Annotated in this window: 105 protein-coding genes and 5 pseudogenes (2 of these 110 only partly in view); 59 read left to right on the top strand and 51 right to left on the bottom strand. The window is 55.9% G+C overall.

From position 1 onward, the window contains the following. The 3 genes from AXG89_RS28140 to AXG89_RS28125 all read right to left on the bottom strand — a co-directional run. A protein-coding gene (locus tag AXG89_RS28140; protein ID WP_062174163.1) for a recombinase family protein crosses the window boundary here: on the bottom strand, positions 1–985 show its 5' portion. 551 nt of this gene lie to the left of the window's left edge; 985 of the gene's 1536 nt are visible here — the first part of the coding sequence; its start codon is at positions 983–985; the stop codon falls past the left edge of the window. Between the two features lie 1558 nt (positions 986–2543). Then, the gene (locus AXG89_RS28130) at positions 2544–3491 is read right to left on the bottom strand and encodes a phosphodiester glycosidase family protein (protein ID WP_062173667.1); all 948 of its coding nucleotides are present in this window, start codon (positions 3489–3491) and stop codon (positions 2544–2546) included. Between the two features lie 158 nt (positions 3492–3649). Beyond that, entirely contained in the window at positions 3650–4564 is a 915-nt protein-coding gene (locus tag AXG89_RS28125; RefSeq protein WP_162916127.1) for a CHAD domain-containing protein, read from the bottom strand. Between the two features lie 239 nt (positions 4565–4803). On the opposite strand from AXG89_RS28125, the gene AXG89_RS28120 reads away from it, so the two are divergent. Next, positions 4804–5172: an NUDIX hydrolase gene (locus tag AXG89_RS28120; protein ID WP_062173671.1), complete on the top strand. Its 369-nt coding sequence runs from the start codon at positions 4804–4806 to the stop codon at positions 5170–5172. 78 nt (positions 5173–5250) lie between these two features. Here the strand turns inward: AXG89_RS28120 and AXG89_RS44950 are convergent. Further along, a pseudogene (locus tag AXG89_RS44950) lies at positions 5251–6797 on the bottom strand (methyl-accepting chemotaxis protein). 84 nt (positions 6798–6881) lie between these two features. Between AXG89_RS44950 and AXG89_RS44205 the strand changes: the two are divergent. The 8 genes from AXG89_RS44205 to AXG89_RS28085 all read left to right on the top strand — a co-directional run bounded on the left by AXG89_RS44205 (position 6882) and on the right by AXG89_RS28085 (position 14911). Continuing rightward, on the top strand, positions 6882–7004 hold the full coding sequence (locus AXG89_RS44205; RefSeq protein ID WP_256936025.1) for a hypothetical protein: 123 nt from the start codon (positions 6882–6884) through the stop codon (positions 7002–7004). A 108-nt stretch (positions 7005–7112) separates the two neighbouring features. Then, entirely contained in the window at positions 7113–7331 is a 219-nt protein-coding gene (locus AXG89_RS28110; protein WP_062173672.1) for a hypothetical protein, read from the top strand. 104 nt (positions 7332–7435) lie between these two features. Continuing rightward, positions 7436–9037 carry a methyl-accepting chemotaxis protein gene (locus AXG89_RS28105; protein ID WP_082771623.1) on the top strand — a complete coding sequence of 534 codons (1602 nt, stop codon included), beginning with the start codon at positions 7436–7438 and terminating at the stop codon, positions 9035–9037. Between the two features lie 188 nt (positions 9038–9225). Continuing rightward, positions 9226–10455 carry an EAL domain-containing protein gene (locus tag AXG89_RS28100; protein ID WP_306299807.1) on the top strand — a complete coding sequence of 410 codons (1230 nt, stop codon included), beginning with the start codon at positions 9226–9228 and terminating at the stop codon, positions 10453–10455. Positions 10456–10493: 38 nt separating this feature from the next. Then, complete coding sequence (locus AXG89_RS44445; RefSeq protein ID WP_306299808.1) at positions 10494–11033, top strand: GGDEF domain-containing protein; 540 nt, start codon at positions 10494–10496, stop codon at positions 11031–11033. 172 nt (positions 11034–11205) lie between these two features. Further along, positions 11206–12999 carry a phospholipase D-like domain-containing protein gene (locus AXG89_RS28095; RefSeq protein WP_062173674.1) on the top strand — a complete coding sequence of 598 codons (1794 nt, stop codon included), beginning with the start codon at positions 11206–11208 and terminating at the stop codon, positions 12997–12999. An 88-nt stretch (positions 13000–13087) separates the two neighbouring features. Beyond that, a complete protein-coding gene (locus AXG89_RS28090; RefSeq protein ID WP_062174114.1) occupies positions 13088–13351 on the top strand; it encodes a hypothetical protein in 264 nt (87 codons plus the stop codon). Between the two features lie 141 nt (positions 13352–13492). Continuing rightward, complete coding sequence (locus AXG89_RS28085) at positions 13493–14911, top strand: inorganic phosphate transporter (protein ID WP_062173676.1); 1419 nt, start codon at positions 13493–13495, stop codon at positions 14909–14911. A gap of 1383 nt (positions 14912–16294) precedes the next feature. On the opposite strand, the gene AXG89_RS28070 is transcribed toward AXG89_RS28085, so the two are convergent. Beyond that, the gene (locus tag AXG89_RS28070) at positions 16295–17218 is read right to left on the bottom strand and encodes a DMT family transporter (RefSeq protein ID WP_373408605.1); all 924 of its coding nucleotides are present in this window, start codon (positions 17216–17218) and stop codon (positions 16295–16297) included. A 734-nt stretch (positions 17219–17952) separates the two neighbouring features. On the opposite strand from AXG89_RS28070, the gene AXG89_RS28065 reads away from it, so the two are divergent. Beyond that, a complete protein-coding gene (locus AXG89_RS28065; protein ID WP_062173679.1) occupies positions 17953–18444 on the top strand; it encodes a hypothetical protein in 492 nt (163 codons plus the stop codon). A 27-nt stretch (positions 18445–18471) separates the two neighbouring features. Here the strand turns inward: AXG89_RS28065 and AXG89_RS28060 are convergent, their stop codons facing one another. Together AXG89_RS28060 and AXG89_RS28055 are read right to left on the bottom strand one after the other, a co-directional pair. Then, on the bottom strand, positions 18472–18873 hold the full coding sequence (locus tag AXG89_RS28060; RefSeq protein WP_062173681.1) for a type II toxin-antitoxin system MqsA family antitoxin: 402 nt from the start codon (positions 18871–18873) through the stop codon (positions 18472–18474). 2 nt (positions 18874–18875) lie between these two features. Next, entirely contained in the window at positions 18876–19172 is a 297-nt protein-coding gene (locus AXG89_RS28055; RefSeq protein WP_062173683.1) for a type II toxin-antitoxin system MqsR family toxin, read from the bottom strand. Positions 19173–19742: 570 nt separating this feature from the next. Here AXG89_RS28055 and AXG89_RS44945 point away from each other — a divergent pair. Both AXG89_RS44945 and AXG89_RS28045 read left to right on the top strand, forming a co-directional pair. After that, positions 19743–19874, top strand: a pseudogene (locus AXG89_RS44945) (DUF3717 domain-containing protein); the annotation flags it as partial. Between the two features lie 2 nt (positions 19875–19876). After that, positions 19877–20125 (top strand): hypothetical protein, encoded by a 249-nt coding sequence (locus tag AXG89_RS28045; RefSeq protein WP_062173685.1) that lies wholly within the window; start codon positions 19877–19879, stop codon positions 20123–20125. A 280-nt stretch (positions 20126–20405) separates the two neighbouring features. Here AXG89_RS28045 and AXG89_RS28040 read toward each other — a convergent pair whose 3' ends face one another. Next, complete coding sequence (locus AXG89_RS28040) at positions 20406–20804, bottom strand: response regulator (protein ID WP_062173687.1); 399 nt, start codon at positions 20802–20804, stop codon at positions 20406–20408. A gap of 283 nt (positions 20805–21087) precedes the next feature. On the opposite strand from AXG89_RS28040, the gene imuA reads away from it, so the two are divergent. Further along, entirely contained in the window at positions 21088–21798 is a 711-nt protein-coding gene (gene imuA, locus AXG89_RS28035) for a translesion DNA synthesis-associated protein ImuA (protein WP_062173689.1), read from the top strand. Positions 21799–22091: 293 nt separating this feature from the next. Here the strand turns inward: imuA and AXG89_RS44940 are convergent. Then, positions 22092–22205 (bottom strand): annotated as a pseudogene (locus AXG89_RS44940) (H-NS family nucleoid-associated regulatory protein); the annotation flags it as partial. A 379-nt stretch (positions 22206–22584) separates the two neighbouring features. Here AXG89_RS44940 and AXG89_RS28025 point away from each other — a divergent pair. Further along, a complete protein-coding gene (locus AXG89_RS28025; protein ID WP_069638471.1) occupies positions 22585–22986 on the top strand; it encodes a hypothetical protein in 402 nt (133 codons plus the stop codon). Between the two features lie 123 nt (positions 22987–23109). On the opposite strand, the gene AXG89_RS28020 is transcribed toward AXG89_RS28025, so the two are convergent. From AXG89_RS28020 to AXG89_RS28010, 3 genes are all read right to left on the bottom strand, one after another. Further along, positions 23110–24069 carry an SOS response-associated peptidase family protein gene (locus AXG89_RS28020; RefSeq protein WP_062174158.1) on the bottom strand — a complete coding sequence of 320 codons (960 nt, stop codon included), beginning with the start codon at positions 24067–24069 and terminating at the stop codon, positions 23110–23112. Positions 24070–24161: 92 nt separating this feature from the next. Next, positions 24162–25433, bottom strand: a complete 1272-nt coding sequence (locus tag AXG89_RS28015; RefSeq protein ID WP_062174157.1) for a Y-family DNA polymerase — start codon at positions 25431–25433, stop codon at positions 24162–24164. Continuing rightward, the gene (locus AXG89_RS28010; RefSeq protein ID WP_062173693.1) at positions 25430–25873 is read right to left on the bottom strand and encodes a LexA family protein; all 444 of its coding nucleotides are present in this window, start codon (positions 25871–25873) and stop codon (positions 25430–25432) included. The genes AXG89_RS28015 and AXG89_RS28010 overlap by 4 nt, the downstream gene beginning before the upstream one ends. Positions 25874–25962: 89 nt before the next feature. Between AXG89_RS28010 and AXG89_RS28005 the strand changes: the two genes are divergently transcribed. After that, the gene (locus AXG89_RS28005) at positions 25963–26238 is read left to right on the top strand and encodes a hypothetical protein (RefSeq protein WP_442861764.1); all 276 of its coding nucleotides are present in this window, start codon (positions 25963–25965) and stop codon (positions 26236–26238) included. A gap of 554 nt (positions 26239–26792) precedes the next feature. Here AXG89_RS28005 and AXG89_RS27995 read toward each other — a convergent pair. Beyond that, positions 26793–27227, bottom strand: coding sequence for a response regulator (locus tag AXG89_RS27995; RefSeq protein WP_062173696.1), 435 nt, complete (start codon positions 27225–27227; stop codon positions 26793–26795). A gap of 217 nt (positions 27228–27444) precedes the next feature. Here AXG89_RS27995 and AXG89_RS27990 point away from each other — a divergent pair, with 217 nt between their 5' ends. The 3 genes from AXG89_RS27990 to AXG89_RS27980 all read left to right on the top strand — a co-directional run bounded on the left by AXG89_RS27990 (position 27445) and on the right by AXG89_RS27980 (position 31414). Beyond that, positions 27445–28248, top strand: a complete 804-nt coding sequence (locus tag AXG89_RS27990; protein WP_062173698.1) for an alpha/beta fold hydrolase — start codon at positions 27445–27447, stop codon at positions 28246–28248. A 12-nt stretch (positions 28249–28260) separates the two neighbouring features. Continuing rightward, positions 28261–29805, top strand: a complete 1545-nt coding sequence (locus AXG89_RS27985) for a hybrid sensor histidine kinase/response regulator (RefSeq protein ID WP_062173700.1) — start codon at positions 28261–28263, stop codon at positions 29803–29805. A 475-nt stretch (positions 29806–30280) separates the two neighbouring features. Continuing rightward, positions 30281–31414, top strand: a complete 1134-nt coding sequence (locus AXG89_RS27980) for a sensor histidine kinase (RefSeq protein ID WP_205583089.1) — start codon at positions 30281–30283, stop codon at positions 31412–31414. On the opposite strand, the gene AXG89_RS27975 is transcribed toward AXG89_RS27980, so the two are convergent. Beyond that, a complete protein-coding gene (locus AXG89_RS27975) occupies positions 31409–31657 on the bottom strand; it encodes a hypothetical protein (protein WP_062173703.1) in 249 nt (82 codons plus the stop codon). The genes AXG89_RS27980 and AXG89_RS27975 overlap by 6 nt on opposite strands. Before the next feature lie 297 nt (positions 31658–31954). Continuing rightward, positions 31955–32386, bottom strand: coding sequence for a response regulator (locus AXG89_RS27965; RefSeq protein ID WP_062173707.1), 432 nt, complete (start codon positions 32384–32386; stop codon positions 31955–31957). Positions 32387–32501: 115 nt separating this feature from the next. On the opposite strand from AXG89_RS27965, the gene AXG89_RS27960 reads away from it, so the two are divergent. From AXG89_RS27960 to AXG89_RS27935, 6 genes are all read left to right on the top strand, one after another. Further along, a complete protein-coding gene (locus AXG89_RS27960) occupies positions 32502–32789 on the top strand; it encodes a hypothetical protein (RefSeq protein ID WP_062173709.1) in 288 nt (95 codons plus the stop codon). Positions 32790–32857: 68 nt separating this feature from the next. Further along, positions 32858–33223, top strand: a complete 366-nt coding sequence (locus AXG89_RS27955) for a hypothetical protein (protein ID WP_062173711.1) — start codon at positions 32858–32860, stop codon at positions 33221–33223. 12 nt (positions 33224–33235) lie between these two features. Next, the gene (locus AXG89_RS27950) at positions 33236–34195 is read left to right on the top strand and encodes a tyrosine-type recombinase/integrase (protein WP_062173713.1); all 960 of its coding nucleotides are present in this window, start codon (positions 33236–33238) and stop codon (positions 34193–34195) included. Between the two features lie 109 nt (positions 34196–34304). Further along, positions 34305–35102 (top strand): M15 family metallopeptidase, encoded by a 798-nt coding sequence (locus AXG89_RS27945; protein WP_069638444.1) that lies wholly within the window; start codon positions 34305–34307, stop codon positions 35100–35102. Then, on the top strand, positions 34999–35451 hold the full coding sequence (locus AXG89_RS27940; protein WP_082771626.1) for an NlpC/P60 family protein: 453 nt from the start codon (positions 34999–35001) through the stop codon (positions 35449–35451). Before AXG89_RS27945 ends, AXG89_RS27940 begins: the two co-directional genes overlap by 104 nt. A gap of 215 nt (positions 35452–35666) precedes the next feature. Beyond that, positions 35667–36173, top strand: coding sequence for a GNAT family N-acetyltransferase (locus AXG89_RS27935; RefSeq protein WP_062173715.1), 507 nt, complete (start codon positions 35667–35669; stop codon positions 36171–36173). A 1129-nt stretch (positions 36174–37302) separates the two neighbouring features. Here the strand turns inward: AXG89_RS27935 and AXG89_RS27930 are convergent. Beyond that, the gene (locus tag AXG89_RS27930; protein ID WP_162916129.1) at positions 37303–37689 is read right to left on the bottom strand and encodes a hypothetical protein; all 387 of its coding nucleotides are present in this window, start codon (positions 37687–37689) and stop codon (positions 37303–37305) included. A 153-nt stretch (positions 37690–37842) separates the two neighbouring features. Between AXG89_RS27930 and tnpA the strand changes: the two genes are divergently transcribed. The 6 genes from tnpA to AXG89_RS43515 all read left to right on the top strand — a co-directional run bounded on the left by tnpA (position 37843) and on the right by AXG89_RS43515 (position 43396). Next, positions 37843–38250, top strand: a complete 408-nt coding sequence (gene tnpA / locus AXG89_RS44935) for an IS66-like element accessory protein TnpA (protein WP_119024704.1) — start codon at positions 37843–37845, stop codon at positions 38248–38250. After that, on the top strand, positions 38247–38591 hold the full coding sequence (gene tnpB, locus AXG89_RS27920) for an IS66 family insertion sequence element accessory protein TnpB (RefSeq protein WP_062173719.1): 345 nt from the start codon (positions 38247–38249) through the stop codon (positions 38589–38591). Before tnpA ends, tnpB begins: the two co-directional genes overlap by 4 nt. 39 nt (positions 38592–38630) lie before the next feature. Then, a complete protein-coding gene (tnpC, locus tag AXG89_RS27915; RefSeq protein ID WP_062173720.1) occupies positions 38631–40175 on the top strand; it encodes an IS66 family transposase in 1545 nt (514 codons plus the stop codon). Between the two features lie 655 nt (positions 40176–40830). Continuing rightward, the gene (locus AXG89_RS27910; RefSeq protein WP_236873504.1) at positions 40831–41244 is read left to right on the top strand and encodes a GNAT family N-acetyltransferase; all 414 of its coding nucleotides are present in this window, start codon (positions 40831–40833) and stop codon (positions 41242–41244) included. Between the two features lie 116 nt (positions 41245–41360). Then, entirely contained in the window at positions 41361–42392 is a 1032-nt protein-coding gene (locus tag AXG89_RS27905; RefSeq protein WP_069638470.1) for a serine hydrolase domain-containing protein, read from the top strand. Between the two features lie 296 nt (positions 42393–42688). Beyond that, positions 42689–43396, top strand: coding sequence for a serine hydrolase domain-containing protein (locus AXG89_RS43515; RefSeq protein WP_062173724.1), 708 nt, complete (start codon positions 42689–42691; stop codon positions 43394–43396). A gap of 289 nt (positions 43397–43685) precedes the next feature. Here AXG89_RS43515 and AXG89_RS43510 read toward each other — a convergent pair whose 3' ends face one another. Next, positions 43686–43967 carry a hypothetical protein gene (locus AXG89_RS43510; RefSeq protein ID WP_062173725.1) on the bottom strand — a complete coding sequence of 94 codons (282 nt, stop codon included), beginning with the start codon at positions 43965–43967 and terminating at the stop codon, positions 43686–43688. On the opposite strand from AXG89_RS43510, the gene AXG89_RS44930 reads away from it, so the two are divergent. Beyond that, complete coding sequence (locus AXG89_RS44930) at positions 43875–44144, top strand: DUF3471 domain-containing protein (protein ID WP_442861761.1); 270 nt, start codon at positions 43875–43877, stop codon at positions 44142–44144. The genes AXG89_RS43510 and AXG89_RS44930 overlap by 93 nt on opposite strands. A gap of 398 nt (positions 44145–44542) precedes the next feature. On the opposite strand, the gene AXG89_RS43505 is transcribed toward AXG89_RS44930, so the two are convergent. Genes AXG89_RS43505 through AXG89_RS27885 form a run of 3 tightly spaced genes read right to left on the bottom strand, consistent with a single transcriptional unit; the run spans position 44543 to position 46807 of the window. After that, positions 44543–45757: a tyrosine-type recombinase/integrase gene (locus AXG89_RS43505; protein WP_236873505.1), complete on the bottom strand. Its 1215-nt coding sequence runs from the start codon at positions 45755–45757 to the stop codon at positions 44543–44545. A gap of 20 nt (positions 45758–45777) precedes the next feature. Next, positions 45778–46437 (bottom strand): phage integrase family protein, encoded by a 660-nt coding sequence (locus tag AXG89_RS43500; RefSeq protein WP_236873506.1) that lies wholly within the window; start codon positions 46435–46437, stop codon positions 45778–45780. Further along, positions 46430–46807, bottom strand: a complete 378-nt coding sequence (locus AXG89_RS27885; RefSeq protein WP_062173727.1) for a hypothetical protein — start codon at positions 46805–46807, stop codon at positions 46430–46432. The genes AXG89_RS43500 and AXG89_RS27885 overlap by 8 nt, the downstream gene beginning before the upstream one ends. Positions 46808–47554: 747 nt before the next feature. Between AXG89_RS27885 and AXG89_RS27880 the strand changes: the two genes are divergently transcribed. Further along, positions 47555–48058, top strand: a complete 504-nt coding sequence (locus tag AXG89_RS27880) for a hypothetical protein (protein WP_162916130.1) — start codon at positions 47555–47557, stop codon at positions 48056–48058. Between the two features lie 252 nt (positions 48059–48310). After that, positions 48311–49900 (top strand): hybrid sensor histidine kinase/response regulator, encoded by a 1590-nt coding sequence (locus AXG89_RS27875; RefSeq protein ID WP_162916131.1) that lies wholly within the window; start codon positions 48311–48313, stop codon positions 49898–49900. Between the two features lie 118 nt (positions 49901–50018). Here AXG89_RS27875 and AXG89_RS27870 read toward each other — a convergent pair whose 3' ends face one another. Further along, positions 50019–50303 (bottom strand): hypothetical protein, encoded by a 285-nt coding sequence (locus tag AXG89_RS27870; RefSeq protein ID WP_062173733.1) that lies wholly within the window; start codon positions 50301–50303, stop codon positions 50019–50021. A gap of 619 nt (positions 50304–50922) precedes the next feature. Between AXG89_RS27870 and AXG89_RS27865 the strand changes: the two genes are divergently transcribed. The 5 genes from AXG89_RS27865 to AXG89_RS27850 all read left to right on the top strand — a co-directional run bounded on the left by AXG89_RS27865 (position 50923) and on the right by AXG89_RS27850 (position 58484). Next, a complete protein-coding gene (locus AXG89_RS27865) occupies positions 50923–54048 on the top strand; it encodes an acetoacetate--CoA ligase (protein ID WP_236873507.1) in 3126 nt (1041 codons plus the stop codon). Between the two features lie 662 nt (positions 54049–54710). After that, positions 54711–55223, top strand: coding sequence for a hypothetical protein (locus AXG89_RS42425; protein WP_144029373.1), 513 nt, complete (start codon positions 54711–54713; stop codon positions 55221–55223). A gap of 68 nt (positions 55224–55291) precedes the next feature. Beyond that, complete coding sequence (locus tag AXG89_RS27860) at positions 55292–56359, top strand: hypothetical protein (protein WP_144029374.1); 1068 nt, start codon at positions 55292–55294, stop codon at positions 56357–56359. A gap of 167 nt (positions 56360–56526) precedes the next feature. Next, the gene (locus AXG89_RS27855) at positions 56527–57177 is read left to right on the top strand and encodes an RNA polymerase sigma factor (RefSeq protein WP_062173740.1); all 651 of its coding nucleotides are present in this window, start codon (positions 56527–56529) and stop codon (positions 57175–57177) included. A gap of 413 nt (positions 57178–57590) precedes the next feature. Further along, positions 57591–58484, top strand: coding sequence for a DUF748 domain-containing protein (locus tag AXG89_RS27850; RefSeq protein WP_062173741.1), 894 nt, complete (start codon positions 57591–57593; stop codon positions 58482–58484). Between the two features lie 5 nt (positions 58485–58489). Here AXG89_RS27850 and AXG89_RS27845 read toward each other — a convergent pair whose 3' ends face one another. From AXG89_RS27845 to AXG89_RS27830, 3 genes are all read right to left on the bottom strand, one after another. Beyond that, positions 58490–58699, bottom strand: coding sequence for a hypothetical protein (locus AXG89_RS27845; protein ID WP_236873508.1), 210 nt, complete (start codon positions 58697–58699; stop codon positions 58490–58492). A gap of 409 nt (positions 58700–59108) precedes the next feature. After that, a complete protein-coding gene (locus AXG89_RS27835) occupies positions 59109–60452 on the bottom strand; it encodes a PQQ-dependent sugar dehydrogenase (protein WP_062173745.1) in 1344 nt (447 codons plus the stop codon). A 330-nt stretch (positions 60453–60782) separates the two neighbouring features. Continuing rightward, positions 60783–61049 carry a hypothetical protein gene (locus AXG89_RS27830; RefSeq protein ID WP_062173746.1) on the bottom strand — a complete coding sequence of 89 codons (267 nt, stop codon included), beginning with the start codon at positions 61047–61049 and terminating at the stop codon, positions 60783–60785. 78 nt (positions 61050–61127) lie between these two features. On the opposite strand from AXG89_RS27830, the gene AXG89_RS27825 reads away from it, so the two are divergent. From AXG89_RS27825 to AXG89_RS44430, 3 genes are all read left to right on the top strand, one after another. After that, complete coding sequence (locus tag AXG89_RS27825) at positions 61128–61733, top strand: chemotaxis protein CheB (protein ID WP_062173748.1); 606 nt, start codon at positions 61128–61130, stop codon at positions 61731–61733. A gap of 1026 nt (positions 61734–62759) precedes the next feature. After that, positions 62760–63383, top strand: coding sequence for a hypothetical protein (locus AXG89_RS44435; RefSeq protein ID WP_306299790.1), 624 nt, complete (start codon positions 62760–62762; stop codon positions 63381–63383). A gap of 11 nt (positions 63384–63394) precedes the next feature. Beyond that, on the top strand, positions 63395–63895 hold the full coding sequence (locus tag AXG89_RS44430; protein ID WP_306299791.1) for a sensor histidine kinase: 501 nt from the start codon (positions 63395–63397) through the stop codon (positions 63893–63895). 58 nt (positions 63896–63953) lie between these two features. Here AXG89_RS44430 and AXG89_RS27810 read toward each other — a convergent pair whose 3' ends face one another. The 3 genes and pseudogenes from AXG89_RS27810 to AXG89_RS27805 form a co-directional block, all read right to left on the bottom strand. Further along, positions 63954–64466, bottom strand: coding sequence for a sensor histidine kinase (locus tag AXG89_RS27810; RefSeq protein WP_162916132.1), 513 nt, complete (start codon positions 64464–64466; stop codon positions 63954–63956). A gap of 24 nt (positions 64467–64490) precedes the next feature. Continuing rightward, a pseudogene (locus AXG89_RS44925) lies at positions 64491–64568 on the bottom strand (hypothetical protein); the annotation flags it as partial. A gap of 22 nt (positions 64569–64590) precedes the next feature. Next, positions 64591–65079, bottom strand: coding sequence for an RsbRD N-terminal domain-containing protein (locus AXG89_RS27805; protein WP_062173754.1), 489 nt, complete (start codon positions 65077–65079; stop codon positions 64591–64593). Positions 65080–65912: 833 nt separating this feature from the next. Between AXG89_RS27805 and AXG89_RS27800 the strand changes: the two genes are divergently transcribed. Continuing rightward, on the top strand, positions 65913–68036 hold the full coding sequence (locus AXG89_RS27800) for a hybrid sensor histidine kinase/response regulator (protein WP_062173756.1): 2124 nt from the start codon (positions 65913–65915) through the stop codon (positions 68034–68036). Between the two features lie 1210 nt (positions 68037–69246). Here the strand turns inward: AXG89_RS27800 and AXG89_RS27790 are convergent. Further along, entirely contained in the window at positions 69247–69834 is a 588-nt protein-coding gene (locus AXG89_RS27790; RefSeq protein WP_162916133.1) for a DUF1003 domain-containing protein, read from the bottom strand. A 206-nt stretch (positions 69835–70040) separates the two neighbouring features. On the opposite strand from AXG89_RS27790, the pseudogene AXG89_RS27785 reads away from it, so the two are divergent. The 8 genes and pseudogenes from AXG89_RS27785 (at position 70041) to AXG89_RS44915 (ending at position 75111) form a co-directional block, all read left to right on the top strand. Beyond that, positions 70041–70759: pseudogene (locus AXG89_RS27785) on the top strand (hypothetical protein). Positions 70760–70795: 36 nt separating this feature from the next. Beyond that, a complete protein-coding gene (locus tag AXG89_RS44920; RefSeq protein ID WP_082771632.1) occupies positions 70796–71101 on the top strand; it encodes a DUF2382 domain-containing protein in 306 nt (101 codons plus the stop codon). Next, positions 71055–71303 carry a DUF2382 domain-containing protein gene (locus AXG89_RS27775; RefSeq protein WP_162916135.1) on the top strand — a complete coding sequence of 83 codons (249 nt, stop codon included), beginning with the start codon at positions 71055–71057 and terminating at the stop codon, positions 71301–71303. Before AXG89_RS44920 ends, AXG89_RS27775 begins: the two co-directional genes overlap by 47 nt. 76 nt (positions 71304–71379) lie before the next feature. After that, on the top strand, positions 71380–72303 hold the full coding sequence (locus AXG89_RS27770; protein ID WP_062173762.1) for a YsnF/AvaK domain-containing protein: 924 nt from the start codon (positions 71380–71382) through the stop codon (positions 72301–72303). A gap of 98 nt (positions 72304–72401) precedes the next feature. Further along, on the top strand, positions 72402–72707 hold the full coding sequence (locus AXG89_RS27765) for a CsbD family protein (protein ID WP_062174121.1): 306 nt from the start codon (positions 72402–72404) through the stop codon (positions 72705–72707). A gap of 93 nt (positions 72708–72800) precedes the next feature. Further along, complete coding sequence (locus AXG89_RS27760; RefSeq protein ID WP_062173764.1) at positions 72801–73175, top strand: phage holin family protein; 375 nt, start codon at positions 72801–72803, stop codon at positions 73173–73175. Further along, entirely contained in the window at positions 73172–73471 is a 300-nt protein-coding gene (locus tag AXG89_RS27755) for a hypothetical protein (RefSeq protein WP_062173765.1), read from the top strand. The genes AXG89_RS27760 and AXG89_RS27755 overlap by 4 nt, the downstream gene beginning before the upstream one ends. Positions 73472–74820: 1349 nt before the next feature. Next, positions 74821–75111, top strand: coding sequence for an EAL domain-containing protein (locus AXG89_RS44915; protein ID WP_082771634.1), 291 nt, complete (start codon positions 74821–74823; stop codon positions 75109–75111). On the opposite strand, the gene AXG89_RS27735 is transcribed toward AXG89_RS44915, so the two are convergent. Continuing rightward, complete coding sequence (locus AXG89_RS27735; RefSeq protein ID WP_335671991.1) at positions 75074–75451, bottom strand: SET domain-containing protein; 378 nt, start codon at positions 75449–75451, stop codon at positions 75074–75076. The two genes, AXG89_RS44915 and AXG89_RS27735, sit on opposite strands and share 38 nt — an antisense overlap. Before the next feature lie 671 nt (positions 75452–76122). Between AXG89_RS27735 and AXG89_RS27725 the strand changes: the two genes are divergently transcribed. The 3 genes from AXG89_RS27725 to AXG89_RS27715 all read left to right on the top strand — a co-directional run bounded on the left by AXG89_RS27725 (position 76123) and on the right by AXG89_RS27715 (position 78658). Then, positions 76123–77019, top strand: a complete 897-nt coding sequence (locus AXG89_RS27725; protein WP_062174123.1) for a hypothetical protein — start codon at positions 76123–76125, stop codon at positions 77017–77019. Positions 77020–77088: 69 nt separating this feature from the next. After that, on the top strand, positions 77089–77334 hold the full coding sequence (locus AXG89_RS27720) for a hypothetical protein (protein ID WP_062173773.1): 246 nt from the start codon (positions 77089–77091) through the stop codon (positions 77332–77334). Between the two features lie 799 nt (positions 77335–78133). Further along, positions 78134–78658 carry a hypothetical protein gene (locus AXG89_RS27715; RefSeq protein WP_236873509.1) on the top strand — a complete coding sequence of 175 codons (525 nt, stop codon included), beginning with the start codon at positions 78134–78136 and terminating at the stop codon, positions 78656–78658. 117 nt (positions 78659–78775) lie between these two features. On the opposite strand, the gene AXG89_RS43480 is transcribed toward AXG89_RS27715, so the two are convergent. The 7 genes from AXG89_RS43480 to AXG89_RS27680 all read right to left on the bottom strand — a co-directional run bounded on the left by AXG89_RS43480 (position 78776) and on the right by AXG89_RS27680 (position 88101). Further along, entirely contained in the window at positions 78776–78961 is a 186-nt protein-coding gene (locus tag AXG89_RS43480; RefSeq protein WP_082771636.1) for a hypothetical protein, read from the bottom strand. Positions 78962–79290: 329 nt separating this feature from the next. Then, complete coding sequence (locus tag AXG89_RS27705) at positions 79291–81663, bottom strand: beta-galactosidase (protein WP_236873510.1); 2373 nt, start codon at positions 81661–81663, stop codon at positions 79291–79293. A gap of 92 nt (positions 81664–81755) precedes the next feature. After that, positions 81756–83729: a beta-galactosidase gene (locus AXG89_RS27700; protein ID WP_062173777.1), complete on the bottom strand. Its 1974-nt coding sequence runs from the start codon at positions 83727–83729 to the stop codon at positions 81756–81758. 34 nt (positions 83730–83763) lie between these two features. Then, complete coding sequence (locus AXG89_RS27695) at positions 83764–84615, bottom strand: carbohydrate ABC transporter permease (RefSeq protein WP_062173779.1); 852 nt, start codon at positions 84613–84615, stop codon at positions 83764–83766. 16 nt (positions 84616–84631) lie between these two features. Further along, positions 84632–85537, bottom strand: a complete 906-nt coding sequence (locus AXG89_RS27690; RefSeq protein WP_062173781.1) for a carbohydrate ABC transporter permease — start codon at positions 85535–85537, stop codon at positions 84632–84634. 64 nt (positions 85538–85601) lie between these two features. Beyond that, positions 85602–86867, bottom strand: a complete 1266-nt coding sequence (locus AXG89_RS27685; RefSeq protein ID WP_062173783.1) for an ABC transporter substrate-binding protein — start codon at positions 86865–86867, stop codon at positions 85602–85604. A 94-nt stretch (positions 86868–86961) separates the two neighbouring features. After that, positions 86962–88101 (bottom strand): ABC transporter ATP-binding protein, encoded by a 1140-nt coding sequence (locus AXG89_RS27680; RefSeq protein ID WP_062173785.1) that lies wholly within the window; start codon positions 88099–88101, stop codon positions 86962–86964. 192 nt (positions 88102–88293) lie between these two features. Between AXG89_RS27680 and AXG89_RS27675 the strand changes: the two genes are divergently transcribed. Continuing rightward, positions 88294–89307: a LacI family DNA-binding transcriptional regulator gene (locus AXG89_RS27675; RefSeq protein ID WP_062173787.1), complete on the top strand. Its 1014-nt coding sequence runs from the start codon at positions 88294–88296 to the stop codon at positions 89305–89307. Positions 89308–89736: 429 nt separating this feature from the next. Here the strand turns inward: AXG89_RS27675 and AXG89_RS27670 are convergent, their stop codons facing one another. From AXG89_RS27670 to AXG89_RS27660, 3 genes are all read right to left on the bottom strand, one after another. Beyond that, positions 89737–91425 (bottom strand): D-alanyl-D-alanine carboxypeptidase/D-alanyl-D-alanine-endopeptidase, encoded by a 1689-nt coding sequence (locus AXG89_RS27670; protein WP_062173789.1) that lies wholly within the window; start codon positions 91423–91425, stop codon positions 89737–89739. Beyond that, positions 91422–93077, bottom strand: coding sequence for a D-alanyl-D-alanine carboxypeptidase/D-alanyl-D-alanine endopeptidase (gene dacB / locus AXG89_RS27665; RefSeq protein WP_062173791.1), 1656 nt, complete (start codon positions 93075–93077; stop codon positions 91422–91424). Before dacB ends, AXG89_RS27670 begins: the two co-directional genes overlap by 4 nt. Positions 93078–93138: 61 nt before the next feature. Beyond that, entirely contained in the window at positions 93139–94350 is a 1212-nt protein-coding gene (locus AXG89_RS27660; RefSeq protein WP_062173793.1) for a serine hydrolase domain-containing protein, read from the bottom strand. A gap of 844 nt (positions 94351–95194) precedes the next feature. Here AXG89_RS27660 and AXG89_RS27655 point away from each other — a divergent pair. Further along, complete coding sequence (locus AXG89_RS27655; protein WP_162916136.1) at positions 95195–96178, top strand: serine hydrolase domain-containing protein; 984 nt, start codon at positions 95195–95197, stop codon at positions 96176–96178. Positions 96179–96225: 47 nt separating this feature from the next. Here AXG89_RS27655 and AXG89_RS27650 read toward each other — a convergent pair whose 3' ends face one another. Further along, positions 96226–96471, bottom strand: a complete 246-nt coding sequence (locus tag AXG89_RS27650) for a hypothetical protein (protein WP_144029356.1) — start codon at positions 96469–96471, stop codon at positions 96226–96228. On the opposite strand from AXG89_RS27650, the gene AXG89_RS27645 reads away from it, so the two are divergent. After that, the gene (locus AXG89_RS27645) at positions 96457–97614 is read left to right on the top strand and encodes a C1 family peptidase (RefSeq protein ID WP_162916137.1); all 1158 of its coding nucleotides are present in this window, start codon (positions 96457–96459) and stop codon (positions 97612–97614) included. The genes AXG89_RS27650 and AXG89_RS27645 overlap by 15 nt on opposite strands. 214 nt (positions 97615–97828) lie before the next feature. Here AXG89_RS27645 and AXG89_RS27640 read toward each other — a convergent pair whose 3' ends face one another. Next, on the bottom strand, positions 97829–98086 hold the full coding sequence (locus tag AXG89_RS27640) for an SbtR family transcriptional regulator (RefSeq protein ID WP_335671972.1): 258 nt from the start codon (positions 98084–98086) through the stop codon (positions 97829–97831). 283 nt (positions 98087–98369) lie between these two features. Further along, complete coding sequence (locus tag AXG89_RS27635) at positions 98370–99251, bottom strand: H-NS family nucleoid-associated regulatory protein (protein WP_062173803.1); 882 nt, start codon at positions 99249–99251, stop codon at positions 98370–98372. 493 nt (positions 99252–99744) lie between these two features. On the opposite strand from AXG89_RS27635, the gene AXG89_RS27630 reads away from it, so the two are divergent. Beyond that, entirely contained in the window at positions 99745–100374 is a 630-nt protein-coding gene (locus tag AXG89_RS27630) for a hypothetical protein (protein ID WP_062173805.1), read from the top strand. A 254-nt stretch (positions 100375–100628) separates the two neighbouring features. Here AXG89_RS27630 and AXG89_RS42420 read toward each other — a convergent pair whose 3' ends face one another. The 4 genes from AXG89_RS42420 to AXG89_RS27605 all read right to left on the bottom strand — a co-directional run bounded on the left by AXG89_RS42420 (position 100629) and on the right by AXG89_RS27605 (position 107212). Further along, positions 100629–101954: a hypothetical protein gene (locus AXG89_RS42420; RefSeq protein WP_062174155.1), complete on the bottom strand. Its 1326-nt coding sequence runs from the start codon at positions 101952–101954 to the stop codon at positions 100629–100631. A 195-nt stretch (positions 101955–102149) separates the two neighbouring features. After that, positions 102150–102365, bottom strand: coding sequence for a DUF1488 family protein (locus AXG89_RS27615; RefSeq protein WP_162916139.1), 216 nt, complete (start codon positions 102363–102365; stop codon positions 102150–102152). A gap of 191 nt (positions 102366–102556) precedes the next feature. Then, a complete protein-coding gene (locus AXG89_RS27610) occupies positions 102557–102832 on the bottom strand; it encodes an HU family DNA-binding protein (RefSeq protein WP_062173815.1) in 276 nt (91 codons plus the stop codon). Between the two features lie 948 nt (positions 102833–103780). After that, entirely contained in the window at positions 103781–107212 is a 3432-nt protein-coding gene (locus tag AXG89_RS27605) for an autotransporter outer membrane beta-barrel domain-containing protein (protein WP_062173817.1), read from the bottom strand. Between the two features lie 808 nt (positions 107213–108020). On the opposite strand from AXG89_RS27605, the gene AXG89_RS27600 reads away from it, so the two are divergent. Together AXG89_RS27600 and AXG89_RS27595 are read left to right on the top strand one after the other, a co-directional pair. Further along, on the top strand, positions 108021–109073 hold the full coding sequence (locus AXG89_RS27600) for an NAD(P)H-dependent amine dehydrogenase family protein (RefSeq protein ID WP_062173819.1): 1053 nt from the start codon (positions 108021–108023) through the stop codon (positions 109071–109073). Between the two features lie 403 nt (positions 109074–109476). Then, positions 109477–109674, top strand: a complete 198-nt coding sequence (locus AXG89_RS27595; RefSeq protein ID WP_062173821.1) for a hypothetical protein — start codon at positions 109477–109479, stop codon at positions 109672–109674. Positions 109675–109790: 116 nt separating this feature from the next. On the opposite strand, the gene AXG89_RS27590 is transcribed toward AXG89_RS27595, so the two are convergent. The 5 genes from AXG89_RS27590 to sdhD form a co-directional block, all read right to left on the bottom strand. Next, on the bottom strand, positions 109791–111011 hold the full coding sequence (locus tag AXG89_RS27590; RefSeq protein WP_069638445.1) for an ATP-binding protein: 1221 nt from the start codon (positions 111009–111011) through the stop codon (positions 109791–109793). 1313 nt (positions 111012–112324) lie between these two features. Beyond that, positions 112325–112597 carry an FAD assembly factor SdhE gene (locus AXG89_RS27580; protein WP_056362818.1) on the bottom strand — a complete coding sequence of 91 codons (273 nt, stop codon included), beginning with the start codon at positions 112595–112597 and terminating at the stop codon, positions 112325–112327. Positions 112598–112610: 13 nt separating this feature from the next. Beyond that, positions 112611–113315, bottom strand: coding sequence for a succinate dehydrogenase iron-sulfur subunit (locus AXG89_RS27575; RefSeq protein WP_031362534.1), 705 nt, complete (start codon positions 113313–113315; stop codon positions 112611–112613). Positions 113316–113330: 15 nt separating this feature from the next. Next, complete coding sequence (sdhA, locus tag AXG89_RS27570; protein WP_062173823.1) at positions 113331–115109, bottom strand: succinate dehydrogenase flavoprotein subunit; 1779 nt, start codon at positions 115107–115109, stop codon at positions 113331–113333. Between the two features lie 3 nt (positions 115110–115112). After that, positions 115113–115343, bottom strand: partial view of a succinate dehydrogenase, hydrophobic membrane anchor protein gene (gene sdhD / locus AXG89_RS27565; protein WP_062002455.1) — the 3' portion only. Its footprint extends 144 nt past the window's final position; the window shows 231 of its 375 coding nt (coding positions 145–375); its start codon lies beyond the right edge, outside the window; the stop codon is at positions 115113–115115.

The raw sequence follows: 115343 nt of genomic DNA, 5'->3' as shown, positions 1-115343 counted from the left end.
GCGAACGGTCGGCGGTAATGGCCTTGGCTGTTACCTTGCCGATTTTTTCATGCAGCGCCACGAGTTTGACAAGAAGATCGTCGTCTGGCATCAAATGCGTTCGGCTATCGAGGCGCAGTTGCACAGCATCGAATGTCGCGCGATCGACGACCGGCTCGAATACGCCCACCGCTCGCACCCATTGCTCCGGCGGATTCTTCACTCTCGGTGTGTGTAGCCTCACCGAAGTTCGGTTATAAACGTTGTTGCCCGCATACTTTTCGCTCGTCAGCAGACGAGTGACCGCATCCTTGAGCCATCGGCGATTTAAGTCGGTCCGAAGACCGAAATCGTTTAGCCTTTTAGCAATACGGGTTGGACTCAAGTTTTCCGTCAGGAACCATTCGTAGACGCGTCGCACCAATGCAACTTCGTGTGCAGGACCTGGCACGATCACGACATGGTCGCTCTGAAGGTTTTTCCGTTCCCCGTTGTGCAACGGCCCTTTCACATTGCCGTTGAAATCGACAAGCACCCGTTGAAGTGCATAGCCCGCGGCGGCACCTTGCCTGAATCCCTCGCGCGTGCCGCGGCACTGCCCCAAAAACACTTTCAACGAGAGCTCGCGGCTGTACTCGCCAGCCATTGCGCGCTTAAGCGTCTTCATGATGTTCGAAGATGCGCTGTTGTCATTCTCGAACGGTTCGGCACAATAAACAACACGCACGCCGGCACGTCGACACACATACTCATAGTGCGCGCTTTCATCCACATCTTGAAAGCGCCCCCAGCGCGATACGTCGTACACCAAGAGCACACTGAAGATGCGCTTCTCATCGAGTACATCTTGTAAGAGGCGAGCTAACGCGGGACGATTTCTCATCGAGAGCCCGCTCTTGCCATAGTCCTCGTATGTTGCTGCGATATGAATGCCGTGTATTGTGGCGTACCGCGCAAGTACCTCCTTTTGGTTGGTGGGCGAGTCGCGTTGCAGGTCCGTGGACATACGCACGTACTGAACCGCAGTCGACGATGTGTCCGGTCGGGGGCGCATATGGGTCGCGGGTCGCATACCACACCTCCCGATCAAGCTAGTGTGATAGCTGATGCTGCGAATAATGCAAGCTCCGCGTACGGGTCGCTCTGATCCGAGGCGTTTTTGTAACTGACGTTCAGCTTGGAGGAGAGGAGCGCCAGGGCGTGCTAGTCAAGCATCAAATCGAAAAAATGCAACGAGCGCGAAGTCGGAACGGTCTCGCAAAAACTTTCTTTGCAGACTTCCCGGTATGTACCCAGTCGTAGAACTCAAGACGCTGTGGCAGTGTTGCGGTAGTTCATGTCAGCAGCCAATGGAATTGTCGCCAGGCCGCCAAGTTAGACCGCGTGCGGATCAGAGTCATGGTCACCGGTCCTCGCCGAGAAATCCCGAAGTCTATTTCTTTCGTTGAGCGCATTGCGGCAAAGTTGCCAGATCTGCCGAACTTTCGGATTTCGATAGTTCGGCATCATTTCATGAGTGAAAAGCGTTGCAATATCACGGTGAGCAATCCGTCTTCTCGCAGCGATCTGCTCGCGAGCAAGCTTAAATGCGAACTGTCCAAGACACACACGTTGAAGCCAATTCGCTGACTGCCGATTCCTTGTCAGCCAAATACGAATAGACTCGACCGAATGTTCGACACTCCAATTGTCGGTTAGAGCGTGCGACGTCAAAGCGCTCACTACCACATAACAAAGAAGATGAGCTTCCATATCCGGCAGTAGGTGATGCGATTTATTCATAGTTGGAGACTCACCCGAATTGAAGCTCGCATTCCTTTCTCACAAAGGGTTCGATCGTAATATTAACGACTAGACGCCTCCTGGGCTACTACAACCTGCGCAACAATACTGATCAGAAATTGAATCGTCCGCTCCGACTGCCAATTCTTAGCGAGCGGCCTCAGAGATGGAGCGATAGCCGACGATGACATGGGAACAACGGATGCTCTGAGGCTTTCGACTGGAGAGCCCCGGCTTCTGGGCGAACTTCAAGCGTCGCGCGACCGCCTTCGACGAAGATCTGTCTGAAAAACAACTAATACGGCTGGTGGGTAGGATCAGGATCACCTTCATCCGCCACTATCGCGATAGTCACCATCCAGAAACCTTTCCGCGGTCGAGCGTTTCAGCCAAAGACGGAGCGTGAGTCATATACGATTGGATGACCGGTCACGGAGTGAGGCGGACGTTGGAATGTCCGAGCGACGACACGTGTGGCCGGCAGCTACTGGCCGGACCCGGTCCGACGATGTTTGGTAGGGCTATGCTGTAATTGTCCGGTTTACGTCGGGTAAAAGTCGGCCGCCTCTGTCGTTCGCCACCTCATCTGACAAATGACAGCTTTCGGACGAAGCTCGGCCCTTCAAATGGCGCGGTTCAGAGGGAACTTCCCGCACCCAAGAAGCCATTCTCTGATGCCCTGCCGGGTCGTTGGTCAACATGCTTGCTGCGTCTAGGACTTATGCATTCATTTTTGTGTCAAGTTCAAGCGGTCTGCTAACGTTACCGATCGTTGCTCCGTATCAGAACGGCAAGTCTGGCAGCTTTGGTAACCTAAAAGCATGTACGCCAATCGCCGATGCGTCGAGTCGCTCTGCACCGCCGCTTGGAGTATCGACAATAAACGCCGTCCCTGCCTCGTCAGCGCGTACCAGTTCCGTCGATCCGCCGCCATCGAGATTGATCGCGTCATCAGCACCAATCGCCATCATCAACTGCGCCGATTGGGCATTGGTTGTGCCTGTTGAATAGCCCGCGATTCGACCGTCAATAACGACAAAATAAAGATAACGTCCTTGGTGCGACAGTCCGACCAGCGTTCGTGGATTAGGATTAAGCGGATCGCCTTCGTTGGGACTTTGAGCGCTGATATCCTGGCGGTTTTTCAAAAGAATTGCAGAGCCGGCAACCGCCGTATCGATGAGCTTCAGGTCTTGCGGAGAAATCGCTGGCGCCTCGGCAATATACGCGCGACCCTGCCGGGTGATTGCAAGTACCGCTTCGCTCTGTGTCGGATCATTGGTTAGTGGGCTGACGACCTGTCCGTGCGACACGAGTAGACCAATAATTGTCTTTGGTTCTGGCGTCGTGGCGCAGCACGGCGCGAAGAAGTTAGCGTTGATAGCAAGCCGGACATCGGTGCGCGCGACAAATTGCGAAATCGTTTCCGACGTCGTCATGAGTGGACCGCTATGCTCAGTTGTTTCGACGCTCACGCCCGGTGCACGCAGGTCAATGCGCACCACGCTTGCTCGACTTATCGTCGGCTTGCCACCGGCCGTTGCTGGATTTGAGGGGACGGTTGCCGTCTCCATATCGACGCCGAGATACAAAGGCGAAAAGCCGCTTTGCGTAATCTGAGTGGTGGGGTCCGGAACCTCCGCATGGGCGCTTGCCGTTGCGAAGCTTATTAAACCAGCGATAACAAGCGTCTTGAGCGTTGCCGAGGTCGTGGAAAGAACACGCATCATGTCGTTAGTCTCCGTTGCCGTTTACGATCAAAAGGTCCCTGTTTCGTGCGGCACGTTACCGTTGTAACGTGACCGCTACGTGAGACTTTCTTTTCGTTCGGCTTTCGATCGCCGTAGGCGCGCGAAGTCAGAAAAGTTTCGACTTACTCGCGCCAGATCTACCTTGAGATGGCTCGAACACGCTGTGATGCCGTCCGCATCCGGCGGCACTTGCGCTTTGCCAGCCACTCCAGCGACTCCTGGACGACTTCCGGCGGAATATCGTTGAATGAGGTGCCCCGGATCAATGTCTCGCTTGCGGCAATGTCGTTGAACTGTCCGAGTTTGTTTTGCATCGACGTCAACTCCTGCATCGTTCGACCATATCCACCCTTGATGACAGGTCCAAAAAACTCAAGCAGATACCTAAGCTTCTTCCCTGCCTTTCGCACGTCGTGCAACGATTCCTCTTGAACAGGGTCGTCACGGGATGCACCCCTACTGCGTTTCCTCAACGTTCGCTGCGCATGACGAACGCGATTTCGGGCAAATTCACTGATGGGAAGATCATTGCCGTTTGCATCTAAGGTCTTCTGCGCGCGATCTAACACGTCGTTCAGAAATACCTCAATTTCCTCGCTCTTTATGAGCGTCTGACTACGCGCTACGGCTTCAGCGCGCTTCTCTCGAGCAGCGGCCACAAGCAGCCCTAAAGATGCGCGTGATACTTGGGCGGCCTTCAGAAGATCTTCTGCGACATCCCAGTCCCGCGTTGCGCCCGCTACAGCAGCAAGGCGCTTGAATTCCTCGGTGGCTTGCGCAGTCACCTCTTTACCAAGGTAGGGCGAATACGCCCAGTACAAGGCCCTCAGTTTTCTAAAAGCGACGCGAAGCTGGTGGAATCCCTCAGCATCGCAATTCGTATTCAGTTCTTGCGCCTGCCGCACCGCCTCAGCAACCACAGGTGTGGCTAGGGACGAAAAGGTGCTTGCGATTGACGCTGTATTTGATAACGATGATTCGACCCAGCGTCGATGTTTCTCAAGGAGATTTATTGGCCGTGGCAAAGGCCAGTCAGCGTCCATGTCTACCATTGCGGCCTCGTCGTACGAAAAATTTGTCTTGGACGTTACAACAGTGGTTCCCCCCTAAACCTAAATTCGATGACAGTTTGATGAAATCGTTCAAGGCTGTCGTGTGAGGGCTGCCTCCCTGATAAGACTTCTCTAGGCATCTGTGTTTTTGCATTAGGATGGATCGTAGCAAGCGTCGACTGTGCAGTGCTGCAATGCCGGCGCCTTGACGGACCAAAAAAGAAAACTTGGAGTTCAACTTGAAGAAACGCGCCACCGTGATCTGTCTGAGAGGCAAGCGAATCCTCCTGGTAGCACGTCGTCAATCAAGATGGGCACTGCCCGGTGGGATTCTGAAACACGGCGAACTTCTCTCGGACGCTGCACGTCGGGAACTCAAAGAAGAGACGCGGCTTTCTGCCAAGTCAGCGAAGCGTCTTTTCGACGTCAGAGGCAAGCAAAAGCATCATCACGTTTTCTCTTGCGAAATCTCACAGCGTGCCAAAGCTCGCCCGAGCAATGAAATAACGCGATGTCGCTGGGTCCATTTCGAAGATATTCCCCGCCTCTTGACCAGCGCGCCGACCACCGACATCGTCAAACTCATCGGTCAGCGGCGAAAGAAATAGCTGCGCAAGACGACGCAAATATCGAGCGCAGAGCTTTCTCTGCGCATTGGCATTGGACTGCCGAACAATGTCCCGACCTTAGACCGTGAACGCCTGCACGGCGCTGCGCAGTTGCTCGGTCTGCGCTTCCAGTTCGGTCGCAGTCGTCGCGCCATCCTGAACGAGTGACGCGTTCTGCTGAGTCATGCGGTCCATCATGGTCACCGCGGTGTTTATCTGGTCTATTCCCGCGCTTTGCTCCCGCGAGGCAGTGGCGATGGCATCGACGAGTTCAGCAACGCCCGTTACAGAGCTGAGCAGCTCCACAATAATGCGGCCAGCAACCTGGACGGTGGCGCCACTCGAATCGACCTCGCTCGTAACGCCGTTTATCAATGTGGCGATTTCCTTTGCGGCATTCGAACTGCGTTCGGCAAGTGCCCTGACCTCTTGTGCAACGACGGCAAATCCCCGGCCTTGCGCACCTGCACGCGCCGCTTCCACCGCCGCGTTCAACGCAAGCAGATTGGTCTGGAACGCAATGCCCTCTATGACCGACGTGATCTCGCGAATCTGCGCCGAGCGCCTGGCAAGACTGCCCATGCGCTCGACCGCGTCCGCAACTGCCCTGTCTCCATCGCGCGCCTTGTTCGTGGCGACATTGCAAGCGTGCGTGCTTGCTCGGCGTGGTCGGCATTTGCTTTCACGGTCGATGCAAGCTGCTCCATGCTCGCCGACGTTTGTTCGATACCCGCCACGTGCTCTTCGGTCCGGCTGGACAACGCGGTGTTGCCCGCCGTGATGTGCGAGGTCGTGCTCGCAATGGTGTCGGCGGTATGCTGGATTCCACCGATCATCGAAGCGAGCCGCGTTTGCATCAAGCTCATTGCGTGCATCATGCTCGATGTATCGTTTGATTTGACTGGAACGACGACCGACAGATCGCCTCCCGCAATCCGATGTGCAACGGCAGCTGCCGTCGACGGTTCTCCGCCAAGCTGAGCGAAAAGCACACGAGCCATCGATACGCAAAGCAGACCGACCAGCCCGACACCCGCTGCAATGCACGCCGCGACGAGCCATTGCACGAGTCTGCTCACGTTTCTTGCATGTTCATATGCCTGCTGCGATGCCACGAGTTGCAGCTGCCGAAGTTCGGACCCTTCAGATTTCACCAATTTGATTGTCGGCTCAATTTGCTGCGTCACGACCCACTGCGCTTCGGATAAATTGTTTGCTTGCAGAAGCTTGGTCGTGGGCACAAATCCCTCGTCGCGCAGCGACCGCCAGTCAGCCATGAAGTGCGTTGCAAGCTTCTGCTCGGATGTGTCATGAAGTCCACGCAAGTATTCGTCGAGCAAAACATCGATTCTTCCGACGCTCTTCCCCGTGGCCTGCGTGACGGTCTGAGTTTTTTGCGCCGACGGATCCAGCACTGCATCGCTTATGGCAAAGTGCGTTTCCGAAACAAGCTCGTCGATAGTCGAGATGTTTTGAAGCGCCTTCGCTCGGCCTTCGTAGATGTCGCGGAGCGCTCCATTGCTTTGAGCGACTCCAAAAAGGCCAACGCCGCCCACGGCTACGAGAACGGCGGCAACCGCAAAAGTGACGATGGATAATCGGGCCTTGATCGAAAGTGTGCGCATCTGATTCCGGGGTATAAGCTTTGTTCGGGCAATCCGAACTGTCGATTGCAGACGGTAACCGCATGGGTTCTTTTGGCGCATGGAATGCCCGCGCCGTTCGCCCGTGATAACGACCTTATTCAGCGAATGTTTAATGAAGCTTTCATGATCGTGCGCACCAACATCGAGCGCACTTATGGCAAAATTTTGCGGGTGGTCTCCGGGTAATGTTTCGGCTGCCGAAGCACATTCGCTGTCGTCGAACAAACCAGCAGACACACTCAAAGCGATGCCGTTCAAGGCATCGCTCCATGCAACCCATCGCCGAGCGCTTTTGTGAAACACAGAACACCTCGTGAGATTCGCGGCGACTTCACCTTGATCTCCGTCGAAACAATTCCGGTCGCAACCGCGCTTGGGAAGTTCGAGCGTCTGTGGGACGAAGCGAACGCGGCAGCTTCGCAGTTGGCGCTTATCGAAGACATTGCCGACTACATCACGCTGCTAAAAGATATGGACGTCTGGTTTCAGCAAGTCAAAACCTCAAGACCCTGAAGCTTCCGTATATCCAGCTTCTTGTCGCTACAGATCTGTTCCTTGCTGCCGTTAAGCCGTGGTCAGCCGCGCAACGTATCGCGGCCTCCCCTTCGCGAGCCTTCATGAAACTCAGTCTGAAAATTCCCCTTGCCTTTGCCGCCGCACTTCTTTTGATGTTCAGTGGCGCGATCTACGGCATTTTTGCTCTCAACCAGTCTATCGATGCCTACAGCACCACGGTGCAGCAAAACGTCGCCAACGAACGAATGGTCTCGGCGACGCTCGTCGCATTCAAGCTGCAAGTGCAGGAGTGGAAAGACACACTCTTGCGCGGAAAGGATCCGGTCAAACTCGATCAATACTGGAGCGCATTTCAAACCCGTGAGAAAACCGTCGACACACTCGCAGCCGAATTGAAGACAACGCTGCCCGAAGGCGCCAGTCGCGATCTGATTGAAAAATTCGCGGCCGCTCATGTGTCCATGGGCGAGGGTTACCGAAAGGGATTTGAAGCATTTAAGGCTTCCGGCTTCGAACCGTCAGCGGGCGACAAGGCGGTGGCGGGCGTAGACCGGGAACCGGCAGCATTACTCGAACAGGCCGCGAAAAAGATCTCGGCGGACAGTGCGCAAGTCGCCGCCACGGCCGCCATCAACGCCCGTCACGCCACCGAAACCAGCATATCGCTCATGCTCGCCGTGCTCGCGCTGGCAATGATCGGCGGGGTTTTGTTCAGCCGTTCGGTTTCGCGTCCACTTGGTCGCGCTCTCGGCTGCGCGCGTGCGGTCGCGACCGGCGATCTTTCGCTTGAGTTTGATTCGAGCGGCAAGGACGAGATTGCACAACTGCTCAACGCATTGAAGGACATGCAGTCGAGCCTCTCGCACGTGGTTTCCAAGGTGCGCAGTAATGCCGAGGGCGTCGCTGTTGCCAGCGCTGAGATTGCAGCGGGTAACCTCAGCCTGTCATCGCGCACCGAGGAGCAGGCGGCTTCGCTTGAGGAGACGGCGGCCAGCATGGAAGAACTGACCGCTACCGTGCGTCTTAACGCCGAGAATGCGCGCAACGCATCCGCGCTTGCCGACAAAGCGTCGAGCACAGCGTCACGCGGCGGCAACGTGATGGACGATGTGATCCAGACGATGCACGGTATTGCCGACAGCTCGAACAAGGTCACTGAAATCATCGCGGTGATCGATGGGATCGCTTTTCAGACAAACATTCTCGCTCTCAACGCGGCGGTCGAGGCGGCTCGCGCCGGCGAACAAGGCCGCGGATTCGCGGTCGTCGCCGCCGAGGTGCGGACACTGGCACAGCGCAGCGCCACCGCTGCAAAAGAGATCAAGGGCCTGATCGCGCAATCGACCGACCGCGTGAGTGCCGGTTCGGCGCTGGTCAGCGGCGCGGGGCAGATCATCGTGGATATCGTGGAATCGGTGCAGCGCGTAACGAATATTGTCGGCGAGATTTCCACGGCTTCGCAGGAGCAGAGCACAGGAATCGAACAGGTCAACACTGCCGTCACTCAGATGGACGAAGTGACGCAGCAGAACGCCGCACTGGTAGAGCAGGCTTCAGCGGCCGCACATGCTCTCGCGGAGCAGGCAAATTCACTGCGCGATGCCGTGTCGGTATTCAAGTTGCGCGACGAGTCAGCACCGGTTCGACGAGTCTCGATGCCAAGAGAACACGGTGCGCTCGTGGGAAGGTACATGGAGGCATGATCCCCACAATGTATAAAACCGCAAGCATTCAATGCTCTTCACAATACTGTCACGATTTTTCGGTATGACGCTGGGGCGCCATCGTAGTTGCAGAACGGCTCAGCCCAGACATTCTTAAAACGTGCGACTCAAGTGGGCGATTCGTCGAATCAGCACAAGACTTCAAACCGCACACTTGACTCTCGCACATGCTCTCACCGCAACTACTCCCGCAAGGGATTGCTCATACATCGGGTGTAGGCCAACTGATCGCCTCGCAGCAACTATCAGCCTATTACCAACCTATCGTCAGACTCTCGGACGGCGCTGTCATTGGCCATGAAGCGCTGTTGCGCGGCCCTGCCGGAACCCCCTTTGAGCAACCGCATTCGCTTTTCTCGCAGGCCCTACGGGAAGGCATTTCCATAGAACTAGAACACGTTGCGGCGCATCTCGGGATCACCGCCTATGCAACCGCTCCGAGAAACAACTTGCTGTTCGTCAATTACAGTGCGCCCGCGATTCAGTCGCTCCTATCATCGCACCAAGATCGGCTGGTTTCGAACCTAATGGATGCAGTCGCGCACCCTCTAGTCGTCGAAGTGACCGAGCAAAGTGAAATCGCAAGCCTGCAACAGTTCGGGGAAATCATGGAGGCAGTGCGTGGGGCCGGCTATAAAGTTGCACTTGACGACTATGGCGTCGCGAATGCATCGATGAGCCTGTGGGTCCATCTCGCGCCTCAGTTCGTTAAAGTGGACCGGTATTTTATTCATGGAATTGCCCATGACGCATTAAAGTTCGAAGCGGTGAAATCTATGGTCGCTTTTGCTCGGGCAAGCGGTTCGCAACTGATCGCGGAGGGTATCGAACATGACTCCGATCTTCGGATTGTTCGCGATCTCGGCATAACATACGGTCAGGGATTTTTGCTCGGACGCCCTTCGGCCAAGCCAGCCCTTGAGATCCCGCGAGGCGCTTCAAGTACACTCAATTCACAACAAATAGCCGTCTATCCGGGGCAAACGCGCTCCGATAATCGCGCGAGTAACGTGCACAGCTTTCTCGACTCTGTGCTAGTCGACGCGCCTCCGGTGACCGTTCGCTCGCACAACGACGATGTTGTCCAGTTGTTCAACATGCATCCCGCCCTTCACGCGCTTCCAGTGCTCGACGCCGGAAAACCGGTTGGTTTGATCAATCGGCGATCGTTCATGGATCAATATGCGTTGCCTTACCATCGGGAATTGTTCGGAAGACGCCCATGTATGCAATTCGCGAATCGCGAGCCGGTTGTGCTCGAGCGTACGGCGAGCATTGATCAGGTAGCGCGACTATTGACTGGCGACGAGCAACACATCCTATCTGATGGCTTCATTGTGATCGAAGAAGATCGTTACCTTGGACTCGTGCCCGGCATCAGGTTGTCCGTGCGGTAACTGAGCTTCGTCTGGAGTCGGCTAGGCACGCCAACCCATTGACCTTTCTTCCCGGCAACCTCCCGCTCGGCGCTCATATCGAAAGGCTGATTGCCGGTGGTGCGACGTTCGTTGCGTGCTACGCCGACCTCGATTATTTCAAGCCGTTCAACGACCGATACGGATACTGGCAAGGCGACGAATTGCTCAAGCTGGCAGCGACGACGCTTGCGTCAGCGTGCGAGCCCACGCGAGACTTTCTGGGCCACATTGGCGGAGACGATTTCCTGGCGCTTTTTCAGAGTGGTGACTGGGAAATCAGGCTTCGCCACGCCATCCAGCTGTTCAATCTTTCAGTCACTGATTTCTACTCGGCAGAGGACCAAACCGCGGGTGGTATAGGTGGCGAAGACCGCTCGGGACGTCACGCATTTTTTGGTTTTGTGCGCTTGTCCGTCGGCGCGATTTCCGTTCCTTCATTTGCTGTTCGCAGCGCCGCCGAGCTGAGTTCCGCCGCGTCAGCAGTAAAGCGCTTGGCCAAGAAAGACAGCGTCGGCTTTGTCAAGCTTGACCTTATGGAGGCTTTGAATCTCGCCTAGTACTTAGGCGATGACTGTGAGTGGTCATTGTGGATACCGACTTGTGGAGCTAAAAGCAATGTCTCGCCCATCCGGCCCTGCTGTGTGGAATCGAAGACCCTCGCTTAGCTAGCATCCGATAAAAGTTGTCACACAGCCTCCATAAAATCTTCTTGTCCTACAAGGAGAGATCATGGCTATCAATCTTCGCGCATATTTGTCGCCAACGCTCGTACTGCTCGCATTCGATTGGATCGAAGGGAAGTCGAATCCCGAGTTTCTGGGTTTTGCGATCAAACGATCACCGGGCTTCTGGTCGACGGACGGCAAGACTCGCGAGGCTGAAAGCTGGCTCCCCAATCGGCTAACATTCGACGGTCCTGTTCCTGCTGGCAAGCCCGACGCACCATCAAACGTCGCGCCGATTCAAAAATTCATGTGGTGGGATGCAAAGATCGATGGACCAGATCGCGGGCAGACATTCACCTACACTGCCTACCCCGTGGTTGGACACTCACGCGCACCGAGGCTGTCCGAGGCCGACGGCAGCACGCTGCAAGTGAAGCTTCCCGCGCATGTAGAAAATGGCATCGGTACGTGGTTCAACCGCGCAGTCCTTAGTTCCCAAGCATTTTCCCGCAAACTGTCAGCGATGGGCCTTGACCCGAGGAAAGCCCCACCGGCTACCCAAGCGCGGGAACTTCGCACTTGGCTTGCAAACGACCTTCAAGACAGTTTCGACTTTGTCTTTGACCGCGCCGCGCACGCGGCCTCGGCGGTCTATCACCTGACCGATGAACTCTGGGTCATCCCCAAGTTCGTTGAGTTTGCCAAAGCCCATGGACCTGCTTCCCTAGCTGTTGTGTACGACGCACACGGCGATGCTGGCGCCGAAGCAAACTCTCATCCAGCTACGGCGTCGCCGAATCAACAAGCGGTCGAGGAACTTGGACCGCTTGCCACGTTGTATCCGCGCCGGGCGACGAACATCATGCATGACAAGTTCATCGTAACCGATGCCCATAGCGGCTCGCATGCACCGTTGCGGCTGCTCACCGGCTCTGCCAATTTCACTACGGAAGGCATCACTCAGCAAGCAAATCTGCTTCACTCATTCGATTCCAACGAACTTGCACAACTGTATAGCAATCGTGCCGCCGCCATCTCGTCCGACCCGTCGATCACAGCGACGGCAAGATTACCGCATGGCTGGACAGACCCGGTCGCAATTGGGGACGCACTGATCCGTGTCTCATTCTCGCCAGAACCCACCGCCGAACACACGCAGATCGATGCCATCGTTGATGCGATATCGAAAGCCCAAGACTCCGTTCTCTTCTGCTTATTTTCGCCTACCGATGAGTCACTACTCAACGCTTGCTTCAAGGCGGGAGACAAAGGCTTGATGATGTTCGGCTTGGTCAACGCGATATCCGAACACGCGGCGCAGACGGCGGAAAACAAACAAGCTGACGGTGGGCATCTGAGCACTTCAGAACTTGCAGCTATCGAGCTCTATCATCGGACTAAAGACAATCGCGATGTGGTTGACGGCAAGTGTTTTTCAAGTGCAACCGTGCCGGAGGGTTTCGATGTCGAGGTTCAATTGTTCCCGGGCGACAAGCGACCGCCTTACCCGCCTGTCATCATCCACCACAAGTTCGTGGTCATCGATGCAGAAGGTGCCGAGCCTGTGGTGTTCACAGGCTCGGCGAACATGAGCAACAATTCGGAGCATAAAAACGACGAAAATTTACTCGAAATCAGAGACAGGCGAATAGCTGGCATCTATATAGCGGAATTTCTACGGCTGTACGAACACTATCGTGCCCGCGCGCTGGCCATAGAAAATAAGAATCCTGGCAAGAAGACTAACCTGGCTTTACAGCCAACGCGGAAATGGGCGGATAAGTATTACGTAACAGGAAGTGCTGAGTCAAAGGCACGCGCTGCGCTTGCTGCGCCGGTAGCCGCAGTAAAGAAATGAGTTTGCCGCGACTTGGTGGCATGGCGCACAGCTTTCGCCGGCCCCAGGTGCGATGATGCATGACCGCGACGCGGATCAGGAGTTTTGCATGAAAGCATTGCCTACGATATCCAAGCCGGTCGTCTTGCCGGATGCTTCGGTCTGGTTTTCAGCTTACGCCTTTGGCTGGGGATACCGCGCCTTCTCCATACCGGCCGAAGTCCTGCGCGAGCAGCTAGGCGCCGCTGACACTACACGCTCTCAGCTCGCACTTGCGTTTGAACTCGGTAGAAAGCGCATCTCGCTAAGCATCGAGAAATGCTCTAGCGCTGACGCTGGCGAGCGGATCGCACTTCGAACGCTCGACGTCTGAGCAGCCGCTGTCGCCTATTCCTGATTTCTATCTCCTGCTGCCTTAAAAGGTTCATCGTGGACCTTTAGCATCGGGCGATTCGCATTCACGCGCTTCACAGCCGGCATCCGCGACTCCTCCCTGGATCCAACCGGAGCGTAGATGCTCGTTCACTTCATGCCGTCCTCCGGCATTGTCATTGGCATGCTCGTCGCATGCTTTGTCATGGTCCTCGCATTCGAGGCGACTAATGGTTTCCATGATGCATCCAACGCCGTTGCGACCGTCATTTATACGCAATCCCTGAAGCCCGTTCCTGCCGTGATCTGGTCCGGCCTGATGAACTTCGTGGGCGTACTGGTCGGCGGCATTGCAGTGGCGTATGCGCTAGTCGAAATCCTGCCGCCCGACGTACTGACACCGCCCGACGGCGCGCCTGCGGTCCCGATGCTTGTGTCCATTTTCGCCTCAGCGCTCTTCTGGAACATCCTGACGTGGGCCTTCGGCATCCCCAATAGCAGTTCGCACTGCATCATCGGCGCGTTGATCGGCGTAGCGGCGGCCGATGCGCTGCTCAAATCGCGCAGCTTGTCGCAGGGCGTCGACTGGAAGCAGATCGTCACGGTGCTGGAGGGGCTCGCCATCTCGCCGGTGCTCGGCTTCTTTTTGGCCGGCGCACTTTACGGCCTGCTTCGACTGATCGTGCGCAAGGGCCACCTGTTCGAAGCGCCGGAACAAGGCAAGCCGCCAGTCCTGTGGCTGCGCGCAATGTTGATCCTGACCTGCACGTCGGTCAGTTTTTCGCATGGCACCAATGACGGACAAAAAAGTATCGGCTTGATCATGCTGACAATAATCGGACTGCTGCCCGCGACGTATGCATTAAATCCGCAAGCCATTGACCAGTTGCAGCAACTGCACCAGCATGCTGTCGAAGCGATACCGTTGATTCAAAAATATGGAGACGACGTAAAGCAGGATGCGCTGAAATCTGCGCAAGCTCTGCAGAATGCGGGGCCGGAGCTTGACCGGCAAGCGTCCCAACTCAAGTCAGAAGCAACGCCGCCGAACGATGAGCGTGCGACGCGGGCACAGTTGCGCGGGTATATCTATGACGTCACCTCTCAGATGAAACACGTTGGGGAAGTAAAAGACGCCTCATCCGATGATAAAAAACTTGCCGGGACACTGCTTAAAGAAATGAGCCTGCCGGTAGAATATGCGCCACTCTGGGTCCGCATGCTCAGCGCGCTTTGCTTGGGTATCGGAACGATGGTTGGATATAAACGTGTAGTCCGCACGCTTGGTGAACGCCTTGGGCGGCAACACATGACACCAGGCCAAGGTCTCAGCGCCGAACTCGTAGGCTCGGTGCTGATTGGGACAGCGGGCTTCACAGGACTGCCTGTGAGTACGACGCACATCGTAACGTCTGGGATCGCAGGAACGATGGTCGCCGGTGGCCAGGGCGTGCAAGGGAACATGCTGTTGCGAATCGCGCTGACGTGGATCGTTACGCTGCCAGTGACCATGCTGCTGTCGGCCGGACTGTTCTATGTGCTGGCCAACCCGCGCTTTTGACAAAGCAATGAATCAAGGTGTGCCGGCTTGAAACGTAAGCGCCACATCATCCAAGCAACTGGTGTGTGATGCATTATCGCGCGGTTGTCACGTCACTATAAAATGTTCTCGACCTATCATGGCACAAAGCGGCATCCGCAAATTGCTGTCAATCGGCCGCAATGGTACGGGCGCTACTAAATGTTGAAATCTCTCTCCATTCGGAATGCGCCAAACACTCCGGGCGGATCTCATGTTGCTAAGCAAAGCAGTACGCGTAAGCAGGCAAATGAATTAATCTTGACTGGCGCATCGACGACTACCAGCCGCGCCGATGACTAGTTGCCGACCCTTACGGCGCTTGGGCTGGTGACGCAACGCCTAAGCATCGCGCCTAGCGCTCAACTGATGCTGAGGGCGAACAAAGTGAGGGACCGAAGTCGACCGACAAGGGACGGTGGCATTTCTTTGAAGCGGTCATTCGCCGGCCGCGAGATAACCCTTCAACGGGCAACTCGACCTACGGACGTTCGGTGCGCCCCTCAAAGAAGCCTAACCGCACATACTCGATGAAGAAGCCGTCTTGGAACTCTGATCGAAGATGGTCACGCATTGCGAACGCTATCGCTTCAAAGCGCTCGTACTCGTGCGCATTCCATGGTCCCGGGTCTGGAGGATATTCCCAGTTGAGCGACAGGTCGTGCCATAAGTCATGTCGGCAAGTTTTTTCCGTGTCGCGTCAGCTAGCGGCAGCGAGTCCTCAATCGGGCCTACTGCGTACTTGTCGCGGGCTGCGTCATCTCCAGCCCAAATACAGCCGCCACCCCACTCAAACATGAGTCGGAGTCGATAATTTTCGATCATCTTTCATCCAAATCAAAAGCTTGCCCGATGGAACCCGTTCGCCTGTCCGCACAAATCAAGTTGCCGATGACCAAGGCGAGTACCGAGAAGGGCTGCTGTTGGCCGAACGCTACCTTCTGCAAAATCTCCTTGCTCGACGTGGCAAACACTAAACCATTCGGCTCTCGGGAGGCGCCGGTGACAGGCGCTGCATGATTGCTTCCACGGCTTGCTCGACCGAAACCTTAGCGGTGTCGACGACGAGGTGCACTGACCCCCATGGTTCGTATTCACGTTCAAGCACGCTTTTCCATGTCGGCAACTGAAAGCCTGGGATATCAGCGTTCCGCCCTTCGACCCTGTGACGGTGCAGCGTGGCGTTTGAACAAATCAGCTCGATCTCGAAAATCTGCACACCTGCATTGAACGCTCAACATCCCTAATGCTCCCTGTGCGATTTGTGCCTAATTGTCGCGGATTCCGGAGCAGCCCTTCGGTGACCGGCCTTGGCCGAACTGCGTCTTATGCAGCGCAGAAGCTTACTGAAACCCTCGTTCCCCCTTAGACCATAGGTCCCTCGGCTTCCCGACCTCGTAGAGCGACGGCTATCGAACTTCCAACAATCATCGTGATTCCCACCAAAGACACGGTACCTATTGTTTCGCCCCAAATGACGTAGCCAAAGAGCGCTGCCCACACGATGCTCGTGTAGTTATACGGCGCCAAGGCCGCGGCATCGGCTTGACGAAAGGCCATGGTCATAAGAAGCTGGCCTGCGGTGGCAAAGGCACCAAGCAGGGCCATAAGACTTAGGGCATCGATCGTCGGCGTGCGCCATGCGAGTAGCAACGATGCACCCGTGATTACAGTGCCAACAATCGTAAAAAACAGGACAGTCGTTCCCGAGTCATCGGTCGATCGGATTCTCTTGATCTGAATAATCGACAACGCGCCGAAAATCGCAGCGGCAATCAGAAGCACCGGCCCAATCCAATTAGTATTCGACCCGCTTGGACGAACTACCAACAAAACGCCTACGAATCCGGCCAGCGCAGCGATGGCATCGCGACGTTTTAATTTTTCGTTCAGCAAGGCCGGAGCAAGGACAATAACAAGTAAAGTTTCTGAATAGACGATTGCCACGGCCTCACTCAACGGTACATAAGGCAAGGCAGCGAAGAAACACGCCGATGCGCCAAGCAGAGTCAAGGACCTAACGATCTGGCCCCGTACATCCATATTCTGCAGCCGGTCAGATATCGTACGGCCACGCAAGCACACGGCGATCGCGGGGATGAATCCAAAAAGCATCCGGAAGAACGTCACTTCGTTCGCCGGATACTGCAAGGCAACGGACTTTCCAAGTGCGTCAACTACCGCGAAGCAAAACATCGAAACAAGTATCAAGCAGATGCTGCGAAGAGGAGTTGCTTGATTTCCCACTACCGAAATAAGGGGCACCTGAGCCTCATGGTTGCTGTTCATCCACGATTACGAAGCCTAATTGTCAACGATTTATGTTATCAGGTCGAGTGTCCGAAGTTGGCCGGCCTCCGCCTTCAGATCTTCGACGCCGATAGAAAGGTACGCCGGACCTTAGGGCGCGTGCGCGCCAGAAATCGAACCACGAGATGCATGACCCAAGTCGATTCCTTGCCATTTGAATTTCGAAACACCGATAGCTATGCAACTCAGGAAGACCATCACCGATATCACAATCAAGATTTTGGTTTTCGCGCCCATAAGTCTCCTAGGACCGGTGATACAGGATAATCGCGCCAATTATCACTCAATTGGACGCCGGCGGCGACCGACCGCTTATGGCCGAACAGAGCCTGATGCGGTCGGGGAAAATTGCCCATTCTCCTTGAATCAGATGCCTTAGATATGATCGTTCACGATCGCAATCGTGAAGCCGTCTCGCCGTCCGCTGCCCTTCTGCAGAACAGAAATGGACCCATTCCAGCGACCAGTGGGCGCGCTCTTGACGGCGTAGCCGTCGGGGTTTCCAAAGGGTTCTCCCTTTGGGCACCATGTGTAAAGAAAAAGTGCGAAGCATTTTTTGTTTACACATGCATCGTGCCTCCAGCCAACTCAAAATTCACTCTAGAGGTACATATCAAACTCAGATCAAATACAGCTCAAACACAGATAGTTTTGTTTCCGGTACAAGTCAGAGTCAGGTAGAGTACAGCTCAGACTCAATCTCGCACTCGACCATGAATGATGCTGCTTTTCGCGATCACTTCGCTGCCTTCGCCGCCAAAACCGAGCGGCCGATTTCCTCGAGATTTCGAGATGCATTCGAGGGAATCGAGATTGCTTTAGAGGCAGGCGTAACCCGCGCTCAGGCGCGAGACGAACTGGCGAGATTGGGACTCGACATTAAACAAAACACATTCAATGTATTGCTGATGCGAGTTCGTAAAGAACAAGCCGAAAAGAAAGATAGGCCGTCAGCACACGGCCTATCCTCAACGGCTATGTTAGAAAATGCGCCGTTGCGCGATCAGTCCTTGGAAAAATCGGTTTTGCAACGGGGGGAGTTGGTGAAGCGTGGGGAGTCGATACACTTGCCGAACGATTGGCTTACTGCCGAATTGACACCGGCTCAATCGCGCTCACTATCGGCAGAACAAAAACAACAGCGCCGGAAAGCGCGTGACAGGCTTTTTCATCCGACGCCTTACGATAAACTCGATGCTAAGTAACTTGGGCGGCCAAACTGATTTACCAACCTATGCGGCCCTTACCTCTTGCAATAATTCGGGGTGGTGATACAGCACCTTCAACAGCTTCACCAATGCAACGGGTGGTTTTGTTTTCCCGGTTTCATAGCGAGAAAATGCATTCGTGCCACCGCCGAAAATCTCTCCTGCTTCGCGCTGGTCAAGATTCAGCTTCTTTCGCACGCTCAAGATAAACGCAGGATCGGCAAGCTCAGAATTCACCTTCACGTTGAATTCCTTCATCAGCGCCATCGTGCGCCGCGACTCCGCAGCGTCGAGAACTGCCTCGTCGCACGCCGGACAAAAGTCACCGGTCACCTGCTCAAGGGATAACGTTTGACCCTTGTACACATACGGTAGGTCGCGAGTCTCATGCACCAGCTTAGCCGCACCACAAGACGGGCATTTCATGCTCATAACTCCTTGAACGATACGATCAGCACATCGTCGATGACGGTCAACTTGAGGTACACCGGCCCGGCGCTCGTCACGGGCCGATACACGTCCTGCCATACCTTGTGATCATCATATGTTGTCATGCTCTTAAAAAAATCTTTGGTCGTCAGTGCGATAACCACGGCCCGCATTTCATCAAAATCAAAACCTAATGCTGCTGCGCCTTCACGCGCCGACCGCGTGGTACGAACCTGATCCGCCTCTACGAGTTGTTTGACGATGGATAGCTTGCAATGGGGCGTATTCTTGTCCATGCAGTACATTAACCTAATAGGCTAATTTTGGCAAGTAGGGCAGTCGGCATTAAGGTAATACGCTACTGAATCGCGTCCGGTGCTTTCTTGTTGACTACGCTACTAACGGGATCAATACGGAATTCGTAATCCTTCATATATGCCCGTTCCTTGATCCGGTTCTCATTTGCAGTTCTTTCCGATGCTTCTAGCTTTGTCAGCCCTTCGGAAGCCAGCTGGTACCGGCAAGGCGAAGCCGGGCGGTCGCTGCGGCCTTGTTCTTCCTTATCGCGGCGAGCAGAACGGTGGCTTCGGGGAAACCGCTGCTGATACAACTTCTGCGATGCGTGCCTTCAATACACCGGCAATTGGTTCCTAGGCGCGCCCGATTGCACCCGTCATCATATTTTCACTGCGACCTATGCAGGTCCCGAATTTTTCGATAATGTACTGTACATCCATACAGTAATTATGAAGATCGACGGTGTGCCTTATGACTGTTTATACGATTGAGCAGGTCGAAGCAGCGAAAACTATTGGCGTGTTCACGATGCGACCGGGGAAGATGCCGCGCTCTGCGCAAGTGCGCGAGTCTTAGCCGATGTCTACGGACTAATGATCTACCACCATGAGTCATCGGTTTCCGCAGGTACGTTCACCGCAGAACAACTTCATGCCGTAGAGGTGGGTTTTACGCAGGCAGCACAATCGTCAGGGCACTAAAGATGCGGGCAGTACTCAATCGTGCCTATCCAAGCGTCGGCAACGACAGTGATATTGACCACTGGCAATTTGATTTCTCCCTCGTCGATTCGAACGGTGTGGTTCTGTACGACACGATTGACATAGCGACTGTCCGAACGGTCTCACAAAAGCATTCGGTCGGATCATTTCAGGCCATGTGTAAGGCGATCCTAGGGACCGCCGCCCGCGATTTTCATCGCTTGGTAGGACAAGAATTTGCCAGCGAATGAGAGTTCAGTTGGATGAGTATCTGGAGATGCTGTCGGGTATTATCATTCTTGAGCGAAGCGTCGACAGCAAGTTCAAACACACTGCTCCATAGCCACACGGCGCGTCGATCGATTTCGTTTTGTTTCGGGGAAGGTCTTCCAACCAAGCACGTCGCGCCATGCATCTGCCACGGATCGGCTCGGCCCACCACCAAACCAAGATAGCAGGCCACTTTCAGTGGCTCCGCCTCGCTAATCTCCTCGATCTCCATCTTCAGAAGGTTGCAGCGCAACGCTGCGGCTAAATCAAACCCTCTGCTGCCCCGGGCGCTGTAGGAGACAAACCTGCTGCTGTTTGCCACTCTTGCAGAACCCGCACCAGTAAATCGAAGGTAATGGGCTTATGAAGATACCCATCGAATGCGGCAAAATCGTCGTCCCCTAGATCGGCCCGGCCTGTAATGGCAATCATATATGCGTCTTGTGAAGCTCCTTCGCTACGGAGGCTCTCACACGCCACTCTGCCGTCACCATCGGGCAGCTCGACATCCGCCAAAATGAAATCAAACGGACGTGAGTAAGCGAGAGCGCGCGCTGTTTCACAATCGTGCGCGACCGTGACAGCGTGTCCAAGCTTTTCAGCAAGCGCTGCAAGACTGGCGGCGAGATCGCGGTCATCATCAAGTATGAGAATTTGCATGTGGTCTCCTTGGTCTTTGAAAGCGGACGCATTTACACGCAAAAAGAATGCCAAACGCGCTTCAGACCTTAACCGATTCTTCTGCATAACCAATGGCTTAAGCTCAGCATGACGCCCGTCGCGTTCCGCTGATCACCTTGGCGCAGCTAGAGGCAAATACCCCTGAAAACTTGCAGGCAAATATCGGTGTGGAATAGGAGAAAGGCGCCTTTAGCCTTAAATCTGATTTGGACCTAATTTTTGCCAGTAGCTATAAAAGCTGTATATATGTACAGTATTTTGCATGAGCGCTTTACCGAACCATATCGAATCGATCCACCCAAGCCTTTGGCGAGGGACGCAATTGGCGCGCGCCCATGAGCGGACTGTGGACACGAGTTACGCCGCACTATCAGCCGAGCTGCCTGGCGGCGGCTGGCCGCTGGGAACCATGACCGAGCTGCTTTTACAGCAGCCGGGGATCGGCGAAATGCGCCTGCTGGGTCCCGCCATGGCGGCGTTATCGGATAAGCGCCCGATTGCACTGATCGCCCCGCAGCAGATTCCGAATGCGCATGGCTACGCCTTTATGGGCATAGATCCGAGCAAGCTCATGTGGCTTAAGGCTGCTAAATCGTCCGATGCGCTGTGGGGCGCGGAACAGATCCTGAGAGCAGGCAGCTGCGGCGCCCTCGTGCTCTGGCAGCAACATATCCGCGCCGAGTCGCTCAGGCGCCTGCTGCTGGCCGCACAAAGCTCCGAGATGCTGTTCGTCGTCATGCGGCCGCTGGCGCGTGCCCAGGACTCGTCGCCTGCGCCGCTTAGACTTGCTGTTCGAGGCGTCGCTGAAGGCATCGCCGTCGAACTGATCAAGCGGAAAGGCCCCGCGGCGCCGACGCCGATCATGGTCAAACTCTCTCCGTCGCCCAATTTGATCAGCGAGCATCGTCGCGTCCAGCGGCGCACGGTCGAACTGCCCACGCCTGCGCTCGAGCACGCCGCGATCACCGAATAGTTCGTACCGAGATCGATGCGATGCCCAAAACCCTCCCTAAGTTCGCACCACTAAGCCTAAAGGAACTTCGTTCGCTCTGGAAAAAATACCGAGGCAACGAAGATATCGAGCGGCTCGTGTTGGAGGTTCAGTTCAGCCTGCATTGGTCGACTGAAGGGGGCCCATGACGCACATCGAGGCGGGTTCGATAAATGTTGGAACTACAACGACTTATGGGCTTTCAAGTGATGTTGTCCACAACGCTGTCCACAAATTGTGTGGTCAACATCGTGGATTCGATATCGTGGCGAAGGTCAGTCAGTGATAGCGAATTTGTCGCGATCCTGGCCCGCGATCCAGCGAGGCGGCTTTCCACGACCGCTCCAGGTCGCGCCCGATGCGGGATCACGATATTTCGCAGCGACAGGCTTCGATTGCTTCCGCGGGCCGCGGCTACTGCGTGGCTCGAGCTCTTCGGGCTTGACTTCGTATAGGGCCATTTGCTCGCGGATCCATTCGATCGCGTCACCGCGCTCGGCGTTTCTCAGTTCTTCAATCTGCTTTTCCAGTGCTTCACGTTGCGCAAGCAGGGCGCGGTATCCAGTGTCCGTCATGTGGGTCGTGTTTTCTTCTATGATTAGTAATGTGAGTTCGACCGATCATGGCTCCGGCCGTTCCAGAAACGGAGATACGGCAAAACGGTTATCGCGCGCCGCTCTGAACCGATTGTACGTTGACTAGGCCGTGTTACGACAAAGCGCAGTCGACCCTTGGACAATCCGATGTTAGGTCAGGACAAAATTTGAAATGAGCACGCAATTGAGCAATCGGTGCAGGACATCCCTATACCGTGTGATATACGGTAAGCCCAACAGTAACGAGGAACGCATCGTCTTCCTGATGGCCGGCAGCCGAGAAGCTGCGTCCAAGCGGGCGACATCTGTACTTGCGGCGCTCTTTGACATCGAGCCGCCCGAAGTCTATTTGTACAACCTCGCGTCCTTCGTCGACCTGGTCGATTCGGGCGTGAGTGACGACGAAGATCTTCGTATTTTCGAACTGGGTTGGAAGGGACCATTGGTCAGTGTATGGGCTGAACACCCCCTGTTCCTCACCGACGATTCATCGCTCCTTGGCAAGTGGGCCGAACTCTACGCGGACCTCGCCAGCGCGACGGCAGTGGAAGCAATCAGACGTGCTCGCTCTTGAACGTATCCCGCAGCCACGCTGCTGTTAACTTCACTCGGTGAACCTAGTCGGCCTTCTGAATGGAGGTTCGAGTGGCGATCTATGCGTCTACGCTCACCGAACGTATTCGCGGTTCTCCTCGGCTCAAGCTGCAAGCCGATACTCGTAATACGGCTGATGACGATCGTCGAGAATGGCGTACTGAGCCGCAAGGTTAGCCGGGTCCGGATTGAGCCAGGCGTTTATGTTCTCAGGCTTGATCGGGACGATACAGCGGTCGTGGCCAGCAAGGGCGATTTCCGCAGGGGGATCGTCGGTGACGGCCGCAAACGACAACAGATCCGGCTCACCTTTGCCTGTCCACTTCGACCAAAGGCAAGCGATCAGCATGTCCCGCGGCGGATTGGGCTTGAACTCGAGCACAAGGTTTTCTTCTTTCTCGCCTTCAGCCAACTCACGAGCCTCGACACGGTGACGCGGTACGTTTTCATAAAACGCGCTCACTAGCATCACGCCATGTGTGTATCCGAAGAGCCCCTTCCAGAACCCTTCGAGGTTGTCTCGTCTCGCGTTGTACGTTCCGGGGTACTTGGTGTCGTAGAACGCCGGCTTGCCGGCGGGACGACATTGATAACGCATTGGCTTCACCACAAGCTGACCATTTTCGACAACCATCACCGGCGCGTATTGCCCAGGAAAGATCCGTGAGTCACGATCCTTCAGTTCGGTGCGGTTGATGTCCTCCAGCTTGCCGCGGATCCAAGCGATCTTGTCGATCGCAATCCGCTGGCTTTCGGTCGCCGCTTTGGTGGTCTTTGTCAGCAGCGTACGCTCGGCGTCGGCCAAGCGTGTGCGTTGTTTAAACAAGTCCTCTTCGAGCTTCGTCATTTGATCAGCTGAAAACTCGACGATTGCTTCTTTGATACGCGCTTCTGCATCGTTTTGCGGCAGCAGGAAAGGCACTTCCATTCCCTTGGGAATTTTCGATTTGCTGCCACTTCGGCGGTCCCAAAACAGTCGAAAGAATTCATCGATGTCAATGTCCGCGCCATAGACGTGCACGTATTTGCGATAGTCCGCGGTGATCTGAGCCGAGTAACACATGACGAATGCTCTCCATCTCCTGTTCGTGAACCATGATACCCGCGTGACCAGCGCTGGTCGAAGAGGTGATCACCCTTCTCCACCGACCAGTCCTATCGCACAATGGGAAGTGCTGCCCAGTCAGACGTGTACGCGGGACTGCGCCTGTCCTGATTCATGTGCCATGTTCTGCGCTGCTCAACCGCGCCGACCTTCAATGTCCCACGTCCGTACTTGTCGTTGATCGCATCAAGTGCAACCATCATCTTCGCTTGCCGACTGGCATCGCGACCGAAGAGCTCGCCTTGCTCAATTGAGATCGATTGCAATTCGTGAAGCAGCACCCCGGCCTTCGCATACCGGAAACCCTCCCGATAGATCTGACGCAGTCCGAACAACGCCAAGTCGACCAACGTCAACGTGTCCGACGTGGGTGAAACGAGCGGGACATTGATGGCGCGGCTGTATTGCGGGTCGTCGCGTTTGAACGGACTTGTGCGAATGAAAACCTGGACCTGATTGGCGTGCAACGCTTGCCGACGCAATCGCTCGGCCGCTGTCGCGACAAATTGCGTGACGGCCTGCGTCAGCTCATCGAGTGTATAGACGACATGACCGAAGCTGCGCGAGCAAAGCACTTGCTTTTGCGGCTGCCCCGCATCTTCAAACCCATAGCACGCGATGCCATTGAGCTCGAGCAAAGTCCGCTCGAGCACTACGGAAAACTGCTTTCGGATGAACGAAGGACTCACGCGTTTGAATTGCAGCACCGTTTCGACACCCATCTCATGCAGACGCGCGCCGATCTTGCGACCGACGCCCCAGACCTCGCCAACGTCCACGCTCGCAAAGATGTTGTCGCGCTCTTCTGCCGTCAGTATTCCGATATCACATACCCCATGCCATAGGCGCCCCACATTCTTCTTCGCGATGTGGTTCGCCATTTTCGCGAGCGTCTTTGTGGGACCGATGCCGATGCACGTGGGAATGCCGATCCACTGCAGCACCTGGGCGCGTATCTGAGGGCCATAGGTCGTCAGGTCACAGCGAAATCCGCCCAGGTCGAGAAAACATTCATCGATCGAATAGATCTCTTGGACGGGCGAATACTGGCCGATCACTGACATCATGCGGTCGCTGAGATCGGCATACAGCGCGTAATTTGAGCTGAGTGCGATAAGTCCGTTGGTGCGCTCGAGGTCGCGAATCTGGAAATACGGCTGCCCCATTCCCACTTTCAGGTCTTTCGCTTCCTGCGATCTCGCGACCGCGCACCCGTCGTTGTTGCTGAGCACGACAACAGGTTTTCCAACGAGTGACGGCTTGAAACACCGCTCGCATGACACGTAAAAATTATTGCCGTCGATCAGGGCAAAGGTGGTCATCGACGTTTCTGCGGATGCAAAAGCTGACGCAAATTCCACGTGACCACACCCCATACGCTCATCTCCTGCCCTTCGACGAACGTGATCGGGGGATAGAGCGGGTTCGCGGCATGCAGACGAATGACACCCGAGCGTTTGTACAAGCGCTTGACCGTGAACTCATCATCGACGCAGGCAAGGACCACTCGACCATGCACCGGCTCGATTGAACGGTCAACGATGAGCCGGTCGCCGTCAAAGATCCTGGCATCGATCATCGAATCGCCTTCGACTTGGAACAGAAAAGTTGCGATCGGATTGAGCACCAGCACGTCATTAAGATCGATGCGCTTTTGCGTATGGTCCTGCGCAGGACTGGGAAATCCCGCCGGCACCTTCGCCAGCACTTCGATGAGAAATGAGCCTGCGGCGTCGGCGGTGATAGGGATCGGGCGGCTCATGGACAGACAACACTGTATGGATGTACAGTATTCTATAACGGGTTTTGAAACGCTGAATTGCCCCTTTTTTGTCGATTACGGAGGCTGTTATGGATATGCTTGTTCGGCGAACGCATCCTATGCCGAAGATGGCGGCCTTTGTAGCGGAGCTGCGAGCGGCCTTTGGCGACTCGGTGGACGAAGCGGTGTCTCGCGGGAAGAGCGGCGAGCCGACGTTTTACGCACGTGAAAACGGGCGCACGGTCGGAACGCCGCCAAGCGACCACTACAACGTGTGGAAGGGGAGGACGTGCGCGATCGTCACTATTGCGACGGGTGTGACGGAAGTTGCATTGGCACCGCGATCAGGTGCAGTCAGCGCATGACCCAAGCGATGCAAGGCCAACAGAAAACGCTAGACGAGGAGTTGCATGTTTTGTAGAGAATGAACGGCGCGCAGAATTGTTGTGCTTCCTGGTCGTGACCGCGGCAGCGTCGCATAGCTTGACTAGTGAATGGCGGGTCGACCACGTGGTCGAGAGTTGCCGGCTCTGGCTCAGACGAAACGCTGTAAAGATGCCGTGGCTTGAGCGAGTCAACCTGGGGCAACTCGCACTACGACTCGCGAGACGCGACCTGTTCAAAGCCAAGGTCGTGATCCGGCAGGCACACGTTCAAGCATTGTTCACGGGAGATATGGCGTTGAATCTATCAAGCACCATGGTTCAGCGCGTCTTGGCCATTTGCGCGGACGCGATCGCGCAGCGCCCGTAGCAGCGTGCATATTGCTCACTGAACGGCGTAAGCAATTCCACTAAGTTGCATGCCGACGGCATGGCACATCGCTACGGTGAGCCCATGAAGGGTTTTCTCAGGTCGATATGCGTTGCAGCACGCGTCGCGACGTACTTAAACTCGACTAAAAACGTCCCTAGCAGCGTCAGGTGGGATCTACCGTCAGCTGTTTTAGCAATGCAACGAGTTCGCTGGGCGGCTGACCTTTTTGGCAATAGGCATCAAACTCGTGGTCCATGAGATGACGTCGCACTTCGGTCTCGTCCAACGCAGTAAAGGCAACGATCGCGATATGACTCGTTTTTGTATCTCGGCGAATCACTAAAGCCGCTTCGAAACCCGTGCATCCCGGCGTCGAAATATCCATCAAGATGAGATGCGGCGTCCACGTTATGGCTACATCAACCGCCTGCCGTCCTCCGTAGGCGGTCCGGATATCGAGGACCTCCAGATGCAAATACATCGCCAATGCATCCGCCGCGTTTTGATTGTCGTCTACCACTAGCACACGAAGGCGCGAGCCTGCAGCGCTTACTCGGCGCTCGGTCCATATGTGGTTTCGTGCGGTTTCCCAGTTCATACAACATCTCCAGCAGACGTTACGTTTCATACGTAGTTTCAGCAATTTGGAGACCCAGGAACCCCAGTGAGGATATCTACTCGAGGCCAGCAGCAAGATACGGAGACGATTGACGAGCAATTCGGCAGCTGCTTTCAGCAATTCCATCAAATTACGGCCCGGTAAAAATCACGGCCTGTTAATGTGAAACAATAGAGCACAGTCCTGAGGTCCATCGATGAGCATCCAATCTCGCAACAACGTACACGTCAAGGGCGACGGGCCCTCTACGATTGTTTTCGCGCATGGATTTGGCTGCGACCAAAATATGTGGCGCCTTTTTGCACCGAGCTTCGCTGCCCGATATCAGGTCATTTTGTTTGACCTCGTGGGCGGCGGCGATTCCGACCTCGCAGCCTACAACCGTGCCAAGTACGGGTCTCTTCACGGTTACGCATCAGACGTGCTGGAGATCGTCGAGGAATTCGCAACTGGCCCGGTGATTTACGTTGGACACTCGGTCAGCGCAATGATCGGCATGCTCGCTGCGATCGAGATGCCGGACAAGTTCGCAGCTAACGTCATGATCGGGCCTTCGCCCTCGTTTATCAACGACGGCGAATATGTCGGCGGCTTCGCACGCGCTGACATCGACGAACTGCTGCAAACACTGGAAAGCAACTACTTGGGCTGGTCGAGCACGATGGCACCTGCCATCATGGGGGCCTCGAACGGCCCCGAGATGGGCGAAGAACTGACCAACAGCTTTTGTCGCACAAACCCTGAAATCGCCAAGCATTTTGCACGCGTGACGTTCCTTGCCGATCACCGTGCGGAGTTGTCGAAAGTGACTACGCCTACGCTGATAATACAATCAGACGACGATCTGCTTGCGCCTGTGGGCGTCGGGCAATATATGCACGAGCGGATCGTCGGCAGCAGCCTGAGCGTGGTTCAGAACGTCGGCCACTGCCCACACCTAAGTGCTCCGGGTCCAAGCAAAGATGCAACCGAAGCCTTTCTGGCAGGCCTCGGCTTGTGAACAGGCGACCTGATGCAGACGCTTAATTCGTTCGAGCAAGCATACGAACACGCACCCTGCGGTCTCGTCACCACCCGGATCGACGGCACCATTGTCCGTGCCAATGCGACGTTTTGCAGTTGGTGCGGATTTGCAGCGACGGAGCTCGTAGGTCGACGCCGCATTCAGGATTTGCTGACCATCGGCGGTAAAGTCTTCCATCAAACGCATTGGGCACCGTTGCTGCTAATGCAGCGCTCAGTGGCGGAAGTAAAGCTTGACATTCGCCACAGCGCCGGCCACAAGGTGCCCATGCTAATTAACGTCTTGCGCCGAGGCGATGGCGATGCGCAGTACGACGACTTCGCTTTTGTGATCGTCACCGACCGGGATAAATACGAGCAGGAACTTTTATCCACGCGTTTGAGGGCGGAAGAGGCACTTGAGGCTAAAAAGCAGGCTGAAAAGGCGCTGCAACTGATCAATCGCCGCAAAGATGAATTTCTCGCGACGCTCGCCCACGAGTTACGCAATCCGTTGGCGCCGATCCAAGCAGTCGTAGAGCTGCTCCGGAACAAGGATTTAGTCGATCCTCAAGTGCTTTGGTCGCGTGGCGTGCTTGAACGACAAGTCGGTCAGATCGCACGGCTCGTCGATGACCTGATGGAAGTATCGAGGGTGGTTGAAGGCAAGCTCGAACTGCGGCGACAGAGTATGGATCTGGGCGACGTCATACGGCAGTCGATCGAGGGTTCGCGCGTCCTCATCGATGCGTCGGCACATACCCTGAAGTTGACGCTGCCAGCCGAGCCCATCATGCTTGACGCAGATCCTGTGCGGCTAATCCAGGTGTTTCAGAACCTGGTGAACAATGCAGCGAAGTACACGCCGACTGGTGGCGCTATCGAAGTCAGCGTCGCCCGAGACGGTGACGTAGCGATTGTGACGGTACGCGATAACGGAATCGGCATGTCGCCTGAGCATCTGCCGACGATCTTCGGAATATTTGCGCAGCTGGAACCCGGGCTTTCGCGCTCTCAAGGTGGTTTGGGTATCGGATTGTCATTGGTCGAGTCCCTCATCGAGCGGCATGGCGGTACGGTCACCGCTTCGAGCAAAGGAATTGGGCAAGGAAGCGAATTCGTCGTTCGCCTGCCGAGATCAGTTTCTCGGCATGATGCGTCGCAGCCTGGCGCAACCTCCGATCCCCCCGGTCGTAAAAACAGGCGGGTGCTGATCATTGACGATAGCGAAGATGCAGCGCTGAGTCTTGCGATGCTGCTCGATACCGACGGCCACGAGGTCCGAACAGCACACAATGGGGCAACTGGATTAAAGCTGCTGCTTGAGTCGCCCGCAGACGCCATCCTGTTGGACATTGGCTTGCCAGATCTCAACGGGTACGAACTGGCGGAGCAGATCCGCCAACGTCCCGAAGGGCGTGAGGTCTTGTTGATCGCGCTGACGGGCTGGGGCCAGCCGCAAGACAAGATAAACGCCGAAGCTGCGGGTTTTGATCTGCATCTCACGAAACCGGTCGATTACCTAGAGCTGTTGGCTATCCTCGATCGAGCCTGAAAGCGTGGCTGACATCAGTGGATCTAAATCCGAGTCTAGCTGATCGTGATGTCCGTCGGGATCGTGCCGTCCGCTTTGGGCGCGAATTTGTTCACCATCTTAAAACAGTGAACGAAAGCATATCCTCGATTGCGTCCCTTGACGCGGCGCAGGGTTCAATGACGGTTGTGGGGTCGACTTCCGCCAGTCGCGACGCATTACGAGATCAGGCGTTATGTCAACGCCGACGTTGGGATCATATGTGATCGGCAAGCCCCGATCGCCAGCGATTGCGCTGTTCCGATCGTAAGTGGGACCCTTGTTAAAATTAGGCTAGACGAAAAGCCTCATACTGAGCAGATGCGCGTTCATTTCCCATCAGCTTTTTGATAACGGAACGCGCACTACGCCTGCGCCGCCCAGCGCCCGCAGCGCACCTTTTTTGCCAGAAGACCGGCCTTAGGCCGAACAGCCGCAGAAAAGTGGGGTGTTGCCGATGATGCACGATTTTTTGTTCAATAACCGCGCTGAGCTCATTACCCGGTGTCGAGCGAAAGTGGCGTTGAGACCGGCGCGTGAAGCGACGGTCGAGCAAATTAAAAATGGCGTACCGCTGTTTTTAGACCAGCTTATTAGAACGCTGCGCGTGGAGCAGACGACGGAACCGCTGGATAGCCGCACGATTTCTGGACCAGCAGGCGGCGGCGTAACCTCAGAAATGGGTACGTCTGCGGCACTGCATGGTCGAGCCCTGCTTGACCTCGGGTTTAATGTAAGCCAAGTGGTGCATGACTACGGCGACCTTTGCCAAGCCATCACCGACCTCGCCTACGAGCGCGATGCTCCCTTTGAAGTGGATGAGTTCAGGACGCTCAACCGTTGCCTGGACAACGCTATTGCCGACGCAGTCACCGAATTTGGTTACCAACGCGATAATATTGCTGCTGAAAGGCAAACCCTGGAAGCCAACGAGCAGGCGGGCTTCTTCGCCCACGAGCTCAGGAATTATCTCAACACCGCCTCGCTCGCTTTTGATGCTGCCCATGCGGGAAATTTAACGCTCTCAGGCGCGACGGGGACGCTGTTAAAACGAAGCTTGACGGGATTGCGCGACCTCATTGATCGTTCACTGAATGAGGTTCGAGAAAAGACGGGGAATCCAGTTTCTGCGGACGTGTTTTCGATAGCGGAGTTTATTGTCGAGGTGCGGCATGCGGCGGAACTCGCAGCGCGCGTGAGAGGATGCAAGTTCTCGGTGTCCCATGTCGAGCCCCAGCTTGCCGTTAAGGGTGATCGGGATCTGTTATATGCCGCGCTGGGCAACCTGCTGCAAAACGCATTCAAATTTACGTATGCCCATAGCGAAGTAATGTTGCGGGTCCATGCTGTTGCGGACCGTATTTTAATTAACGTAGAAGACCACTGTGGGGGGTTGCCGCCAGGAAGCGTTGCCTTGTTGTTTCAACCGTTCAAGCAGCACTCGACCGACAAGAGCGGCTTGGGACTGGGCCTATCGATCGCCCGACGAAATGTCGAATCCTATGGCGGCACGCTCACCGCTCTGGACAAACCGGGCGTTGGGTGCATTTTCACGATCGACCTTCCCCGGTATGCAATGCCGGTTCTATAAGCGTCGAGGAATCAGCAACAACTCGCTAATGCGCGTTGCCGCCTCGCGGTAACGCCCAAAAAACAAATCCTCACGCGCGAGAAAAACTGTCGTCTTCTCGGCCGGGTTGAGCCCGCCGACCTGATCCAGATGCTCGATCAGAATTTGAATTTCGTGGGGAGAGATCGTTGCCCCCGCCACCAGTTGGTGGGACATACAGGACGCCAGCACGAACGCATCATCGTCGGTGAGGTGTTGGTTCATTGAGGTTCCTAACTCACCATCCCCGAAAACCGGACCTGCATGCTGAGGTTACACGAAGGAGGCGTATGCAGTTCGTCTACCGAGACTTCAATATCGAATGCATTGTCGAACAGATCGGCACAAACTTCGTTGGTCGCGCGGCGATTTCGCGAGTGTCATCGAGCCGAGAACCGGAAACCTTGCACGAGACGAGTTGTTCCCCAGCGTTTGCGACTGAGTTAAAAGCGGTCGGCTATGCCCGCAATTTCGCCGAAATGTGGTGCGACAAAAATTTCATCGATGGATGTACCTAGCTTACTAAGTGGCGAAGTTCGAGATCAGCGCGAGCAGATGAGTCGGCGACTGACCTTTCTGGAAATAGCCGTCAAATTCATGGTCAGTCAGATGGCGAAGCACTTCCGCTTCATCCAACGCGGTAAAGGCAATGATCGTAATTTCACGGGTGCGAGCATCCTGCCGCAAAGCGAGCGCGGCCTGGAAGCCGTTGCAGTCGGGCATGGAGATATCCATGAGGATCACATGCGGACTCCATGCGACGCCTACCGAAATTGCCTGTGCGCCTCCGAACGCCGTCTGACAGTCGATCTTCTCAAACGCCAGGTAGGTCGCGAGCGCTTCAGCGGCGTTTTGATTGTCGTCGACAACCAGAACGCGCAAGGTGCCCTTGCCAAGCTTAATGCGGCGTTGGGTCCAAGGACCAGCGCGTGATTTGTTCGACGATAAGTGCATGGGAGACTCCTTGCGCACGTTTGCAGCACCGCACGTGCCTGCCAAGGTTTTGTTGAAGCCTTACCGCTCCATCTATATATGATAATGTCTCTTATCACATATAGCGGAGCTGCCCATGGCCACCCTGTCAGACGAGATGACGCGCATCCTCGAAGAAGCCGCCGAAGGACTTAAGGCGCTGGAGGATGAAGTCATCACTGCCGGATTCGATCCGGACGACCCGGCCAGTGTCGATGCCGCCATCCGGCACATCGACGACACTATCGATGCCAAGGTCGCGCGCTTTCGCGGCAACCGGCTCGTCGAGGAAGCGGCGGATGCGATCAAGGCCGAATGTCGCGCCAACATTCTTCTGCAGGCCACTGTTCGTGACACTGATCGCGGCACGCGCACGCTGCATTGAGCGTGGCTTCCGGATCGTTGGCATGCGTAACGCAGACCAAATAAGTGGATTTTTAGAAGGACCAGCTGATGAAACCTGATGCAGTTCAGTTCGTCATGCGTTCGTCCGTTGAAGACGATCCTTTTGGCGGACCCGAGAGTCAATATAGCCGCGAGCTCCAGCAATTCTTGGGCATTTTGTGCGCGCAGGGCGGCCAACTTGTACGTCCCCGCTTGTCGATGGACAACGCGCACGTGCAGGCCGTGGTGGAATTTAATGTGCCCGTGAGCCCGGGCGCGCTCGAGATCCTCGGGGCTGCGCTGGCCGCGTGGATCCGCGGGCGAGCCGGCCGGCAAATTGAACTCATTGGTGCGCACGTCCAAATCAAAGCCAATTCAGCCGCCGATATGCAAAGGCTCATCGAGCAATTCGCCGCGTTCCAAAAAACCTTGTAACCAGGGATCAGCATGACTGAGGCGCTCCTTGTCCGCTCGTCCGCGCCGCTGCCGGCGCTGATGACCCGCGCCGGCGAACGCGCCGGTGTGCGCTTTCTAGAATTCTTCGCCTCCAACATTCGCAACCCAAATACACGGCGAGCCTATGCGCATGCGGTGGGCGAGTTTTTCGCCTGGTGCGCGCAGACCGGCGTGAGCTCGATCACTGACGTGCAGCCGCTGCACGTGGCGGCCTGGATTGAACTGCAGACGCAGATGCTGTCGGCGCCGACCGTCAAGCAGCACCTGGCGGCAATCCGCCACCTGTTTGACTGGCTCGTCACTGGCCAGGTCGTGCCGCATAACCCTGCGGCGTCCGTGCGTGGGCCGACTCATACAGCTCGCAAGGGCAAGACCCCTGTGCTCGATGCGAGCGAAGCCCGGCAGCTGCTTGATAGCATCGATGTCAGCACACCCATTGGCCTCAGGGATCGGGCGTTGATTGGGCTGATGGTGTTTTCGTTCGCACGGGTGGGTGCAGCGCTCGCGATGCGCGTGGACGACGTGTACACGCAGAACAAACGGTTATGGGTGCGCTTGCGCGAGAAAGGCGGCAAGCAGCACGAGATGCCTTGTCACCACACGCTTGAAGCGTATCTGGATGCGTACATCGACGGCACCGGGATTGGCGCCGAGGGTAAGGGGCCGCTGTTTCGCACGATCCAGCGCGGGACTGGGCGCCTGAGCACCACTGCCCTGCCCCAGGCGAATGCGTATGCGATGGTGACGCGCAGAGCGCTTACGGTCGGCATCAACACGAAGATTGGCAACCACACGTTTCGCGCGACGGGCATCACCGCCTATCTGAAAAACGGCGGCACGCTGGAGAACGCAGCGGCGATGGCAAACCACGCGTCGACCCGTACCACCCAGCTCTATGACCGGCGTCACGACAACATTACCCTCGACGAAATCGAGCGGATTCGCGTGTAGTTATGCCGTAGTGCATCAATAAGGCCGTCTTAAAGCGGCCAGAATCGGTCATTCGACAATCGCGCCTAAATTGCTGACAATATGTGCACATGGACACTGGAACACACGGATGCTTACTTTGGCTGATACACGCATCCGGAATATTGAGGTCGCCGAGAATGGCGAGTCATTCGTTGATCTCGCAGTGTTTTCCGACAAAATTTCGGTCGATCTCAACCGCACCTTAATTTCAAGTCGAAGTGAATTCTTTCTTTACGCTCGAAAGACAGTCGCCAAGCGGTTGCTTGTTGCTAATCAGGCGCTCCCAAATGGACTTCAGTTACTAATTACCGAAGCTTATCGTCCACTCTCACAGCAACGAGCATCTTTCCAACGTTATGTTGCCAAGGTGCGCGGCTCCTATCCTGGGATTAGTGACGATGAGGTATTGGACATTGCGAGCCGCTATGTTGCGCCACCTGATGTCGCTGGCCACCCTACCGGTGCGGCCGTTGATCTTACGCTGCAACAAATCGGTGGGGGTCACGTAGAGATGGGCAGCGTCTTGAATGCCATGGATACGGAATCGTCCGGCGCTTGCTACACCGCGTGCACTTTTATCCCGCAAACAGCGAAAGCGAACCGTAGGATTTTGGCGAAGGCGATGGAGATAGCGGGCTTCGTGAACTATCCATCGGAGTGGTGGCATTGGTCATACGGCGATCGTTACTGGGCCGTAGTAACGCAGCAGGCCCAAGCTCTTTATGGTCCTGTCGAAGAAGACGCGGTAGCCTCAGACCTTTACCGCTATCAGGAACAGCAGAATGAGTACCGCTCGACCAGTGACACCGACCTGGATGCCGATCGCCATTGGAGAGATGGGGACGAAGCGGTTTCCGGTAGGAAAATGCAATCCACGTATCGTTGAATACAACAGTTACACGAACCTCCTTGGGTACGATGACAAGATCTCTTGGTGCTCATCGTTCATCAATTGGTGTCTATTTCAGGCGGGGTTTGTCGGTACCGGGTCGGCTGTAGCGCGCTCGTGGTTGAACTGGGGCATCTCTATTACCAGCCCTGCGTACGGTTGCCTCGTTGTTCTCACCCGAGATGACCCGCTCAGTTGGAAAGGGCATGTAGGTTTCTATCTCCGGCACGACGAGAACCACATATATCTGCTTGGCGGAAATCAGCGCGGTGAAGTGAGGGAGCTCGCGTATTCCAAAGGTCGTATCCTTGCTTACCGGTGGCCCAACGCCGCGAACTCTTCGTAGCGAGGTTGGCCTGGAGGTGTACCGTGGGGCTGTTAGTGGCCATGTGCCAGCGACTGACGATAGGCACAGCCCGGCTAACAGCAGCCTGTCGTCCTCCTCGCTTGTATCGTCGACAACTTGACTTATGCGGGATGGCGACACGCCTGACCGTCTAAACTTGCGCGGCGTGGTTGATATCGAGTACGGTGAGCGCTCTTTGGTTCATCTCATATCGTATGGTCACTGTCCGCCTATTAGATTCCGACGATGCAGAGCAATTCAAAGCATTGCGTCTTCTTGCCGTCGATAACGCCCCCACCGCCATATGGCCTACCCGCGAGGAGGAACTAGCACGTTCGATTGAGGAGGTTGCCGCTCGCATTCGTTCGACGCCGACACAGGCGGTGTTCGGAGCGTTTGAGAGCAAGGTGCTGATCGGTATCACGGGCGTGCGTCGTGAACCGCTGCGTCAGGTGAATCACAAAGCGACAATCTGGGGCGTGTTTGTCAACCCGTCATACCGTGGACGAAAAATCGCACAAACGCTTTTGTCGGCAGCGACAGCGCACGCGGCCGAACAGTGGGACGCTGTCCAACTGATGCTTTCTGTCAATGCGGAGAATCTGCCCGCAAAGAGGCTTTATACGTCGCACGGCTTTCAGTCGTTTGGCTTAGAGCCTCGCGCCATGAAGGTCGGAGATCGTTTCTATGACGAGGAGCATATGTGCAAACAAGTGGTCTAGCTTGCCGCGTCGCGCTAGACTGGGTTCGGCCACGAGCGGTCGCTCGACTGTACGATGAGGATCGTCGACAATCTGACTGCAACTAAACGCTTGCTGAAAATACCAGCCCTTGATAACTCATACGAGAGATGGAATAGAAGTTGGTTACTGTGGAACGCACAACAGGAACGATGATGTCGAAGGTTTGCCTGTTTCTGCTGGGGTTTTTGCTTATTGCTGAGTTACGACGGCATCAAATCTTGTCCGGCACTGGCACAACAATCGCCGCAGCCCTCTATGGCGTGTTGGGCTTGCTGGGTCTTTTATCGAGGGAAGTATGTGTCTTCTCTGGCACTCCTCGATCAATGAAAACCGAAAGATGGATTGTTGATGCACGAGTTCGGCCACCCTTATCAGCATCGAGGCAGTCCGTTGGGTCCGCTCCCGATGGTCAGGCGGAAAGGCATTCTTAGAACTTGGTCCTGACGATTTATCCGGAGTTATTGAGGTTCAGACAATGCAATTGGGTGCGCGCGAGTTTTCGTCGCACCTGGATGTCGAGAGGCGTATGAACGAAGTCCGTGCCTCTATCGCAATGCTTCTAGATATTGAAGATGTCGGCTGGGAGAAGCTCTTCGATACCGCCACAAGGCGATAACCCTTCACATCACCCCCAGCGAAAACGAGGAGAAGGGCCATTGCCTTCCAGTTGCGGACGCTTGGCATGACGTGCAGCATCGTCAACTATCGGTTACTTGTGAGACCAGAAATTGTCAGGGGCTAACCTAGCTGCGCGATGTACTTCAGCATCGTTGTTACTAGTTAGAAGAATCCGTAAGACTTGAGCTTCCTGGCGAAACAAAAGTTCCCATCGGGCAGATATTACAACCTGTTGGGGACGAAGGGTACGAATACAATTGCTTGACGGCAAGCACGTGCTTCCGTCAAGCGAAAGTTTCCTCGTCATCACCGAGACCAGATCGATTTCCTCCGAATTCGGGGTTCGCGGAGGCGTGCCGTAACGACGGGTTATGCTTTGAGGTACTGTACGGATTGTCAAGTCCAAACGGGGCCGCATATCGCGAGCTACTATTTGAATGCTAAAAAGCGGAGACGTTTTCGACATGAAACGGTCGCGTGACGCAAAGACCTAATCTTCTATTGGCTCACCGGCAACGAGCGCGACACCGTTTGCAACTTGCTTTCCAACCGCCTCTGCAACCTCTCGGATACTCCGAAAACCCGTTGGTGCCCAGTACAGCCATGTATTCTCGCCGACATTGAAAGTTGCGTCACCAACATTGACGGTTCCCGAAACGTAATCGGCACCATCGAAAAAATTGAACGCCATCCGCGCACCATCTGAACGTGAACGTACGCTCGTAATATGGATCGTAACAGGCACGCCATTCGGATCAATACGAAGACCGAGGTGTTCAGCCCGCATTGCAAACGCCGACATCATTGCAGCGCGGATCCACGGGCTAACTAAAACACCGTCGGCTTCAATCTTCGGATGCTGAATACTATTTGCCACCTGTATCCGCGTCTGGACACTGACCGAGCGTTGAGAGTCAACGTTTGGGACCGTCGCCAAACAGCCAGAAAGTAAGCCTACAACGTAAGCGTCGCGCGAGGGCCGCACTTGATCTTGCTACCATGAGACGCCAAAGTGGTTCCCACTACTTGAATGGTGGGAACTACTTTGACATTAGAAAAATCGCACTCGGGCAGTCGTAAGGGCTGCCCGAATCATAGTCCGGAGTTTCGGCGCCGAATGGTCGATGCGGCCTGTGAGCCCGGTGTGTCGGTTTCAAGTCTTGCTCGTGAGAACGGGTTGAACGCTAATCTGCTGTTCAGATGGCGACGAGAACATAGAGTTAAACAGCAGGGCAAGGTTAGCGGGCTTATTCCCGTGAGCGTGGTGACAGACGTAGCGAGCGTGGTTGCGCCGGAGGCGTTGATCGAACCGGATAAGGCGAAGGCGACATCACCGGGCGGCACGATCGAAGTACGAATTGGCCGTGCAATGGTCAAAGTGGATGGCGCGGTTGATGTCGAGACGCTTCGAGCTGTGCTGGCGAGTCTGAGATCGTGATCGGCCTGCCGGCGGGTACGCGAGTGTGGATTGCAGCAGGTATCACCGACATGCGCTCTGGATTCCCGGGGTTAGCTGCCAAGGTGCAGACAGCGCTCGGTGAGAATCCGCTGAGCGGCGACGTGTTCATCTTTCGTGGGCGCCGTGGCGATTTGATCAAGATTCTATGGGCGACTGATGACGGGGTCTGGCTGCTCGCGAAGCGCCTCACAAATGGCCGTTTCATCTGGCCACAGGCTGATGGCGGCAAGATCCATTTGACGAGCGCCCAGCTATCCATGGTCCTCGAAGGGATCGATTGGCGCCAGCCTCGTCGCACAGCGGCATTATTGATGGCGTAGCGGTTGTAAACCGCACGGGATACTCGTAAACTGCGGCGTATGCCGAGCGACGCCGATCTCCCCGATGATGTTGTCACCCTGCAAGCCTTGCTAAGCGAGGCCCTCGCATCAATTGCCGATCGGGATCGCGAGATTGAACGCCTGAAGGTTCAGATCGACAAGCTCAAACGGATGCACTTCGGCCGTAAATCCGAGCAGTTGGATCGGCAGTTGGATCAACTCGAGACACAGCTAGAGGATCTGGCAACTGGGCAAGGCGCCGCCGACGTTCGCCGGGCGCGCGCGCGATCTCCAAGTTCGGGCATCTCCGTGCAGGCGCCCAAGGAAGCTCTGCCACCCCATCTGCCACGCGAAGATCGCGTGCTCGAACCCGATCCGACATGCCCCAAGTGCGGCAGCGCCATGCGCGCGCTTGGCGAAGACGTGTCCGAGCAGTTGGCGCGCGTCACCGCTATGTTTAAGGTAATCCGCACGATTCGACGCAAGATGGCCTGCCCCAGTTGCGGTCACATCGAACAGCCGCCGATGCCGGGGCTGCCGATCGAGCGCAGCATGGCGCATCCGAGCTTGCTCGCTGACATCCTGGTCTCGAAGTACGCCGACCACATTCCCTTGTATCGCCAAACGGGGATCGCTGCGCGCGAAGGCGTACGCCTTGATCGCGCCACCACAGCGCGCTGGGTTGGACAGTGCGAAGAACTCTGCAGGCCGCTGACCGAAGCGCTGCGCGCCTATGTTATGGCGGCCACCAAGATCCACGCGGATGACACACCGATCCCGGTGCTCGCGCCGGGCAACAAGAAAACCCGCACGGGTCGGCTCTGGGTCTACGTTCGCGATGACCGCCGTTCGGCTTCCATAGAACCGGCCGCCGTCTGGTTCGCTTACTCACCGGACCGCAAAGGCATCCACCCACAAACTCATCTTGCTAAATTTGAGGGCATCCTTCAGGCGGACGCGTATGCGGGCTATGCTGATCTGTACCTCGATGGGAAAATCCATCCGGCCGCTTGTTGGGATCATGCTCGGCGGTATGTCTTTGACGTCCATGAGAAAACGCCGTCGGAAACCACCACGCAATTGCTTGACAGGATCGGCGAGCTATACGGTATTGAGGCTCAGATCCGCGGCAAGCCTGCAGATGAACGATTGCGCGTGCGCCAGGAAAAGAGCAAGCCGCTGCTCGTGACTCTCGAAAAGTTGATGCGAGAAAAACTTGCCACGCTTTGGGCGAAAGCACCGCTGGTCGAAGCGATGAACTACTCTTTGAACCGCTGGGATGCGCTCACGTTGTTCTGCGACGATGGACAGGCAGAAATCAGCAATGTACTTGCGGAAAATGCATTGCGTTGTGTGGCGCTCGGCAGGCGCAACTACATGTTCGCCGGCTCCGACAGTGGAGGAGAACGGGCCGCGGCGATGTATTCATTGCTCGGCTCGTGCAAGCTCAATGGCATCAATCCACGTGCTTATCTTGACTACGTGCTGACCCGCATCGCAGACCACAAAATCAACGTCATCGACGAACTACTGCCTTGGAACATCGCCAGACTTCTGCCCTCGTTCCCACCGGCATCAAACTGATCCGCTCGTCTACGAAAATCTGAAGGGCCCTCACGAGACGCTTACCCTACAACCAGCAGGGCAGCTACGATGAGTCGTGTCTTCATGGTTATCGTCAAGGAGAATTGCCTAGTTTTGCATAACGACAGGTTACTCAAAAACTTTACGTTTTTTTGCGCTGTTAACCGGTTCAATCACAAGTTCGGCGGTATTTTTTGTAAAAAGTAGTGCAATTCGCGAATCACGATGCTGAGAGTCACTTGGATATCACTGCGCCTCTGACGGTTATCCTGCCGACCGACAAGATGGGCAGCTTTTCATGCTGCCTAAATCCACCTCTTCTTCTCGGTTTTATAAGCAAATTCAGCTGAGATTACTCGATTAGCACAATAAGGGTCCTGAACTCACCGTATCGAGATTAAGAGTGTTGTGCAGGCCGTTAGAACTAAAAGAACGCAACATGCACTTGCGTCGAATCTCGCATTTGACATCGGAGTGACCGGTTTAGAAATGAGCAAGTGTCCCTTGTGGGTCGGGTAGCGCCATTCGCCGTCAGGCAGAGACCGGCCAATTGCAGTCATTCGACATCTGTACCCGAATCGGTGACAATCCGAGGCGAATTTGCGTCAGTCTTTCGTATTTCATTCACAAAGAATGTTCAACGGAGATATGAGCGATGGACTTGAGGAGCATCCGCCGGGCAACGGCAGAAGATGTCTCGGTGCTAACACAGATCCGCAATGATGCACACACATGGAAGATAGCGCACCGAGACTACGCGTGGGGCAAGGAAGGAGACGGTGTTTCCGAGCAATGGATGCGAAGCACCGTCGCTCAAAAAGAAGTGTACATCGTTGAGCTGGACGGCACTCCGGCAGGCACGTTTTCGCTCGATCTGGACGATGATCAGCGCTGGGGGCCGCAGAAGCCGATCGCAGCTTATGTGCACGGGCTGGGTGTGCGCAAAGGCTTCCACGGGCGTGGACTCGGCGGGTTCATGCTTGACTGCTGCGCCAGCAACGTGCGGGGCTTGAACCGGCGCTATGTCCGGCTCGACTGTCCGGCTCACAACGAAAAGCTATGCGCCTAGTATGAGTCGCTTGGTTTTATCCGGGTAGGACTGTGGCAAGAACCCGGTCCCGGTGGCTATGTCTGGTCGCTGTACGAAAAGACCACCGCGAATTAACATACCGAACGGGAGCGGCATTGAGTCCTGAAAAAATAGCGTCGGTTTTCGCGGCAACCGGGGCGGATACTGCATTTTTCGTTACGGGAAAGGCCGTTGCTCGGCCGTGGGGCGCAGCGTCGGGCTGGGCAGACCTAGGTCTCGCAGAGCCTTTAACCTGCGACACGCCCTTCCGAATTGCCAGCAACACCAAGACACTTGTTGCGGCCACTGTATATCGACTATGGGAGCAAAAGAGGATCGAACTCGATGCGCCCATTCATTCGTTATGTACGCCGCTCTTGAATACCCTATTGACCACTCGAGGTTACGATACAGAATCGATCACAGTCTTTCATCTTTTAAATCACAGCGCTGGGCTTTGCGACCATGCCGACGATGATTACATCAAGACCGTCCTTGCAAATCCTGAGCACCAGTGGACGCGTGAAGAGCAGGTCCGCCTTGCTGTCGCGAGGCCACCCCCGCAAGGTAAAGCGGGCGCTCAGTACCTATACTCGGATACCGGCTACATTCTTCTGGGCGACATTATTGAGCAAGTTACGGGAGAACCGCTTGCTCAAGTTGTTCGACGCGAGATGGGCTTCCACGACCGTCATATGGACTCGACATGGTGGGAAATGGTTGAGGCCCGGCCATTGAAAGCCAACCGAGCTGCGCGGCAATTTATGGATGGGATTGATGTCACCCAACTCCACGCCACGATGGACTTGTACGGCGGGGGCGGCTTGATGATGTCTGCACGTGATCTGGCAACGTTTATGCAAAACCTGTTTGAAGGTGGCATATTCGAATCGCCGCGAGCTTTGTGCGAGATGCTTCGGGCTGGTCCTCACGAGGGTTCCGAAGGTTACCGGGGAGGAGTTTCTGCTGGCGCTATAGACGGTCACGAAGTATTCTCCCACCTTGGTTTCTGGGGGACCGCCGTCTATTACGCGCCTGACCCGGGTATCTCCATATCAGGTTTTATAACAGACCGGATGTTCCGGCCTGCTTTGATTCAAGCGATTGAAAAAGTGCTTGGAGCGTTGCTCGGCACGCAAAAATTGTGACGCGAGATCGGTTTTCAGAAAGCGAATTGGTGGATTGCTGGTTAAGAAGCTAATTTTAACTCATGCTGTCTTGGAGTCGGCGCCAAGAGAGCCTGGCGCCACGTGCGGTCACCAGCGCTGAAGGCTGATGTATGGTGGCAGGTCGTTTCGCCGGTGACACGTGCCTAAGTTCGGACAGAAGCGGACCTTCGGCGGCAGAGCCTGTCACAAAAAGCCGACGGGCGCCAAAGAGCACGATAGGCAAAGCGATTTTGCAAAAAGTCGCGGAATTTCAGCCCATAACGCGTAAAGGCAATATGAAAGAAGATCTGTTCTCCAACATTGAACAATATGTCCAGCGTGTTTCGGCTGATTTTGAAGCGGTGGGCGTTGCAGTAGGAATTGTCCGCGACGATCGCTTGGTATTTTCCACTGAGTACGGTCTTCGCGACTGCGAGTCTCATCTTCCGATGACACGGAGTACGCTTGTACCAATTGCATCCAACACGAAGCTTTTTACATCCATCGCTGCTGGACTTTTGGTGGAACAGGGTCAGCTGACTTACGACGATCCTATCCGTGACTTTGTTCCACAGTTGCGGTTCAGTAGTAGGGAGCTCGACGCGGCCGTTACTCTTCGCGACATGCTTTCGCATCGCACTGGACTTGAAGCAGCCGATATGATTCGGCACAGGTCCGGGCTGTCTTCAAAAGCGCTTTTTGAGAAAGTTAGATACTTAAAAGCGATTGCCCCGATGAGAACAATCTTCAACTACAACAACATCCTATATGAAGCGGTTGGTTACGTAATTGAGCTTCTAAGCGGCATGGAATATTCCGATTTTGTTCGCAAGAAGTTGCTAGAGCCGCTCCATGCACGCCTCGACTTTTTCTTACAACGAAATGCTGGGAAGTTCAAATTTCGCCATTCCTTATGCAAAGGACCAGACGTCCGGGCGCCTGCTACGGGTTACGCACGACTTATTCGACAGCTTCGCCTGCGGGGGGCTAATCTCCAACATTGAAGAGATGTCGCATTGGCTGAGCGCAATAATGAATGGAGGTCAGTTTGAAGGAAACTCAATAATTCCTGAGGCGGTACTTGACGCCACGTTACAGCCGGCATTTGCCCATAAATTTCGATCCTTAAACCATCGAACGTCTTGGGCGCTGTCCGGAGCGACGGAAGGTCTAGGGAGGTATTTGGTTGGGTTTCATGGTCATCTGATGGTTAGCCATTCTGGTGCCAAAGAAGGCTACTGCTCCGAGGTATCGTATCTTCCACGGCACAAGGTAGGCGTTTGCGTTCTAGTACTAGGTGACCATTGTCGTGGGTTGGAGCAGGCGATCAGCTACGGCGTGTTCGAGCAGCTTCTTGATTTGCCAACATCGCCATGGGCGGATCGGCTTTCCGAAGCCATAGGTGCGGAATCGATGAGGATTGAACAAACGATCGAGTCCGCGAATGAGGGGCGAGTCAATGCCACTCATACGTCGCATCAGCTGGGCGACTATGTTGGTCGGTTTCAGCACGATGCCTACGGAGACATCGTCATTGAGCTGGATGGCGATGAGCTTCAGTTTCGCTTTCGACATTGGCGACTTCCACTCATGCATTTCCACTATGATCGCTTCGATTCGAGGTTTGACCCGATTGTGGGACGCTGGTCGGTCAACTTTCTGACAGGTCCTGATGGGCGACTTGACCGGTTAGAAACGTTTATAGATGGATCAGACATATTGTTTAGAAGAGCGGCCGAGTCTTCACACTGAGCCTCTATACAATGTGCGGCTCCGCAGTCGCGATAAAACCTCTTGAACGTTTTCGGTGGCGCAACTACGGCAAGCGCCGCGCCCGCCGTTCTTCCGCGATACTTATCAGATCCCACGTAGGCTGCGACGATTGACATCGCGGTCGAATGTCCGCGTTGCGCTCGGCGAGCCATATACGATAGCCATCAACCTTGGGGTGTGGATGGGCTATCGGAGGGCATTACGACGGCTAGAAAATCAACATCTTCCACACAGGAAGCCTGCGTTCTCGTTTTGTTTCACGAATGACCGTTGCCGAGCACTTCCACTGTCTCAAGTGGGTCGATGTGGGACATTCGAAGCGGGTGCGATATCGATGGGAATTCACGATCATGCGCCGCGAGGCCAGGTCGTCACGCTCAGTTGCCGCGCTCGCCGGACGTCGAAGCGTTGGCACGTCGCGCATAGTACCCAGCTACCTCCTCGAGCACCCGCTTCTTTTCGGCCTGCACGTAGATCGACGTCGTTTGCAGCGATGCGTGACCCAAGACCTTCTGCACGACATCAACCGGCACTTCGTCGGCCACCGACTGGGTGCCAAAGGTTTGCCGCATCGCGTGCGCGTTGACCGCCCCCAGGATCACGCGTTCGTCCAGGCTCAGATCATCCATGGTCTCGACAATGATCGTCAACATGCGCGAGATCGAGCGGTTAATGCCGTCCGCCGAATAACCCTTCTCGCCCTCGCTGCTGCGCTGATGATGTTTGACATGTGACGCAGGCGTGCGGGGGATCGCGACCGGCGACAACAACGGTGCGGATGAGTTGAGGAGATCCGTTGGCGCCATGAAATCGCGCCCCCGATCCGACCAATGCGCTTTCAGCGCCTCGAGCGTCGCAATGCTGACTGGCACCGTCCGCTCCTTGTTTCGCTTACCGATCACCGTTAGTTCCCACACCGGGCGTTCGAGTGAGCCGTTTACGGACACTCGAAGTTTGCCGCGCTGCGCATCCGCAGCTTCCTCCCGGCGCAGGCCAGAGTCGCCCATCAACAAGAGCGCTGCGCGCACGACGCGCCACTGCCTGGCGCGCTTGATATCGTCGTCCACATCGGAGCGTTTATCGAGCTCGTTGCGCAGACGCCGCCACAGGTCAGCCGGGAGCGCACGATGGATATGCATGGCCGTCTCGCGTTGCACGATCTTTGAATCGTTGACCGCCTTCCACGGATTACCCGCAAGATAGCGGACATTCACGAGCCAGGTGAACGCGGCAAGGAGTGCGCGCACCGCATACCGCTGCGACTCGGGCGACAGATTTTCGGAAGCGAATGGCCGCCAGCGCGGCGAGTTGCGACTGAACCGTTCGCCGACAAAGCGCGGATCCGGATTTTTCAGGAAATCCTCGTACGCCTCGCAGCCGTCGACCACCAGTGAACTCAACGCCTTGCCCCGCGCGACCACTGACCACAGCAGGAACCGCTCGACTTCCTTGGTGTAAGCCCGCAACGTTTTCGGCTGATCGCGATACTTGTTCAGATAGGCACGCACTACCTCAAGGTCGTGACGGGCTTGGATATAACAGAAGGCAATTGAACGGTTTTCACCGGCGGCACCGGACAATGCGTTGGGCACCGCCAAACGCTCGAGCGGCGCTAGGGTGAGCCAATCCGCCGACCTCTTTTGAGATTCTTCCGACTGCCCTTCCCCAACGCCATTGATCGGAACCGGTTCGGCCGGCCCACCTGGACAACTCCATCGGCGACCAGCGGATCGCGCGTGTCAACGTCAGCGTCCACGCGTATTCGGAGTTGCATTTCGTGCCGGCGCAGCCAGGCAATGACGACGGCCGCGCGCCCGGCGCCGATGCGCGGGACCGAACGCCACCAACTTCCGCCGCGCCGGTTGCAGAACGCGACCAGTTCACCCACCGTCGCGATTCCCTCCACCTTCAAGCGCGACGCAATGCGCGGTCGGAACCAGCGGCCGATAGCGTGGCTCGCTGCCGGCGACGCGGCTTCCGTCACCATCCGGAACGTCACCGCAGTGAGCTTCGGCTCGCCGTGCTTCCTGATCGACGAGCGCAGGTGTTCCGCGAGCGCCGGCGATCCATGCTCGATCGCCACGTCGACGGGACCATCGAGCATGGCGCGAAGGTGCCGGTCCATCGCCGAGGGAGTGGCCGCAAAACTATCCTCATCGCTGTCGTAGTAGGTCCGCGCGATGATTGAGGGCGCGACGCGCTGCACGTACGCGCGCACCGCTGCGAGATCCTTTGCGGTGTAGCCGTAGGTGAGCATGAGATTTTCAGCCACGATCGCCCTGCCCTGATTTAGGTCCGCCCGGTGGCCGCGGTCTAAATCCCGCCAGCACGTCATGAGCTTGCGCGAGAAGCTCATCGCTAAAGGCGATCACCACCTCTTCGAACGACACCCGCACGGCCCCCAACATTGTCGCGAGCTGCAGGTCAGCGGCTGACTCGCCCCATAACACGCGCTGAACCAGTTCGACGCCCCCATGGCGCGCGACCAGGCGTAACGCATAGCCGAGCGACGCATTGCTCAGGATCTGAGAGCCATAGATGTCAGCGAGCGCGGTGAGGATCGCGAGTTCAACCCGATCGGGGCGTTGCGGGATACGACTCCGCTCGCCCCTGCCGCGTGGCAGCGCTTGCCACCGCGTCATCGGCCGGGGCGCCCATCAGCCGACTTGCCGAATCGAGTGCGGGCAGGCCAGACACCTCCCCTGCCCGGAAAGCGGAAATCGCGTCGTTCATCCGCAGGACGATGCGTGCGGTCTCCGGATTGAGCGGCATGGCGTGACTGGGCGGGCCTTCGGGCGGCGGCTGGATCTTGAAAATCTGAACTTGCGAAGTGGCGTGAGCGGAAAATACCCTATTTTGGCGCCCGAAATGCAATCCCGAAATACAAGTTAGAAGGCTTGGTTATCTTAATAGATTGCTTGATATTACTATTTAATATCAAGGCAACACTTAGATATTCTACGGTTCAATTACTATATCGACAATAATTCGATTATAAAAAGATCGTAATGAACTCCCATATTTAATCCTAAACATTAAAAGTTATCGAAATTTACCGTTTCATTTAATCGCTTTTCTTTATCTCGATGTCAGCGATAAAAACAGCCTATGCACAATATTTTTTAAACTGGGCCGCTGAGATAAAACTAGAACGATAATAAAAAACTCAAATTTTACTGAAGCCGTCGGGTCTTACATCGCAAGCTTGTAGAAAGCGTTGCACGGCTTGTTTAGGAACGCATCCGACAGATGGTCGTATGGTAGGATTTTCCAGCGAAAAGTGCTAACACAATGTGGCCCATAAGAAGTGGCACTTTCCCGAGCAAGCGGTCGCAGCAGTGAAACTTCCAAATGCGTCGAACTAAAAACACGCTGAAAGCGCAGAGCGGTTGAAGCAAAATATTTATAAGAGTAGTCTTCCAACTATCGATATCCTTTTTATAAATTATCTAATGCTCGAGAAAAAGAGATCGGTTCATGCGAAGGTTTTTCCCCACCTTGAGAGAAATAACAAAAAGCTGCATTTGCCGCTCGACCACGTCTCGGCAGACAGGCTCTCGCTGCGGTTTCGACTTGCACTTGAACGAACCCTTCAAGGGCAAGCGGATTTGGCAGCGATGCAGTGTTTATTGGAAGTGACCCTGCTTACAAGCTTTTTAGGCGAAGATGGATTCTCGCTAATCAAGGAACAGATAACCGATGACGCTGAGGTAGCGCTCTATCAGATTCTAGGAAGTCCAACCCCTCACCAAAATTTTGTTCTTACCGCCAAGGCTTTGGAAGATCTCACGATTATTGTGAATGAGCACGATCGCCAGTTACGCGAGATACGGTTAGAAGTTTTATTAAAGGCCACCGCTCGACTAGAAAAACTCGTACAAAGCGGAAAATGATCAGCGCTCCGAATGCGATTAACCCGGCACTGCACTTACATTCGGCATCGAAGCCGTGTACGCATGGCGAAGCGGTTCGAAATCACGCCACCTGTTATTTACGCTACTTATCAGACGATCAAGCCGGGTGCACATCGTTTTGCGGACCCTTGGGAATGCCCGTTGCTGGGCTAAAGATTCACTTCCACATGCCGCATCCCCATGCCGACTGCCAACGTAGTTTCCGACACAGGTCGGCTCTCGCAGCTTAGGTTGCTCGGAATCCTTAGCGGCCCCGCGGAAGATCACTTCGACGCGCTTGCCGAACTTGCCGCGTCCGCGCTGCGGGCCCCTGTAGCGCTAATCAATTTTATCGACGACGCACATACGTGGTGTAAAGCTGCTTGGGGCGCGTTGCGCGAAAAACGACCAAACAGCGAGTGCCTATGCGCGATTGCGATTGAGTCTGAAGACGTGCTCACAATCTCGGACGCGTCAATTCACCCAGATTTTCTCGGCCACCCCAATGTAACCGACGAGCGTCAGGTGCGCTTCTACGTAGGTATAGTCTTGCGGCTACCTGGAGGGCTGCCCCTCGGTACGCTATGCGTGACGGATACACGAGCTCGGCCGATCAAAGAGCGCGATATCAAGACTCTGCGCAAGTTCGCGCACCAAGTAGTCAAACATCTACAGGCCATCCAAGCACAGCGTGAAATCCGCATTCTTCGAGATCACGCTGACCACGCGCAACTTAATCGAGATCAGTTCCTCGCTATGCTCGCCCATGAGTTGAGAGCACCGTTGGCGCCGATCTTGACTGCGGTTACGGTACTTCAACAAATTCATGCTTCGCTTGAGCAACGTGTGTGGGCCAGAACGCTCATTGATCGCCAGGTCAGGTACATGAGCGAAATCGTCGATCACATGCTCTCGGCCTCACTTGTGTCGTTTGGCGCCGTCGAGCTTAAACTCGAGCCAATTTCGGTTAAAAGGTTGGTCGACCAGGCGGTCGAGATGAGTCACAGCTTTATTCTCGACGGGCAACATCAATTCACATGCTCGATCGCTGACGACCTCTGGGTGGCCGCAGACTGGACGCAGTGCCCCTTACTCATTTCCAATTTGTTGAACAACGCCGCGAAATACACGCCAAAAGGCGGAAAAATCGACCTTGCTGTCCAGAGGACCGGTGAGAGAGTAGAAGTTCGTGTTCGGGACTCAGGTGTTGGGATTATCGCCGAAGAGATGGATGAGATTTTCGAAGTCTTCGGCCAGAGTAAGCAACCGCTTGATCGCGCAAAAGGTGGCATGGGATTAGGTCTTGCGCTTTCACGGCGACTTGCTGAATGGCATGGCGGATCGCTTCGCGCAGAAAGTGGTGGCCGTGACCAAGGTAGCGACTTTATCCTCACGCTCGTGGCAGCAAACGCGCCAATATGCCCTTCGACCCCACAACTAGGCGGTCCGCTATCGCCGCTGGACATTGTTATCGTCGAAGACAACATTGATACAGCAGACGCTCTCGGCCTTTATTACAAGCTATCTGGGCATTCCGTCAGAATCGCCTATCGGGCGCAAGACGCCTTGGCAATGATGATTGAGAACCAGCCTGATGTGGTCATCAGCGATATTGGGCTGCCTGACACAGACGGCTATGAGCTTGTTAAGCAACTCATCGGATTGAATTCGATGTCCCGTACCGCGTTTGTCGCAGTGACTGGCTATGCGAGCGAAATGGATCGGGAAAGAGCATTTCGAGCCGGCTTTGATGCCCACTTTACTAAACCGGTTGACTTGAAAGCGCTCGATGAATCGCTTGCAGCGTTGTCGCAAGCAAAGGGCCGCCCTTCCACGGGATGAACGTGTACCGCGAGGCGACCGTTAAAACCAAAATGCGTTGCAAAACGGCATGAAGAATCGCTCGATCATCGATAGTAAAAACTGATTCGGCACCGAGCTGTTGTGCATAGTTGCAAAGTCACTCGTCAAGCTTGCAAACACGTCCTACTAAATGCTCTGGATGAGCGAGCACGTCTTCGAGCGCACCGCATTCGTCCAACAAGAGTTTGAGAACACTTGCCTCGTCCGGCGTCAGTCCTGTATCGCCTGCACCGACTTCGTGGCCAATTGCATCGCAGTCATCGATTGACACCTCCGCAAATGTGGCACTGCTCGGCTTTAATGGCCACTGCTCTCCGAATGCCACCGTCATGATCTTGCGTGATTCGTCGTACGCCTTTATCTCAGCACATAGATAGGACATTTTTTCGCTCCCGGGACAGGTTCGACACATCAGAGATGTACACAGTATGCCCGCGCAAAAACACGAATCGGTCACACGTAAACGCCTACCCGAAGCCAACGCAAAGTGTGACAGAAGACGCGGCCTGACAACATCGGAAGTTTGATAAGCATTTATCTTTCGATAACGCCGCGATAGCTCTTGCCAAAAAAACGCATGTCTAAGTTTAGCTTTTATTTCACGGCGACGTGCCGATTGGCTGCCCGTGCGCCGACTTGCTTTCCTCGCTCATCGATTCGGTTAGACGTTAGTTTTTTCCTTTCAGATCACTTATTTTTTGGCTCAGAGCGTTTGCGCAGAAACCCAATCCCCATTATTAATATAAATCCTTCGCATTGAAAATTCATTCGATTCGGCATTTTTTCTGACGTTTCGATCATCACTGTTTATATCCAGAAGTCAAATCCGAACCTTCGTGGGGAACGTTCACGAAGAGGCGCGGGCCGCGCAACAAACGCCTTTTATCATACAGAATCCCCCCTGCGGGTTATTTTGGTGTCCACATTACGGTGTTAAGTTAGTAGACGACACGCCCGAAGTCCTCAAAAAATTACAAACCGCCTTGAGCAAATAAAGGACGATGCATCTCTATACGGAGGTACTTATGGTTTGTGAATCACCGGCTACTGATCCGGTAAGTAGTACTTCTCAAGCAAATGTTTTTAATGGCAGAGACGAAGCAATTTCCGAGTCTCAATTGACGTCGTTTACCGCAGAACTATCGCGACAGACAGGCCTTGCATTTCCCAACTATGAATCCTTGCACGCTTTTTCGGTGCGAAACTACCGCGCCTTCTGGAAATGCTTTGTAAACTGGTTGCCTGGATTCGAAATGATCGAGGGAACGACCGCTATATGCGTAGGTGACGAATGCGAGACTGCGTACTTCTTCCCAGATCTCAAGCTCAACTACGCCGATAAGTTGCTCGATCTAAGCGTCGCAAGCGCAGGCGAGCCCGCAGTAACCGCTTGTTTTGCCGACGGCACGCGTTGGGCCCTGACACGCGGTGAACTCAGAGATCGGGTTGCCCGCCTTGCTCAGGCCCTTTCGGACTTGGGCATAGTAGAGGGCGACTGCGTGGTCGCAGTCATGCGCAACGATGTGATGGCCGTAATCGCAGCGCTATCTGTCGCTGCCATCGGTGCCACGCTCGCAACGTCCTCGACGGAGATGGGCAGCCCGGCACTCCTTGAGCGTTTTTCACAACTCTCGCCTCGGCTGCTCATTGCCCATACGGCAACGCGACCGTTCGATAACGGCGTCCCTGTCGCAACGAAATTAACCGAACTCGCTGCAAAGTTACCAACGCTGGTTGGCGTAATTGGCCTTGATGACGAGTGCTTACTGCTTGACACGGCTTTACCCAGTTTTTCGGCCCGTGCGCTGATGGAGCGTGTCGACGCTTCGGTTTTTGTGTGGAAACGTTTCGCGTTTAACCATCCGCTTTTCATCCTGTTTTCGTCGGGAACGACCGGTAAGCCTAAATGCATCGTCCATGGAGCGGGAGGCACCCTACTCGAACATTTGAAGGAACACCGCCTTCATTGCGATCTCCGAGCCGGCGAGCGCATGTACTTTCATACAAGCTGCGCCTGGATGATGTGGAACTGGCAACTGTCTGCACTTGCGTCGGGAACTGAAGTCATCACTTTTGACGGCTCCATCGCAACGGTGGACATCCTGTGGCGTCTCGTCGCCGATCTGCGAGTAACGGTTTTCGGCACCAGCCCCACCTATTTAAAAATGTGCGAGCAAGCGGGGCTTGTTCCTTCTGAACGCTTCGACTTGAGCCACTTGCGCACCATCTTGTCGACGGGCGCGGTCCTATATGACTCGCAATTCTTCTGGGTTCGAGACAATGTCAAATCACTACCCTTGTGTTCGATCTCAGGTGGGACCGATATTTTAGGATGCTTCGTTCTAGGCAACCCGAACCTTCCAATAATTGCCGGGGAATCCCAATCGAAGAGTCTCGCCCTAGGGGTTCAGTCGTGGACTAATGGTCACGAAGCAGACGGTGTAGGTCAACTGGTCTGCATCAATCCGTTTCCCTCCCGTCCCCTTGGATTCGTCGACGATCCATCGGGCGCTAGGTTCCACTCTGCTTATTTTGGGGCCAACCCCGGGGTGTGGACACAGGGAGATTTCATCGAGATGACGCCGGCGGGGGGCGCACGTCTACATGGCCGTACCGACGGCGTGCTGAACGTCCGCGGCGTCAATGTGGGTCCTGCCGAGATATACCGCGTGCTTGACAAGATTACCGCCATCCGTGAAGCACTGGCGGTTCAGTTGGACGTGGAGCGGCGCGATGGCCCGATCGACGATTCTGCTTCCCGCTTCTCGGATCAGCGGATCGTTCTGTTGATCACATTGCGCGAGGGGGAAGTATTAACCGGCGAATTGCGCAAACAAATTCGAACCAATCTAGCACGCGGTGCGTCTATCGCGCACGTGCCTGATATCATCCTTGCAGTCGCGGCATTGCCCACCACGCATAGCGGCAAGCTGTCAGAGATCGCTGCGCGCGAGGCCATTAACGGCTTGGCGGTAACGAACGCAGCTGCGCTCCGTAATCCGCACTGCCTTCAGGCGATTAAAGAGGCTATAAATCAATATCAGACAGAACCTGTCGTGCCAAGCAGTTGTGTCTCACTTGAAAATGTGGAAGCGTATCTGCAAACAGTATGGGAGCGCGTCTTCGGCTTTGCGCCGATCGCAACCGACGACAATTTCTTTGAGCTCGGCGGCGATTCGCTGTTGGCTGTGAGTATGCTGGCAGACCTCGCAGAGACGACCGGCCACGATCTGCCTCTTTCGACGCTTTCCTCGGCACCTACTATTGCCGCGCTCGGCGCACTGCTAAGAGCCGATTCGCCTGGAATCTTATCGCCGGTCCTCGTGCTGCTTCGCTCTGGAGTGGGTAACCCGATTTTCATTGTGCACGGTGCGTCCGGGACGGTAATGGGTTGTTGGACGCTTGCGCAGGCGCTACATACATCACGCCCCGTCTACGGGCTGCAAGCGCTCGGGCTCGACGGCCTGCAAAATCCGCAGCAACGCATAGAACACATGGCGGCGACGTACATAGAAGCGATGCGTAGTGTGCAGCGAGCCGGTCCCTATGCATTAGCGGGTTACTCGTTGGGTGGCCTCGTCGCCATCGAGATCGCGCAGCAACTTCACCGCGTCGGCGAGCTTATCGAACTGTTGTGCCTGCTGGATACCTACGTCCACGAACGTCGCTTGCCGTGGGTTGCGTGGGCTGAATTTCAGTTAGGTTACGCACGCCGTCAATATGGCGCGTTGCGTGACTTATCGAGCTCGCAAAAAATCGCCTATCTTCGTGATAAATGGACCGCTGCGGCCGATCGCGTGCGTCTTCGCCTAGGGCACCCAGCGCGTCGCACGGACCCAGCAGTCGCAGGATTGGATGTGCCGCCTGTCCTCATGCGCGTGCGCGAGTCGATGCGTCTAGCCATGAGCGTGTACCGGCCCCTTCGGTATAACGGAGGACCTATCATTTACGTGCGCGCGCAACGGTTCGAAGACCGGGGTGACCCTTTGCCAGTTTGGCGACGTGTGGCGGCATGCGGTTTGACTATCATTCGCGTGCAAGGGAGCCACACCGAGATGATGTCCGCACCTCACGTCCATGAAGTGGCTATGGCGCTAGGTTCGTTAGCTGCGATTTCATCTGATTGACCCTGCCTCGAAGCGACGACCAGCAGAGAAGTTGAATAAAGCAAGTTCCGGATCGTCGCTACACGGAGAAGTTCCGTGAGGAAACGGCGCGGTTGGCGAATGCGGTTGGGCACAACAGGGCGGCACGGCGTCTCGGTGTTCTGGTGGCAACGAACGGAGTTGGGCGCGTCGGCGGTTGAACAAGGTCCAGAAGAAGTTGGGCTTTATGTGGCGTTCAGAGTGTATGCGCGCCCTAGCACCGATTCACCAACCCGCATTGACACGACGCGGTAACAATCGAAGAGCAGATGACGACAAGTAAGGAAAATGGCCGCTTACTTGATCGACTTGAGTCCGGTCAGTAGTGCCAAGAGTCCCATCAAAATCTGTGTTTTGTCTTGCGAGATCACCGCGCCTGCCTCAGCAGTCTCCATTTTTCGGCCCCTACAGAACGCAACGACGAATGCGTCATCGGGTTAGTTGTCGGCTCATCAAGTTCTTGGCCAAATTTTTTGATGCTTCGACTTGCTCATGTGGTTTCAGGTCAGAGGTCTTTGTGCAATTCATGTACTGAGGGTTAAACATCGACTGCAATGCCGAACAAGACGGTGCATTTTTCGTAAGCTACGCAACCATCTCGCGCGTCAACACTTCGTCTCGGGCTCAGTTACCGTCCAGATTGAATGGCTGCGGCAGAAGCGGATGCTGATACTCCACGAATCAAAAGTTCAAAACCTATACGAGCAATCGGATTGAGTGCAAAAGACCTCGCCGACATTGCATTGCATGGATGGCCGAAAAATATTGTTTCGGCGGGCCCGCAACAGTGCATCCGCGCAGCCCCCACTTGCGTAAGTCCTTTGCTAGCTAAATGCATCCTCGACTTGCGCATCTCTAATTGGCCGCTCGCTTCTGACGCGAAGGTTACGTCGGCATCGCACAGCCTTGTCGGCGTGGGAGTGTATATGCGCGATGATTTGACCAAGTTCGAGCTTGATTGGCTCTTCACAGTTGCAATCTGCGTAAGAACTTCGGTTCCTCCTTTCATTGCGCAGCGGCTTCGAGCCTTGGGTTATACGGAACAAAAATTTTCCCAGACTCGCGCTTCAGACTTAGGGCGCAAGAGACTGCTAGACAAAACGCGGGTCGAAGCAGGGCTCACTTTCCATGATTTTTCCGATATCTACCGTCGTTAGTAAAACAAAATTACTTACCTCCGCTACGAGCAGGGTGAGCCGGAACGTGTTCCGTCAACGGAGGATGGGTGAGCAATGGAAAGCTGCGCATAGGGATTTGTGCCCTACTGATCTTCGTATCAATCCTGCCAAGTGTGGCGTTCGCTCATGTTAAATGGTTTTGTTCGAGCGCTGATGCATCTATCTCGCCCGTCGCGCCTGGTGTGGTGCTAACACCCGCGTTCGCGCTCTATCTCGGAATATTTTCGGGTTTGCTCTTCGTGGGCACTTGGATCGATAGCTGGTTTGATCGTCGCTGGCCCGCTCTCGCATGCACGTATCACGTGACGAGGTCGCTTGAAGAGAAACTCATGCGTGTGGCAGTGGGCGCGTTCTTTCTCTGCTTGTGGGACAAAGGGGCTGTTGTGCCGTGGTCGCAAGGTGGGGAAGCGATCTTGACCCCCGAATTGGTTTCCGGGGCGCCATGGATAAGCATGGTCCAGTTTTCGATTGCCGCAGCCTTGGTGTGGCGCCGTACCTGCGTGCTGGCAGCGCTTGGCATCATCATCGTCTATGGGGCGGGCATCGCGGACTATGGCTTCTTCCATTTAGTCGACTATGTTTTTTTCATCGGCATTGCGGGTTACCTCGCGCTGACAAGTTTTGAGCTTTCCGGCGCGACTCGCTGGCGAGTTCCCATCTTGTGCGGATCCCTGTCGATCAGCCTGATGTGGACTGCAATTGAAAAATTCGTCTACCCTCAATGGACCATCTCGGTCCTCACCGCTCATCCTAGTATCACCGTGGGCGTCGCTGCGCCCGTAGTCACAGTGATCGCCGGATTTGTTGAATTTACGCCGGCATTCTTTCTCTCGACTGGCTGCGGGCTACTTCGCGCAGGTGCAGGCATCTTATTGGCGATCTTCGCCATTGCTATCCCGGAATTCGGACATCTCGACGCGGTCGGCGATCTTTCGATCATTGCCATTCTCGCCGTGGCGGGGCTGCACGGCGTGTCACCGTTGCAGCAGAGATTGCGCCCAGCTCGCGGCGCGTCGTTGCCTATGGATGTGAGTGCCACAGTGGGAATTTATTTGAGTTTGATGGTCTGTTTCTTTGGTGTGTACTACGGCCTCCACAGGCTTCAGTTTGCCTAGAGCCGCCACGCGAACGAGAAAGTCGCCGAATTTATCCTGAATGCCCGGCGTAACGGCTGGATATCGAACCGCACAGGAGCGGGAACACGTATTGCGCTCCGAGTATTTGGGGATCAATCGGGGTGTTTGCGCTAAAACATCGCTATCGCCCCTCTCGGGGACAGCCAATGCCAAACAAGATCGCTGACGACGCGGCCGCCGCGGTACTCGTGTTACTCGTAGAAAGGATTGCACTTCGCGACGACGAGGCGCTTCGGTCGCTTTATGAACTGACGTCCCGGAGCTTGCTGACCGTAGCGCTACGTATTGCAAGAAGAAGCGAATTTGCAGAGGAGGCGTTGCAGGAAGCGTTCGTCAACATCTGGAGATTTGCTTCCGAATATAACAATAGTAGGTCTCCACCTTTGGTTTGGATGCGGGTCATCGTTCGCAATCGCACGCTTGATTATATGAGGCGCCGACAATCCTTCGCGGGCCCAGAGATCGAGTGGAACGACATCCTGGAAGACGTATTAGCAGCAGATATGGCTGACCCCTATGATTTAGCGGTTTCTGGTCAAAGGACTTCCCATTTGGCAGTCTGCATGAACAGCCTAGGAGCCAACCAGCGGCGCGCGCTAGAACTCGCTTACTTCTACGATCTAAGTCACAGAGAAGTGGCGCAGGAAATGCACGCGCCTCTTGCTACTGTAAAGGCATGGATTCGCCGTGCGATTGAAACGCTCAGGGTCGACCTGACGTTCGGGATTCAACAACCTTACTCGCTGCCAGTTGGCAAACCGGGAACAGTGTTCTTCGAGTCCCGACCTCGCGACTAAAGAGGCGCACCCCCGCGAGTAGTCGCACCCTTCTTATTCAGTTTGCTAGGGGTCGATCCGGTCCTCGTACCCATTCCGCGCCTCATTTGGACGGTGCCTCAAGATGGCCACACGACGCAGACGGCACAACGACCGAGCAGTTGGAGAATGGCGTCCGATAACACGCAAAGTTGAAAGCCGAACAAATCAGCGATCGATGGACAATCGCATAAATCGCGGGCCAATCAACGTTACCGCTTCGTGATCTAAGTTCGGAGACCTTGCCGCGCTGCACAGCCCCCACCCGCTTAACTTGACCGACACCTTCGATCAGGTCGTCGACGACTATGAAACACCTACGTCAAGCCATTCACTTCGGAGCCATCCGGTAAAGTGGAACGGCTGCCTGCCACCGAAGGCGTCAAGGAGAACACATGGCTACCTTCAAACCGGTTCAATGGCCCCACCGTGTTTGTATTCTGCTAGCCGTTATCGCGCTTGCGGGCGTCGGCGGCTGGGTGCTCGTGGTGCACGAACTCAAACTCCAAGTGGCCGAGTTACTCGGCCCGAACGGTTCCGCCGAGCACATCGAGGTGCGGTTTTTCACGGTGACTCTTACGCGCATTGCGTTACGTGGGCCACGCGCGTGGCCCACCAAGGATTTGTTCCGGGCCGAAAACGTCGTACTTAAACTTGATTGGCGAACGCTTTTTTCGCCTCGCGTGCACGCGGAATATGTATTCGTCGACCGGTACTATCTGTCAGTTGTCCGGGGCCGCAACGGTGGCATTCGTGTGTTGCCGCGCTTCACACTCGAAGAGCGAGAAGCAGATGGGCAGTCGCTGGCAGCGGCCAGGCGCGCGAACGCGGACAAGATGGTCGACCACATCGTGCTGCGCAACGGCACCGTTGAACTCGTCGATGAGGTAATTCGGAAACCACCCTATCGCATTGTCATTACAAACGCGGGCGGTGAAGCGCATCATTTGCGCCTTCCCGATCTTTCAGAGCCGACGACCATCGAACTGACCGGGTCTTTGCGCGGCCCAGCGCACGAAGGCACATTGTCGAGCAAGGGCTTGATAACTTTTGCGAACAGCGACTCGAAATTACAAACACACCTGCACAACGTCGATATCGTCTTGTTCGACCCGTATCTGATCAAGGAAGGCGGCAGCACAGCAAAGGCGCGCAGCGGCACGATCGATCTCGCATTGGATGGGAGCGTTCAGAACGGACGTATCCATGCCCCTGGCTCCCTAGTCCACTGCATCATTGACTTGGCACCGGGCGAATTCGACGGGAAGGATCGTCATATTTCCATTTGATTGGTTTACATGCCGGCCAGTCGCTCGTTGAGGAAGCGCCCCGACCAACGTGCGATGAAACGTGAGTCGCAGCCCAGTGCGCTCATGATCCCGTCGCGCGATTCACCGTCCTCGAGCATCAAGATCAGTTTTGCATGTCGCACGTCCGCCGCGCGCACCGTTCGGCTGCGTGCCGCTGAAAGTAATTGCGCACGTTCGGTATCAGTCAGATTCATTTTTCCCATGCCCTAAATTCGAACATAGACGGGGTGCCAAGTCAATGACGCAGTGGACTAGTTCTTAAAAACCTGCAACTGGCGCAAACCGAAAAAGCGGGCGACACCATTGCGTCTGTGCCGGCGAAGTCAGCCGTCGCGGCACTCAAAGATTCTACTGGGATCATCAAACTCAAATTTGAACTGGACGGCAACCTTCAAGATCCCCGGTTTTCACTGTCTCAGAGTCTCGGCGAAGAGATTTTGAAAGGGTTTCCTAGCGCGATCGCCTCAGGTGCCGGCGGGATCGCAAAAGGGGCAACTCAAGCCGTAGAAGGCATTGGGCGTAAATTGGGGAATTTGTTCTCGAAATAGCTTCCTACCAGTCGGAGTGTGCGACCGGCTGCACGTCACAACGTCAGACCAGAGATCAGGGTGCGTTCTCCTTTGTCGGCACGATACGCCATATCGCATTCCCGACATCGTCAGCAACGAGCAAAGCGCCGTCAACATCGACAGCCACGCCAACTGGGCGCCCCTTGGCGTCGCCCTTGGAATCCAAGAAGCCAGTCAGAAAATCTTCAGGAGGGCCGGAGGGTTTGCCGTTGGTGAACGGCACAAAGACGACCTTATAACCGGTGCGCGGCTTGCGGTTCCACGACCCATGCTGGCCAACAAACGCGCCGTCGCGATAGTGCGGAGGGAAAAGCGTCGCATCATAGAAAGTCAAACCAAGCGACGCCGTATGGTTTCCGAGCGCATAGTCGGGCACGATCGCCTTCGCAACCAAATCTGGACGTTGGGGCTTCACACGGGCATCGACGTGCGATCCATAGTAACTGTAAGGCCATCCGTAGAATGCCCCCTCGTGTATTGCCGTCATGTAGTCCGGCACCAGGTCATTGCCGAGATCGTCACGTTCGTTAACAGCGGCCCATAGCTCACCTGTTTGCGGTTGCCATGACAAACCATTCGCATTGCGCAGGCCGGTTGCAAAGACACGCGCTTTACCTGCTTTGACATCAAAGTCGAGGATTCGAGCACGATCCGCCTCGACATCGATCCCGTTTTCCGCTGCATTGCTGTTTGATCCGACGGCGATAAAGAGGTGAGTCCCGTCCGCACTGGCAATGATGTTTTTCGTCCAATGATGGTCGATCGGTCCAGCGGGCAGGTCTGCGACTTTCATGCCGGGTGATGTGATCACCGTTTCGCCAGGCACATAGGGGAAGCGAAGCAGTGCGTCGGTATCCGCTACGTACAGGTCGTTCCCGATCAAAGCCATGCCGAAGGGCGAATTGAGCCCCTCGATCAGAACTGTCCGGGTTTGGGCGGCGGTGCCCCCGCTCACTGCGCGCAGCAAAATAATCTTGTTCGGACTTGGCACACCTGCGCCTGCGCGCTTCATGACCTGCTTCCTCACCCACGACACGAGGCGCTTGATCGGACCACCCGTTTCGTCATGTACAGCCGGCGCGTCAGCTTCGGCGACCAGAACGTCTCCGTTTGGAAGCACGTATATCCAGCGAGGATGATCCAGATCACGGGCGAATGCGTTTACCGCGAAACCGTCGACTGCGTCGGGACGATCGTCCGCGCCGAAGCCGCGTGCGGGCGCAATGTTGACGGTCGTGAGGAGCGACTTTGTCGGTTCAGGCAAGGCAGGCGCGTCGCCATACCCGGCAACCTCTGGAGTTGTTGATGTTGCACTGCAAGCGGCCAGACACCCGAGCACTGCCAACGTCAGTGCCGTCTTCAGCTTCCAAATATTCATGTTTTCCACGACCGGTCTAAGACATAGTTTGCTTCCGAATGGACGTTAGACGACTGCGTTTGCATTTCGTTTCGATTCCATGCCGCTCCAATACAAAAACGAGAGGCAGATATGGAGACGACGTACTTAGGGATGACCATTCGGACATTGCGCGTCCGTTGCACCGGCGCGAAAAGTCGCGTTGTGGTTCAAAGAAGGTCTTTCTAGGCACTCCTGCACTGCCCACGGGACCAGGAATATAGGCGTTGAAGGGTTGCGGCGCTACGGAGGGCACGTCTTAAAAACGCCGTTAACGAATCAGATAATGAACTCAGCAAGAGACTTTGTATTTCACCGCCCTCGTAAAATCAACAAGTTCTTCACCTTGCGCAATGCACCTGCGCGGTTACCCAGTACAAGGAGAGAACTTGCAACATCGACCGAACTGGCGGAGACCAGATCCGTGCCGCAAAGTAGGCCAGCCGATCCGATAACGATTCTGATTTCTCGGTCTAGCTCGTGAATGTCAATGATCGAGCCGCGTTCTACCCGATTGAGCAAGGTCTGGACAAGCACGAAGAGATCATCATCTCCGTTTAGACGACGCGGATCTATCATGGTCGCTCCGTAGCCGCATTGTTCGCCCAATCCCATATGTCAGAATACCCCAAATGCTGTCCGATCTCGGGAGCGCAAATGAATGCTGACAACGATCCTTACTGCGTCGCTCTCGGCGCTTCAGGCAGCGAAGGTCTCTCCGACATCATTGAGTTGCTCAACGCATGGCCGAAAGGCGTGCACGCTGTTTTAATGGTCGTACTTCACCGGTCAAGCGACGACCACAGCGATCTGAGAGCGGTTCTGGCTCATCGCTGTCCAGACTTACACGTAGAGATTGCTCGCGACGGTCAGGTTCTCGTACCTAACGTCTGTTACATCGGAATGCCTGACCGGCCTTTGACGCTGCTCGACGACAGGTCCGCGTTTCTGATCGATGGATCGAACGACAGGTTAAGAAACCGAACGGTAGATGCGCTGTTTCATTCTATTGCCGAAAACATCGGCAAGCGAACAGTGGGCATCGTGTTATCAGGATCGCTGGACGACGGCTCTCGCGGGCTTGCAGCGATACACCGGGCGGGTGGCTTGACGATGGTCTTGGATCCTCAAAACAAACCCGTAGGCATGCAGCAAAATGCGATTGCTTTTGATGGCCCGATCACCTTCGTGGGCAACTCAACCGAAATTGCACAGGTCTTGGACGGCCTATTACCTCGGCAAAGCCATCGGGTTCATCGTTGATCGAACAACGATGCTGAAAGTCGGGTGAATAGCTGATAATGGCGCAGGCGCAGATCCGCCGCTCGGCAACATACAAATTTCCTTAGCATTGAGACTGACTGATATTCAGAACTCGCGAGCGGTCATTCAGGCTCAAGGCGAGACACCCAGGCGACTGATGCCTCTCATGGCGGCGATCCGCAGCCGCGTCCTGCAAGAGACTTAGATGTCGCTCCAAAAAGGTCAGTCGTCAAAACCTCGCTGGACATTTATGTTCAGCCGACGGTTGTGTGCTGTATTTAGCCGTGCTCGTCAATCCATTTCTTGGCCCAAGCGAGCGCTTCCTCGACCGCCTCTGACTCAGTCGTATACACCTCAAATCTTCCCGACGACGTCACAATTTTGTGCCTGAGCGATACAACGCCATAAGCGCTGAACGTTCCATCTGTGTTTGCATGCGGCTGAGCCGACACCACGTAACCGCTGTACGGCTCCATTTAGCCTCCCGTTAGCACTTCGAAGTTGTTAAAACAGAATTTTCGGATAAATGCACACCGGTTACTCGTCGTTCCAATCAAAGGAGTCTATTTGCCGTGTTGCCTGATTACGAGCTTCGGCTGCGGCCTTATTCGGGTCGGTCGCGCGGAGCACTTTCCAGAAGATCTTTCCCCTCGGAGACCACCTTCGCGTTTCACCCACGCATCATATACAAATAGGGTAGGCCGCTCCGGTCGAACGCTGATCGTCACATCGTACGTAAGATTGTGTCCGCCGCTCTGTGAATATTGAAAGTCCATCGCGCCCCCAAACAGGAGATGATCATAGCGCGAAGCAATGAATGTCAATGCGGCGACCCTGCATGGCAGCTATTTCAGCGTACCGACTCGGCTCAGAGCGGCTGTTGAGTGGGATCTTATGTCCAGTTGGCGGGGGCGAACCTCCCCGAACCGCATCTTTGCGAAGGTCGTGATGGACAGATGAAGGGGTATATTCTTTTAGCCGCCACCTGTATTTTGCTTTATTTAACTCGATTTCAGGAGGGACACTGTGCTGCATACGTTTCTGTCAAATAATCGTAATGATCTGATTGCGCGGTGTCGCGCGAAAGTGGCAAGCCGACCCGCTCGTGACGCCTCAGAGCAGCAGTTAGAAAACGGTGTCCCCTTGTTCCTTGATCAGCTGATTACGAAGCTGAAAATTGAGCAAACCGACAGCCCGTTGGAAAGCCGACTGGTGTCAGGCCCGGCTGATGGCAATCAAGCATTTTCAGCGATCGGCGGGTCTGCGGCTTCAAATGGGCATGAGCTGCTGAAGCTTGGGTTCACGGTTGACCAGGTTGTGCACGACTACGGAGATCTTTGTCAGGCCATCACCGACTTGGCACAGGAGCGGGATGCGCCATTTTCAATTGATGAATTTCGGACACTGAATCGCTGCCTCGATAATGCGATAGCGGATGCGGTAACAGAATTCAGCTACCGACGAGATTTCATTGTTGCGGGTCAACACGCGGCCGAGAGACCGAAAGACATGGGTCGTTCGTCCACGAACTCCGGAATTTCCTTCACACGGCTACGCTCGCATTTACCGCGGCAAAAACCGGAAGCCTTCCGCTCTTTGGTGCAACTGGCACCGTACTGGAACGGAGCCTACAGGGCCTTGGACGTCTGATCGACCACTCGATGACCGAGGTAAAAAGCGCAGAGCAAGCGGGCGCAAAATGGAAGCTTTTCTCACTCGACGAATTTATTCAAGAAGTGAGAGTCGCTGCTAACTTGGCCGCGCAGGTCCGGGGGTGCAGTTTTTCGGTAGCGTCAGTCGCTCCGAACCTTGCGGTTAGCGGCGATCGAGACTTACTGTATTCTGCCGTGAGCAACCTTCTCCAAAATGCCTTCAAATTCACCAAACCACATACCGACGTGACGCTTCATGCTTATGCCGTCGCGGATCGGATCCTGATCGACGTCACGGATCATGGAGGTGGTCTGCCAGCTGGTGCAGCCGTGAAACTATTCATGCCTTTTACGCAATATGGTGAAGACAGATCGGGTCTAGGACTGGGACTGTCAATTGCCCGACGCAGTGTCGAGCTTAATGATGGGGTGTTGAGCGTCCGGGACGTGCCGGGAGTAGGCTGCATCTTCACAATTTGTCTTCCACGGCACGCAATAACAAAGACGTAATCGTTACCGTCTATTTCGCTGGCTGGATGGCATTTGCAGGAAGGTGGCGACTGCCGCATCACCCCAACAGACAATGGCGAGGAAGCTTGACGGCAAGCGTTGTCGATCCGTCACGGCACTCGACTTCGAGTGTGCCGCCATGTGTTTGCACGATCGCTTTGGCGATATACAAACCAAGCCCGACTCCAGCAGCGGTGCCCTTCCTTGCCGTGCTGGCCGAGCGAATAAGTGGGTCGAATATCTTGTCGATTTTGTCGGCGGGGATTTCGCCGCCGTTCGAAACGGACACTACCACTTCGTGCTCCTCGCAACGTGCCGTCAATACAGCACTCCCAGTGCCGTGCTGTGCTGCATTCACCAGCAGGTTCGTGAGCAACTGGCCCAATCGTGCCCCGTCCCACGTGCCGACCATGATGCCATCGTATCGTTCGTCGACTTGGAAAGATGGATAGGACGCACAGACCTCTTCGACCGCTTGGTGACTGATGCGCCGTAGATCGTCCGTCGTTGGTGTCATGGGCAGCATATCGCCTAAACGGATACGGGAAAAATCCAGCAAGTCGTCTACCATGTGCTTCATTCGATCGGCACTACGAAGCACCGCAGCGGCGGCCTTCGTTGAGGATGCGCCCAGCGCCTCATCTCGAAGCGGGTATTGAGCCGAGTTGTGTATTGCGCCGAGCGGGGAGCGCAGATCATGTGCCAGAATGCCATTGAAAAGGTCGCGCAGGCGATTTGGCCGACGCCGAGTACTTCGCGATTGACTCAGTCAACGCTTGATCAATAGCTTCGTTGAAACGAACTATCTGATCGATCGTTTCTTCATTGACACGATACGGTTGTGCCTGCCAATGACGAATCACGGTTGCCCTGAGCGCGCGATATTCCGAAACCAATTCTTCGAGCGTGAATCCATGGGCTAAACGGTCGTCTGCGTGTGTTTTTGCGACATCAACTATTTCGGGCGCGTGCTCCAGCCCCTCGCCTTTCGACTTTGCGATTTGCTCGTCGGCACTCTGACCGGTGCGCATATCATGAGCGATATGAAGCAAGATTTCACGAGCGGAGTTGCGGCGCTGTTGATCAGAGAGCTTTTCCGGAGCAACACCTAGGCGACGGGCGAACTCGGACCAGTCTTCGAGAATGTCGTCGACCTTCTGTTCTATTAGTTCGGCCAATACCATGCTGAGTCCTCCGGGTGCGGTCTGTTTGCGAGACGGCGAGGCCGTGTATGTGCAGCGAACGTGATGACTAGCTATGAACGCATGGAGCGCACCAGCAGGTTACGCTATGTTGTAGTCCAGCGGACTTGAAGCTAAGAGGCAGGAAGTCTTGGGTACGCCGTCCTCGCTCTTAATTTGTAAGGCCCCCATACTTGTCCGTTAGAGATTACGGGTTATTTGCCCTTGCGTACACTTCCGGCTAACACAATTGACTAAAAAAGCAAGACGCCCGTACTCGATGCAACCGAAGCCGGGCGGTTGCTCGGTCAGTAACGCGGGTTTCAGACAACGTCGTCTCCGGCGGCTATGCCGCCTTCAACTCCTCACTACCAGCCAAGATAACTGCCGTTACACCGGACAGGATGATTGTCGCGGCGCAGGGCCCAAGGTACGAAGTCATGTCTTCAATGCCCCAACATCTTCGCCATCACGTAGTGAAAACTATCCAATGGTAGACTGCACAACATGACCGCAAGGACTGTTACGAATTCGGACAGCTCCGGCCGCCTTGCAAGCCCAGATGCCTTCGTTGCTTTCCAATCCCTAACACCTTGCTGAATCGTCCCACGCCGAACTTCTTTTGGGTTCGATCCCGTGGGTGTTAAATTACTTTGCAGAATGTCATTAAATTCGCGGTTGGACCGAAGGTCGCCTGTTATATTGTTTCGGCCGAGAACAGATATATGCTAATGGTTCGAACATCAAAAACATAAGCTTGGGACACGCAACTCTTTCAATTTCACCCACTGAATTGCGGAGATGGCTTGCAAGTTCCACAAAGAGAAGAAGGCTCAATGCTGCCTTCACGTAGCTTCTTGGCTACTCGTCGAATTCTATATGCCGCGCTCGCGATATCGACCGTGGTTCCATTAGTCCTGGTCACTTCGTACGGCTACTACGATTACCACCGTCGCTTCGCAGACGCGAACGATTTGGTTGACCGAAATTCCCGTGTTGCCGACGAGCAGGCTTTGAAAGTTGTAGACTTAAATCGCGAGATGGGAGCGCGGATAGTGGAACTGTTGGGAGAAGGCGATGACATGACTCTTAAGGATAGCGAAGATGTTATCCATCGTCAGCTTGAAACAATAGGGGGTGCGTTCGCCCAAGTCGCCGCTATTTCAGTTATTGGGAAGAACGGGGCACTTCTTGCGAGCAGCAAACATTATCCCGTACCTTCTATTTCGATTGAGGACAGGGAGGATTTCGTCGCAGCGCGGAATATTAGGCCCGAGCCCTACTTCTCGTTGCCTGTGCTCAGCAAAATTTCGAAAACTGACGTGTTTACGACCAACATGGGACGCTCGAGCTATGACGGAACGTTTCTTGGTATCGTTTCAATCGCACTAAAAAGAGAGTACTTTGAAAGCTTCTACAACGAACTTGCGAACGACGACGCAGCGGTCACCATCGCGCTTTATCGACAAGAAGGCGGGGTTTTGGTCCAATACCCCGATACGAAGCCAACGCCGCTAGGCACGGCATCAGATTCGGCTCTAACAACGGCTCTGCAACACAATGCGCCATTCGGTCAGTTACAGGTAGTGTCGTCCGTCGACGGCCTGGAGCGGGTTGTCGCATTCAGGCGCGTTGGCGACTACCCACTTTATGTTGCCAGTGGCTATGAAACACAAGCGATAACATCCCAATGGCGTGCGCATTTTATCTTCGTCCTTCTCCTGACCGCGCTGCCTTGTGCAGGCATTTGGCTGCTTGTGGGATTTTCACTTCGTCGACTGGAAGCCGAGAAGAAAGCTTGGAACAGTTGGCAGGCTGAGGCCATCAGGCGAGAACAGGCCGAAGCGTCAGCGCGCCAGCTACAGCGGATGGGCGCACTCGGAAATTTGGTTGCAGGCATCGCCCACGACTTCAATAATCTGCTTATGGTCGTGTCAACGAACGTCGCCTTGGCCACGAGCAAGCGGTTTACTCACATCGAGAAAGAGGTTCGTGCGGTGGAAAGAGCCGCGCTGGGCGCAGAACCTCTTGCTCGGCGACTCATGAGCGTAACTCGGAAGCAGCCGCTCAAGCTCGAAACTGTGACCCTGTCGACGTGGTTTCCGGCTGCAAAAAACCTCATCGCTGCCGCGCTGGGCGGACGGGTTCATTTGACCCTCTCCATTCCACGCGACATTTGGAACGTCTGCGTCGATAAGACCGAATTGGAGTCGGCCATCGTCAACATCGCGGTGAACGCAAAAGATGCCATGCCCCACGGCGGACGCTTTATTGTTCGATGCCAGAATTCGCAGCTCTCCGCTAATAACAGTCTGCCGCTGGACGGAGATTACGTTTCGATATTCTGTTCCGATAACGGCGTCGGAATGAACGCTGATGTGCTTCGCCGTGCGTTTGAGCCGCTTTTTACGACTAAGGCGCAAACGGCGGGCACCGGACTTGGGTTAGCGCAAGTTCTTGCTGCTGCTGAACAAGCGGGTGGTACCGCACGCATTGAGAGCCTCGTCGGAAAAGGAACTACCGTTAGATTGTACCTGCCGCGCCATCACGCGAAATCATCGGCCCAACCACTCGTTCATATGCCCGATACCGAGAAGGTTATGCGCGACACATCCGTACTCTTGGTAGAAGACAATGCCGAAGTGGCGGCTGGTGTATTGGCGGTTCTCGAAATGCTTGGATGCACGGTTAGGCACGAAGTGACCGCAGACGACGCAGTTGCGATTTTGAACGGGGGGATGACGTTTGACCTCATCTTATCGGACATTCAGATGCCTGGAATGATGAACGGCATCGACCTTGCCGAGCATGTACGCAGTACTTGGCCAGCGCGGAAAATAGCGCTCATGACAGGATATGCTGACGAGATTGACCGTGCTCAGCATGCGGGGGTGAAAATCTTGGCGAAGCCGTTTGACTTGGACGAACTCGAAACGCTCGTCGCAGAAAGCCACGAGTGAATCCGAACTAGAATCCTAGGCCCTCGCTGTCGCTTGGGATGGGCCAAGTGGCGATCTCGCTCAGGATGTTGAAGGTCCCTTTTTGGCCGCTCGCTGTCTGATGCAGTGAGCATACGTGGCTTACAGCTTGCAAAGCCCGACGGGGGGAAGCCGTTTCAATCATTCGATTATCCGCTAGGCGGTCATTCAAGTTGTGTCAGATTCGGCTATCCCGCGCGGATCTCCCGCTGAGCCAAGAACGTTCCGTTGGGCTGGTGGAAGACGATCTTCGTTACAGGCCACCTTCGTCGCGAACAAACTCGCACTGTAGCCTTACAGCTCGCGAATCGCTCAAAGCGGTGTCCAATGGCCTCGCATCCAGAGCCTGTGATCGCCTTCCCAGCGGTAATGTCCTTCGATCCCGCGATAGCCGGGGGACAGGGGCCGCGGGCACAACTTCAACGACAGGTTCAGGACGAGGCGGCTGAGCGGGCTTGACGACGCACGCGGATAGGCAGAGCGCGCCAGCCAGCACAGGACACGGGCTGGTTTTTCGAAAAATTGGTTTTACTTGATTTCTAATCTCTTCCGTAAGTTCTTGACCTTATGGAACACTCCGCATAACTCAAAGCTTGGTACCGTCGCTCGCCCGCGCGCCGCACACCCCTTCCGGGTTTTCAGTCTGAAGCTAACGCGTCGATTTACCTCCATCAGCGCGGTGCGATGGATCAGTGGGTGCTCGTAGAAATCGACCCGTCGATCTGCTCGTACGCGAACGTCCGGGAGTCGCAGTAATTCGACAGGTTTTGCTCCAGGCGTGGTGCTGGAACACATCTACCGACAGTCGATTAAAGACGCTCCTTCGCGAACTCACGTGTTAGCACGACGATCCTAACCAATGCCGCGCAGTGGGGCGAATACGGCCGACTATTTATTCGATATCGCTGGCCGCGCGATTCGCTGTTTCTCTGTGCGCCTAAGGCTTAAGATGCATCGCCGCTTTGGCCTCGCGGCTCATTCGACGGGTGCATCGCATACGAAATGGGCTGCACAAGAGGATGTGTTCTTCGGTAACGCAACCAGCCAAAGCGGTCCGCCAACACGACCTGGCGACGAAACGAGGCACCCAGCGATCGTCGCAGACATGATTAGCATCGACGGAAACAACCATCGGGTGCCGACGATGCGGATCTTTCATATGCCGCTCGGTTTGCAACCGGTGAGCGCGTCTTTATTCGTGTTGCTCCTTTCGTTGCTCAATCGCTTCGAGAACGGCATCCGGATTGGTCGCCGCCTGCAGGGTTTCAGCGTGTTGGTCGTGCCGATCACGCACGTTAGGAAGATCGCGTCGAAGCTCCTCAAGCAGCATGATGATCTTGGTGGTTTTCTGTTCGGCCAGCAGATTGATTTGAAGTTCGAGATGCGCGCGATCCTCTTCGACACGCGCCAAGCGATTTTGCCGAATGAGCACCGCCATCGTGATCAGGACGCCGATGAAAGTGACAATGCCCTGCAACAAAGAAAACGGCGGTTCGTCGAAGTAGCGATAGCCCATATGATGCAGAAAGACATCGCTGATGATCCAAGCCAAGCTTGCGCACAAAAAAGTAAGTAAAAAGCGTGGCTCACCGAAAAACACGCTGACTCGCTCGATCGCTCTTTGTAGAACGGTGCGCTTCGCGTCTTCGCGTTGAGCAAACTGCGACACCTTCTCCAGATTTTCATGGATCGCTTCAGAAATATTCTTGATGGTGCCGTTGTCGGGCCGTGTATCGGTTGTCATGTCAGCGCGGCGTTCTCGGGTGGTGGTGGTGGCCAAGTCCGGGGGGAGTTCTTTGCACCTCCAGCGCGGGAGGGCATCGGAGCCCTTCGCCCGCTTTCTCGGCATATGAAATCTATCTGTATTTATTTTCGTTAAACATGGGAACAAACGCCGGGCGGGTACGTACGTTGCAATTACTCCAGCGACTTGCTCGAGGTCGGTACCCGGTGTTCCGCCACATCAATAATTTAAGAGACACATTCATGCGCTTACTCACCACACAAGATGGACTCCCCCGCGTTTCATGGGGCGCTGTCATCGCCGGCGTGATCTTGTCATTAATCGTCTATTTGATCCTGACTGTTTTGGGCGCTGCGATCGGCACGTCGATCCTATCACCCTTGGCGCAACCTAATCCGTTGCATGGTTTTGGCTTCGCGTCCGGCGCCTACATGATCATCATGACGGTGATCGCGGTGTTCGTCGGTCCTTATTTCGCAGGGCGCTGCGCCCCGGTACTGGGTTGGTTACATGGTTTGTTGGCATGGGCCGTGATGATATTGCTCTCGCATACGGCGCTACTTCGTTAGTCGGCAGCGCAGTCAGCGCGGCAGGTAGCGCCGCGTCTACGACGGCAACCGTCGGCGCAGCCGCTGCCCCGAGGGCTGCAAGCGGGGTCGACGTGGGTGCGCTCAAACAACAGGCCCAAAGCGCTATTGCCTCTGCCACCGCCGAGGCATCAAGCCCGCAAGCCGAAGCGGATGCACGTCAAGCAGCGGATACAGCCGCACGCGGTGTGGCGCGCGCATCGTGGTTTTCGTTCGCCGCGCTCGTTGTTGGCGCAATCATAGCGATCGCATCGGGTGGTGCTGGGTTCCGTCATCAACCACCGTTTGAAGACGCCGGCGGATCGGCTACGGACGATGTCGCCTTGCGCACTGGCACGCGTCGTGTGGAGCCCTCAAATCGTCAAGCGCGGTAAGCCTCGTGCTCACAAAGCTTCACCCAGAGGTGCTTTATGGATGATACGAACGCATCTACGAACATGCGCGACGATGAATACGCGTCTGTTTTGCCTCCCGCGGTGACCAAGGCAGTGGTTGGACGGTTAAGCGCTACAGAGGAACGTTTGGCGGTGCGAATCGAAGAACGCGAGGCGGGTTCGGTTCGCGTTCGAACGGTGACGCATAAAGAGCTGAAGGAAGTTCCAGTGGTTTTGCAAAGCACGTCGATTCACGTTGACCGCGTTCCGGTGTATCGGTTTGTCGATGCGACGTTTGAACCTCGTCAAGAAAGGCGATACGCTGATCGTTCCCGTCTTTGAGTACGTCCCGGTGACGGAACTTAGGCTGATGTTGAAAGAAGAGATACACGTTAAGAGCACCGTCACATCGCAGGAAAGCGTGCATCAAGCGGAGGTGCAGCGCCAGCATGTGGTTATCGAACGTCGGATAGGTCCCGACGGAGAATGGATCGCGGAAACTCCCGCCGATTCCTTCGGCTCCCAACGCCGGAAATCGCTTTAGATTACTTACCCGCTGACGCATCAACCCATCTATCGGCGATTCACGCCTAGTCTCAATACTCTTTTTGGAGCAAAACATGTCACAAGTTCTTGTAGGTGTTTTTAATTCATTCGATGAGGCAGATCAGGCGGTTGTCCGCCTCGAACAATCGGGAATTGCCCGTAGCGATATGGAAGTTCACGCGAGCAACTTGGCTGGTGACACGACCGGCACTTCGGGTTCCGGGACCCTTGGCGCTACCGATCATCAGGTCGTATCCGATCGGACGGTCCCCAACGATGGCGAAGGTGTGGGCGTTATCGCCAAGATCGAACACTTTTTTGGCAACATGTTCGGCGGCGACGAGCATCCAGAAGAAGTTGGGCACTACAAGGAAGCTGTTCGCCGGGGCGGTGCGCTGTTGACGGTGACGGTGGTCGATGAAGCACATGTCGTCCTGGTTCGGTCGACCCTACATGAAGCGGGTGCCGTCGACATCGATGAGCGCGTCGCGCATTGGAAAAGTACCGGCTACGCCGGCTATGACGCAACCACGCAACCCTATACAGACGACGAAGTGAGTGCGGATCGTCAGGCGTTTTCTGTCGTGCGCGAATCGCTTGATGTAGGTAAGCGGGAAGTGCAAACGGGCGGAGTACGCGTTTATTCCCGTGTCACAGAAACCCCAGTCACAGAAAGCGTCAACCTGCGCGAGGAGCACGCGACAATCGAACGGCGGCCAGTGGACAGAGTCGCTACCGCTGCTGATCTTCAAGGCGGCTCAATCGAAATCCGTGAGACGGCTGAGCACGCGGTCGTGGCGAAGACGGCGCACGTGATCGAAGAAGTCGTAGTAGGACGCGAATCGTCAGAGCGCACCGAAACGATCAATGAAACGCTGCGCGGCAACGAAGTGGAAGTTGAGCGGGTGCCCGGTGACAAGAGTGCTTTGAAGTCCACGCCGGGAGCGGCTGTGGCAAATGACGGATCAGCGCCTGTCGACCCGCTCAAGCCGTTGTAATCACGGCACCCGTGCGCTGGCATGGCGCGCGGCGCCGGAGTTTTATCAAACGCACCGTTTTTGGTGCGTTCGCCGATCAACCAGAAATGGAGCAGAAAATGGATACGAACAAGGCAGAGGGAACGGTTCAAGAAATCGCCGGTAAGGTGCAGGACGCAGCCGGCGGGGTGCTGGGCGACACCGGCACACAGGTCGCGGGCAAGGCGCGCGAACTTAGCGGTAAGGCACAGCAGCTCTATGCGGACACGACCGACATCGTGCGCGACAAAACGACGGAAAGCCCCTTCACCGCCCTCGCCATCGTGGGCGGCCTGGGCTTTTTGCTCGGCGCAATGTGGGCGAGTGCAAATTCGACACCGACGCAGCCATATCCAACGCGGTATCGCGGCAGCGACAATTACTGACGACGCGGCCGCGATGGTCGGCCTCACATCGCGGCACCGCTGGTGATTCATCAAACCGGGTCTTCGGTACGCAATTCAAGGCAGAAAACATCGATGTCAATCCATTCGAAAATCACGCGTTGGCGGAACGTTGGACAATTTTGTAGCGCTCGGGTCGCCGATTACGGTGCGCTTTTCCTGGTCGAGTTGGCGCAGACCAAAGCCAAAGTGATGCGCGAACTTATTGCGATGGTGGCACTTGCAGTTGGCGTCCTTTTCACGCTGTCGTTTCTCTGTTTTGCCGTCATCGCTACCGCTTGGCAAACCTCGTATTTTCTAGCCGTTGTTTGGGGCATCGCAGGGCTTTGGCTGCTCGTCTCGATCGTAGCGTTTCTGGTTTTGCGTGCTCAGAAGCCTGTCGAGTCCTTCAAAACACTTCAAACTGAAATACAAGACGACGTGGCAGCGATTAAGGAGGCATTGAAATGAGCTCGATTGACAGCAATTCTTCTCAAACGACGATACTTGCACGCATGGCGGCGACTCGCGCCGAACTAATTGCTGCAAACCACGTGAACACGCTGATCGCCAGTTCGCGGCGCAGCGTGCAGGCTCCTGCCATCCAGGAAGGCCCCCTTTTCTTGCAGTCGCCCTATGCTGGACTGATCGCCGCCGCGTTAGTTGTTTCCGCGGTTTTAGGACCTGCGCACTTGGTCAGAACCGCAGCGCGAAGAGGACTGACGCCGTGGATCGCGAGCACTGCAAGATCACTCGTCGGCCGCTAATCGATAGTGGTTCAAATTGACTCACGTCGAGGTTATGGCTGCCGAGCAAGGCGTTGACAACAGTTGAGCGGCGCAACGCGCATTGACTGTGGTGATGCGGAAGGCACGGGCTTTGCGCTTATCTTGCTGCTGCGGCAACTGCTGCGGACAAAAATTCGGAGGCGTCAATGAGTTCGTTCATGAAGAAGGTCGCAGCTTCAGTTCTTATCCTGGGGCTGTCGAGCGGTGCGTTTGCTCAAGCGGGCGGTGGCGGCGGAGCCGGAGCAGGTGGTTCCGGAGGCGGAGCGGGAGCCGGAGGGGGCGCTGGGAGCGGAACGGGTGGTGGCGGTGCCGGGAACGGAGGTGCTGGAGGGTCCGGGGTTGGAATGAGTGCACCTGGGCAGTCCGGAAGCAATGCGAATTCAGTGCCGGGAAACACCGCGACAGGCGGTGGGCAAGGCTCGGGCACGGGAGCCAAGCCAGGAGCGTCGGGTATGAACAAATCGAATCAGAAGCCGGGCAATACACAAGCAAATTGAGTAGCGTCGCCGGGTTTTCCTCTTAAGCTCGGCACTTCACCCTACAAAAATTTAACGCAGCTGCATATTGTTTTTTAATTAACGCAGGAGTGTGTCGTGGACATATGCTTCGGGATCTTCATTCACCGCGTGGACCCCAGCTACGTGTGCCGCTTCAAAGTAGGCAAACTGAACAGCAAGGTCATGCCGGCTTTGTGGGTCGGAATGTTGACGAAAATCTGTCTTGCTCTTGCGCTCTTCGTCGCCATATGGTCACTGTTCGCCTCGTTGACGTCAGCAACAGCTTGATACCATGAATCTGTGCCGGCGTGATATTTCGCAACATGGGCGACCGCATCGCGGATCTCGCTATGGTGTTTGATCGCATCGAGTGTCTCGTCCTCGGGTCCTGTCGTGTCACCTACTCCAGGACGGCTTGCAGCCAGTCGACGTCGTTTCGTACCTGACGGTTGATCAGGCGTAGCGTTGGTGTGGACATGGTCGTAGCAATTTCGGCGATGTGCGCGGCATCGATTGCCGACCGTCTCTGCGCGTATGTCGAAAGACCGCTTTGCGCCCGAACCGGGGAAAATTTCGAACCGGCGAAGCGGCTACCGCCAATCTAGCGGCTTCTGGCGGCGCCCGACAAAGGGTAACGGTCGAACCTATCGAAAGCCGCTAACGCGAGACGGCGTAATGGAAATCAGCCTCATGAAGAGGAGTCCCCCGCATTCATTTTTTGAGCGCAGATAACGGGTCAAGAATTCCGCGTGCTCAGCGACGCGCCAAGCACTCGGCCGCAACACGGTCCGGCATTATGACTATGCGACAGGTTCCCGCGCGGAAGAGCGTCTGTCAGTAGCGCAAAATCTGCGACGCGCCGTTCGCGATCACGAATTCTGTCTGTATTTCGAGCCTCAGGTCAACGTCCTGACAGGTCACGTAGCGGCGGTGGAAGCCCTGATTCGATGGTTCGATCCAGCGCTCGGCCCGATCTCTCCGGCGGAATTCATCCCGCTTGCCGAGGAGTCCGGCCTGATTGTTCCGATCGGCGAATGGGTGATTGCCGAACTTTGCCGCACTGCGGTGGATCATCGAACTCCATTCACTTTACATACAGCATTGTGGAACGGCACCTCTTAACACCGCATCGGCATGCGTAGGTCGCTTTCAGCGCTTTGCTGGGTCGGCTTCCAGCATCCAGACGATAATCGATGAAAATTTCGTCGCCGACTTTGATCTTTTTGATCGCACGGATATATACGCGATCGTTGTCCTGCTCGGCCTCGCAGTTCGGTGCGCAGCTGTGATTAATCCAGCGCGCGGAGTTGCCCGCAACAGCACCATCGATCACGCGGCCATCGCCGATCCCGAAAAAGAAAGTGTGCCCCGCCTCCGCTTCTGATCGGGCAAACCGTCGATTTGCTTCGCGTTCAGACAGTACCTCGCCCTTGTATTCGAGCAAATAGTCGCCACGCGCCATGACCGCCGACGCGAATACCCCGCGCCCGTGAATGGCTGAACGTCGTACGTAAAACCTGCGCATGCCCCTGCTCCGAAAATGGTGCTTGACGAATGGCCCTCCGATGCAAAATCATACCGTTCTGAACGAGATTACAGCACGGGGCTCATGCGACCACGCACCTATTATTTGAAACGCCAGCCCGCTCGAGGGGCGCTGGTTCGTTATGACGACCGTGTGGCTGAGGTATTGGGTGGTGCCAGGGGCAATCGGGTCATGATCAGATCCGTGCACGGGGACGGGACGACGCGGATCACCGCGGTGAAGTGGCGAAATCTTGTGGCGCTAGGTGCATCCCTTTTTGAGTGATTCAGGATTAACGCATTGTTCCCGCAAGTTCGCAAAGGCTCATTCTTCAAGGACAAGGTCCAATCCGAAGCATCAATTAGGGGCGTTATGTCGGAACATACGTCGACTCTGGTTAGGTAAGTCACTCAGTTGTGGTCAGCTCTCACCTCTTCTCCGAATCGTGCCAAATCTAAAGTTCACCTGCGGTCTAAGGCGTTGGCACGCGTCGGCCAGATGATCCGCGTTTTCGGAGAATCAATCCGGAAAGCATGCTTTCGCCAACGAGGTAAGCTTCGACGCACGGACCCACACATCGCATGCTCGATTCAGGGAGGCAAAACGGTATGTTGGAAGCGAAAACAGCAGAGTTAGAGCAGATCGGCACGCCTCAGTGGACAGACAGCGAGGTTGAACGATATTTGCGGACAGGCGAATACGACGGTTTTTTCGTAGGATGGCCGGGTTCTAACCTGGCTGATATAGCGACACGTGCGTCGCAGCGTCTTCGAAGTGCACTTGTAACAGAGACGATGCGGCGCTCGAGAGGCTTCGAGTCTGTCTCGCGTCTCCCAGTTGACCTCTACGTATGGAACAGTGAAAAACTCAAGCCTATGGTGGATGGTCTCTTCAACCCGAGTGAACGCGCGACCGTCATTCGCCTGCTTTCAGATAACGTTGTATTTGTCACCCGAGCTAACCTGGAAAAAATCTTAATGGCTGAACGGTGGCTTTCTACAGCTTGGGATGTGGCCAACATATTTTTGGAGAGCGTTAAGGCCCCGACGCTATCTGGACAGCCCTGCAATATAGTCGGCTTGAGCCAAGAAACGAGGTGCTACGTGTCGATGGATTACTTTGACGAGACCGACCCATTTGCCGATTTCGTCGTCCACGAGGCTGCGCACGTCTTTCACAACTCCAGACGCGTGGCTTGTGGGCTGGCCGCAAGCGCTCGCACCGACTACATCCTCGACATTGACTATCGTATGCGGGAGACGTTTGCATACGCCTGCGAGGCATGGAGCCGGATCAGTTCGGCCGCCGATTGTCGTGGTGATCGAAAGGCGTTGATTTTGCAGCATGCCGATAGGGGGTTGCCGAGCGACGACCGAGTGAACCATGACGAATACCTCGATGTCCTTTTTGACGCCGCTCGCGCTCATAACGGTTGGCAACGGATCGCCAAGCGGTGCGAACCAAGACAGCGAGCTTCCAAATCGTTTCAATCCGCTGTCGACTGACTTGGCAAGCTTCTCGGACGTCGGCAGCGCCTAGCAACCTAGAGCCACCCGGCTTAGGAGGAAAACGTAGTGGCTGCTCCAGCATATATCTATACGATTGCGTGCGTTGCCGTGATGCTGGGCGAACCGGAGGCCTGGTTGGAAGAAATCACGCTCATGAATCTGGAACCGGAAGACGGGCGTCTACAGATCGTCGATAGACTCGATCCAGATCGCGCGGAATCGAACACGGTAACCGCATTTACGGAAGCGGGTATCGAAGCTTTGAGAGAGGCCATCGCAGAGGTGAAGCAAGGTCAACGCCGCACGCTTTAGTCGCGCTTGTGCTGTTAGCTGACGGGAACGTAACCTGCGCCTCAAAGCGACCTTTGTCTCGCTCTCCGGCTCAAGATCGCGATCCCGACGGTCGTATCGCTCGGCAATGCTGAGCTTCGCTTTAACGTCGCGCCGCGTTTGCTGCGTCGATGACAACCGCTAAAGTTCTCCGCGCATCTTCAAGCTCCTGAACAGGGGCGGTCAACCGGGCAAGCTCAAGCGCAGAGGCTTGTCGTTCACCCGGTTTAGCGAGATGCGCTTCTATGGCAGCAGATGCTGCCTGTACCTCACGTGCAGCTTCCGCCATCCTTTTAAGCGCCTCGGCTTCACGTTCATTAAAACTCTCGTTTACCAACGGTAATCAGCCTTCAGAGATGTAAGAGACTAGCGGGTGCTGTCCTGCGTGATCAGCTCGACAGGTGTTAGAGCGATGTGTATCCGTACATGCTACTCTTGGTCGTTCTATCTACTGCAAGCATCCATGGACGCCAACACGATACGCCAGTATGCCGCTGCGGCCGTTATCTTGGCGTCGGGGCGCGACCACATGGCAGTCGTGCCAAGGCTCTCCGAGATGGTTCTGACTGGCCGACGCCAGCACCGTGACGCTGTTCCTAAGCTAATGGACGAGTAATCATAACGAACGACAGGCCGGAATATATTGGCCCGCTCACGACCAGCCGCGCCTGCATGTCGGCGACCAGCGTCCGACACTCATGACCACGACGGTAGGAAGTTTAGTCAATCGCTACCGCAGTCACGCAGCTCCGATCGCTGTTCCGCAATTCGACGAAATTCCATGATTTGCATGTCGGTTGAAGCTGCCGCATCTCTCCCAAACCTTGTCAATCCACATATGGCCGGAACAAAACGTAAATCCACCCGCCCGAGTGTTATTCGTAAGCCACTGAGCAAGTCCGCGCTTTTGCCGATGTCGGCGCAATCAGCACGGGAGTTGTCGCTCGCTCATCATCTTGCGCTAGCTGCCTGTCGTGGTGAGCGCGCGAATCGGCACCAAATCAACGAGTTGGTCCGTTCGGTCTATATGGCCTACTACCTTCAACGCATGGGGTTCGGTGAGGTGCCGTTTGAGTGCTATGAGCACGCAGAAGCGGCGTTCGAAAATGCACTAGCAATTGCTGAAAAAAGTGCCAAGTGGACAATCCACGAGCAAGACGCGCCTGTGATCGAACGCGTGCTTGCGCTGCACGACCAGCAATTGAGTGAGGCGCCGATGCACCGGGTGGTGGAAGCTGAAAAACAGTTGCGTCAATTTTTGGCCGGCGAAAGCGCCTCGCCGTTGGTTCGCCCGAACCCGAAATAGCGGATGGTCTCCTTTTGAATGAACGCAGTGTGCTTTTAGACATGCCGCATACTAAACGTGTTGGCCGCGCTAGCGAGACGAATGACTTACTGCTGATGCGCTGGATCGGTTTAGGTCTCAATCAGGTTGACGAGGAGCGCCAAGAATTGGCCCCAACTCGCCCTTCGGATTTTCGTCACGCTCTTTTGGCGGCAGAGGTTGATCTAGGCCGGGCTCCACAGGACTTGGAATGGCGTCACCGACAGGTTTGGACACTTCCGTCGGCGGTCGCCCCGGGTCTGCGTCGCGTGTGCTAGTGGCCATAACATCCTCCGTTCGTTAGGTTTTCCTGATTGTCGCAAGAAGAATACCCGCTGCAAAGCGGTCAACGACCAGGGCAGGATAGGTGAACACGGTCACGGTCAACGCGATTCTTTCCGGGACAATACATCGTTTATAACTCGTCAACTTTTTCTTCGTTCGACAATTGCGACTCGCGCCGAATCGACCGAAGTACTACTTATGGCACGATAGACGAATATCTAAGCGAGATTTCCCTGCGACGCACGGCGACCGTCGATGACATTGCAGCCGTGGCACCCTTCCTGAGTTCGCCTGCCGGTCATAACATCTCAGGTAGTGCAAGACAAGCGCTATATAGGTGAGCCGATAAGGAGTTCGTATTCCGGCTCAAGGCATACGTCGTCAAGTGCCACCGTTTGTAAGGCTCCTTCACGTTTTGCCTCGGGACGAGGATCGTAACGCGCGTCGAGATAGATCGGCGCGTCTGTGCGCAGCGGCAGGATCGTCACCATGAGCGGTACGGACAACGCGTCATTCGGAATATCTGAAAGCGAAATCCGCCACGGCAATCCGTTAAAGAAATGGTCGTCAATGAGCGTAGTGCCTGCGAACAGGCGTCCAACGTCACCTCGATACTGGATCGACAAATAAACGTTGCTCAAGCCATCAAGCGCGTTCCGGGGCAGATTGATCTGCCATGCCGCCGATCTGCCGAAAGCTTCGGGCGCAGGTTCAACACTCGCGTTCGCTGGGCCACCCTTCTTTATTGGCGGCACGTTCTGCGCCTGCCGGAGCCCAATCGTTTGAACATCAAACGACCTCAAGTTGAATTGCGCTGCGTAACTATCGAACCCGTCGCCAGTTGCCTCACGCGTAAGCGGAAGCGTTGCGGGTGGTATGACCTGTAGCGGCGGATAAAAGTCGACTTGCAGCGCCGTATTCGTCGTGCGAAGCACGATCTGATTGTTCAACACGAACGCTTCGGCGTTTGTTCGCACGAGCCGCCGCATGCCTTGAAAAGGCAATACAGATGTGCGCTCGGCATCGTGCGCTGAAAGAAGAAGCAACGTAAGGGTGTGACCGTGCGCCGTGATGACCTTGATGCGAGCACCCGGTATCAGGGTCACGACTAGAGCGCCATCAAAAAGCCGCAACTCCGAATCCGGTAACAACTCGCGCAACGTCTCAGGCTCGAAAGCGAATTCAGCCGGAATTCCCTCGACCGCCCTAAACACAAAAATATCGCCCTCCGGTGTGGCAAGGCGAGTCATGGGCTGCGCGGTCGCATAGCGTAGCTCTGCGTCGATCATCTGAAATGCGACAGGCCATACAAAGTAGACACCCGATCTGACGTCGACGCGGCAACTCGGTAATAACACTGTGCGGTTTTTCAGCCGTACCGAGAAGCGCACGCCCTGTTGAGTCGGCATCGCGTACTGCCGCACGTGATTGTTCACAAAAAGGAACCCGCGCTTGCCATCGGAGCGCGCCGAGAACCGTAGTGTCTCAAGGTCATTGGCCCCTTTTGGCTGCTTAGTGGGCGCTTGAACTGCGTAGGTTGCGAGCATTTCGCCCCATTCATGCAAAAACGCATGCATCGGACGCAACTTGCCGAGCACCGGATGTGCTTCGCCATTTGCGCCGTATGGCGCCTGAAAGTCATAGTTAATGATTGGCAGATCGTTCCATCCGCCAGTTGCAGTGGACTCTTGGCCTTCACGCTCACCCGGCGGGTTGCGACCACCGTGAAACATGTAATAGCCGTAGAGATTCACCCCCGACCCAAGTTGAACTGGCAGCATCGCAGCGATGTCGTCCGCATCGATAACCGGGCGCCGCCGGTACATCGTCGGCACGCCTCCCCCGTATTCAGCGCCAAGGAACGGCGTGTCGTTGACGACTTTGTCGGCGTCGCCTTCGCCTGCACCTTGCGTCTGCGCGCCCAGGTCCCCGCCCACGCGGCTCGTGAATCGGAAAGCATAAACCTCATTGGGAGCCGACATAGTTGGCGAAATGCCCCAGGGAACATCGGGATACCCGCCGAAGACGGGAGTCACCTCGCCGTGTGGAAATACCGCCTGGTCCCAACCCGTTACGGTATAGAGCGGTGTATCGAGTCCAGCAGCAAGCGCGAGGCTTTTTAGCTTGGCAATGTGTGCGGAACCTTGCCCCGGGCCAGTCAAGTTGTACTCGTTCTCGATCTGTACGCCGATTACCGGTCCGCCGTCCTTCCACAGTTCACCGTGCAACTGCTCCGCAATCTGCTGGTAAAAACGCTCAACCAACCCAAGATAGAGCGAGTCGTTTGATCGGGTGGGCGTTTGGTCAACAACCCATCCCGGTATCCCGCCAAAACGCACTTCTCCATGCGCCCATGGCCCAATGCGTGCAAACATCAGCAAGGCATGCCGCGCGCATGCCGCTACAAAGCGCCGCAAATCACGTCGCCCGCGCCAGTCGAAGCGGCCCGGCTCAGACTCGTGATGGTTCCAGACGACATAGCTTGCGACAATGTCGATGCCTGCGGCCTTCATTTTCGCCAGTGCGCCATCCCATAAATGTTCGGGCACCCGCGAATAGTGAAACTCGCCCATCACGGGGAGCCACGGCTTGCCGTCACGAAGAATGTACCGATTGTTGATATCGATCGTTGCACCACCCGGCGCCCGGTTCGTTCCCAGCCGAAGCAGCCCGGCGCGCGGTGGATCGATTGGCGCACTCACGTCTATCGTAAAAAGCGTTTGCACGTCGGAGGACGTCGGCAGCGAGTAAGCATCAACAGGCGCACACAGGGAAGGTCGTGCTCGGCTTGCAGTCACGTTGCGGACCCGCTTTCCCAAACGCACACGTCTCCGGTGCCGAGGCGATTTGTGCCGAGCACGAAGTGCGCTCCCTCCGGCGCTGGCGATAACACCGTATTCGCGCCAAAATTGAACGCAAAAGTAAGGGGTCCACGTCGACGGATGCGCACGCCCTCGGGCAGCACGGTGACATGTAGCCCCGCCGTATTCGCCACCTGTTCCAGCAAGGCGCGATGCAGCGCGTGGGAGAGCCAACCGGCCACGTAGCGAACCCGTCCTTTCGCAATGACTGCCGGCCACTCGTCACCAAAACGTGTTTCCACTACGCTGTCCGAATTGGCCCTCACATGTTCGCGCCAATGCACCGCAGTGCCATTCGTCGCGCCAATCGACGTTGTAGGCGCGAGACTCGCACGTAGCGACTCAACTTCAAGTACCTGCATGGGTAGCACGCGCTGCAAGACACCAGGCGCCAGACTGGCAGGAATAGCGAACTGCGGCGTCTTCGAGCCGCTGCGTGGACCGAACACCCATTGTGCGGAGCTGCGTTCAATCTGCTCGATGAGCGCATCGTCGATAACGGCAATGCTCGGCACGACCACCATGCGGTACGCCGAGAGGTCTGCCTGTGCCGAAACGATGTCGACGTCGAGTCCCATTTCGCGCAGTGCCTCGTAGTAGTCGAAGGCCAACATTTGATAGTCGAAAGTTTTGCCGTGACGTTGTATCTCAAATATCCACTGCGTTTCGTAATCAAAGATCAATGCGACGTCCGCGGGTGTCGTTGCAGCAAGGCGCGACAGTACGCTAGACGCCGCGATCTCGCGCGCCACCTCCTGGACTTCCAATCCGCCCGGGGAAAGCTCGTTGTTCGGCAAATTAAGGCCCGAATGCATCTGCTCCTGCGCATAGGGGCATTGCCGCCATCGGAAATACGACACGAGTTCCGCGCCATGAGCGAACGCCTCAAGGGCCCACAACCGCACCATGCCTTTCGCGGGTACAGGGTTCCACGGCGCCCAATTCACCGGTCCCGCCTGCTGCTCCATGATCCAGAATCGTCCACCGCCAATCGAGCGGTAACGATCATGGTCAAAAGCCGAGACATCGGGGTGTGAGGTGCGAGCGTAAAGCGCCTTCTGCTCTTCAGGCAAGCCGATTGATTCGGTGCGCGCAATCGGGTAGCTGTCCCAGGCGGCCACGTCGATCGCTTTGTCTTTGACGAACTCGTAGTGATCGAACGTAGTAAAAAAACCCATGAAATTGTGCAGCACATCCGCTGTCGGTGCGAGCCGCCGCAACACATCGACCTGCTCCCGGTGAAAGCTCGCTACCTCGGCCGACATAAAGCGGCGAAAATCGAGCAGGTGAATAGGATTGGCATCAGTCGGCGTGAGGGTTGGTAAGCCGATCGCGCCGAAGCTCGGGTATTCCATGCTCCAAAACACGTTACCCCAATCCTCGTTCAATTTCTCAATGCGCACATAGCGTTGTTCTAGCCACGCCTGAAAGCGCGTGAGCGCCTGTCGTGAATAGCTCGGCACCGTCTCGTGACAGCCGAGTTCGTTATCCGTTTGCCAAGCGACGACTGCTGGATGCTTGCCATAACGTCCTGCCATCTCCGTGACAATGCGCAAGCATTCACGCCGGTAACTTGCACTTGTGATGTCGTAATGACGGCGCGAGCCGAAGTTCCAGGTTGTACCATCGGCACGAACCGGCAGGACGTCCGGATACGCGTCGATCAACCATTTTGGCGGTGATGCGGTTGGTGTGCCGAGCACAATTTTAAGGCCGGCTGCGGCAAGCGTCTCGACGGCTTCATCAAGCCAGGCCCATATGTACTCACCTAGTTTCGGCTCCATCCGGCTCCATGCGAATTCTGCGATCCGAACATGAGTGATGCCGATTTCGGCCATCCGTTTTGCATCGTCGGCCCACATTGAGCGGGGCCATTGTTCCGGGTAGTAGCACACTCCGAGTTGCATAAAAAGTCTCACAGGTAATTGAAAAAACTGGCCTCTAACCCTTGCTCGCACCGAATGTCAGCCCGGCAACAAAGTGCTTTTGCATTGCAAAGAACATCAGTACCGAAGGCAGCGCAGCGAGCACGGAGCCCGCGGCGACAAGATTCCATGCTGTAGTCCACTGACCCTTGAGCGCGACCACCCCGACCGTAATCGGCGCGGCCTCATCACCTTGCGTGAGACACAACGCCCAAAAGTAGTCGTTCCACACGAATGTGAACACCAGGATGCCAAGCGCAGCAAGTGCGGGCCGGATCAAAGGCAGCACAATGCGCGCGTACACCGTCCACTCGCTCGCACCTTCTACACGTGCCGCCTCGATCAACTCGAATGGCAACTGCTTAATGAAGTTACGCAGGAAGAGCGTGCAAAAGCCCGTCTGGAACGAGACATGGAAAATTACAAGGGCCCATACCGTGTTGAAGAGGCCTGCTTTCAGCGCCATGTCGCGCACCGGGATCATCAGGATCTGAATAGGAACAAAGTTCCCAGCAACGAACGCGAATAGCACCGCGGTGTTGCCAGGAAAGCGGTACGTTGCAAGCGCAAAACCTGCCATAGAGGCCAGCACTATCGCGCCGATCACCGACGGCACGGTGATCAACACGCTATTTGCGAAGTAATGCAGCATTGGGGTCTGCGCCAGGGCTGTCCCGTAATTTTCGAATAGTGCAAAGTGCTTGGGCCAACCCCAGTAGTCGCCCTGGGTTAACTCTTCGCTCGAACGGATAGACGTCACCAGCACGGCAAGCATGGGCAGCAGCCAAATCACGAGCGCGATCGGAAGCGACACCTTGTAGAGCGTGCGGTTGATCGGTTTCCAACGTTCGACGGGAAGTGGATACATAGGGTAACTCCATTAATCAACGTTCTTCGCGCAGCATGCGGCGTAGGTGGAACACGATGTAGACAAGCATGATGGCGAACAGCACGACAGCGATTGCGGCTGAAAAGCCTTCTCGGTAGTACTTGATAGCTTGGTCATACATGTAATAAGCAAGTACGGTGGAACTGTCGAATGGACCGCCGCCACTCATCACGGCAATCAGGTCGAAACTGCGCAGCGCACCGATCACGGTCAACACCACAGCCATGAATGTAGCCGGGCGCAGCTGCGGCAAAATCACGTGCCAGAGGAGGCGCAATCCTCGCGCGCCCTCCATCCGGGCCGCCTCCACGACTTCAGGATTGATCGACGTAAGGCCCGTCAAATACAGCACCATGCAAAAAGGTGTCTGCGGCCAAAGCGCGGCGAAGATGATGCCAAAGGTGACTGTGTGAGGGTCGCCAAGCACTGGAATTCCATGCCCTACGAACAAGCGCAACAGCCCGAAGGCGGGATCGTAAAACCAACTGAACACCAGCCCGACCACCACGCCCGAAAGCACAAAGGGCGCGAAGAACAGCGATTTCACGAGGCGCATCCCACGCATCTGTTGATTCAAGTACAGCGCGAACATCAGCCCGAGCGGGGGTGCGAGCAAAAAGAACGCAAGCCAGATGAGGTTGTTTTTGAGCGCCGTGTAAAACGTGTCTGAATGAAACAGCTCAATGTAGTTGTCGAAACCGACGAAACTCTTCGGCGTCATGCCGTCCCAGTTATAAAAACTGAGCGAAATGCTGCTCACAATCGGATAGATCACGCACAAGCTAAACAACACGCAGCCAGGCAACAAGAATAAGAACGCGGCACGGTGCTGGCGTCGCCGCGTACTGGACGTGCGGGGGCGCTGTTGCGCCGGCAGCCGGGCGGCTATGGGTGCAGACATAGATTTGCCTCGCTGGAGATAAAAACGAACGCGAGTATCGTCACGACACCCGCGGCGCTTAGAGCTACTTCTTGTAAATGCGCTTGCGGGTCTGTTCAAGCCGGCCGAGCACGCTGTCAAGTTGCGACGGATCGCTGTAGAACTGCTGCATCGCCTTCATGCCCTCGTCAGCCATCTCTTTCGTCATGTCGCGGTCATAAAATTGTGCGATGCCACCCAGCGTGCTTGATAAGATTTGGAAGCCCACGCGGGAGATCGCATCGTCTGGCGCCGCCGCTTTACTGTTCGACGGTAACTGCCCCCATCCCTGAGCGAGGCCGGCGTTAATCTCGGGCTGCTCCATGAATGCTAAAAGCTTGTGTGCGTCGGCCTTATTTTTGGCTTTAGCGGGAATCAATAAGACGTTGACCGGACCGTCTTCCGCCATCGGTACTTTCGTGTCAATCACGGGGAAGCGGAAGAATCCAGTCTGCGACTTGACCGAAGCCGGAACACTCGCCGAGAAGAAGGTGCCCATCAACATCATGGACGCCTTGCCATTGGCGAGGAAGGGCGCGATGGCGTCCAGGTCGAAGGCGAGCGCATTATCGATGAAGTAGTGGTCCTCAATGAGCGTCTTCCAGACGGTGTAGACTTTTTTCACGCGCGCGTCTGTGTACGGGATCTCCCCCGCCATGAGTTGCTGGTGAAACGCATTGCCGTTGATGCGTAGGTCGAGGTAGTCAAACCATGCGGCGAGGGTCCAACTGTCGCGCGCGGCGACGGCGATCGGTGCTACACCGCTCGCTTTTAGCTTCTTGCAAGCATCGAGAAACTCGTCCCAGGTTTTCGGCTCGCTTTTGACGCCTGCCTTCTCGAACAAGTCCTTTCGATAGAAGAACCCGTAAGCATCGTAACCAAGGGGAGCTGCGTATTGCTTACCTTTGTATGTCGATGCCTCTTTGACTGATTTGTACTGCTCGGACCACCCGCCTTTATTCCAGTCCGGAGTCAGATCTTCGAGCAGGCCACGTTGTGCGTAATACGCCATGCGTTCGCCGTCGTGCCATGAAACCACGTCCGGGGGATCGGTAGCGAGCCAACCGCCCATCTGCACCTTGTATGCTTCCTCGGCGATGTAGGTCACTTTAAGATCAACATCGGGATTGGCTTTCTTGAATTTGTCGAAAGCGTCCTGCCATGTCGAGCGCTGATTTCCCCGTGCCGATACGTTAACTGTCAGTGTCGCAGCGTCGACCGACGCTATGGGCGCAAGGCCTGCGAGGACAGTCGCTGCGGCCGACGCAACGGCAAAGCGACGAAAACGGGCTGCGATCCGGTCTGCAATCATCTTTTTGTCTCCTGGACTACTTTGTTTGCCGGTTGCGAATGCACGCGGCAGGTGAACCCGCTCTATGGCGGATAGCTGACAACTTGGTTTGCGTTTAGGCTGCAATGAGAGCTGGGGTGCGCAACGCGCGCGCGAGCGCCACACCGTCGGCGTCAAACAAATGGCATGCTTGTGGCGGCACGTGAATGGCCATGCGCTCGCCCGCACGCACAGATGTATCTCCTGGTGCCTTTGTAATTAAAAGGCCGTTCGCATGCTCGGCGTGAATGTAGCTGTGTTCGCCGAGACGCTCAGTCAGCGCAGCGGTAGTGTTGATAAACGGGTCATCTCCCTCAAGGCGCAGGTGCTCGGGCCGCACGCCGAGCGTGACAGCCTGTCCGCGGCGCAGGTGCTCGCCATTTACATGCGCGACAAGGCGGCCGTCGCCTTGCGCGAGCTTCACGCTTACGCTGCCCGGCTCGATAGCGTCCACCACGGCGTCAATAAAGTTCATGCGCGGTGAGCCAATGAACCCCGCAACAAACTTTGAGCGCGGATGGTGGTACAGATCAAGTGGCGCGCCACACTGCGCAATGCTGCCAAACCGCTCGGCGTCAGCGCCCGCGTGCAGCAGGACAATCTTGTCAGCGAGCGTCATGGCTTCAATCTGGTCATGGGTCACGTACACCACGCTTGCATTAGCGAACTGCTGGTGAAGTCGTGCAATTTCTACCCGCGTCTGGCCTCGCAATGCCGCATCCAGATTTGACAATGGTTCGTCAAAGAGAAACGCGCCGGGTTCGCGCACGATTGCCCGGCCGATAGCTACGCGCTGACGCTGACCGCCTGAGAGCGCTTTCGGATGTCGGTCAAGGAGCGCCTCAAGTTGAAGAACGCGAGCGGCTTCTCGTACACGGCGTTCGATCAAGTGCTTCGGTTGTTTTGCTATCCGTAGCCCGAACGCCATGTTTTCGAACACTGTCATGTGTGGGAACAACGCGTAGCTTTGAAACACCATCGCGATCCCACGCTCGGCGGCAGGAACTTCATTCATTCGCCGACCGTCGATGAGCAGTTCGCCTTCGCTCAATTCCTCGAGCCCCGCAATCATGCGCAACAGTGTCGACTTTCCGCAGCCCGACGGGCCCAGGAAAACACAGAACTCATGCTGACCGATGTCGAGGTTAAGCCGCCTGATCACCGGTGAGTTCGTTCCATAAGATTTTTGAACGTCTTTAAGAGAAATCGATGCCACGTCACCCCCGAATTTAAGCGCTTAAATTACCTACGCGGAAAAATTTGGGTTGCGGACAGCAGGTTTAAGCGCTTAAATTCGAGGTTTAGAAAGCAAGTCATGGTTTTTGTCTCCGTTGTGTTTCGTAGAAAGTTAGCAACGCGCTACCAGTAGCGCAACATTTGAATAGCAATCCCTAAATGTGGGAACCGAATGGTAACGCTCGTAGAAGTCGCTGCATTAGCAAAGGTAACTGCAGCGACAGTTTCTAATGTCCTTCGCAACCGCGACAAGGTGCGCCCTGAAACTGTGGAGCGTGTACTCAACGCAATAAATGAACTTGGTTACAGGCCAAACCTTAATGCGCGAGCCCTAGCAGAGGGACGCTCGTCGATGCTCGCATTGATGCTCTCCAACCTATCGAACCCGTTTTATCCTGAGTTTGTGCTTGCAGCCGAGCGCGAAGCGCGCCGCGCGGGCCGATTTTTGATGGTCTGCAACACGGACGATAACGCTGATATCGGGCGCGCCTATCTTAACCAGATCGCAGGCACACTCGCTGACGGTGTATTAGTCATGAACACTGACATTGCTATCAACGAGCTATGTGTCTCAGCTATGCACCGTGCCCCGATCCTGCTTTCGATGTGGGAGCATCCCGAGGATCCGCCCGCTTTGCCCTGCGTCGCTGTAGATTTTGCGCATGCGGGAGCGCTCGCGGCGCGTCATCTGCTTGAGCTTGGGCACAGCGCCATTGGCATGCTCGTTGGCGACGGCTCAGGCGGTCTGCAGGATGCACGTTCAAGCGGATTCAGAGCGGTGCTGCACGAAGTCGGGTTGTCTGTCGACGTGCGCGCGACGCTTACCATACGCGACTCGATTGACTCAGGCTACGCTGCATGCATGCAACTTATGGCCGACATGCCACACCTGACCGCCCTGTTCGCAACCAATGATTTACTCGCAATTGGCGCAGTTCAGGCGCTCTTGTCACAGGGGTTGCACGTACCTGACGACGTTTCGGTGATTGGCATAACAGACATCCAACTGTGTCATCAAGTCCATCCAGCGTTAACGACGATCGCAATTAACGCGGAGGCAGTCGCGGAGTTGTCGGTCCAGAGTCTCATCAATCTGATCGACACGCCCGGCGCACCGCCATCTATGGTAATCGCGCCTCAGCCGAAGCTAGTCGTGCGGGCCTCGACCGGTCCTCGTGCTTTATGAAAGCAAAGGCAGGTGAATCACGTTCTTATTTCGTTTGAATGATTTTAACGATGTCATTGTTTAATCGTAAGCCATGATTCAGCGGACCGCAGGTAGTGACATATTCAATGCTCCCCACGTCTGGCTGGTGGGCACTGGAGCGCTATTTGGTGGAGCGCGGCTTGTCCGTCTCGCCAGAGCTCTGGACACCCGAGACCACACTAATTTCCGGCCTCGACGAAAACGGTCGCCAATGGCTGAACAATAACGGCGAAGAAACTCACACGAGGCCGCATAGGGGTAGACGACGCTATCGTGCGTATCGACGAGTGACTTCCCAGCGGCTTGCTTAGGAACACCGTACTCATCAATCGATCTGAGTGCCAAAAATGTCAAACGGAAGGTTGACCGGATCATCAAGACGATACGGCAATGAAGCTTCCTCTCACCTTAGTATTTTGCATACAGGATGCCGAGGATTGTTGCCTCGTCGTTGAAAACCTCCAACGAATCGGTAAGCGCGGTGATGGGACCGGCGTGGTTCACGAACAGCGCGTACGCAAGCTGCCGGCCACTCTTTGAGTCGATATAACCTGCCATGTTTATCGCGACCATTTCCCCGCCTTCCACAGTCGCGCCGCTCTTCACGAAGATGTGGTCCTTGCCGACTACGTCCTTGCCGGTTGCCGCGAGCGATCCGTCAACGCCGAGTATCGCGAGCGCATCGTGATACACAGGATAGACGGGCAGACGGCTCATATTGGTCAGAAGCGTTGCGGTCGTCCGGGCGGTTGCCTGACTGTCGGGCGTGCCGCTGCCATTGGTCGGGAAGTTGAAGCCGGCACCGTCGAGCCCGAGCGTGCCGGTCAGGAACTTGCGCTCGGTACCGAGCGCGTCGCCGACGGTACGCACGTTTTGCGCTAGTCCCTGATACATTAGGCTCAGGTTCGCGCCCGTATTCAGGCTCACCTTCAACACGAGCTTGGCGAATTCGGAATAGGGCAGCGACGTAAAGCTCGCGACTTGTGCCGTTGCTGGATAGTCCTGCGTCGGCGGTAACGCGGCTGACGGATTCGGCTCAACCACAGGCGCCGATACCGATACTCCCGCCCTCGTCAACGCATCGATGAAAGCCGTGCGCGCAAACGACGGCGGATCTTCCACCCGCAGGATACTTACATAAAGGCCGTTGCCAACGAACGGCGCCACGTAGCCGTGCGGAATTGTGGCGGGGGCGGAAAGACTTTCTCTGCTCGATAGCGTGCCCTTACAACCCGGTGTGGCGGCGCAGGAAATCGGCGCCTCATTCAGATCGTTCCCGGAGACGAGTATGTCGGCATCGGTGTTCGCCGCAGCCGTCTGCGATTCGCCCTGCATCGTCATCGCGCTAGTGCGGGGCCGCCAGTCGAGCAATCCAGCCTGGCCCGCAGATCCACCCGGCGAGAGCGTTATGTCAACCACATTCTCGTTGATCTGGATCGGTGAAATCAGCACGGGACCGTTAGGAACACGAAATGTATCGAACAGACGATCATCGATGATCACCTCGCCAGTCACCGACGTAATCCCCGACGCCCTCACCTGCCGCGCTAATTCATTCATGGCGGTCAGCGGATCTTCAGGGGTGAGTATGGCACCGCTGAAGCCACGCGCATCGTTGTGATCGAAGTCGGTGTAGTCAACGGTACCGTCGGGCTTCTGCCGTCCGCCAAACGTAAGATCTCCCGACGCCTTGAGAATCAGATCGCCCGTGAGCTTGCCGGACGAATCAACTGGACCGTTGCGATACACCGGTGTGACAAACCGGTGATCCGCGCCGATGACGTTGAGCGCCGTGGCCACGGAATATAGCTTGCGTACCGATGCAGTCAGCACGAGCTTGTCAGGTTGCAGCGACTGGAGCACTTCGCCCGTGCTTGCGTCCATCATGACCAACGACCACTGCGATTTCGCGCTCGTATAGCGCGGCTTGTTCATGACCTGCGCGATCGGGTCAGTCGTGCTGTCGCCGTCGCTTCCGCAACTCGCGACAAGCATGCAGGAAGCGATCGCGGCAAGAACAACCGGAAACGATGCACGAATACCATCAATGCCATTGCCACGACGAGATAGGCCAGATGTATGACGCTGTGGCGTCATTGCAGCTTCCAGAGCAGCGCCGCTATCTCGCCTTCATCCTGGAAGGCGTTCAGGACGGTCGGAAAGCCTTCGAACACGGCATTGTTCATTGTCAGGAAGAAGGCGATCCGACGGCCGCTCTTCGCATCGATGTAACCAGCAAGCGCTTGTGCCTTGAGAAGCGGCATTTGCGGCTGGCTCGTGCTAAGGCCGACATAGGTGCCCGTCTTCGCGTACACGCGGCCTTTCGCCCCGGCCAGTGTTTGGTCAGACTCAAAGTCTGTGACCGTCGTAAGCGATCCATCGACGCCGAGCGATGGCATCATGTCGACGTAAGTTGCATAGTCGGGCATCAGGCGCATGCCGCGTAGCATCGCAATGACAGCCGTAGCGGTCGCCGTGGTGTCGCCGCCGCCGCTGCCGTCCTCGAAGTGATACTGGTCCGGCGTTATCTTGAACGCGGACGAAAGCTCGCTTTGTTCTGTCGCAAGCGCAGTGGCCATCGATCGCGAACCGTTCTTGGCGAGTCCATAAAGCAACAGCGTCACGTCAGCACCAATGTTATAGCTGACTTTGTTCACGAACCGAAGGTCTTGCGCGTATGGCGCGGACGTGAGCGCCGCCACCTGCTGCGTGCTCGAATACGAGCCTTGCGCCGGCAGCAGTGCCACGGGGTTGGTCTTGAGCGGCGCGGCAGCCACCGTCACGCCCGCACGCGTCAGCGCTTCGATAAAGACCGTACGCGCATACGTAGACGGTTGGCTCACACGGAACGTGCGCACCAGCGGGTACGCGCCGGTCAGCGGAGGCGCCACGCCCGCAGGCACCGTACCGCTGACTTCGCCCACGCAATTCGCCGCACCAAAGCACTTGGGTACATCATCCGGCGGTTCGGGGTTAAGATCGACGGAGAAATCTGATGTCGCCGCGCCCGTTGTTAGCGTCGACTGCACGGAGAACGCTGCAGACATGGGCCGATAGGTGAACGGAAGAAGCGCACCTTGCGCGCTCGGGCTGAACGAGATGTCGACGACATCGTCATTGACCATCATTGGCGTGACGTTGAAGCCTTCCTCATCGCGATATTGGAACGCATCGAAAAGACGATCGTCGATCACGACGTCACCATTGACCTTCTTGATGCCCGCAGCGGCCACTTGAGCCGCGATGGCGTTGAATCCCGCCAGTGGGTCGGGCGCGCTCAGGAGCGCATTGCCGAGACCATCGGCTTCGTTGTGATCGAATGCGGTGAGCGCAACCGTGCCATCCGGGTTGGCGCGACCGCCCATTGTCAAGTCGCCGCTCGCCACCATGATCAGATTGCCGTTGAGCGTGCCGTTTGCGTCGACGGTGCCCTGCTTGTAAACGGGAGTCACATGCGTGCGCTTCGCGCCGAGGATGTTAAGCGCATTGCCCGTGGTAAACACCTTGCGGACCGAAGCGATGAACATCTGCGAGCCGGAGTTGAGATCGTAAATAACGTGGCCAGTATCAACATCGACAACCTGCATCGCCCAGGTCGCGCCCTTGTACGCGGGCTTCTGCATCACCTGCATGATCGCATCCGGGACCGACGTGCTGTTGTGATCCGAGCCACCGCAGGACGCGAGCAGAAACGCGGCCGCAACCGCTATTGGCCATCGTTTACCGCTCGCTTCGATAAATGGTTTCATCGCCGTCTCCTGGTTTAGTTGGCTTTTATTTGATATAGAGCAGTTGAGGAGCGGCTTCACGTTACGGCTTGGCGAGCTCCGCGATCACCATTTGTCCGATCGTGTCGGCGGGCGGGCGGCCGTCGGGCGAGTCTGCAGTCGTGGTCCAGACGACGATCGTCGTCGCGGTCGTCGGGTCGTACACCATGAACGTGTTGAAGCCGCTGATCTGGCCGTTGTGTCCGTAGTACGTCCCGTATTTGACGATGCCCAGGCAATACGACGGCGCGTTCGGGTTGCTTGCCCGAAGCGACGTGCAGGTGGAAAGCCGCTTCGACTGCAGGTCCGGGTTCAGGTAGCCGCCACCAACCATCCGTTGCACGACGGCCGCGAGCTCCTTGATCGTCGAGATGCCCGATCCCGCCGTCCAGCCCCACGACGCCGAGGCATTCGTGACGTCCGTCGGCTGCAATGATCCGTCCTTTGCCGCTGCCTGGCGTGCGGGTGACAGGGCCGAGCTAGTCGCCGTCTCCACATTCGTGCCCCACAGATAACCGTGCGCGGACGGCGCGGGGATCGCCGTATTGTCCTCCGGCGGCATATACGTTGCAGTCAGGCCAAGCGGCGCGAAGAGCCGGGTTTTGATTGCATCGGCGGCGCTCATGCCCGTAATGTGCTCGATGATCTCGCCCAGCAAGATGTAGTTCGTATTCGAATAGTCGAAAGACGTGTCGGGTGGGAACACCTCGGGGTGGCTGTATGCAATGGTCAGGAGCTCAGCTGTGGTCCACAGCGTCTCCGGCTGCGAGTCGAGCGTCTGATTGAACCCGAGGTCGCGGCTGTAGTTGTAGAGGCCGCTTCGCATCGCGAGCAATTGCTGGATCGTGATCGTTGTACCGTTCGGCACGTTGGAGATGTACTTGCTGACGGGGTCCGCGAGGCTCAGCTTGCCTTCCTGAACGAGTTGCAGGATGACCGTGGCGGTCCATGTCTTGGTCACGCTGCCTACTCGAAAATTTGCGTTTGTCGGAATCGTGGCGCTAGTGCCCCGCTCCGCAACGCCGAAGGATTCCAGCCAATTACCCTTGGGCGACTGCACATAGACAACGGCGCCCGGCGCCTGCATATCGCTCATTAGCTGGACGACTTGCGGCCTGGCTGCACTCACGAACGCCGGGTCCGATGAATCATCGCCGCCGCAACCCGATAACAACATCGATAGGATCAGAGAAGACGCAAAGACACAGCCTCTGGACGCGAAATGCATCCCAAGACCAGAGCGGACGATCATCATTGCTTGGTTTTCCTTATTGGCCGTGACGCAATGCTTTGAAGACCGCCGCTGGTTGACGACAAGAGACCGGAGCCGATCCTGAATTAATTAGACAATTTTCGTTATTCTAATTGATTACTTCCCTGAAATAATAAGTCAAAACTTGTAGGAATGCATACAAGTTTTTGTCGTTTGGCGCGCGGTCGCTCAAAGATAAGATTTAGTGGGCCGCAGCAACATATAACAATGCGCGGTCATGAGGCCTGCAAGTGCGACCGTTAGTGAATACCCGGTAGTGTACGGCGCCCGAGAACAAATATCTGTTCGCACCGGCCCGTGAATCGAATGCTTTAGTCGAACCTTCAGACGAAGAAAACAATGTCACCCGCGCTTCTAGAATGCGGTTGGCGAAGTAAAATCGTAACTATACGAACTGACAAAGCCAAGTCTCACAGACCACGGATCATATTCTGAATTTTCCGATCCAGTCTTCTTGAGCAAGCATTCCGGATTCAAAGCATTCCGTCGAATGATCAGGTTGGACTGGATTGCTTCCTTCAAGTCGACAACGAATCTGCCATACCGTGACTTTGTTTTCACGGATCTTCGCTCGGAACCATTGCCTCGTCGAACGTAATTCTTTATCTTGAAGGTACCGCGCAACTCCGGGGATTATTTACTCATGCTGCTCGAAAGATCTGATTGGTTTGCATGGACTGCCTCGGTCGCGCTGGCGTGCGGCGTATTGACCAGTTGCGGCGGCAGTTCCACGGCAGCGTGTGGCGTGGATCAAATTCAGTTGGAAACCGGCTGCACAAGCAGCTCGCAAGTTGCCGATTCGGTCCGTCGAGCCGTACAAGACACGATGCAACAACTCGATCTACGGGCGGCAATCGTTGGGGTTAGCGTGGGCGATCAAGTCGTGCTCACGCAGGCGTGGGGCGAATCGGCGCCGAACGTGCCAGCTACCATCGACATGCACTGGCGTATTGGCGCTGTCGCGATTTCCTACTTGTCGACGGTTGCGTTGCAACTCGAGGACGAAGGAAAATTAAGTCTGGACGATCCACTGTCGAAGTATCTGCCCGATATACGCGACGCAAGTAAGGTCACGCTACGAATGTTGATTGCATCGACATCGGGGTTTCCAGAATATGTAAATACGATTCCGATCGAAGAGAACGTCTATCGACAATGGCAAGAAAGCGAATTGCTCGCTGACGCGTTCTCCAAACCGTCGGTTTGCGATCCAGGGACCTGTTTCGCGTATTCGCACGCCAATTTTGTGCTCTTTGGTCAAGTGCTCGCGAAAGTCGCAGGACTGCCGCTCGACACGTTGATCAGCCAACGAATTTTGCGTCCATTACAACTGAACCAGACCTTCAGCAACGACGATGCGTTTATGCCTTTGCCAGTATTGAATGCGTATTCAAACGAACTCGGCAGTTACCAGAATTCGACCGCTTGGAACCCCTCCTGGACGCTCGCACACGGCGCAATCATGTCTTCCACGATCCCCGATATCCTCAGAAGCACGCGGGCAATCGGCGGTGGCGAGCTTATCTCTTCACGCGCGCGAGCAGAAATGATCGCGCAGAATCCGGTGACGTCGCGCGGCAAAGCGTACGACGGGTTGGGCATTGTCGTGGTCAATGGCTGGCTGTTGCAAAACCCGTCGTTCTTCGGCTATTCAGGTGTATCGGCGTACCTTGAAAAAAACGGTATTTCGATCGCGGTAACGGCAACGAAAAATGCCGATTCGCCGGACGTGTCAGCGGCATCGCGATTGTTCGAGAATATTGCCCTGGAGATTGCGCCTTCAAATCCCGTGGCTGTCACGGCACGCTGATAGCGCGAATGTTCTTTCGACGTCGGCCATTGACTCGCGACGCTCGTTCACGCCGGCGTTGCCTCAACCTCGCCATTTATGACCGGCTTGGTAAAGATGCAGGCCTGCACCCGGCCGCGCTCGCTAACATACTTCGCCGCCCGCAGTATGCGGAAATAGGCGGTAATCGCCCTTGTGATCGACGATTGGCTTAACGCCCGCTCGCCCAAAATAAGACGATTGCGGTTGTTGAATCGAAAGCAATCGCTCACAAAAAAGGGAGTCACGTGCAAAACGAAGTGGAAACCGGTCAAGTGCAAGCGGGTCGGAGCAACACACGAGGTGAGCACGCGGGGGCAGACGCTCCGGCATTGGCGGTCACGCCTGCCGTTCATGTGGATGGCGTTGTGCGGAAGCTCGCTTCAACTGCGCGACGGCTCAAGCCGCTCGCCCGGCCCGAACTCAAGATAGCGACTGCGAACAAAACATTGCGGGAACCGCCGGCTTCGGCAAGCTTGCGTTCGATGTGCCCGCCCGTCCTCGATCAGGATCCTATCCAGTCATGCGCGGCCTTCGCGTTCACCAGCGCATTGCGGTTCCTGCACATGCGCGATGGACAAGATGAATGTCTGTCGCCGCTCTTTTGCTATTACGCGACTCGCGTACTGATCGAGAAGGAACAAAACGGCGACGATTCGGGATGCAAAGCCGACGCGGTCGTCGAGGCGCTTGAGAACTACGGCGTGTGCGTCGAAAGTCTATGGCCCTACGACACGGCGAAGTTCGCGGTCGAGCCGCCCGCGAGCGCCTTCGACGATGCAGTAACGCGCAAGCTGGCGAAGGTGTACAGGGTAACGACGCTGCGAGCCATGAAAGTGTCGATCGCCGACGGCTATCCTGTGCCCGTTGCCTTTCCTGTGGCGCGCTCGGTCGGCTATGGCAGCGACGCGGTTTTATCGCCGACATGGCGAACCGGCGTGTTCCCTGTGCCGACCGCAGCACTCGGCGACGTCCGGACCGGTGCATCGAGCGTATCCGCTGGTTCGGCAGGCGGTTCTGTGGGCTCAGCGGGCCGCGCCGTGGGCTCTGGAGGTGGCGCTGTGGACTCCGCAGGCGGCGCTATGGGCTCCGGGGGTGGTTCTGTTGGATCTGCTGGCAAAGCCACCGGTTATGCAGGCGGCCCTGTAAATGACATGAACCCTTTCCATCAACCTGCTTCCGATCTTGCCGACGGCTACCACTTCGTTCTGGCCATCGGTTACGACGACGCCACCGGCCTGGTAGAAAGCGAAAATTCCTGGGGACCGACTTTCGGCGATAACGGCTATGGCTATTTGCCGTATGCGTTATTCGGACCGACGCAGGACACGCTCATCGCGGACCCGAGCGTGCTGGCTGAAGACCCGTGGACGGTACGCTTCCAATCCGACGAAGCCAGGTCCGCAACGCATCAATAATTGGAGCGATCCGCTGCAAGCCGTATCGTTGGATTGGCGTGGTGAATTCTTAGGCCCTGACGCGCGAACGCCAGAACTTTTATTTTCATGCCGTGATCTATTCGACATGGGCACTCGAAAATCAACACCAATGCGAATTAATCCGGTCATTGCCATCGGCACTTCGATGGAAGCCAAATAAAAGCGTAAGTCCTGGCTCAGCGTGCTCGGAACGTCACGTCTCGCGAAAGATGCTCACAGTCGCAATGGCAACTCGCCTGCGGGCAGCTTGCTCGTCGTCGCCGAAACGATCAACGCCCCAGGATAATGTCGTGACAAGTTCGAAGATATCCTCTGTCGTCACTTCCTTCACCGCCATGCCGGCAGATTTGGCTGCATTGAGAAGTACGCGAGTCGTCTCTATCAGCTGCGAGCTTGCCGGGTTCATCGACGATTCCGGATCGCTTCGTGCGCTCGCTACGCAATAGGGCAAGTCATGCCAGATGCGCAGTTGCCACGCCAGTCGTAGCAGCCACTCCGAAAGCGGACAGGCTTGCTGTCCGAGCAGAAAGAAAGAAAAATCGCAGAGCCCGAGCCTTCAGTTGCACGTGGTGTGTTTCCGCCCATCCACAAATTATGTGGTGCTCTCGTCCGATCTCGGAGTTGCAAGAACGGCAACTATTGACACTGCTTGGTCAACAGGCTTTTCACGCGCGCCGTTGCGCTCCGCATCGGGAGCGAGCGGCCAAAAGGCCGCCCGCGCGCTCTCACCCGTTTTACACTACGGGCGCTTCAATGGCTGCTTGGGTACTGCCGTTATCGTCAGCTACCGTTGCTGCCTTCGCAGCACTGCCTGAACCACTCACCTTCTTTGCAACTCTCTTTTTAGCGACAGTCCCTGTTTTCTTCGCAGCAACCTTCTTGCTAGCAGCAACGGATTGTCTCGGCGTTGCTTCCTTCACCTCATTTTTTGTGGCGGCGGCCTTTTTTGCGGTGATTTTCTTCGCTGCAACTTTCCGCGTTGGCTTTTTTGCTGCATTCGCCTTCTTGCCTACAGCAGACGCTTTACGCGCCGCTTTGGTCGCGACTTCAGCAACAGGCGATGCACCCTCCTCCTCAATCAGGAATTTGGTGCGATCTCTGACGTTCGCAAGCCATGCCGGTGCGCGTCCTTTTCCGCTCCATGTTGCACCTGACTTGCGGTCGCGATACTTAGCCGGCTGCGGTCCCGTTCGGTACCCACGCGGTTTCGCTGTCGTCGTTGCTTCCGCGTTCTCAATTTCGGGAGACGCCGCGTGAGCCGCCACCGCATCACCTTGAATCAGAAACCGACTGCGGTTTTTCGCTTTAGCGATCCAAGCCGGTGCACTTCCCCGGCCGGTCCATGTGGCACCACTCTTTGGGTCCTGGAACTTGGGAGCGACTTTGGTGCCACGGGCATTGGATGCTTTGCGCTTTGACCCAATAGCCAAACCGCTGTCCCCTTTTGCTTCCCGCCTTGCTTTCGTTTTTTCTTCGATATCTTCGGTCGTCAATCTGTGTTCTAGCATCAGGCGACGGATTTGCTCCAACGCGGACTGCGCTTTCTTTGCTATGAGCACGTCGGCTTGCGCCTGCAACTTCTTTAGCTTTTCTTGAATGACTTCGAGTGTGGGCATCGTGACCTCCAAATAGTGAATGCTAGCACTATGCCACGACGCTTGATTTACGCAAACAAACTTGTCAGTTCAAAGCATTACATCCGCGTACATCGATATTTTCGATTGCAGCCTTACCGCTTCGTTTTCAAAGCTCGGATACTTGAGCATCGAGTTCTTATCGATTGTCGGTCGAAGAACAGCGGTGCCCTTGCACTATTGGAATCTTATTCAGACTTCGTTTGTTCATTCCTTTGTAGACGCGAGCTGCGTTGCGCAAACTCAAGGCTTCTTCCTACGTCTATCCTGAATCGAGGATGCGCACATCCGCCGTTGTCCTACGGATAAGTAGGCAAAGAGAAGCATGCCCTGGAGCATTTGCCGCTGTGTGAGCAGACGTTGTTTCGGGACGGTCATTCAGTGAATCAAGTAAGTCGTAACAAAGACCGTCATTCACTCAAGCACCGCCTTATCAAGAGTAATATATCCCGCATCGTTACGCGAGGAAATTCATATGGCCGAATTGAGTTGGTTTAACCAAATCCATCGAGAGTGGCAAGCGCTTAAGGTTCACGATGCTGCGCTCGACATCGAACAGTTCTATCGACATGTTGTATCCGCGTACAAATCGGGCTTTGCCCCGCTCGAGTCAATTGCCACGACCGCAAACGCCCTGCTTCTATCTTCAATTTCCGGTGCTCCGTATTTGGGCCGTAAGCTCCTCATGCAGATCGGCATCGACAAGCATCCCGCGTTGCGCGTCACTTACGCCCTGTCGCTCTTCGCTGGCACGGGCGGCGACAGCGATCCGGAATCGGCCAATCGCATCCTCGTCGACGTATTGAAAGATGAAAACGCGCAAGACAAGCTGAAGGGACTTTCGGCAGCGGCGCTGGGCGATAGTGCCCGGCTTGGGCGCGGCGAAGCGCTTGATGTCGAGCTCGCGAAGGCAAGATACGAGATGGCATTCGGATTTGGCCATCGCGAAGCTGCGCAGACACTTGCTCTCTACTGGGAGAATCGCTGGGGATGCACGGCGTCAGGAGACTCGGTCCCTAACCGCGCAATTGCCCAGAAGTGGTACAAGCGCTGCGGTGAAAACAATCAAAAGATCTTGCAAACAGCGAGCCCCATCGCTTCATAGTTGGTGAGCGGAGGTAACCTTGCGGCTCCGCATCGTTCGTCGCGCGATGCTGGGTTTAAATGCCATACCGCAGGCCGACTATATCGTTGCCGGTCTTCGAATAGCCCTGGATGCGACGCATCAACCAATAACGGCGTCTGATCCGGCGCAGATTTGCATCAACCTATTTGTGCCGCCCCACACCGCATCCCAGACCATCTAAACGAACTTGTCGTCATGATCAATTGAGAAATTGATCCTTGACCAAAGATTCATCAGAGCAAAATCATTTGTTGCAAGAGCTCCAACGCCTTGTTTTCGTTCAGAAGCCCGGTCCGCGCCTTCGCAGCAATTGTCTTCAGCAATGCTTCAGCGATGGGTGGAATCCCACGCAAATGAGCAAGGTCGCTCGCCACTGAAAGCGAAAGCGCTTCGTTGGCCAAGTCTTTCCCAGTGTTCGACGGTTGGTTGTTTTGGTTGGCACCATCAACCGCATCAACGGGTTTCTTAAGGAAGTCTGCAGCGTTCGCTACAGTGGTGACATTTTCCATTAGGTTACCTGTAACGTCTTGGTCTGGGACGCTGACGGTTTGCGGTTGAGGCACCGTGCTAGTTTCGTCCACAAGATGTTTCGCTACCGCCGCTTGCGGTTTATAACTTGTTGCTGTGGGCGTCGCAGTCTTGCGTTTTCTTGAGGTCGGTGCGAGGAGCTCGTTCACGTGGTCAGGCACATCGTGCGTCTGTCGTGGCGTGTCGAGCCACCCCGCTGGCAGCTCTAGTACATCGGTAAAGCGTTTCACCTCGACATCGTCCAAACGCTTTTTCCCGTGCAACCGATGCGCCATGTTTGACTGGCTTAGGTTCAACATTCGACTTAGCAGCGCTTTCGATCCATTGCGGGCAGTCAAGATATGAAGGTTCGCCTGTCGAACCTCAGGAATTGAAAGTGTGCTCGCCAGTTCAAGCGACTGTTGCTGCGCTGCCTTAGCCGCCCTCGAAACACCCTTCGACTGATCGGCCTTCGCGCTTGCGCCGGCATCTTTCGGCGCGATCGCCTTGCCCTTCTTGCTGGCCGGCGCGGGTGCAGTGCTGGTCTTTCTTGGCATATCGACATCCTTGGCTGTTACAGCTTCGCTCAAAACGGGGTGTTTTGTATGATTGGCTGACTTATGACTTGGCGAAGCTTCCACTGGGTCATCAAATACGCTGTCAGTTGGCCGATTTTCCAGCGGAGAGCGCAGTCGTGCGATCACGTCTGGTGGCAACGTTGGGTTTGGGTGATCGAAGAAACCATCGGGAAGACCAAGCGTCGTTTCCATGTGAAACGCTGTCTCGGGCGTAAAACGCTCGCCGCTGACCAATTCTGCGATGCGGGCCAGATTCGAGTCGAGACCCAACGCTACATTTTCTGCACCAACAGCGTCGACAAGTACTTTGAACGCTCGAGTCTTGAATATAGATGCCGTCTGGGCGGGATCCTTTGACTGCGCGGGTTTCCCGTAATGCTTCTTTTGCGTCTGCGATGCGCTGGTCGGCGGGTGCTGGCGCGCTGGACGTGGACCGCTGCCTCGCGAATCTGGGCGTCCAAATGTACGACTCATCAAATTAAACTCCGAATGTTGCACTCGCAATTGCAGCAAGTGCGAAGGTCCAGTAGGCAGTCAGACTGCTGCCAAGTAACCGAGAGATGGCTACAGCAATCAACCGAATCTAAAAATTTGCCGACCCTAAGCATCGCAGCTCAAGGATTAAAGTCTCAAATTTATAAAATTTGGGCCGTACGGAAATGAAAGCGCCTACGACGCAAAGTCCTCTGCATCAAGGCGGACTTCGGTCGCGCCGCTGCGTAAAGCCACGCGCTGCGTGACGGCCGTTATGCGCTGGCGGCCGTCAGCAAATATACGCAGCACGCGGCCTTCGCTTGCATCAGGACCCAACCAGAAGTACTGCTCTAGCGCCGTCCTCGTAATCATCGCCTTCACCTCGCGACCAGCGGTCACTACCTTGAACATAACAGCACGCCCATTTTCAACGAGGGATGGTTCATGTGAGTGTTGCGCGCCGATCATTTCTTCGTCACTTGTCAGATCTAACCCGAATCAACCGAATTAAAGATGCAAGTGTATCAAGCTCCGTGTAGCACTACACTGCCAATGAGCACACACGGAGTGTCCAGCAATGATGAACAGTCGAATACGGAGCGTTACTGATTGACAATGTCCTTGAACGCTTTTCCTGCAGTGAACTTTACCGTCGTAGCTGCGGCAATCTGGAGCGCTTCGCCTGTTTTCGGATTGCGCCCCGCACGGGCGGCACGCGCGCCAGTACCGAACGAACCAAAACCAACTAATTGAACCGTATCGCCGGACACCACCGCTTGCGTGATCTTTGCCAGCACCTCATCGATGATTTCGCTGGTCAAGGCTTTGCTTGCGCCGGATTGTGCTGCGACTGCATCGACAAGTTCTTGTTTGTTCATCAGAATTTTCTCAATAATTAAGTTTCGTTGGTTAAACTTTACCATCAAGAATTAGGTCGGCACTAGAAGAGACCTCCGAGCTGATCTATTTCCAGTTGCCATTCGCGTCGAGTTCCAGCCACCCACTACAGCGCGCAAGCCGAAAAGATGGCATTAGAATACACACAGCCTGGCGAACTGCTCAAGGGATCTCCCTCGCGATGCGCAGACACGAGGTAAAACTTCGTTGCGACCGCTGAGTTGCAACCATATTGGAACGTGGATTGTTCACCATGCATCTTGGGACAGCCTAGACGCAGACACCGGGTCTGCAGCGTTACATCGGTTGCAGGGCGCAGCGCAAAGTGCGACCGTCGTAAAATTTGGTGTCTCTGTTCCCGATGCGTACTGAGTTGATGAAAGGTAGCGCGGCATCGACGACTGCGACGGCGGGTCAGCTTCAATCCAGCTGCTCGGATCATATACGCTGAATACGTTGCCACTGGCGAAATGGCGACACTTGCCGGCAGAAACAGTGCCTCGAGTTCGCCTTAAGCGCTATCACCGCTCCAGTTAATCGGCGCGCTCAGATTTCGGCTTCTCAATGCGCATAGAGCGTTGGCAGGCGACAAACCTTAGCGCCACATCGGCAGCCAACTCACTTTCAACTTTTTGGGCTGACCGCTTGAGTATTTTTATTTATCGACGATTGAGGCAGCAGAACGCATTTCGAATGCGTTCCATTCCGTTTTTATAAATCTTTCCTCCGATATGCTTTTTGGTCATTAGCCACGTAGCAAACTGTTTTTTCTATCTGCCGCATTCAAAAGAATTCGACCGTGACAAACTGTTGATCCGTAAAAAGATCACGGCGAGCAGGCTACGTAAGACCTGCCTGGTTTGAGACACATTAACAAGGACCTCAAGTCACTGTGCCCCGCGTTTCGCTTCGCCGTGAATCCTGACCAGTCACCAACTATACCGATAACCCGCCTGGCCAAACACGCCCTGTCGGTACGCCCCACTGAAGTTTCGCGAGTATTTTACATTCGCGTAAAGCTCAGAATTTTTGCCTGCGCTCGTCGTCACGCCCACACCTAGCTCATACCAGGTCTTGTTCATCCCCGAGTCAAACGACGCGTTGCCAACTTCGGTCTGGCCGGGAGAGAAGAAGTCGTGCAGTACGTTTGCCGTGAAATAGGGTGTGGCCGCACCATCCTTCGAATTGTTGCTGAGATTCGCCGTGAACAAACGGAATCCGAGCCGCCCGCGCAAGGCGTTGGTCGAATTCGCGCTTACCGATGAGATCGCGTCGTTTGTCGCGTTCAGGTGAACGTATTGATACAGCAACTGCGCTTGCGGTTCGATAGCGATGCGGGTCGAACCAAGCACGAACGGCTTGCCGATTTCTCCCGACGCGCCCGCGCCGTAACCATTCTGGGCCGCGTTGTCGCTGTAAATGTCGCCATATTTGTTGTGGTAGTGCGTCAACTGGCCGACACCATCGAAGTAGGTCCCGTCGGAAAGATACTTGGTCCAGTAGCCGCCTACTGACTGCGCTTGCGTCTCAACCGAGCCGGTCGTATTGCTCAGTTGAGCGTTGATATTCCTGGCACTGTCTTCAAAAGACGCCGACGTGGACCCAAGAGTGACCGTCACGCCTGCGTGCGTGCTGCCGCCCGTCGGGGCATTGTCGAGTGTCCAGTCCTTGCCCAGCTGCGCAAAGAAAGTGCGCTCATCGCTTGAAAAACGATCATCAGAGTTCGCATCCAAGCTTTCGCCGCCAATGCGTCCCCAAACGCCGTCCTTGCTGCCGGGTTGCACCGCAGAAAGACTGGCGACGTCGCCGACACGCTCATGGAGCCGCCCTAAAATCGAAAAGCCGTAGTCCAGATTTAGTAAAGGCGTCATCGTATATCCGACAGTTGCGGGACGATAAGCCGGCGCGGCAAGAGAGGGAGGGTTGCCCGGTGCAGCAGGCGTTGCTGGCGTCGTGGGAGGAACTCCGGGCGCCGTTTCTAGAGTAGTCCGCAAGTACCAGTCGCTGGGCGTCGATGCTCCGCCTCGATAAAGGAGATATTGATAAGCGCCCGCTTGTACTGGCGCGCCAAGGGCGAAGCTGCCTGCCGCGGAATTGCCGTTGACCTGCACCAGTTGAATGCCGTCGGCAACCGTTTGTGCACCTGAGCCTGCTTTATTTATCTGGATGGCGGTGTTGCCAGTTGTGTTGCCGTTCACGACGAGGCGGTCGGACTGGGAGGCGGCTCCGCCTTGATTTAACAAGGTGTTCAGGCGAAGCGTGCCGCCAACGCCAGTGTAGTTGCTGCCGACATTCAGCACATTGCCAATGGTATTGCCCGTCACACCGAGTTGGGCCACGCCACGATTCGTAAAATCGCCAGCAATAGTGAACGTTCCGCTCGGGCTACCCGAGGTGAAAGGCAATGCATTGGCAGTAGCAACGACACCGGCATTGTCTACGGAACCCAGCACCGTTCCATACCCGCCGAGCGTCGCGCCGTGTGCGACAGTCGTTGAGCCCGCGCCAATGGTGGCCGATGGATGCGCGCTGTCGCCGACCACGAGGGTCCCGGTTTGGACCGCAGTCCCAGCGTTGTACGTGTTAGCGCCCGTCAGCACCATGGTGCCTGAACCTATCTGAGACACTGAACCAGTGCCGGAAATGGTACCAGCGAAGCCTGCGACATCCGAGCGATCAAATGCAAGCTGTCCGTTGTCGGTCACGTCTCCAACGATGCTCCCGCTCGTGCCGCTGCTGCCCAGTTGCAAGGTTCCCGCCGAGATCGACGTCCCACCGGTATAGGTGCTCGCCCCTGTCAGCACAGTGGTGCCTACGCCCGCTTGATTAACTGCTCCTGAGCCGGATATCGTGCCTGCGTAGCCGGCGACATCAGACCGGTCGAACAGCAGCGTGCCGTTATCCATTACGTCGCCCGTGATACTGCCGCTGGTTCCGCCGTTGCCCAACCGAAGAGTGCCTGCGGCGATGGTCGTGCCACCGGTATAAGTATTCGTACCGGTGAGAGTCAGAGAGCCGGTCCCCGCTTTCGTCAGTTGTCCGGTGCCCGTAATGCCTTGTGCCACAGTCGAAGTAAAAGCCTGCGTGTCGAACGTTCCGCCGGGTGCGTTCACCGAAACCGCACGTGTGGCTGCCAAGTCAAGGTTCCGGGTCAGTTGTAATGTGCCGCCGTTGAACGTTAGGGCACCGGTCGCCGCACCAAGGGCGTTGTCCGCCGCGAGCGCGACGGTGCCTTGGGTGATCGTTGTGCCGCCGGAGTACGTGTTGCCGGCCGGCGCAGTGGGCGCGAGCGTAAGCGTGCCGGCGCCGGTTTTTTCCACGGAGCCGGTACCGTCTAGCAAACCGGTGTATGTCCCCGCATCTGGTTGGACGAAACGCACCAGGCCATTGTCGCTGATCGACAGGGGCAGGCTCTGGGCTCGCGCTTCGAGCGTGCCGCTTGCGTCGACCAGAAGCCTGCCGGTATAACTGTTATTGTTGCCCGTCAATACCAGCGTGCCGGCTTGTACTTCCGAGAGCGTGACGCCGGTGATCGTTCCTGTAAGCGTCCAGGTTCCAGAGTCTTGTTTGTAAAGCGACTGGAACTGCGTAAAATTACCCGGCAAGCTGGAGGCGCCAAGGCCGTTTAAAAAAATACTATTGTTTCCACCTCCCCCACTAAAACTCCCAGAAATTGAAGAGCCGGTATAAAGCCTGAGTACGTCGTCTCCGCCCCCGAAGTTAAGATCACCGATCACTTGCCCATAATTGGTGAAGTCAACCGCGCCGTTGCCCGACGAACCTATGACATTACCTGGGGCCTGAATAATGCCGGTCGGACTATTAATCACCGTGTTGGCGCCTGAGGTGTTCTGAAACCAGATGGCTACCGAGTGCGTGCCTTTTATCAAGCCACTGTTGACGATGCTATTACCCGACCCCTCCACATTTATGGGCTCACCGTAGGCCTCAGTGCCAAGTGTCACGACCTGACCGCCTTGTTGGACCGTCAGCTTGCTGTTGTTAAGGAAATCAATGGCGTTAGCACCCGTGCCGTAAAGGCCTTGGGAGGAAACCGCTGTCGCGCTCACATTTCCACTTACCGTTATGTTTGCGTTGTTTTCGACGCTGATCGCACTCGAGTCACCGACTGCTAAGGACGAGCCGGCTCCTATAGTAATAGTGCGGTTATCTTCGGAAGCGTTCGAGCCCGTTCCGATCATGCCGGTGGCAGGATTAGGCACAGATGCGTCGCAAACTGTCGAAAGACCCGTCGTGTTGCACGCGGCCACAACGTCGGCCGATCGGAAGACCAGGAAAGGAAAAAGTAATATTGTGTAAGCTGCAGAAAGACGGGTCTTGCTTCGGTACGCGGTGGGCATTGGGTGTCTCTTAGATCTGAAGTGCGACACCTTAGTTGTCCATCCAAATAATTTCAAGCAGTTATTCGCTCTTACACCAACTTGCACAAGGGACCAGCCTCGAGTTAGCCAACGTTCCAGAGCTTGCTGTTTTGACCCTACCTTTTAGCGGAGGGTCCTAGCGAACGCCACGAAATTTGCCCAGAAGACAACAGCGTCTTCCACACAATTCGAAGGAAGTGGATGACGAAATGTCACCTCGTACCGCATGTACGGTTGCTTAAAAATGACCTCCAAGGCAGGAGGGGACGGGGGTTGCTTGAACGACCTAGAAGCTTCGCATCGCAAGCGTCTGAAAAGTCCAAAGCGTTAAAGTAGACAAGTCCACGTGTAATAGAGCCGGTGGCATTTGCAAAGCATGTACCGATTCCAATACGAGCTTGAGAACCGTCCTGATAGACTAAGAAGGTAGAATGAGCTCCGTAGGAACGGTTGTCTGCAAAAATTCACCTAGTGGTGTTTAATGCATCAAAGTAGCCAATGTGAGCCATGCGGCTTTCCGCGCCGGCGACTTTTTGATCGCATGGAACTGCGTGCGGCCAAGGAGGCCTTCGCTACCGGCTTTGAACTTCAACTATGCGTTCCGCTCGTAGACATGAAAATTGTCGTTGCAAGAGCGCAAACAACGTTGCGAGGCCGAAGCCTAAGGGCGCAAAAGTCATAGAGCGTCACGAAGCGCAGAAGCGGCGCCTCGCGGCTCGCCCAGATCTCACCCGCGTTCTGTCCCATGCGCTGGAGCAAGCCACTTCACCTGTCGAAGCGACCCTTTATGAACCTGACCGAATGTGGGAAGAGCGACACTCAAGACCAAGCTCGACGCAAGCCCCGGGTCATGATCTATGGCGTCGGCTTCTATGGCATGGAGGCAGTGCGCATCCTGGCTGAAAAAGGTTGGCCAATCGTCGCGGCCGTGAACCGAGCAGGTCCCAAAATTGGCCAAGATTTAGGGCGCCTCGCTGGTCTGAATGAAGATCTAGGGGTCATCGTTCAGGATTGTGAAACTGCCGACTATGCTGCCTTGGGAGCGGACATCGCGCTTGTTGTTCAGACTGAAAGGCTGAGTCTTAACTTGATGGCCTACCAACGTCTTCTTGGGGCTGGCATCAACGTTATCTGCCACGGTTCCGAGTCCTACTTCCCACAGGGCGCTGATCCGAAGTTGGCCGAGGAGATCGACGCATTGGCCAAGCAGGGCAGCGTCACGTTCACGGGCACCGGTATCTGGGACTTCTCGCGTATCTGGCCGGGCATCCTAATCGCAGGGCCTTGCAGTGAACTTCGCTCGCTCAACCATCACAGCCTCACAAACGCTGAGCTAGCGAATGAGCGGATGATGCGAGCCTATGGCGTGGACATGACGCAAGCCGAGTTTGCGCAAAAGGTGGCCAAAGTGCCTGGCCAACTAGGTGAATTGTACAAAGGCATTCCGCACCACGTAATGCACGCGCTTGGCTTCACCATTACGAACGTGACTGAACGGCGGGAGCCGGTGCTATCCGATCAACCAGTGTGGTGCCGCATCCTGAATAGGTTGCTAGACCCCGGCACCTCGCTTGGCCTAAGGATCGTCGCGTCAGTCGAAACCGCCGAAGGTCCAACGGCAAGCGCGCATATCGAATTGCGCATTCTGGCAGAGGGTGAGGCCGAACACATGATGTGGACGGTTGACGGAAGACCGTCATCAAAAATCCGGGTCGACCGCGCGGACGGAGTGCACGCTTCAGCCGCATGCATGGTGAATCGCATCCCTGACGTTATAGCCGCTCCGTCGGGAGTGAGATTGATTTCGCAACTTGGGCCCTTACGGCATTCACACACATAGCGGGGGCTATCCGGCTCCTCGGCTGACTCTCGCGCACTATGGCGAGAAGCATAACGGGCAGTTTTCTCGCGGAGTCCGGATGCGATGAACCGTTGAACAAAGCTCGGAGTGCGCCAGAAAACCCATCGCGGAAATGAGAACGAGTGTCAGGCTAGATAGCACATTCGTTGGCTCACGGAAACTCTAACAGCCCGCACGGTTCCATTTGCTGTCACATTTTGGCAGTTCCAGTGAACGTAATCGGTGTGCGACCGATGCTCGAATGTTCAAACACGCCGTCAAGTGAACGTCGCGTTCAGGCCGAGCCCGGTCCGCCGTTGAACTAGCGGAGTGGTTCGCCGTCGTCCGGCCGAATGTTTGGGGGCAACTCTGGTACTGCGCCCAGACCGATCTCGCACAAAGCATGGACCAGCTTCGCGTGGTCGGCGAAGTCTGGGCAGAAAAACAATATGGCACGGCCCTCGCAATAATCGAGTCATTGTCATTACGCGAGACAATACGGCGTGATCCGCGCGCCCCGGCCTTCGATCGCTTCTTCTCGGCACTGTTCGATATCTATACAAGCGGTGGCAGACGCGGCACCAACCTGCTCGGTGGCTGAGTATTGATCGCTCGGCCCAAATCAGCTGGCGTTGCCGACCATCGCCGACGGCGACAACAGCTCCCGGTAACTCTTGTTTTCATGCTGGCGCGCTGTCTTCCCGTGGTCGATCCACGCTACTGCTGTCCGCGTTTTGAGCCTCGCTTACGCGCTGGCGTCGCGATATCGATCCCCATCGCTGACGCCAAGCCGCGCGATTCTCGCCACGCCGTCTTGACGAACGGATCGGTTGCATCGTACTTCCCGTTGCCTACAGCCATAACCAAATTCTCGTCAGTGAGCGACAGAAGCGCGTTCTGCACCGCGCTCTGGGACACCAGAGTGCCGACCTCGGCGGCGAGGACTTTGTTCGCCTCAGCCGAGTAAAGGCCACCAGCCGGAGCATCGCTCTGGCAGATGCGGTTGAAAACCGCGATCGCGAGATCCCCTAGCCCTTCGACCCGCGTAATCTCAAGATCGGCGGCGGACTGACGCAGCGCCTGCACAATGATGGGGAGTTGCGTATCCGGTCCCAAGTCCGACGGGCTATCTCGAAGCGACACTAGAGCCTTGAGCAACTCCTCGGGCCGGCTGCCGAGTTGCTGAAACGCGTTGAGCGCAGCTGCGAGGGACGGTGACCGCGCGCCCAGTTGCTCGTGCGTCTGAGCCAGTACGTGGGCTACGTAGTCCTCGCCGAGCAGCGGGAATGGCTGCGACACGGCGCCTTGAAACGCCTGATTCCCGCGGATGACCATCTCTTGCACCTGCGCGCGATGCGAGCCCGTTCCAATGATGTACAACCGCCCCGGCATTTTAGGGCTTAGGTTCACTGCGTCGCGAGCGGCCTTCAACGCAAGCAGCAGTTCGTTCCCAGTCGCGCTACCGAGCGCATGCTGGATCTCGTCAATGATCAACACGACATTCGCGTGGGTTCTCTCAACGATTTCCGTGAACACTTTCGCCAAGGTCGGGCCGGACATCTTCCCGATCTGATCCAACTTGAAGCCGAATTTGAAGCCTGCAGCGCCCATGTCGATCGACGAAACGCGTTTGAGATGCCGCAAGACGCGCTCAAACAGATCGGAAGCAGGCGTTTGGAGTTCTCCCACCGTTTGTTGGACCGCCATCGTCACCAGGTCCGCCGGATTTGCGAGCGCCTGGCTCCACAGGTCAGCGTACACAACAATCGCACCCTTCTTCTGTAGAGCGGGGATCAGGTCTTGGCGCACAAAGGTGGTCTTCCCGATACGACGCGGGCCGGAAAGGAACACGCCGGCCTGAAGCTGCGTATCAAGGCCGCGCGGATGGAGAATCTGCTGCGCCATCTCGTCGGCAAGTTGGGTGCGATGGTATGCCATGACCCGCTTATCCCAAATTATTTATCTGAAATAATTATCCATCTCAAATAATTTTTAGTAAAGCAGTAATTTGTCTGATTAAATAAGATTGGGCAGGCAACGCATGATTAGATTGACCAGCGTCCGCGTGTTCGCGACATTTGGCACTCGGCTCACCAGCCGTTCCATCAGTAATTTTCGGCCACGTGACGCGCTCAAGGAGAGATTGGAAATTCAGGTGTCCACGGTGGCGCTAATAAAGTACGGTGCGGTTCAGCACTTTTCCTTAACCACTACCTGTCTGGAGCAGCATGGTCATCTGAACACTTCCCGCTCGCTCGCTTGGCGTTTCGCGCAAAGGACCAATTTCTGCAATCGATCGCTGCGCGTTCAGGTATTGGCCTTGCACTGATTCCCCACTACATTGGACGCAGCGATCCGGCGTTAAGAATCTGCGATCTGGGATCATGCCCACCGAGCAGAGATGTGTATCAAGTAACCCGCCGCCGTGATAGGAACGACGCTACTATCCGGCTTGTCGCCGAGGAGATAGTCGGGATATTTGAGCAGGCCCGCGACCTGTTTCTTTGAAAATCTGCGGTCGTATAGAGGTTTCCGAGTTTAATTTGGTCATCGGCAGTTCGAACTGCAACTGACGCCCATTAAGGGTAGCTACTCCAACGCGCTTTAATGAACATCGCCACAGCAACGGCAAGACACGAGCACGATGCGTGCGGTAGCGCCGTCGCCATTGAGTTAGAGGTAAGAATCACACCCGCATGTTTGGTCCCGGGGGACTGACGCGCGTAAGCGCAAGTGCGGATGTTAAGCTAACCAAGCGCACATTAGGTGTCTTGTATGCCCCTCAGTTGTTCATCGTCAGATGCACGCCCAATCCGAGGGGAAACGTTGAAATGCCACTGTGTTCAATAGTGTCATCGTTGCTCACGACGTTAAATAAAACTTAGAGACGTCCGGGAATCTGAGTTAAAAGTCAGCAAGCAGCCTAGGACGGGCACCGAACACTTCCCGCGGAGTTCGATGCTTCGGTGGTTATTTCGCCATCCTGATGAGGAACGGGTAACGAATTTCCTATTTGGCCGGATTAATATGTCCGCAAATGGGACGGAAACGATGGACCGCCATCGACTCATCCCACGCTTAGCTTTCGGCTGCGTGACCCTTGCATTGCGTCTGGGAAGTCACTTCAACGAAAGTCATCGATTGCCGACACTCAGTCACTGATCAGTGTTCGGTCGCGCGATATACTCAATCGAAGTATGGAAACAGGTTTTCGATAATTCGCACGACAATTGCACAACCGCGTGACTGGCTCAGGCTGAGCGCAGCATCTCCAGCACGCGAGTCATATCCGGCGAGGCCAGTTCGCCATCCGGTTCCTTGCGTGCCAGCAGCAAGTCCATCAGGTCGTTGTCGCTCAGTTCCAGCAGTTGCGTCAGCACGCCGACGTCCGTGTCACTGAGGTCATGCTCATATCGGCTGAAAAAACGTTCGAAGATCAGATCGTTTTCCAGCAGACCGCGCCGCGCCCGCCACCTAAGGCGTGCACGACGTAGAGGGTCGGACTGATGCCCGGAGTCATTCATGACACAGTCCCTATCAGACAGCGCGGCGCACCATCAATTCCTTGATCTTGCCGATTGCCTTCGTGGGGTTCAGTCCCTTCGGGCACACATCCACGCAATTCATGATCGTGTGGCAACGGAACAGACGGTACGGATCTTCCAGGTTGTCCAGACGTTCACCCGTCGCTTCGTCGCGGCTGTCCGCAATGAAACGATAGGCTTGCAGCAAGCCCGCCGGACCCACGAACTTGTCCGGGTTCCACCAAAAGCTCGGGCACGAGGTGGAGCAGCTGGCGCACAGAATGCACTCGTACAAGCCATCAAGCTCGTCGCGTTCTTCGGGCGTCTGCAGACGCTCCTTTTCCGGCGGCGGCGTGTCGTTGATCAGGTACGGCTTGATCGAATGATACTGGTTGAAGAATTGCGTGAAGTCGCAAATCAGGTCACGCACGACCGGCAGACCTGGCAGCGGGCGCAGCACGATCTTCTGCGGCAGGTCGTTCATGTTCTGCAGGCAGGCCAAGCCGTTCTTGCCGTTGATGTTCATGGCGTCCGAACCGCACACGCCTTCGCGGCACGAACGGCGGAACGACAGGGTTTCATCGACAGATTTCAGCTTCAGCAGCGCGTCCAGCAACATGCGCTCGTGCGAGTCGATTTCGATCTCGTACGTCTGCATGCGGGGCGCCGCATCCTTGTCCGGATCGTAGCGGTAGATTTCAAAAGTACGCTTTGCCATTTCGATTCCTTTGCCTTAGAAGGTCCGCGCTTTGGGCGGCACCGATTCGACCGTCAGCGGCGTCATGTGCACCGGCTTGTAGTCGAGCTTGTCGCCTTCGCTGAACCACAGCGTGTGCTTCATCCAGTTGTCGTCGTCGCGCGTTTCGAAGTTGCTGTGCGCATGCGCACCGCGGCTTTCCTTGCGCGCTTCCGCTGAAATCATGGTGGCGCGCGCCACTTCGATCAGGTTCGCGAGTTCGAGCGCTTCGACCTTCGCCGTGTTGAAGACCTTCGACTTGTCCTTCAGATGCACGTGCTTCACGCGCTCGGACAGTTCCTTGATCTTGCCCACGCCTTCTTCCAGCAACGCGGACGTGCGGAACACACCAGCATGTGCCTGCATGGTCGCGCGGATATCGTTCGCGATGGCCTGCGTGTAATCGCCCGACGACGAGTTTTCCAGCACGGCGAGGCGTTCAAGCGCTGCGTCGGCTGCATCGGCCGGAAGGGGTTTGTGCTCCTTCATTTCCTTCGCGTGCTTGATGATGTGGTTGCCGGCCGCACGGCCAAACACCACGAGGTCGAGCAGCGAATTCGTGCCGAGACGGTTCGCGCCGTGCACCGACACACACGAGCATTCGCCGACAGCGTAGAAGCCGTTGACCGGTTCTTCGTAGCCGCCCTTGAGCGTTCCGACCACCTGGCCGTGAATGTTCGTCGGAATGCCGCCCATCTGGTAATGGATGGTCGGTACAACCGGAATCGGTTCCTTGATGCAATCGACGTTCGCGAACTTCATCGCGATTTCGCGGATCGACGGGAGACGCTTCATGATGGTCTCGGCGCCGATGTGCGAAAGGTCAAGCAACACGTGATCCTTGTTCGGACCCACGCCGCGGCCTTCCTTGATTTCCTGGTCCATCGAACGCGATACGAAGTCACGCGGCGCCAGGTCCTTCAAAGTCGGTGCATAGCGCTCCATGAAGCGTTCGCCGTCCGAGTTGCGCAGGATGCCGCCTTCGCCGCGCACGCCTTCGGTGATCAGCACGCCCGCGCCGGCCACGCCGGTCGGATGGAATTGCCAGAATTCCATGTCCTGCAAGGCGATGCCCGAACGCGCGGCCATGCCGAGTCCGTCGCCGGTATTGATGAACGCATTGGTCGATGCCGCGAAGATCCGGCCCGCGCCGCCCGTTGCGAACAACGTGGTCTTGCCTTCGAGGATGTGGACGTCGCCCGTTTCCATTTCCAGCGCGGTCACGCCGAGCACGTCGCCGTCGGCGTCGCGGATCAGGTCCAGCGCCATCCATTCAACGAAGAAGTGCGTCTTGGCCGCGACGTTCTGCTGATACAGCGTGTGCAGCAACGCATGGCCGGTACGGTCGGCCGCGGCGCATGCGCGCTGAACCGGCTTCTCGCCGTAGTTGGCCGTGTGGCCGCCGAACGGACGCTGGTAGATCGTGCCGTCGGCGTTGCGGTCGAACGGCATGCCCATGTGTTCAAGTTCGTAGACAGCACCGGGGGCTTCGCGGCACATGAATTCGATCGCATCCTGGTCGCCGAGCCAGTCGGAGCCCTTGATGGTGTCGTAGAAGTGATAGTGCCAGTTGTCTTCGCTCATGTTGCCAAGCGACGCGCCAATCCCGCCTTGCGCGGCCACGGTATGCGAACGCGTGGGGAATACCTTGGACAGCACCGCGACCGACAAACCCGCACGAGCGAGTTGCAGCGAAGCGCGCATGCCGGAACCACCTGCACCCACGATCACGACGTCGAAACGGCGACGCGGCAGGGACGTTTTAATTGCAGCCATTCTTTACACTCTCCAGAGAATCTGTGCCGCGTAGCCGATACAACCGACCAGCCAGAGGATCGTCGCCACTTGCAGGAGCAGACGCAAGCCGACCGGCTTCACGTAGTCCATCCAGATGTCCCGAATGCCGACCCACGCGTGATAGAAGAGCGAGAGCAGGGCTACGAAGGTTGCAAGCTTCATCCATTGCATGGCGAAGATCGACGCCCAGCCGTCATACGAAAAATCGCGTGC

This window comes from Burkholderia sp. PAMC 26561 (assembly GCF_001557535.2).
Classification (GTDB): Bacteria; Pseudomonadota; Gammaproteobacteria; order Burkholderiales; family Burkholderiaceae; genus Caballeronia.
Note: the sequence above shows the minus strand (reverse complement) of the source record. Positions and strands in the feature narration are given on the sequence as shown.

Excerpts from the sequence above, each read along its gene's own strand:
- AXG89_RS27995 (WP_062173696.1), bottom strand. The coding sequence starts at position 27,227 with ATGAACTGGGAAACCGCACGAAACCACATATGGACCGAGCGCCGAGTA.
- AXG89_RS27835 (WP_062173745.1), bottom strand. The coding sequence starts at position 60,452 with ATGAATATTTGGAAGCTGAAGACGGCACTGACGTTGGCAGTGCTCGGG.
- AXG89_RS27945 (WP_069638444.1), top strand. The coding sequence starts at position 34,305 with ATGCTTACTTTGGCTGATACACGCATCCGGAATATTGAGGTCGCCGAG.
- AXG89_RS27695 (WP_062173779.1), bottom strand. The coding sequence starts at position 84,615 with ATGTATCCACTTCCCGTCGAACGTTGGAAACCGATCAACCGCACGCTC.
- AXG89_RS27800 (WP_062173756.1), top strand. The coding sequence starts at position 65,913 with ATGCTGCCTTCACGTAGCTTCTTGGCTACTCGTCGAATTCTATATGCC.
- AXG89_RS28095 (WP_062173674.1), top strand. The coding sequence starts at position 11,206 with ATGGCTATCAATCTTCGCGCATATTTGTCGCCAACGCTCGTACTGCTC.
- AXG89_RS27850 (WP_062173741.1), top strand. The coding sequence starts at position 57,591 with ATGGCTACCTTCAAACCGGTTCAATGGCCCCACCGTGTTTGTATTCTG.
- AXG89_RS27765 (WP_062174121.1), top strand. The coding sequence starts at position 72,402 with ATGGATACGAACAAGGCAGAGGGAACGGTTCAAGAAATCGCCGGTAAG.
- AXG89_RS27885 (WP_062173727.1), bottom strand. The coding sequence starts at position 46,807 with ATGACGCGGTGGCAAGCGCTGCCACGCGGCAGGGGCGAGCGGAGTCGT.
- AXG89_RS27960 (WP_062173709.1), top strand. The coding sequence starts at position 32,502 with ATGGCCACCCTGTCAGACGAGATGACGCGCATCCTCGAAGAAGCCGCC.
- sdhA (WP_062173823.1), bottom strand. The coding sequence starts at position 115,109 with ATGGCTGCAATTAAAACGTCCCTGCCGCGTCGCCGTTTCGACGTCGTG.
- AXG89_RS44920 (WP_082771632.1), top strand. The coding sequence starts at position 70,796 with ATGGATGATACGAACGCATCTACGAACATGCGCGACGATGAATACGCG.
- AXG89_RS27655 (WP_162916136.1), top strand. The coding sequence starts at position 95,195 with ATGCAACAACTCGATCTACGGGCGGCAATCGTTGGGGTTAGCGTGGGC.
- AXG89_RS44430 (WP_306299791.1), top strand. The coding sequence starts at position 63,395 with ATGACCGAGGTAAAAAGCGCAGAGCAAGCGGGCGCAAAATGGAAGCTT.
- AXG89_RS28130 (WP_062173667.1), bottom strand. The coding sequence starts at position 3,491 with ATGATGCGTGTTCTTTCCACGACCTCGGCAACGCTCAAGACGCTTGTT.
- AXG89_RS27845 (WP_236873508.1), bottom strand. The coding sequence starts at position 58,699 with ATGAATCTGACTGATACCGAACGTGCGCAATTACTTTCAGCGGCACGC.
- AXG89_RS27685 (WP_062173783.1), bottom strand. The coding sequence starts at position 86,867 with ATGATTGCAGACCGGATCGCAGCCCGTTTTCGTCGCTTTGCCGTTGCG.
- AXG89_RS27590 (WP_069638445.1), bottom strand. The coding sequence starts at position 111,011 with ATGGCATACCATCGCACCCAACTTGCCGACGAGATGGCGCAGCAGATT.
- AXG89_RS27575 (WP_031362534.1), bottom strand. The coding sequence starts at position 113,315 with ATGGCAAAGCGTACTTTTGAAATCTACCGCTACGATCCGGACAAGGAT.
- AXG89_RS27725 (WP_062174123.1), top strand. The coding sequence starts at position 76,123 with ATGTTGGAAGCGAAAACAGCAGAGTTAGAGCAGATCGGCACGCCTCAG.
- AXG89_RS28085 (WP_062173676.1), top strand. The coding sequence starts at position 13,493 with ATGCTCGTTCACTTCATGCCGTCCTCCGGCATTGTCATTGGCATGCTC.
- AXG89_RS28125 (WP_162916127.1), bottom strand. The coding sequence starts at position 4,564 with ATGGTAGACATGGACGCTGACTGGCCTTTGCCACGGCCAATAAATCTC.
- AXG89_RS27700 (WP_062173777.1), bottom strand. The coding sequence starts at position 83,729 with ATGCAACTCGGAGTGTGCTACTACCCGGAACAATGGCCCCGCTCAATG.
- AXG89_RS27910 (WP_236873504.1), top strand. The coding sequence starts at position 40,831 with ATGGACTTGAGGAGCATCCGCCGGGCAACGGCAGAAGATGTCTCGGTG.
- AXG89_RS27660 (WP_062173793.1), bottom strand. The coding sequence starts at position 94,350 with ATGATGATCGTCCGCTCTGGTCTTGGGATGCATTTCGCGTCCAGAGGC.
- AXG89_RS27865 (WP_236873507.1), top strand. The coding sequence starts at position 50,923 with ATGCATCTCTATACGGAGGTACTTATGGTTTGTGAATCACCGGCTACT.
- AXG89_RS44205 (WP_256936025.1), top strand. The coding sequence starts at position 6,882 with ATGCCCGCGCCGTTCGCCCGTGATAACGACCTTATTCAGCGAATGTTT.
- AXG89_RS27950 (WP_062173713.1), top strand. The coding sequence starts at position 33,236 with ATGACTGAGGCGCTCCTTGTCCGCTCGTCCGCGCCGCTGCCGGCGCTG.
- AXG89_RS28090 (WP_062174114.1), top strand. The coding sequence starts at position 13,088 with ATGAAAGCATTGCCTACGATATCCAAGCCGGTCGTCTTGCCGGATGCT.
- AXG89_RS27760 (WP_062173764.1), top strand. The coding sequence starts at position 72,801 with ATGTCAATCCATTCGAAAATCACGCGTTGGCGGAACGTTGGACAATTT.
- AXG89_RS43480 (WP_082771636.1), bottom strand. The coding sequence starts at position 78,961 with ATGGCCACTAGCACACGCGACGCAGACCCGGGGCGACCGCCGACGGAA.
- AXG89_RS27610 (WP_062173815.1), bottom strand. The coding sequence starts at position 102,832 with ATGAACAAACAAGAACTTGTCGATGCAGTCGCAGCACAATCCGGCGCA.
- AXG89_RS27810 (WP_162916132.1), bottom strand. The coding sequence starts at position 64,466 with ATGGTAGACGACTTGCTGGATTTTTCCCGTATCCGTTTAGGCGATATG.
- AXG89_RS27715 (WP_236873509.1), top strand. The coding sequence starts at position 78,134 with ATGATTTGCATGTCGGTTGAAGCTGCCGCATCTCTCCCAAACCTTGTC.
- AXG89_RS27990 (WP_062173698.1), top strand. The coding sequence starts at position 27,445 with ATGAGCATCCAATCTCGCAACAACGTACACGTCAAGGGCGACGGGCCC.
- AXG89_RS27805 (WP_062173754.1), bottom strand. The coding sequence starts at position 65,079 with ATGGTATTGGCCGAACTAATAGAACAGAAGGTCGACGACATTCTCGAA.
- AXG89_RS27600 (WP_062173819.1), top strand. The coding sequence starts at position 108,021 with ATGAACCTGACCGAATGTGGGAAGAGCGACACTCAAGACCAAGCTCGA.
- AXG89_RS27935 (WP_062173715.1), top strand. The coding sequence starts at position 35,667 with ATGGTCACTGTCCGCCTATTAGATTCCGACGATGCAGAGCAATTCAAA.
- AXG89_RS28045 (WP_062173685.1), top strand. The coding sequence starts at position 19,877 with ATGCGGGCAGTACTCAATCGTGCCTATCCAAGCGTCGGCAACGACAGT.
- AXG89_RS28055 (WP_062173683.1), bottom strand. The coding sequence starts at position 19,172 with ATGGACAAGAATACGCCCCATTGCAAGCTATCCATCGTCAAACAACTC.
- AXG89_RS27735 (WP_335671991.1), bottom strand. The coding sequence starts at position 75,451 with ATGGCGCGTGGCGACTATTTGCTCGAATACAAGGGCGAGGTACTGTCT.
- imuA (WP_062173689.1), top strand. The coding sequence starts at position 21,088 with ATGAGCGCTTTACCGAACCATATCGAATCGATCCACCCAAGCCTTTGG.
- AXG89_RS27980 (WP_205583089.1), top strand. The coding sequence starts at position 30,281 with ATGATGCACGATTTTTTGTTCAATAACCGCGCTGAGCTCATTACCCGG.
- AXG89_RS43510 (WP_062173725.1), bottom strand. The coding sequence starts at position 43,967 with ATGTCGAAAGCGAAACTGAAGCTCATCGCCATCCAGCTCAATGACGAT.
- AXG89_RS28070 (WP_373408605.1), bottom strand. The coding sequence starts at position 17,218 with ATGAACAGCAACCATGAGGCTCAGGTGCCCCTTATTTCGGTAGTGGGA.
- AXG89_RS28105 (WP_082771623.1), top strand. The coding sequence starts at position 7,436 with ATGAAACTCAGTCTGAAAATTCCCCTTGCCTTTGCCGCCGCACTTCTT.
- AXG89_RS27830 (WP_062173746.1), bottom strand. The coding sequence starts at position 61,049 with ATGATAGATCCGCGTCGTCTAAACGGAGATGATGATCTCTTCGTGCTT.
- AXG89_RS27870 (WP_062173733.1), bottom strand. The coding sequence starts at position 50,303 with ATGTCCTATCTATGTGCTGAGATAAAGGCGTACGACGAATCACGCAAG.
- dacB (WP_062173791.1), bottom strand. The coding sequence starts at position 93,077 with ATGAAACCATTTATCGAAGCGAGCGGTAAACGATGGCCAATAGCGGTT.
- AXG89_RS28020 (WP_062174158.1), bottom strand. The coding sequence starts at position 24,069 with ATGTGTTACTCGGCTCAGATCACCGCGGACTATCGCAAATACGTGCAC.
- AXG89_RS28005 (WP_442861764.1), top strand. The coding sequence starts at position 25,963 with ATGGATATGCTTGTTCGGCGAACGCATCCTATGCCGAAGATGGCGGCC.
- AXG89_RS27965 (WP_062173707.1), bottom strand. The coding sequence starts at position 32,386 with ATGCACTTATCGTCGAACAAATCACGCGCTGGTCCTTGGACCCAACGC.
- AXG89_RS27825 (WP_062173748.1), top strand. The coding sequence starts at position 61,128 with ATGAATGCTGACAACGATCCTTACTGCGTCGCTCTCGGCGCTTCAGGC.
- AXG89_RS27770 (WP_062173762.1), top strand. The coding sequence starts at position 71,380 with ATGTCACAAGTTCTTGTAGGTGTTTTTAATTCATTCGATGAGGCAGAT.
- AXG89_RS27630 (WP_062173805.1), top strand. The coding sequence starts at position 99,745 with ATGGCCGAATTGAGTTGGTTTAACCAAATCCATCGAGAGTGGCAAGCG.
- AXG89_RS27985 (WP_062173700.1), top strand. The coding sequence starts at position 28,261 with ATGCAGACGCTTAATTCGTTCGAGCAAGCATACGAACACGCACCCTGC.
- AXG89_RS27940 (WP_082771626.1), top strand. The coding sequence starts at position 34,999 with ATGAGTACCGCTCGACCAGTGACACCGACCTGGATGCCGATCGCCATT.
- AXG89_RS42425 (WP_144029373.1), top strand. The coding sequence starts at position 54,711 with ATGGCTGCGGCAGAAGCGGATGCTGATACTCCACGAATCAAAAGTTCA.
- AXG89_RS27855 (WP_062173740.1), top strand. The coding sequence starts at position 56,527 with ATGCCAAACAAGATCGCTGACGACGCGGCCGCCGCGGTACTCGTGTTA.
- AXG89_RS28025 (WP_069638471.1), top strand. The coding sequence starts at position 22,585 with ATGAGCACGCAATTGAGCAATCGGTGCAGGACATCCCTATACCGTGTG.
- tnpA (WP_119024704.1), top strand. The coding sequence starts at position 37,843 with ATGGTGGGAACTACTTTGACATTAGAAAAATCGCACTCGGGCAGTCGT.
- AXG89_RS27615 (WP_162916139.1), bottom strand. The coding sequence starts at position 102,365 with ATGTTCAAGGTAGTGACCGCTGGTCGCGAGGTGAAGGCGATGATTACG.
- AXG89_RS28015 (WP_062174157.1), bottom strand. The coding sequence starts at position 25,433 with ATGACCACCTTTGCCCTGATCGACGGCAATAATTTTTACGTGTCATGC.
- AXG89_RS27975 (WP_062173703.1), bottom strand. The coding sequence starts at position 31,657 with ATGAACCAACACCTCACCGACGATGATGCGTTCGTGCTGGCGTCCTGT.
- AXG89_RS27595 (WP_062173821.1), top strand. The coding sequence starts at position 109,477 with ATGGACCAGCTTCGCGTGGTCGGCGAAGTCTGGGCAGAAAAACAATAT.
- tnpC (WP_062173720.1), top strand. The coding sequence starts at position 38,631 with ATGCCGAGCGACGCCGATCTCCCCGATGATGTTGTCACCCTGCAAGCC.
- AXG89_RS27635 (WP_062173803.1), bottom strand. The coding sequence starts at position 99,251 with ATGCCCACACTCGAAGTCATTCAAGAAAAGCTAAAGAAGTTGCAGGCG.
- AXG89_RS27675 (WP_062173787.1), top strand. The coding sequence starts at position 88,294 with ATGGTAACGCTCGTAGAAGTCGCTGCATTAGCAAAGGTAACTGCAGCG.
- AXG89_RS28060 (WP_062173681.1), bottom strand. The coding sequence starts at position 18,873 with ATGAAATGCCCGTCTTGTGGTGCGGCTAAGCTGGTGCATGAGACTCGC.
- AXG89_RS42420 (WP_062174155.1), bottom strand. The coding sequence starts at position 101,954 with ATGAGTCGTACATTTGGACGCCCAGATTCGCGAGGCAGCGGTCCACGT.
- AXG89_RS27955 (WP_062173711.1), top strand. The coding sequence starts at position 32,858 with ATGAAACCTGATGCAGTTCAGTTCGTCATGCGTTCGTCCGTTGAAGAC.
- AXG89_RS27605 (WP_062173817.1), bottom strand. The coding sequence starts at position 107,212 with ATGCCCACCGCGTACCGAAGCAAGACCCGTCTTTCTGCAGCTTACACA.
- AXG89_RS27755 (WP_062173765.1), top strand. The coding sequence starts at position 73,172 with ATGAGCTCGATTGACAGCAATTCTTCTCAAACGACGATACTTGCACGC.
- AXG89_RS28065 (WP_062173679.1), top strand. The coding sequence starts at position 17,953 with ATGAATGATGCTGCTTTTCGCGATCACTTCGCTGCCTTCGCCGCCAAA.
- AXG89_RS27580 (WP_056362818.1), bottom strand. The coding sequence starts at position 112,597 with ATGAATGACTCCGGGCATCAGTCCGACCCTCTACGTCGTGCACGCCTT.
- AXG89_RS43515 (WP_062173724.1), top strand. The coding sequence starts at position 42,689 with ATGAAAGAAGATCTGTTCTCCAACATTGAACAATATGTCCAGCGTGTT.
- AXG89_RS28010 (WP_062173693.1), bottom strand. The coding sequence starts at position 25,873 with ATGAGCCGCCCGATCCCTATCACCGCCGACGCCGCAGGCTCATTTCTC.
- AXG89_RS27690 (WP_062173781.1), bottom strand. The coding sequence starts at position 85,537 with ATGTCTGCACCCATAGCCGCCCGGCTGCCGGCGCAACAGCGCCCCCGC.
- AXG89_RS28040 (WP_062173687.1), bottom strand. The coding sequence starts at position 20,804 with ATGCAAATTCTCATACTTGATGATGACCGCGATCTCGCCGCCAGTCTT.
- AXG89_RS27670 (WP_062173789.1), bottom strand. The coding sequence starts at position 91,425 with ATGACGCCACAGCGTCATACATCTGGCCTATCTCGTCGTGGCAATGGC.
- AXG89_RS28100 (WP_306299807.1), top strand. The coding sequence starts at position 9,226 with ATGCTCTCACCGCAACTACTCCCGCAAGGGATTGCTCATACATCGGGT.